A 115343-nucleotide genomic window follows, 5' to 3' on the forward strand; every position below is an offset into this window, starting at 1 on the left:
CTCCGCGAATGAGCGCAATATCTGCGGCCTCTACCGCTATATCTGTTCCTGTTCCTATCGCCATGCCGATATCCGCGGTTACAAGAGCAGGAGCATCGTTAATTCCGTCTCCGACCATCGCGACCTTTTTTGCTTGTTGCTGCAGCTTTTTCACTTCAGCTGCCTTTCCTTCCGGCAATACCTCCGCAATGACCTTGTCGATTCCAACTTCCTTGGCAATGGCATCAGCCGTCCTTTGGTTATCACCAGTGATCATGATGACATCAAGTCCTAAATCCTTCAGTTGCTGGATCGCTTCTTTTGAGGTGTCTTTGATGGTATCGGCTACTGCAATCATCCCTGCATATACCCTATCAATCGCAACAAGCATCGCTGTTTTGCCGGTCTTTTCGAATGCTGTCATTTGGTTGATTTTCCTCTGAAAATCCACATCGTTCATGTTCATTAATTTTCTTGTTCCGACCAATACTTCTTTGCCATTTACGATTGCTTTAATCCCAAATCCCGGAATCGCTTCGAAATGACTTACTTCACCAAGCTCGATTCCTTTTTCTTTTATCGCACGAACAATCGCCTCCGCTAAAGGGTGTTCCGATTGAAATTCTGCAGAACCTGCCAGAAAAAGAAATTCCGCTTCGTTTATGCCTGGTTCAACATGGATGTCTGTTACCTCAGGTTCACCTTTCGTAACCGTTCCGGTCTTATCCAGCAATACCGTGTTGATTTTTTGCGTGATTTCTAAATGTTCTCCGCCTTTAAAAAGAATCCCAAATTCAGCGGCACGACCAGTACCTGCCATAATCGAGGTAGGGGTGGCTAAACCAAGACCACAAGGGCACGCAATCACCAGGACAGCAATCATTTTTTCAAGGGAATCCGCTAGCTGCCCTGGACTAATCCAGAAATACCAAATGGCAAAAGTGAGAAAAGCAATCGCAACAACTATAGGTACAAAGATCGCTGATATTTTATCGGCATGACGTTGGATGGGTGCTTTCGAACCCTGTGCATCCTTTACGATTTTGATAATTTGAGCAAGAGCTGTTTCACTTCCCACCTTCAATGCGCGAATTTTTAAAAAGCCATTCTTGTTAATGGTTGCACCAATGACATGATCCCCGACCGTTTTATCAACTGGAATACTTTCTCCCGTCAGCATCGATTCATCTAATGCTGATCGCCCTTCAACTATGACACCGTCTACGGGCACTTTTTCACCTGGCCGGACCAAGACAATATCACCAATCATTACCTCTTCCAAGGCGATTTCCTGTTCAATCCCATTACGGATAATTTTTGCCGTTTTTGCTTGTAATCCCATTAGTTTCTTTATCGCCTCAGAAGATTTTCCCTTTGCTTTTATTTCAAAAAGCTTTCCTAGCACTATAAATGCGATCAAGATGGCACTCGTTTCAAAGTACCGGTCAAACATATTTGGTTCCGGTCCAATTGACTGAATGGAAAGATACAGACTGTAAAAATAAGCGGTGGATGTGCCTAGTGCCACTAATACATCCATGTTGGCACTACGATTGCGCAGGGCTTTAAAAGCGCCTTGGTAAAATTGCCAGCCGATGATAAACTGTACCGGTGTGGCAATTGCCAATTGGACCCAGGTATTCATTAGAAAATCTGGAAGGTTGATAAAATAGGTAAACTCAAAATCAGAAGCCATCGCCCATAACAGCGGGGTCGCGAGGATGATTGAAAAAATCACCTGTCCCTTCATTTTTTCCAAATCTTTTTCGCGTAGTTCCGCTATTTCGTCATCCTGTTTTAGAATGGCTTGATATCCGATGCTCTCAACCTTTTTTTCGATATCCTCTATGGTAGTCTGAGAAGAGCTATATTCGATGACAGCTGTTTCCAGCGCTAAATTAACATGTACTGTTTTGACACCATCCAATTTTTCCAGCCCTCGCTCGATCCTTGCTGCACAGGCAGCACAAGTCATTCCGACCAAATCGAATTCGACCTTTTCGTTATAATCCATTAACAATCACTCCTTTCTATCGTCAAGTACAATACCCCTGTACTGTATTTAAATACTAAAAGATTTTTTTCTCTATATCTACATTTTACTTTTTTTCATCATTTTTAAACCGCAAGATGTTTTCGTGTTTCCGCAATTATTTTGCAAGGTGATGAAAAAAACGTACCAATATCATGGCACGTTTTTGCACGTTTATGCAAGATCATATCCCTGTTCATCGATTGTTTCCTTAATTTGCTCCATGGTCACCAGATTAGACTGAAATTCAATTGCTACATTCCCATTTTTCAAATCGACTATCACTTTTTCCACACCAGCTAGACTTCCGACACTGCCTTCTATAACCTTTGCGCAATGCCCGCATGACATCCCAATCACATTTAATTCTACCTTTTTCATAATTCATTACCTCTCTTATATAAATTTTTCTGACAAGCTGCTTTATTAAACACTCCTCAATGCATCAATCGGATTCAGTCTTGATGCTTTCCTTGCAGGAGCAAGACCAAATATTATCCCGATCGCCGCCGAGAATCCCAGAGCCAAGATGACGGTTGAGGCTGACAAGGCGAAACTTGCTCCAATAATCAGGCAAACGACGAACGCGATGAACACACCAAGCAGGAATCCAATCGTGCCCCCAAAAAGTGACATAAAGACCGCTTCTAGTAAAAACTGCTGCTGGATTTGTTTCGGTTCGGCTCCGAGTGCCTTTCTTAGTCCAATTTCCGTTGTCCGTTCCGTAACAGAAACTAACATCATGTTCATAATCCCGATGCCCCCAACAACAAGTGAAATCGATGCAATCCCACCGAGCATCAGAGATAACATTGTTGTTACTTGTTTAATCGAAGAAATCATATCCTCCATATTCATCACGGTAAAACTGTCAGCCTTGTAGTTAAATGCTTGATTTAATACGGATTCAATATCAGTGGTTATTTTTTCAGAGTCATTAGAATCCTTCATATACACATCAACACTTGTAATGTAGCCTGTTCCAAGCAGGCTCATGGAGGTGGTATAAGGGATAATAACTGCATCGTTAGTTGACGCTTCTGAGAAGCTGCTAGATTTCTGTAAAGTTCCGACAACCGTATAAGTAACCCCGGCAATCATCAGCTTTTTCCCGATTGGATCCTCTCCCCAATACAAATCGTTAGCAATATCGGAACCTATCAAGCACACTTTGTTTTCACTATTGATATCTAATATATTTAATCCTCTGCCGGTATCCACCAGGTCTTTTGTCTTGGAAAAATACACATCATTTTTTCCTTGAACCATAACATCCTTTTTTTCACTGCCGTTATAGACCACATTTGTCGTTCCTGTAAGAGTTGGGGAAACACCGGCAACATCTTCAATGTCTGCCAGTTTTTGAATATCCGTATCTAGTAAACCTTTTTTGAGCGGTGTCCCGATGGCCTGAACTGAGATTTTATCTGCACCAAAGGATGAAAACTCACTGGTCATCCCATTCATAGCGCCTTTTACGATGGTAATTAGCGCAATGATTGAGGCCACACCAATCACAATTCCTAGCATCGTAAGGAAGGATCGCATTTTGTTATGAATAAGATTCATCCAAGACATCTTAAGATTTTCCTTAAACATGAACATGCTCCTCCTTCAGATTTCCGTCTAATATGTGTACAATCCTGCTTGCATTTTTCGCAATTTCTATATCATGTGTAATCATAATAATGGTTTTTCCTTCTTCGTGTAGTTCATGAAAAAGCTCCATAATTTGCTGACCGGTTTTTTGATCGAGCGCTCCAGTTGGTTCGTCAGCGAGTAAAATAGTCGGTTCGGTCACCATTGCTCTCGCGATGGCTACGCGCTGCTGCTGTCCTCCTGAAAGCTGATTGGGGCGATGATGCAGTTTATCACCCAGCCCAACCCTTACCAGCATGTCGCGGGCTCTTTGTTTGCGGACTTTTTCAGATACCCTCGCATAGATCAGAGGAAGCTCAACATTTTGGATTGCACTAAGTCTCGGAAGGAGTTGGAACTGCTGAAACACAAATCCAACCTCCTGATTACGAATTACGGCCAGTTGTGACTCATTAAGTTCATCCACTTTTTGATTCGATAATGTATAGTCACCGCTGGTGGGTGAATCGAGACAGCCAATCATGTTCATCAGAGTCGATTTCCCTGAACCTGAGGGCCCTAAAATGGCAACGAAATCACCTCTATGAACTGTGAGATTGATGTTATTTAAGACCACTTGATCTTCATCGCCCATAAAGTAGGTTTTGGTTATATGCTCCATTTTGAGGATTTGCTCATTCATTATTCATTACCTCCATGCATCATGGCTGCATCGGAATTGTTTTTCTCTTGATTCGGAATGAGGACAACCTCGCCAGCGTCCACTCCGCCCTTAATTTCCACCGTCGTACCATCATTAATGCCGGTTTGGATAAATTGCTTTTTTGCCATCCCTTTTTCGGTTGGGATTAATACATAAGGTTTATTTTTACTATCAAATTGAATGGCCTTCATGGAAAGGGTAATGACTCCCTTAGCAGATTCCTTCAAAATTTTAGCTTCGGTACTCATACCCACTTTAATCATTTTGTCTTTAGGTAGATCAATCGTTGCGGTGAAGTATGAAACCCCATTCTCATGAATGGCTTCTTTGGAAATGGCAGAAACGGTACCCTTTATTTCTTTTTCAAGCGCATTAATGGCAACATTGACTTTTTGCTCCACTTTTAGGTATTTCAAGTCATATTCATCGACCTTTACATTTGTTTGTAATGTGGAGTAGTCGACAATATCGATAAGCTGTGCTCCTGACATGACTTCTGCGTTTTTCTCGACATGAATTTTGGAAATCTCCCCGTCAAGGGCTGCTTTAATTTTGTCTCCTTGTTTTGTGGTCAATAAGACATCGCCTTTTTCTACTTGCTCCCCGACTTTAACTTCAATTTCTTTAATCTGCATGGCAGTATCACTCATCATTGTCTTCCTGTTTTTTGCTTCGACGGTGCCTGAAAAGGTGTAATAAGTGGTAATATCACCTGTTATTGCTTTTTCTTCTTCAAGGTCCCCCGACCCCTTTGGCATAAATAAAAAGCCAGTTAGGAGAACCGCTGCGATCAGCCCAACCACCGTCCATATGACAAACTTCTTTTTACTCTTCTTTTTCATTTTCTTTCCTCCCGAATGTTTTTTTGTTTGGTTCCTATTTCGTATGGGGTTTTTCTTTTGTTTTGGATGATTTCATTGTACGGTGTTTCTATTCCATCAAAACCGCAGACTTTGAGAGAAGCACCGCAAAACTTTTGGGGTAGGCCCGCATGTGGCTTGCAGTTTTGTTTGGAAAAAGGGGTTACTCTCGGATCATTTGAATTTACTCTTGGATAAGGGGCAAATACTCTCGATAACAGTTTTACTGGCGGATGACGCGAGTTTACTGGCGGATAAACCATGTTTACTGGCGACATTCAATTTTACTGGCGGATGGTTACTCGTTACTGGCGGATGACATAGAGTTAATGGCGCATAACCCGAGTTTACTGGCGATAACCAATCTCCAAGTAAGCAAAAAAAAGCCTTAACTCTATATGTTAAGGTTTTTACTACTCTTAGTTAGATAGATTAATATTACAAGCCCACCAGCTGCGACCACGAACAATAGTAATATATCTAAATATAATGGCAAGAACCAAATAGCAATGGCAATCCAAGCAAACAGAAGGGCTAACGGGCTCGTGGCTCTAAGGAAGAGATGAGCAAATCGGTAACTTGAACGGATAAAAGGTGTAGCTTCTAACAACAAAATCGTAGGGTTCAAAATCGAACCATAAATCAATGGGATGACAATGTACAAGGAAAACTCTGTCTTCAACGACATTTCCAATAGAAAAGCTAATCCCAATGCGAAGCCTTGCATAAAAAAATCTATATGGGCTGATTTTAGTTTTCTAGAATTCGTAAAAACCTTATTCATTGGTGAACTTTTTTGATAAAATACGGCTGCAAGCGGCAGCGATAATACCATTCCAATCATAAACGAGAACAATCCCCACTGTAATAGTTGAACATTCATTTTCTATTACCTCCTTTTAATAAAACCTCAATATAAATACAGCTACAATAAAATCAAATATGGCGCATAGGAGTGGATGAAAACATCATATTTCAACAGACGACAATGCCAACCGCAAACCTATATGGACTTAACGCAAAAAATTGCGGGTTTACCGAAAATCACAAGAAAAGGACCGGTATACGCCGGTCCCATCCTCTCTAATATAAATCTTCTGTTGGCAGAATCCCCAGTCCTTTAGCTTTTTTAATAGCTTCCACCCGTGAGTTGACATTTAATTTTTGAAAAAGTTCGGTCAGACTGTACTCCAATGAGCGCTGACTGATTAGCAAGGTCTTGGAAATTTCCTTATTACTATGTCCCTTGGCTAACTCGCGCAGAAGTGTTTCTTCCTTTTTTCCAATCGTTGTTTTTTCATTGGCGCTCTCCCCTTGCACAATGATCTCCTGACGTCTAAGCTGCTTAAGAAGTTGCATCGGAATAATCGCCTCTTTCCTCGCGGCGCTGCGGATTGCCTGAACTAGCTGTTCTCTGGTCGATGTTTTCGAAATAAAGCCAGACACGCCTGAATCCATCAGCAAATTAAAATGTGGTGCAATATCAAATCCCGAATATATGAGAATTATGGCGTCAGGAACATCTTCGAGCACTTTTCGTGCTAAATCAGCCCCATTGATATTAGGCATATATAAATCAAACAAGATGACGTCAAAACTTTTTAGACGGACCAAATCCGGGACAAGATAAACGTCCGTTTCAATCGTAACATTCATATCTGGTTCTGACTCAATGAGCATCTTTGATCCTTCGACGACGGATCTATGATCGTCCACCAATAATATTTCCATAGTGATCACCTTTTTGCGTTGTTATAGTTGGAATGGTAATATCCATATGAAAGCCCTCTTGAGGAGCAGAATGAAACTCCACTTTCCCCTCTAAACTAAGGACACGATTCTCAATCCCAGCTAAACCCATATGTTTAAACGAGCCGCCAAAGGAGGTTAAATCGATCCCGACCCCGTTATCACCATAAGAAAAATGAATATAATCCTGTTTGCTGATCAAATTCATTGTTACTTTCGATGCTTTCGAATGTTTGGTGGCATTATTTAATAGCTCCTGAACTATACGATACAAGCCGAGGATTTGATCCTCATTTAATGAATGGATTAAATCCATGGCAGTGAAGTCAATCTCATAATTAGAAAACATGCGGGCATACGAAAACAGACTCTTTAAAGATTCCACCAGCCCCATTTTTATGAGAAACGGCGGGCGAAGTTCATTACAGGTAATGCGAATTTGATGAATGGCGTCAAGCAGTCCTTCTTCAATTTGCATTAGCTCTTCCTGAATCTCATCGTTAAACTTTGATGTGGAGCGTAATGATTCCAGTTTACGGTACCAAATAATAAGGTCCTGCAATACAGAATCATGCAAATCGCTGGAAAGAGAAGCCCGTTCCTTTTCCGAAAGTCTAAACAAGAGCCGGAGCATCCATTTAGGGGTCTCATTGATACTTACCATGTCCTCAATGCGTTTCATCAAATCTTCAATAAATCCAAGATTATCATATAAAATCGTGACATAATGAACGGCCGTTTCAAGCCACTCTTCCTCTATTTTTTTCAAAGCTTGATCAGTGCTAATCCTTAAATAGATAAGCTGATCCTTTTCGGCAATTTTTACCCATTTTTCCTTTTGGTTACCTAGAGATGCTTCCTTATTTCTTGGAACTTTTTCAATGGATGCACTTGTAACTGCCAATACTTTCTTAACCTCATCAATTAAACGATTTTCTAATTCAGAAACTTTCATAACGTTCGCAAGATCATGGGAGAAACGATTAATACTTTGCTGAAGTGTCTTATACCTTTCTTCACTTTGGATTAGCTCTAATTCCTCTTTTTTGCGCTCAGTTATATCTTTAACCATCCCATGTACACCCATTAATTCACCATAAAGGAAGATTGGAACAAAGGAAATATTAACAACGCGAGGCTCCCTCTGTCTATAACGTACAATCCTGCATTCAATGTCTCTCGATTCATGGGTTTGAATGACTTCCGAGAGAACTTGATAGATAGCCAAGTGATCTTCATCATAAATCAACCCTATTAAACAACGATCTGGCAATTCGTCTATTTTGATACTTGTAATTTTTTCAAACGATCGATTAGCATTGACAAAATTAGCCTTTAAATCAATGGAAAAAACTCCATCCAAATTGTTCTCAAATAACGACTTATACCTTTGCTCACTTTCTTCTAATGCTAACTCCGACCGTTTTTTCTCCGTAATATCCAACATCAACCCATCAAGACGTTCGACTGCGCCTGTATTGTCCAAAAACGGGTGGACGATCAGCCTTCCCCATCTAGTTTCATTTTCAATATGGGTATAACGAATGACTTTGTTTACAGGTAGACCCCTATCCAAGTTCTTCTTTACTTCCCCCATTAGCATCAAATTATCCTCTGGGTGGATGTGGTCATGTAGGCGAATCGGGTTATGCATAATTTCATGTCTAGGAATTCCCGATATTTTTTCAATGCTCTCTGAACAAAAGGTATAATAGCTAAAATCCTTATCCGTTGACCATACTGCTGCATTAACACTTTCTAAAATATTTTCTAATAATTGTTCAGCCTTTTTTCGTTCAGTTATATCACGTATCACCGCAACTACATATTTTACATTTCCGAAACTATCGAACACAGGTTTCACCTTGGTCTCAACATGGAGCAGTGATCCTTGGGCGTGAATGGCACGATATTCCATTTTAATTTCTGTTTTGGTTTGGACTGCTTGAAAATGCAAGTCACGAATTCGCTGCCTGTCATCAGGGTGAATTAAGTCAAAGGCGTCCATTCCTTCGTATTGTTCCGCTGTGTAACCAATCATCGAATAAATGGATGGTGATACATAACGAACAATCGTCCGTTGATCCACGAGTACGATTACATCAGATGTGTTATCTGCGACAATTTTATACCTTATATCTTCGTCTAGGAGGTGTTCCATGGTGGATTTTTGTATAATGCCAGTATAAGCAATTGGAGTTGATTCGTTTTCATTAATAGGGATTAATTGCAGTCTTACAGAGATGACGGAACCATCATGACAATAAACAACAAAGGGTTCATGCTCTTTCTTTTCTATAAAGATTAAGTTGGTTAAACCATCATCCCATTGTTTTTGGTCCGAACCAAAGAATTTTTGAAAAGCTTCGTTTACCCATAAAACTTTATTATCAAGTCCAATGATATACATCGCATCTGGCATTTTCTGCAGTAATTGTTGCGCGCTTCGAATAAATTTTAAGTCCGTGCTCATTGCCTACTCCTTTCAATAAGAAAGAATTTCCAGATAAATTCTATATGTTCATTATAATGTAGGTAATGCGGTGAAAACACGCAAAAAATAGGGGGAGGTCCGCAAAAAAGAAAAAGCCTCCAAATGCTGGGGCTGAAAAAGCTATCTGTAAATTTCCATATGAGGTTTTTCTTGTTTATAATAATCCAAGCGATCCTGTAAAGTACCTGTGTGAAACTCAAACTTATGCCCATCCAGGTCCGTAAAGTAAATGGACTTCTTGTCTTTTTCATCCCTTGGACGACCTGGTAAGATAGTAACATTCAAATCTATTAGTTTTTGAACCATACGATCAAACTCTGCTTCCTCAATAGAAAAGGCTATATGTGTGTAGGATTGGTGAATTTCATTTCGGGGGATATCTTTCTCCACATTGAGAGCCAACCACATCCCATTTAGATCAAAATAGGCGGTGCTTCTTCCTTTGACCAACAGCTTAGCATCAAAGACATTCTTGTAAAACTCAATAGATTTCTCCAGATCCGAAACGGAAAATAAGAAATGATTGAGACCTTTTATGGACACAAATAATCACCTCATATTATCAGACTTCAATTTTGGTTTGATAAATATTTGGTCAATGATTGCCAATACAACGATTATAGCTATCCCAACGATTATATTTAACCATTGGATTGCCATTAATATACCAAGTGTAATTGACCCATACAAACGTATTGATTCTATTAACTTTCTATGCTTTTCCATGCGTTCATCCTCCTTATCTAAACACTTCTTCAATAACAGATTCCCCCTCGGTATGCTCACCGTCTGTCCATTTCCACTTTTCATGTAATCTAATTCTTCCATCGGGAAGAGTTTCTGGAATCGAGCAGCACTTCCCGCCTCTAATTTCGTTTTTTGTGTTCACATGGTTATATCTAAATTGTAAATGGCCATTTTCCTGAACTATTCCAATCAGCGTCCCCTTTACGATCTCTCCGCCGCCATATGTAGCTGAAAGTATATTTCCTTCTTGTTTGTATTCAAATGAGGTACTTGAAGAAACCTCTCCGTTTGCTGTATTTTCAACAGATACAAATATCCGACCATTGTAATTGATCACCATTACCTTTTAACCTCCTTAATCGTTATAATATTCACATATTTTACCATATATTTTACATTTTCAAGTAGCTATAAATATAGAAACCTATTAATTTTTTTAAAATGGTTCACGTTAGAATAATCGCTCTGTTCAAAGAACATACTATCAAATGAGAATTGTTGGATTATATTGGGAGAAAAATTGATGTCAGAAACTGTTGAGATTATCATTCGAACGTTTACTTCATTTATATTATTATGGGTATTTGTCCTGGTACTCGGTAAACAAACGATTGCCCATAAGACGTATCACCTTTATATAGCTTCCATTACGATGGGAACAATAGCAGGAAATCTAGCCTTTAATATTAAAATTAGATTTCTTTATTTTATTATAGCGATGATCCTACTGGGTACGGTTGTTTTTATTCTAAATCAAGTGGCCTTACGAAATCCACGCTTAAGGAAATGGATCGCTGGTGAGCCTGCAATCTTAGTTCAAAATGGAGAAATTCTTGGAGAATCAATGGAACGAATGCATTATTCGCTAGATTCTCTGCAACAAGCATTACGCGGCAAGGATATTTTCAACATTGAAGAAGTAGAATGTGCGATTTTAGAAATAAATGGCTCACTGTCTGTCTTAAAAAAAAGCCAATACCTATCCACCACTAAAGAAGATTTAAAGCAATTATCCTCCTCTGAGACGGTACCGGTCGAGTTGATTTATAATGGGAAAATATTAATTGAGAACTTAACCAAATCCAATTACGATGAAAAATGGTTAATGGGAGAACTAAAAAAGAGAAACCTTGAAGTTAATGATATTTCGTATGCTGTGATAGGGACCAAAGGAAATTTGTCCATTGATTTAAATGACAACATAAATAACTGATCATAAAAAGACATCCCACCAATGGATGTCTTTTCGGTAAAAATGAAAGGTTATTTAAGATTTGCCAACTTATTTAGATCATCACGGTGTCCAATGACTACTGCCTTATCCCCATTTTGAATAAGATGTTCCGGAAAGGGTGAAATGATTAAATTTTCACTACTTAGAATGGCAATGACATTCACATTATATTTCGCACGTAAATCCAGTTCACGTAAAGTTTTTCTAGCCATACACGGTGGCAGCATGATTTCTTCAATATTGTAATCCTTTGAAAGTTCTATATAGTTCAGGACATTGGGTGAGAGAAGTTGATGGGCTACACGTTCTCCCATATCTCTTTCAGGATGTACAACCCAATCTGCACCTACTTTTGTTAAAACTTGTCCATGGCGTTTATTCAGAGCTTTTGCAATCACCTGTTTCACGCCCATTTCTTTTAAAATTAATACTGTTAAAATACTTGCCTGCATATCATTGCCGATGGCAACAATAACATAATCAAAATTACGAATTCCAACCGCCTTCAGTGATTCTTCTTCCGTAGAATCAAGGACAACAGCATGGGTAACTAATAATTTACCTTCTTCGACTCTTTCTTCATTTATATCAATTCCCATTACTTCCTGATCTGCTTCAATTAGCTTGGATGCGATACTCGTACCAAATCTCCCTAACCCAATTACAGCAAAACTTTGCTTTACCATAAGTACTAAACACCCCCTAATTAAAAAATGAAACTCTAGCCGATTAAGATCTTTTCTTCTGCATATCTAACTTTTGCATCTTTACGAGTATTTAAAAGTGCAAAAGCCATCGTTAAAGGTCCAAGCCTTCCAATAAACATCATGATGGAAATCAAGACTCTACCGAAGGGCGACAGGTCGGGTGTAAAATTAGCGGACAAACCTACTGTTCCAAAGGCAGAAATGGTTTCAAACAGTAGTTTGCTCATATCAGCTTTTTCGGTAAAGGTTAATAAGAAGAAAATGAGGAAGATAAAAAACATTCCCGCCACAACAATCGATAATGATTTATTGACAAGCTCCCACGGAAGCCTTCGTTTAAAAATGTTCACTTCATCCCGATTGGTAACCACCGCCCAAAAAGCTAAAATAATAATAGCAAAGGTTGTTACTTTGATACCTCCACCAGTAGACCCGGGGGACGCACCAATAAACATTAAGCCCATCATGAAAACGAGCGAAGAAAGATTCATGGCTCCTATATCAATCGTATTAAAACCGGCAGTCCGTGTTACAACGCCTTGAAAGTAAGATGCCCAAAGCTTATCATCAAATGACAGCTTCCCAATAGTTCCAGAATTATTATATTCTGATAATAAAATGATTAATGTCCCAACGATGTTCAGTAATAGTGTCATAAAGAGGGCGACTTTCGAATGAAGGGATAATTTGCGAAAGGATCTTTTATGAAAGAGATCGAGAATAACGGTAAAACCAATTCCACCCGTTATGAAAAGAAGGGTTATCATGATATTAACCGTCGGATCACTCACCCATTTACTTAAGTTGTCTGGTTCAAGACCAAACCCAGCATTATTAAAAGCTGAAATAGAATGGAAAATACCATAGTAAATGGCTTTCCGGAGAGGCATGTCAAAGGACCAGCGAATGGCTAACGTGATAGCACCAATTAGTTCGACAATAAAGGTAATGATGATGATCCGTTTTACTAAGTTGACTACCCCCGAAAGAGAAAACACATTTAATGAATCCTGAAGTAATAAGCGCTCTTTTAATCCAATTTTTTTCCCTAAGATAATAAACAATAAGATACCCGTAGTCATAAATCCCCAACCGCCTATTTGGACTAAACAAAGAAGAACGATTTCTCCAAATAAAGTAAAGGTTGTTCCTGTATCGACCACAGCCAGCCCTGTCACACAAACAGCTGAAGTAGCCTCAAATAAAGCATCAATGAAACTAAGTCCCCGTCCCTCTTCATAGGTTGCAATCGGTAACATAAACAGTAAAGTCCCCAATAGAATTAAACATCCGAAACCGATCACAAGGATTTGGGCAGGATGCAAACGAACTAAATTCCCTTTTCTTTTTATTAATTTCACAATATTGACTCTCCCTCTATACCAATACATTGGAGTACTATTTTTATGTTTTACCCTAATGTCTATGTTTATGATTCCATATATTAATTAATGTAAATCCTCTAATTCCACGATCTTGTCAGTAATAAGGTTATGTTCAAGCTCTGCCACTTCATTTGAGATAATATCTTCCATGACCAATTTCTCAATTGCTTCGTGCTGTGCATATAAGGCATGTTTTTGTAGAATCGATTGTTGTTTTTCTTTCAGACTAGGATACATTTTAAAAAGTTGCTCCATTTTGCTCTGTAATACAGAAAGTTCCTGTTCATATTCTGTAATCACCTCTTTAGCTGCTGTTTCGGTGATGAACAAATTTTTTTTAACGGTGTGTATTTCATTTATGGCTGTTTCAAATCTATGTCCCCTTGCAATCAGTTCTTCATATTCTTTATCCCCTTCTCCTTTTTTATTAAGCCCTAAGACGGATAATAGCGGTCTAATAGATATTCCTTGAAATATTAAAGAAAACAATACCACACTAAACGCGACAATTAATATATCTTCCCTACCGGTAAATTCATGAGAAAGACTTAAAACAAGTGCTATGGATAAAGAGCCTTTTAACCCCCCCCAGTTGATCACGTGTTTCCAGGGAGTTGGAAAATTACTGGTGAATAATAGACTTAGATAAACTGCAATACTTCTGGCAATGAGCACAATCAAAATGGCAAGAAAAACTAAACCCCATTTGTCCGCTAAGTTAATTTTAGTTATTTCCAATCCAACCATTAGGAAGACGACTGAATTGGCTAAGAGCGCTGCAACCTCCCAAAAATTATTAATATTTAGCTTCGTCGTCGGGCTCATTCCAATACTTGCTCCATAATTTCCAAAAATCAGTGCAGCGACAACAACCGCAATGACTCCTGAGGCATGGACGGCCTCAGCTAGTAAGAATGAACCGTAAAAAAGGAGCACACTAAAGATAATTTCTAATGGATAATCGTCAAAATAACTAGTTAGTTTAGAAAAACCATATCCAAGTGCACCGCCAATGATGAGTCCAAGGGAAATCACTTTAATAAATTCCCATAATCCATATCCAATCCCGACTGCCCCAAGATCCATATATGTAAGTAAATAGAAAGCAGAAATTTTAAATAGGACGACCGCCAGTCCATCATTAAATAAACTTTCTCCCTCAATGACAGTTGCGAGCCTTTTATTTACGCCAACGCTTTTAAAAATGGAGATCACACTGACAGGGTCAGTGGCACTCATTAGAGCAGCAAACACAAATGCGGTAGGAATCGAAAAATCTAAAAGCCATATCGTAGAAAAACCGACAATAAGAAAGGATAACAGAGTAGCTCCAAAAGCTAAAGCAAGAATAGGACCTTTATTCTCTTTTAAATGGGAAAAAGGAAGCTTTAAAGCCGCTTCGCCTAATAAAGCGGGCAAGAAGAGTGTAATGATAACAAAGTTAAAAACTTCACCTTCTGTAATAAAATCCTTTAAAGGAGATAATGCTGGAATGTTTACCAGGCCAATAATAGTCCCAACTATAACTAAGGCAATTGGATAAGGCTGCTTTAATTTTTTAGAGATGGCTGTGATACCAGCTGCGATCATGATTAATGTAAGTCCAAGTTCGAAAATATGATGCATATCTATTTCCTCCACCTGATTCCCCCCTTATAAATTAATAATGTCCATTATTTGTACAACCTATCATTTAATTTTCCTCTAAAACTCAATGGTGCCATTTCTCTACGTGTCAATTTCTATAGGTATATTTAAAATCTTATTTTTTACGTAAAAAAATAGATATTAATATTAAGAAAAGGGAACGCGTTAGCGCTCCCATCTTTTTTACATTATTGTATAGACAACAAAGGTTTGAGTTTATCATATTGAATCTCTTTTATACCCTTATTTATTCTTCATCGCTAATTCCGTTCTATTTTCGGCTAAAGGAGGTTGTTCCAGCCAACCGATATCAATCATCATGTCGAGCCAATCGTTTCCTATTTTTACGTCACCAGAAATTGCCATCATATAATGCGGGGTTAAATCCCTTCTGGGAGACGATGCCCATCCCGTTCCGTAATACACCATCGCAGTTGTAAATAAAAATCCGACTTGATACATCATTAGCTTTTCAGAAAACGGAGAAGTGGTGGAATTCGTCACTTCCGCTTCTAATATGGGTGGTGCAGGCAGATTTTCCTTATTTAAAAGGTCATTGAACATTTGGATGTGGCTGTCTTTTGTTTTCAATGCTTTTAATAGAAAGTCTCGAACGTTCTTAGACTGAGCGACTTGCCAAAAGGCCACTGTGACGGCTTTAGCCATTATGCTCTTCTTCAAATTAAAATAAATATCGGTAATTTCAATACAACTTAATGGTCGTTTTTCACCAAACCATCCCGCTAAAAAGTTTTCGTCTTTGACATAATCTGGCTTTTCAGGTGGTAAAACCACAGGGGGACGATAGTATAAGCCTTTTTCTAACAAAACATTCTTGGTCCGATTACACAATTCAACGGCAGATGCATTACAACGCGTGAAATATTCACGAACGTCCTGTCGAGCACTTGTGGTGATCGCGCCGCTGTACCCATGACAGCCATGGATGGTCATAATATTTAAATAATGCAAACACAAAACATCAGAAAAAAGACGTGGAGTGTTTGGTATCAGATCATGATTCGTAAATCCGATTGGAACTGGAAAACCTTCTTGGATTAAGAACTCTTTTATTTTCTCTAAATGTTGGGTACCAAGAGACATTGCATATTCAAAAACATCTCTGATTTCCTTGTCTTCCAGGTGTTCCATCATATGTTGGTGAAAGCAAATCCCTGCTGTTTCGTTTAAATATTGTGTCCAGAGGGCAGCAATCTCGGCGGAAGTCAATTTGGTTTTATGAATGGAAGACACACAAGACACCTCATTGTTTTTTTCATAGATTGTCTTACATTTCATTGAAATATACTTGTCTTTATTATATAAAACTTCGCGATTTGATTGGAATCACTTCTGGTTTCTTGACCATTCCATCACTTTTTTACTTTTATTTTCTCGGATATGGTCGTCCAGTACATCGGGTCTTCTAAGCCAAGTCTCCAAATCCCTATTCCCCGTAAGTCATATTTCTCTACAAGATTTAGCTTAAACCGCAGACTGTGGCTATTCTCAAACCAAACCTGGTGGCTATGATTTTTATCATCTACGTAACTGAAATGAGGTGTTTTCGTACGAGATTCCCATTTAACTTTCGCTTTATATTTTGTTTTCTGACTCATTAACATTGCATAGGAGCTATACAAGGCTTTGTTTGCTGTTGTATCCCAGTCCCATCCATAAGTAGCGATACCGAGTAAAATTTTGGAAGGTGGTACTTTATGTTTCAAAGCATAATCAATCGCTGCTTCTATCCAATTGACTGATGCTGTTGATCCGGGTGTTGTTCTTGGGTTGTGTTCATCGTATGTCATAATCATTAATCTATCTGAATATTGACCAAGCTTTTCGTAATCAAACCACGCTGACCAGGGATTAGCACGGGAATCACCTGTGTTTGCCGGAACTGAAACGGTTACTAACTTTCCGTCACGATGTAGTGATTCAGACAAATTCTTTATCAGTAAACTAAAGGAATCTCGATCAGTCAAATACAAATTTTCCATGTCAATATTAATCCCGTCATAGTTAAAATGATGCATTTCATTGCGTAAGTTTTGAATGAAAACATTGCGGTTTTTATCGCTTTTAAGGATATTTCCTGCTACACGCTTTCCCTTCTCCTCCGTTTCATAAAAAAGATTATGTACAACCATATATACCTTCAGGTGTTTTTCATGTGCACTTTGAATAACCGTTCTTTTATGATCTTCGGTAACCGAATCCATAAGTTTGCCTGGTCGTTTATCATCAAGCTTATACCAAAAGGGTGCAATGATACTTAAATGATTGAAATGTGAATTAACGGTAGGTTGAGACCCTGGTAACGTGCCTTCCTGTTCTGTATAGAAACCTAATACCTCGCGAGGAGTTTTATTCGTACTGTATTCTGCCTCTTTTCTTTGTGCCGGACTACAAGAAGACAAAAGTAAAAAGAGCAAACTTAAAGAAAGGATCGTGAATGACCGATAACAATATTTTCCCATCATGCACCTTCTTCTAATTCGTAGTTTTGGATAGAAATTGTTTTGTCAAAAAATTTAGCCCACTAACGAATGATACAGTAACTTGCCTCCCTATATTAGGTATAATGTTTCACAATTATGTAAGGTAGAAAAATAAATTTTGCTTGTTGATGTTTTCCTAACTCAACTTTAAGAAAAGAATAAATGAAGTGACAAATTGATAGGCTAAAACTGATCTGATCACCATAATAAAATCTTTGACCTCTATGCTAGAATAGCGGGATGTTCTCAAAATGTTCCACAGTTGGATAAGGATCATAGAAATGATGTAATAAGTTTTTCCAATCTTGATACTCATTGGATTGTCTAAATCCAACGGTATGATCTTCTAGAGTTTCCCACTTAATCAATAATAAATATTTCCCCTTCACTTCAAGACAACGCTGTAATTCGTGAGATATGTACCCTTTCATGGATGCGATGATTTCTGAGGCCTGACGAAATGCCTCCTCATACTCCTCTTCCATCCCTGGCCTAACCGTAAGCATAACCGCTTCCAATATCATGTAAGTCCCACCTTTCTTAATTGTAAAAATTAAATTAATTCTATCATATAATTCTAAGGTTAATTGGACCTAAAAATATCTCACACCGCGAATCCCTCCTAAAATTATCCTTTTTTCAGGAGAAAATTCATGAATATTTCATTTTTTATATGCGCTTCATGTATTTTTCGTCACACCTTTTATTCTTTGGCGGAGATACAATCAATCTGAAGCTATCCCATTAAAGGAGTTGAGAGATCTCAAGAGTTAAATAGATTAGTAGTGCAGTAATCATACATATGATTCTTTAAAAAACTTAAGGAGGGCAATCTATTGTTCAATTTATTGATTTTCGGGTTAATTGCTATTACCCTGGTGTTGCTAAGTATCTTTATGGATGGGCTGATGAGGTTATATAAGGAGGAGAAGGAAGCGGAAAAAAATAGGGTTCGCGATGGAATGGAAGGATATTTACATGGTATTGGTCCTGTAAAAATCTTTAAAACAATTCATGATGCCGATGGCAATATAAGATATTTGGTATATTTGCCGCAATATGAGTGGTTCAAAACACCAACCTACAAATGGTATGAAGTCTATGCCACACATAACGGCTTCCAGCACATCGAAGTAGAAAGATAATCTGCACATAGTAAAATGGCTTGGAGTAATCTCCAAGCCATTTTTGTGAAAATCTATTCTTTATTACTTAATATTTTCGATGATGGTTGCTACGCCTTGTCCACCGCCAACACATAATGTAGCTAAACCATATTGGTTTTCTCTTTTCTTCATTTCATGAATTAAAGTTACCAAAATTCTTGCTCCACTTGCACCGATTGGGTGGCCAAGTGCAATCGCACCGCCGTTAACATTTAGTTTTTCTTTACTAAAATGAAGTTCGCGATCAACTGCAATTGATTGAGCAGCAAATGCCTCATTTGCTTCAATTAAGTCAATGTCTTCTAATGATAAAGACGCTGAATTAAGAGCTTTTTTCACAGCTGGGACAGGTCCGATTCCCATAATACTCGGATCTACACCTGCAGAAGCATTCGCTTTGATTGTTACTAGAGGAGTAACTCCTAATTCCTCTGCCTTTTTACGGCTCATCACAACAAATGCAGCCGCACCGTCGTTAATGCCTGATGCATTAGCAGCAGTAACAGATCCATCCTTTTTAAATGCAGGACGAAGTTTACCTAAACCTTCTGCAGTTGCTCCAAAACGAGGGAACTCATCTTGGCTGAATAATGTTACTTGTCCTTTTCTTCCAGGTACCTCAACAGGAACGATTTCATCTGCAAAGCGATTCGATTCAATCGCTGCTTGAGCCTTTTGCTGACTCCATGCAGCAAATTCATCCTGTTCTGCACGTGAGATTTCATACTTTTCAGCAAGATTTTCAGCTGTGATTCCCATATGATAGTTATTTTCCGCACACCATAAACCGTCTTGAATCATGCTGTCTAACATTTTCTGATCGCCCATTTTGAAACCGTTGCGTCCGCCTTTTAACAGGTATGGAGCTTGACTCATACTTTCCATTCCACCTGCAACAACGATTTCAGACTCCCCAGCAAGAATGGCTTGTGTTGCTAAGTGAACAGCCTTTAAGCCTGATCCACAAACCTTATTAATTGTAAAAGCTGGTGACTCTTGAGGAATACCCGCTGCAAGAGAAGCTTGTCTTGCCGGATTTTGTCCTAATCCTGCTTGTAATACGTTCCCCATAATAACTTCATCCACATCATTTGGATTAATTCCAGCTTTTTCAATAGCTGCTTTAATGACAGTTGTACCTAACTGAGTGGCTGATACATTTTCTAAACTCCCTAAGAAACTACCAATAGCTGTTCTTACGGCACTTACAATGACAACTTCATTTACTGACATTCTGATCTCCTCCAAAGCTGATTTATGTATTTGAATAATTCCTCACAAATTTTACTACATTTAGCCCTACTTTTTGCGACAAACTATTCGACAAATTCAGAGTTATGTATTTATTACTTTCACTCTTTATTAATCAAAAATCTATTAAACTTTTTTAAAAATTAGGGATTAAACCAATGAATGGCAACGGAAAATGTCACATTCAAAAAAAACAATAGTGTAAGGGCATTTATGTTGAAATACATTAAAAAATGACGAATTTTGTAGAAAAATATTTATTTGAATTATTTTTCAATATTATTTATTTAAAATATTAACAACAAAAAAGAGAGAGAAAACCAAATTCCCCCTCTTAGCTTTGGCTATGCAATTTAAATTACTAATCCCCCATCCACACTTAAGATCGTCCCGTTTATATAATTGGCTTTATCTGAAGCCAAAAATAAGTACGCTGCGGCAATGTCTTCTGGTTTTCCAAGTTTCTTGAGCGGTGTCTTTTCCTTCATAAACTCAAGGACTTTATCTGGCACGGCAGCCGTCATGCCGGTTTCAATGAAGCCTGGAGCGACTGCATTGACCCTAATCCCTTTTGGACCAAATTCTTTTGCCCAGCTCTTGGTCAACCCGATTACACCAGCTTTGGTTGCCGCATAATTTGTTTGACCAATATTCCCATATAAACCGACCACTGAAGATGCGTTGAGAATAACCCCTACCCCCTGCTTTAACATATAAGGAGCAACCGCTTTCGTACATTTAAAAACCCCGGAGAGGTTTACAGAAATTACTTTTTCCCAAGCGGATTCATCCATTTTTGTAAGAAAGCCGTCTAGTGTAATTCCAGCATTATTGATGAGAATGTCGATTCGGTCTTGCTTTTCTACTGTGGCACTGACCATCTTTTCAATCTGTGCACTATCTGTTACATCCACTTTAAAAAACGCTAACTTTTCACTATTTAATTCCTCTAATGCATTTTTCCCAGCTGACTCATCATAATCACAAATTACAACACTTGCTCCCTCTTGAAGAAATTGTTTTGCCGTTTCTTTGCCGATTCCTTGTGCACCACCAGTAATTAACACGACCTTTTCATTAAATTCCAATACTATCACCTCATTTTTACTATTCTCAAAAGAACAACTACACTCATCATCATCCCAAGGCACATTGATAAAGAAAACAACAAAACAATTATAATAAGGGGGACGAAGCCCATTATTACCATTTTTAACCATAGTATGCTGAATTCTTTCTACTTATAACTTCTGTTAAATTCCTAGGTCATTTCGCGAAAAAGTGAGAATTTTGTCAAAAAATGAAGAAATGTATTTTGTGAATTTTTAAACTTTCACTTTTAATATTCCAAACAAGTTAGTATGATGGATACGTCAACAAAAAAGTAATCAAGGAGGTAGAAAGAATGAACCAAGATTTTAATTTTTATGATATGTGGAAAGATTTTTATTCCCAATCTAGTAAATTATTTGATGGAAAATTGGGTACGGAAGACTTTAATGTTTATGATATGTGGAAAGATATTTATTCCCAATCCAGCAAATTATTTGATGAAAAATTCGGCAATGATTACCCTTCACAAGGGATGGGACAGTTGTTGGAGATGAATCTTCAATTTAAAAAAATGATCGATGAATCTACATTAAAATATTTAGAGTTTATGAATGTCCCATCTCGAAATGACATCGCTAACATTTCATCGTTAATTGTTAATGTGGATGCAAAAGTTGACGACCTTGAAGAAAAACTGGAAGAAAAATTAGAAAATAATGAAGGTCAGTTGTCATTTAAATCAGAATTGTCAAATGTTAAAAAAGATGTGAAGAATTTGGATAATAAATTGAATCAAATTCTTACTCTGTTAAATACACAAAAAGAAAAGAAATAAAAACGGATTACATATTAGCATGTAATACAAAATAATGGATTAAATCAGCAGGATTATTTAAACAACTACTATAGATGAGGTGCAGAAAAATGACAGAATTAAAAGGCAAAGTAGCGATTGTAACAGGCGGCAGCAGAGGTATCGGTGCATCGATTGCATTAGAACTAGCTAAGAATGGCGCGAAAGTTGTTATTAACTATAATATCCGCAGAGAATTAGCAGATAAAGTAGTCGCAGAAATTAATGAGTTTGGTGGAGAGGCATACGCTGTTCAAGCAGATGTTTCAGAAAGTAATGAAGCAGCATACCTTGTACAAGAAACAATCAATCATTACGGCAAATTAGATATCCTTGTAAATAATGCAGGAATTACAAGAGACAGCACGTTCAAAAAATTGAGCGAAGAAGATTGGAGAAAAGTAATCGATGTAAATTTAAATAGTGTTTACAACAATACTTCTGCTGCTCTACCTTACCTTCTTGAATCAGATGCTGGCCGCATTATCAACATTTCATCCATTATTGGCCAAGCAGGCGGATTTGGACAAACCAACTATGCAGCAGCAAAAGCAGGACTTATTGGATATACTAAATCCCTTGCTCTTGAGCTAGCTAAAAGCAATGTAACTGTTAATGCGATTTGCCCTGGATTTATTGGTACTGAGATGGTTCAAGCCATTCCTGAAAAAGTTCTTGCAGGAATCGTTGAAAAAGTTCCACAAAAACGTTTAGGTAAACCAGAAGAAATTGCTCGTGGTGTTGTTTTCTTATGTAAAGATGGTGACTATATCACTGGTCAACAATTAAATATTAACGGTGGACTTTACATGTAATTGTCATGAAGGTACAACTTTCTTTATATATTAAGAGAGTAAATAAATTTTGTAAGGAGTGAACAGTCATTAACGTTTTGATGCCAAAAGAATGGAATGGTGTACTCGAATTTGCGCCTGAAAAGTATCAAGAGATGTATCAACGTGTCTACAGGGCAACTCAAGTGTTAACGACCGAGCCTGAACCGGAAGTAGCACCTACACCGAAAGAAGTTGTTTGGACTAGAAATAAAACGAAGCTTTACCGGTATATTTCTGACCAACCAAAAAAATATAAAACTCCCCTTCTTTTAGTTTATGCTCTAATCAATAAACCATATATCTTGGATTTAACTAAAGGTGGCAGTTTAATAGAATATCTAGTTGAGCGTGGGTTTGATGTTTATCTCCTTGACTGGGGTACACCAGGTTACGAAGATAGAAATATGAAACTAGATGATTACATTATGGACTATATCCCTCGTGCAGTTCGTAAGGTATTGAGAAAATCTAAAGCTGAGGAAGTATCGATTCTTGGTTATTGCATGGGTGGAACGATTACGTCTGCATTTGCGGCACTACACCCTGAATTACCAATTCGCAACCTTATCTTTATGACTAGTCCGTTTAATTTTGAAAATAGCGGTTCATATGGTCCGATGCTGGATGAGCGCTATTTTGATATTAATAAAGTCGTAGAAACCCTTGGTGTGATTCCACCAGAAATGATTGACTTTGGAAATAAAATGATCAATCCAATGGGAACCAACTTTGGACCATTAATTAGTCTCGTAGAGCGTGCTGATAATGAGAAATTTATTAAAAGCTTTAAACTTCTACGAAAATGGTTAAATGACGGGATTCTTTTCCCTGGTGAAGCCTACCGTCAGTGGATTAGAGACTTCTACCAAAATAATAAACTGATCAAAGGCGAAATGGTTATTCGAGGTAAAAAGGTTAAACTTGAAAATATCAAGGCTAATGTGCTCAATTTAGCTGGGGTAAACGACCTAATTGCCCCGCCACATCAAGTTGAGGCATTGATGAATGTGATTTCAAGTAAGGATAAAGAATTTAAAGTGTTACCTGTTGGACATACTTCGATTACTTTTGGCAGTCAAGCCACAAAAATAACGTATCCAACGATAGCGGATTGGTTAGAAGAAAGATCCAACTAAACCAATTTTAAATGAGTGTCCCTATAGGGGCACTTCTTTTATTTTATCTAGTGAAAAAGTAATGGCAGGTAAACAATTGGGCAATAGTGGTAAAATTAATTATAGGTAATTTTTAGGAAAAAAACAAGTATAATAGACAGAATTTATATTTAATTTAATTAATTCAAATAATTTAAAAATAATAAACCGAAAAAAAACACCACAGTATCAAATACTGTGGTAGAAAGAATGACTAACAACAATATCCAAAAGGATGCAAAGGAGGATTAGGCGGGAATGACCATTTTGGCTGCAACGATGGATCCCTCCAATGCCATGCTCCTAATGCAGCAGCACAGGCATCAATCAAATGGCTTTCCTCATCAATAAAAACAGGAAGCTTGGTTAATTTTTGCTCCGCAAACCAGTCTCGAATCCAGGTTCTTGCTGTGAGAATTTGTTTATAGCTCAAGACATATTCCAGATCCCTTTCAAGAAGTCTTGATCCAATCACTGCACCAGGATGCACCTCCACAATCGAAATCGGATATCTTGCAGCTAGATTCCCTATTTCTCTACTAAGCTTAATTCCTCTAAGAGTAAGATATACCATTCGATTTAAGGTTGGCGGCATGATGGATCCAGGTTTCATCCCAATTGAGACAATATACTGACGAAGCAGTTTATCCCCTAGCCGATCCCCTCCCCCATCTTCATACGATAAAGGGGCATCGATCCCGATAACGACTTCATCTAATTGACTTTGAGCCTCTATTTCTTTTAAAATATCCAAATCCCCTATATTCCTAATTAAATTCAAGAAATTTAATTGACCACTTTGTTGGTCAAATATAGTCAATACAGTATCTTTGTGATTACTTGGACCCGCTAAATCAATACCAATCACTCTCATAAGCAAACCACTTTATAAAAATTAATACTCATCACTAAACCCTGAAAATCCAATCGAGGCAGAAGAAAGATCTTGATCCCATTCTTGTTTTTGTTGTTTTTGCTGCAGCGATTTTAAGTCTGCACAAAGACGTTTCACATCCACTTTTTGTTCATAATGCCATTCAAGGGCAATCGATGTATATAATTCATTGAGCTGCGCATAGGAGAAATCCTTAGTCGAATCAATGACCTGTTGAATCTCGTCCTCTAAAAGAATTCGAGCAATATTCTTATTTAATAAATACTGATAACGGAGCTCCTTCGTCGGCACATGAATCTCATACGCACGGTCAAACCGGCCAGAGCGATTCATAAGTGCAGGGTCAATTTTTTCAGGATAATTTGTCGTCCCAATGATGAAAATACCTTCCTTCGAAGTAGCACCGTCTAAGATGTTCAAGAAGACAGAACGGACACTCGCTGGCATGGAATCAATATCCTCAATAACTAATACCAATGGTGTTAACTTCAATACCGATGTAAAGACCTCTTTTATGGTATAACTCGATGTAAATTCTGTGATCTGCCAATAAGCAACTGGAGCGTTAATGCTGCTGGCGATCGATTTCACGAGGGTGGTCTTACCATTACCAGGCTTCCCGTAGAGCAGAATTCCGCGCTTATAAGGAATGTCATAGGTTTTGAAAAACTGACCGCTTTCCGAGAAGAATTCGTCAATCGAACGGTAAATTTCACGCTTTAATGAATCCTCTAAAAAAACATCTTCTCTTCTAACCAATGTAGTAATACTATCAATCTCTGTTTCCACACCATCTTCCGTATCCGTAAAAACAGTGACATAGTTCTTAATATATTCTCTTTTTCTTTTAAGGACATACTTCAAAAAGGCTACTAAGCACGCATCATTTTTGGCAAAAATAAAATCACGAGTCATTTCCCCATCACTTTGATAAATGACTAATCTTGCTAGCGCCACCTGATAGTTTGGATAGTAAAAGAGACCGTTGATAATCCGTGGTTTAATAATCAGCTCCATCACCTTATCGGTATGGTTAGATGAGATGGTCTTGGTCTCCCCTTCTTTATAAATATGACAAATCAATTGTACTTCCGGAGATTCCTCTTTCAAGTCTTCCTCAAGAATGTCCCAAATTTCATTGGAGGTATCTTCATCAGAATACATTTGAAAGTCGATTCCCACTTCATTAACGAGTTTTTCTTGAATGGTAGAAACGATTTTGCCGTAGTCGTAATAATAAGGGAATGCTTCCCGGTCGATTTTATTAGTGTCAAACAAAACATTATTTTTCATCTAATTCTCCTTATTCTTATAAGTCATGAAACCTTCCCATCAATATCGTATGATAGTAATTTCCATCAGATAGGATCTTGTCCTTTTTTAAAATACCTTCCACTTCAAAACCAAATTTTTCATAGAGTTTAATGGCTTTATCATTGGTTTCGAGAACAGCCAACGATATTTTCTTAACTCCGTTTGAGTCCGCCCATTGGACAGATTCTTTTAATAAGTTTTTCCCGATTGCATATCCCCAGAATTCTCTTAAAACACAGACGCCAAATTCCACTTTATGTGCAAATCTTTTCAATTTGCTTCCTTCGCATCTGGAAAAACCTACAATTCTCTCATTGACCTCAACAACTAAAAATATATTACTCTTACTTTCTGTATCTTCTTTAATTATCTGTTTGAAACCTGATTCATCAATAAACGCTTCGCCTTTTTCTCTATCCAAATTCTCTGTTTCCCCATCGATCTGCAATCTAACTTCTGACAAGCTCATTGCATCCGTCTCATTTGCAGACCTAATGATATAGCGTAAATTATTCAAAAAATATTCCGTCGGTTCTACTCTCATAACGATCCCCTCCTTTTAATAGGACCATATTCTCATAATTGGAGGGTCCTTCTCTCCTATGTTATAGCACATACGTTTAGTAAAAGAAATGGTTGATTTTCTTTATCCGTAAAGACAAGACTTGAGAGTCATAAATTGCACATATGCAGCCTTTTCCCTGTATATAATGCAATAAGGCAATTATTGGGAAACGCAAAGGAGGTTGCCCCAATAGATGAATTCCCCATTAACGGAGCAGCAAATGCTGACCATCATTAAAAAAGGTCTGAAGAAATCTCAAAATCCTAAACAGATTATGATTATTGGTGCAGGGATGGCTGGACTCGTCGCGGCCTCTTTATTAAAGGAAGCTGATCATAGTGTCACCATTTTGGAAGCAAATGATAGAGTGGGCGGACGTGTTTATACAATAAGAACGCCTTTTAGCGAGAACTTATATTTTAATGCCGGACCGATGCGAATTCCCGAAAAACATCAATTAACCATTGAATATATTAAAAAATTTAAGTTGCCTACCAATCTATTTATAAACCGAACTCCAAATGACATCCTCTACGCCAATGGCATTAAAACAAGGCTTCAATTGTATGAGAAGGATCCCAGCATTTTAAAATACCCCGTTACTCCAAATGAAAAAGGAAAATCAGCGGAAGAACTTTTGTTATCTGTCGTCCAACCGATCATCGATTTTATAAACAAAGATCCAAAAAAGAATTGGCCTCTTATAGAAAAACAATATAGAAATCTATCGTTAGGCTCTTTCTTAGACTACTATTTTTCTGTCGGTGCAAATGATATGATTGGTGTGCTTATTGACTTGGAAGCGTATATGGGGATGACCTTTGTAGAGATATTACGAGAACTCATCATCTTAAGCGGAACGAAGAATTTTTATGAAATAACGGGTGGAATGGATCTATTGCCTAAAGCCTTTCAACCACAATTATACGAAAATATTTTGTTTAACCAAAAATTAATGAAAATATCTCAACATCAAAACAATGTAACCATTCATTGTAAGCACCAGAAGACCGATCAGAGCTTAAGCATGACTGGTGACCTTGCCATCGTGACTATTCCATTTTCAACGCTCCGGTTTGTGCAAGTCGAGCCCTATGAATCCTTCTCCTATTTTAAAAGGACAGCGATTCGTGAACTCAATTATATGGCCTCCTCTAAGATTGCCATCGAGTTTAAAAGTAGATTTTGGGAGAAAGCAGGGCAATTAGGTGGTAAATCAATCACCGATCTGCCCATTCGATTTTCCTATTATCCAAGCTATGGTATTGGTTCAAAAGGACCTGCGGTTGTTATTGCGAGTTATACTTGGGCAGATGAGGCTTTAACCTTGGAGAGTCTATCTGAAAGAGAGATGATCCAAATTGCACTAAAGAACTTGGCTGAAATATTTGGGAATCAGGTTTATTCAGAATTCGTTACAGGTGCAGCTTTTAGCTGGAGTAAAAACCCATATTCTTGCGGAGGTTTTACCTCTTTTGAACCGGGTCAGGACGTTGAGCTATATCCGTATATTTCTACACCCGAGGGAAGAGTACACTTTGCTGGTGAACATACCGGCCTTACCCACGGCTGGATTCAAGGGGCAATTGAATCCGGGATCCGTGTGGCAAATGAAGTGAATGACATACCTAAGTAATTTAATATAAAAGGCTGCGAGGCAGCCTCTTCTTTTCCTATAAATGATAAGTTTTATTTTAGCGTTTTTGTCATAATAAAATCTATTTGTTCCTCATCACCCATATAAAAAGAGTGTGCGCCAGTTTGAACAAACCCCATTTTCTTATAAAAAGCAATAGCATTTTCATTTTTTTCCCATACGCCCAGCCAGATTTTCTTTTTATTACGTTCGATTGCTATTTCCATAGCTTTATTTATCAAATATTTTCCAAGCCCGTGTTTTTGAAATTTGATCCCTATATAAATCCTCTCGATTTCAAGTGATTCATCCCCCATTTCCTCAGACTGAGCCTCTTTGGTATTGATTTTTAAATATCCAGCGACCTCTTTATTAAAATATACAAAAAAGAATTCAGAAGAAATATTGGATAATTCTTTTTCTATTTGATTTAAGTTGAATGCCCTTTCTAAATAGGCTTTCATATTTTCGGGTGAGTTCTGGTCTTTAAATGTTTCATTAAATGTTTCGTAACTAATTTCTTGTAGTGTATGTAAATCTTCAAGGGTACACTTCTTTATGATTATAGTCATTTTAATTTTGTCACTCCTTTATTAACTAATAATTTCTCTTGTTCCCCTTTTTTACAAATTCCCAGTCTACTTCAATATTTTTTCGAACTCTTTGAAGAAGAGTAAACATGGTTTCTACTTCCCTTTCGGAAAAGCCCTCTAATGCTACCATGTTGGAATAATCATTTTCTCTTCTTATGAAAGGATAAACATAATTCCCTTTTTCCGTTGGAAAGAGTTTTTTTATTTTCTTGTTTTGTTGGTCCTCTTGTTTTTCTATAAAACCACTCATTTCAAGTTTTTTTATCGCACGAGCTGCAGTTGTTCTGTCTACCTTTATCATTTCAGCTAACTTCTCTTGAATGATTCCTGGATATTCACATATTCGAACAAGGTACAAATACTGCCCTTTTGTCAGGTCATATTCTTTAAATTCTATATTACTTATCGAATCCAAGGCCCTTGCGATCATTCCAATTTCGCGTAGAATTTCTTTCATGATTTTTCTCCTTTCTTCGTTTTTTGTTGCATTTACTATAAAAAGTAATATGAATAAAATGTAACCTAATTTTATTGCATTTACAACAATTAAATAAATTTAATCAAATACAAAATCTGACAATGTTCGACGGTTACATTTGTTAGAATAGTTGTATAAATGTAATCAAACTGTAATCTATGACATAAATACATAGTTTAAGAGAATGAAATATTTAAAGCTTGGATATCATCAGATGTAGGAGGGAACTTTATGGAAAGCACAGCAGTAACTAAAGAAATGGACTTAAAACGCGAAAATTCAGTAAAGTGGTTCGCAAACTGGAGGTTTATTACCGGAAGTCTTCTCTTCATGATCATACTCTTGATTGCAGCAATCTGGTACTATCAAGCAAACCATTTTAATTCAAATATCAAGATTAATGGGATAAACGTGGGTGGAATGACCGCTGATCAGGCATTAAAGAAATTAAAAACTACTATATTGAAAAATACCGTCTATGTCGGTGATAAACAAGTTTTCGATGGAAAAGATACAAAAATGAGATTTATGAAAAGTGACCTGCCCCAAGTCAAAAAAATACTAAAGGGCCAGTGGACGTTTTTTCCTTCATCAAAAGCGAATAATTATTCCTTATGGCCTAGTAAACAAGATCAATATCGAAACGAAACGTTGAAAAAGCAAGTGGAAGAAAAGCTGTTAGCCATGAATCAAACGTTAAAAAAGCCAAAAGATGCGGAGGTTCGTTTAGTAAAAGGTCAAATTGTTGTCACTAACAGTGTTAGCGGAGATCAGTATGATGTCCCTAGTCTTTTGAAGGACTTTGAAAAACACAATTATGTTAGTGAAATCTATCTCAATCCAGTCTACATACAGCCCATTAAAGAATACAGCGAGTTTATAAAAAATCAACAGAAAATGCTAGAAGAATTCCTTGTGCAGACCGTTGATTATAAAGTACAGAACAAAGTTTTTAAGTTATCCGCAAAAGAATTAATTAAAAATGCATCTATTACAAAAGATTTGCAGATTAAGATTAATGATGAGGGTGAGGTTAAGAAAAAGATTGCTGAAATTAACCATTCTCAGTCCACACTAAACAAGGATTTCACATTCAATACCCATTCAGGTTCGGTCATATCGGTTAAAGGGAAAGGCTATGGATGGGCCATAAATGTTGATAAAGAAATCCCCCGTATTGTGAAAGCTTTTGAAAGTGGGAAGAAATCAGTTTCCGCCTCGAATATTTACGGAAATGGATGGAAAGGTGAAGGCTACGGATATGACACTGTCAAGAACAATGGGATTGGCAATACGTATGCTGAGGTCTCCATAGCAGCGCAGCGAATTTGGATTTACAAAAATGGGAAGTTAGTCGTCACAACGAATGTGGTTACAGGCAATCATAGTACCCAACATGATACATCACCAGGAGTGTGGTATATCCTTTATAAGCAAACACCTGCTGTCCTAACGGGCAGAGAAAACGGAAAAATTACCTATCAGACACCGGTTCAATATTGGGTCCCTTTTACGAATGACGGGCAGGGATTCCACGATGCCAACTGGAGGTCAAACTTTGGTGGCAATATCTATAAAAGCAATGGATCCCATGGCTGTGTCAACACCCCGCCTAGCGTTATGAAAACGGTGTATGACAATCTCAGCACTTATGATCCAGTTGTCGTTTATTGAGGCATTGGTAAAGACTGAAGAAGCAGCCCTAGAATGATGTATGGCTCTTTTACGACTTTGCTTAAAATCCTATATAAAAAGGAGAAACATCATGTTTCTCCTTTTTTAACGTATTATTTTAAGGGGTTTCATCGCTTTTGTACTCTAAAATATCTCCAGGTTGACAATCCAAAGCTTTACATATTGCTTCTAGCGTGGAAAAACGAACTGCTTTTGCTTTCCCGTTTTTTAGAATGGAAAGGTTCGCCATTGTAATCCCAACCCTTTCCGAAAGTTCAGTTACGCTCATTTTCCTTTTCGCCAGCATCACATCAATATTGATTATTATCGCCATTGTTCTCACCTCAGACCGTTAAATCATTTTCTGATTTTATATCAATCGCTTCTTTCAAAAGCTTCTGGAGAACAGCTGCAAAAACTGCAATCACGAGTGAAGCAAACGGAACAATCAATCCGACAAAGATGACACCTGGGGCGTCGTCTTTATCCGCAAAGAGATAGAATAGCGGTAAGACGAGTACATGCAAGATACTGATTGTGATGGCACATTGTTTGATTTTCTTTAATGCATTTACAGACAATTCGGAGAAAGCTTCATTTTTGTCAATATGGCGTAACAGTTTGAATGCTTGGTACAAAGCAAAGTAAAAAGGAATCGCTGATGCATAAAAAATAATGGAAACGAAATATTTTATAGAAGAAAAATCAGGTAGCAATTTTGCTGCAAGATTTCCAAGTTCAGGTACCAAAAAGATGCACAATGCAAGAACTGGGATTCCTATAAAAATAACAGCTACTTTTAAAAAGAGTGTCGTAACTTGTTTCATAAAAGCACCTCACATAATTAATTATAATCTGATTTTATATCATTATTTATCGTTTATCAATAAAAACTTATTGGTTTTAATTATATACTTGTTGTTATAAGTATATTCTTTTATTTTTACATAATAGGCTGTGTTAAACTTGTCTGTTGATTTCCGTTCCAGGCACAAGCGGTTCGCGGGCGTGCCGGGGAGCCTCCTCGTCGCTTTGCTCCTGCGGGGTCTCCCCTGCCCCGTACTCCCGCAGGAGTCTTCGTGCCTTCCACTCCAATCAACAGAGTGGAAAATCAACATTAATCTTTAACACAGCCAAATAGTAAAAAGCATTCCTTTTTTGCAAAGAAATGCTTTTTACTTGTATCGAGTTAATTTTATTATTTAATGTTTTGTAGTTGTTTTGCGATTACGGCCCTTTGTCTTAGGCTTTATAAGTTTGACTCACTTCAACTTTTACATTTTGTTTTTTTATTACAATCACAAATAGGCTGGCTAACAAGCAAAACATTCCTGCTAGAACAAAGGCCCATGTATAGGATGTGAAGATATTATAGATAATCCCTGCTCCACCGGCTGCCACAGCAGAACCTAATTGGTGGGCAGCAAAGATCCAGCCATAAACCACGACACTTTTTTCAATCCCAAAAATTTGCCGTGAAATGTTAATCGTTGGTGGTACAGTTGCGATCCAATCTAATCCATAAAAAACGGAAAAAATAATAAGTAGCGTAATTGAACCTTTGGCTAGTGCTAAGGGAAGTAAGACGAGTGAAGCCCCTCTTAAACCGTAATACCAAAACAGCAGCCACCGGTTATCAAACCGATCCGAAAGCCACCCAGAAAGAGTGGTTCCAATTAAATCAAAAATCCCCATAAACGAAAGCATCGAAGCTGCTGTAACTGCCGTAAATCCAAAGCCAATACAATAAGAAATAAAATGAGTACCAATTAATCCACTTGTTGAAAGCCCGCAAATAAAGAAACTGCCTGCAAGTAACCAAAATTCCTTCACTTTTACTGCTTCAAACAATGTACGAAAGGCGATAATGATTGGATTATTCTTTACAACGACTTGCTGTCCAGGCGGTTCTTTTTCTAATCCATAACGAAGCAGCCCTATTTCTTTTGGTGAATTCTTCATAAAGAGTAGGATGATAATCAACATAATGAAGCTCAGGATAAGAATAAAACCAATTGCCCATTTCCAGGAAGATTCTTCGATAATAATCGCTAACAGCGGTAGAAGGATTAGTTGTCCTGTCGCTGTACTCGCAGTCAAAATGCCAACTGCAAGTCCCCTTCTTTTTTCAAACCAATGATTGGCAACATAAGGGCTTAATATCGTTAAGAACAGCCCCGACCCTAGGCCAATGATTACTCCCCAAATGATCATTAATTGCCAAGGTTCCGTCATAAAAAGAGTAAGCAAAACTCCAACCATTAGTGTAGACATCGCCAAAACCATCATTTTCTTTAAACCAATTTCCTCTAACAGCGCCGCCATAAAAGGGCCAGAAAACCCGTATAGCAGTAGGTTAAGGGCAAACGCCATCGAGATTAGTGAACGATCCCATCCGAAGGCATTTTCCAAAGGGACAATCAAGACCCCTGAGGAGGATCGAACAATTCCTGCTACGATAATAGAAAAAAATGTGATCAATAAAATAAACCAACTATAATGTATCCGTTTCAAGTCTTTTTATCCTCCGGTTGTTGGGAATTTTCAGAATAAGTTTATAATAACATACCTGTCAACAGTAATAGTTCATCCATAAATCCCTCCAAGAGTCCATGACAGTGCACCTTTTTTTTAGAAGAAAGCTTTTGAAATGAAAAGCCCGATTTCCGCTTCAATCACGAAGCAAAATCGGGCTTGTTTTTTGTTGTGGGAATCAATTTTTACTTCTTAGAATCTCATTCACGGTGGTTCTCATGGAATAAATAACGGTTTTCTTGTAATGCGCAGCAATAAAAAGAACTCGGATTTGTTCGGACCGCGATAGTTGTTTAAAACGAGGTTCTTGCTTTAAAAATGAGCGGACGATTGACCAGCTGGCCGGCATTAAAGGAAAGTCATCCAGGGGTTGTTTGTTACGGAATCGATGAAACCACGAGAACATTCCAGTGGAACTACTGCTTTTATCGACTATACAGGGAGCGTAAATATTTTTCGTATGTTTCTTAAGGGATTCGAATCGATCTTGCCCGCTAACAATAATATAATTGCCATCTTTGCGATTTTTTTTGACAACCAAAACAAACATGCAATCCCACATGACTCTCTGCAGTCTCTTAAGATGCTCTGTAATTTTCATCGATAAATCTGGCTTGATCTTGGTTAGAGGAATATACTGGATCGTGAATTTCATACTCAGCCCCTCCTATGTTTTCATTTTCCTTCCCTCAGTTTCTTATAGCAGGTGCGTTATACTAGTGAAATCCGTTTTTAAGATCCCTATTTAAAAATGTATGATGAAGGGCGCATGTCACATACGAAGTAAGTAAAAAACAATTCAAGAGGTTCTTTGTGGGTGCTCTCTTATTAAAAGACATGTGAGGCCCCGATCTGATAAATAGACGGAAAAATTCCGCTTAATTCGTAATTATCATTAAAAAGGGCATAAATAGGCGGAGAGATTCCGCCTATTTACTCAAAAAATTTGAAAAAGTGAGATTTTTCTTTGCATAACAGGAAAAACTCCGCTTATTTACCCCGAAACGAGCTCCATTCCCCATTTAACCGGAAATTCTCCGCTTATTTCTTTTGCTGGTTAACTATTAAAGAATCAAGGGATTCTTTTCTCTACAACTCTTCTCCCCGAGTTTCAATAATATGCTTATACCAATGGAATGAAAGCTTTTTCTTTCGGTTTAAGTGATCCTTATGATCCACGTAAATAAATCCGTATTGTTTTTTATACCCATTTAACCAGCTCAAAAGATCAATCACAGACCAGGCATAATACCCTTTAAGATGGATGCCTTCTTTCATCGCACGCTTAACCACTTTTAAATGTTCCTCAATATATTTTATCCGTGGCACATCAACAATTTCACCCTCGATGATCGGATCTTCATCACCCAGGCCATTTTCAGTGACATACATTTTAATATCACCATAACGGTCTTTTAGCATATGCAGGCCGTCTAAGAATCCTTCCGGCGAGATTTCCCAGCCCCATTTTGTATAGGTTTTATCCTCCATTTTCACAGTTCGATAAAAATAATCAAAAGACGGGTTTCCTGGTGCTAAAGTAGAGGATTCTCGTGAGTGTTCCAACGATGATGGAGTTTCATGATTTTTTTCCACTCGGATTGGCTGATAGTAATTAAGTCCAATAAAATCATTTTTACTTGCATTTCGTTTTAACGCATTTAGCTCTTCTTCTGTCCAGATTGGTGTCCAGCCCTTCTTCTCTAACTGCTCAACCACATAGGACGGATATTCTCCTTTTAAAATAGGGTCATAGAACCAAAAAGTTTCATATTCATTGGCATGTCTTGCTGCCAATACATTCTCAGATTGATTATCGACACTGAAGGCAGGTAAGAACACATGGGTAATCCCGATCTCTCCGTACTGATTCAGTTCCTTATAAACTTCAACCGCTTTCGCATGGGCATAAAACACATAATGCGTTGCTTGGAAGTATTTTTTCTCATCATTTTGAATTCCAGGTGGATGTGCTCCTTTTAAATAGCCTAATCCTGTAAACATCACTGTTTCATTAAAGGTAATCCAATGTTTGACACGATCCCCGAATGCCTGATAACACACTTCTGCATACTTCACAAAAGCTTCTGCTGTTCGTTTATTCGTCCATCCTCCATCTTCTTCGAGCGTCAATGGCAAATCCCAATGATACAGGGTAACAAAAGGAACGATTCCATACTTTAAACATTCATTAATGATATTATTATAAAATTCCAAGCCCTTTTCATTAACGTCGCCGTCCCCTGTTGGTAATATCCTCGCCCAAGAAATCGAAAACCGGTACGATTCAAGCCCCATCTCTGCCATTAATTTAATATCTTCTTTGTAACGATGATAATGATCAATCGCTACATCTCCGTTCGTCCCCTCATAAGTTTTCCCTGGAATCTTCGAAAAGACATCCCAATTGGTAACACCTTTCCCATCTTCATTCCATGCACCTTCTATTTGATACGAAGCAGAGGCAGCTCCGAATAAAAAATCATGTGGAAACTTCATTTTATACCCTCCTTTCCTCAAAAATATGACTACAGAAATCTGATAAAACCCAAAGATAGTATCTACTGTAATGGAATACTTTAATGCAATTTCATTCTAATTAATTGCTGATTAAGCTATTGTAATTTACTTTGAATGGTAGAGCTCAATTAGGAAATATTATATTTGTATAATTAACAGAAAAGTGGAGGTCATAGTATGGCAAGAAAAAAAGACAAGTTTGCCGTATATTTGGGAAATATTGCGACGAATTTAAAAGAAAGTGCAAACTATTTCGCTGATTATAAACTGAAAAATGTGAGTGACCTGAAGATTTTTTCCGAAAAAATGAAGGATTATGAAAACAACGGGGATTCTTTAGTCCATGAGGTGATCAAAGATTTACATAATGCTTTTATCACCGTTATCGAACGTGAGGATATTTTAACACTGACAATGAGCATGGATGATGTTTTAGATGGCTTAGAACATACTGCTGCCTTGTTTGAAATGTATTCAATTATTAATGCTGATGATTATATGCTTCGGTTTGTTGAAGCCATCCAAAGCTGTACGGTTGAAATTGAAACAGCTGTTGAAATGTTGGCATCAAAGAAATTACAAAACATGAGGGAGCATGCCATTACCATAAAAGATTTGGAATCGAAATGCGATGCTATATTACGAGAATCCATTACACATTTGTTTGCAAATGAAAAAGATCCGATTCGTATTATTCAATATAAAGAAATCTATGAAGAACTTGAAAACATTGCAGACTTCTGTCAAGTCGTCGCCAATACATTGGAAAGTATTATCATGAAAAATGCATAATCACCTTCCTGATAAAACTTAGTAAATTCAAGTCAGTCCATTTTGGAGGAATAAATGACGATTATCGTTATCATCCTTATACTTGCGTTAATCTTCGAATTCATTAATGGTTTCCATGATACCGCTAACGCAATTGCGATGTCAGTTTCTACAAAGGCCCTATCACCAAGATTTGCTGTTTTTTATGCAGGCGCCTTAAACTTTGTCGGTGCTTTAACTTCACAAGCGGTTGCGAAATCAATAGGCGGAAAGATTGCCGATCCTTTTCAAATTGATAATGGATTGTTAATCGTCATTGCTGCACTGATTGCCGCGATTTTTTGGAACCTTTTAACCTGGTACTATGGGATTCCTTCTTCATCTTCCCATACGTTAATCGGTTCAGTGGCAGGAGCAGTTATATTTGGATCCGGTTTTGATGCAATAAACTGGGAAGGATTCACCGATATTATTAAAGCCCTAATCATTTCGCCCTTTTTAGCATTTGGTGTTGGATTTATCATCATGAAAATATTAGCGATTATCTTTAAGAATGCCAATCCATATCGGGCAACGAGAGGTTTTCGGGGATTCCAAATCATCGCCTCTGGGCTAGCGGCATTTTCTCACGGAGGAAACGATGGCCAAAAAACGATGGGGATCATTGTCTTCGCTTTGGTGGCAGGCGGATTCCAATCGACATTGGATGTCCCGTTTTGGGTACAAGTCCTCTGTGCTGGTACTATCGGTCTTGGTACCATGATTGGTGGAATGCGGATTATTAAAACCGTTGCTAAAAAAATCTTCAAAGTAAAACCAATCAATGGATTTGCCGCAGATTTAACCTCATTTGCCGTTTTACAAGGGGCAACCATGTTTGGACTCCCCGTATCAACGACACATGTGTCTTCATCTGCGATATTAGGCGTGGGATCGTCCAAGCGGTTTAAGGGTGTGAACTGGGGAGTCGCGATACGAATTGTTACAACGTGGGTGATTACATTGCCTATATCAGCATTGATAGCCGGGTTGGTAATGATGGTATTAAAACTTTTCATATAAGAATATATCAATTATTGTAAACATAAAAAGAGAGGCCAAAAACAATTGAAAATCAGTTGTTTTTGACTCTCTTTTTTAAAGTTTAAGGAGCCTGTCCCTATAAAGCTACAATGTTTCTGTTTCTAGTCGAAATCCTTCCACGATGACATCTTCATCGATTTCCAACAATAAGCATCGTTTTCCTTGATACATAATATATTTTATGTTTTTAAGGTCTTTTGGGTCGATAGATAAATTTGCCACATTTGTATCGATCTTTATCTTTTTAGGAATTAAATTGCTCGCTTTGAACTCATGGGTTTCGTCTGCCAGCACATCTTTAAAGGCATGTTCCACTTGGGCAGTATCTACGTTTTCGACCCCGCTTACTTCTAAGATGCGTCCAATGTCTTTATAATCCAACATAGGGGCTGCACTTTCTTCGTTTTCTTCATTCTCTTGGATCACTTTATCAATTTCCTCATAAACATTGGAAATGACTTTGGAATCCACTTGATCCCCAATTACTTTTTTTAAAATTAGTTCAAAACCATCTTTATCTTCGTCTGCCGTGATGATTTCCTCACAATTAAGGACCTGTTCAATAAACGTAAAATCCGGTTCATTGGCTTTCCCCGCACAATAAAGAATATGGTTTACGTCTGAAGAATTGTCATTAAATGCAGGGAAAAGAAAGCCAGACATTGGAGATTGCAAATTAATGATTGGATCAAAGACCGTATTCGATTTAAATTCTTTCTCGACATAATCAAATAGCAAGGCCTTTTTCGGCTGATCCGTTCTATTAAGACTGCAAAGAATAAAATGGTTGGAATAGACTTCGTCATCCCCGCCTTCTTCTGATTCTGAATCCCGCTTCCTCGTCGGTTTACGATATTCTCCGCGGATAAACGTCACGACCGTATCAAATTCATACACCGTATGAGCAAACATTTTTCCAACCATAGCGAACATGTATTCCAGCCAATCTTCGGTTGTGTCAGCCTGTAACCCATCATAGAGAATCGACTGAGTGCTGTCTTCAGCATCACGCTGGAATTTTAGCTCGAACAGTTTGGAATCAAGTTGACCGGTCAAAACCTTTTTAAAATTTCCTAAAAACAATTCTTGTGTTTCCAGTTCTAACATTTGAAACGGTTGACAAACGTGATGATAAATCTCACCTGATTCTTTCTGAACATAGACATTGTAGATTTCATGAATGGCCAAGAGATCATTATTTAATTTAAATTGCTTGCGAATAGCAGCGACGTCGTTTTTATTCATCTATCTCAACTCCCATCCCTGATTATACTGTGCAGACACAAAAATAGAAATACATACAACTTCATGGGTTAACGATTTTGGAAAATTAATGAATGAAATCACCAATAGACTTGAATATCTTTAATTTAAGAAACATTAGCGTTTAAAAATCAAGAAAAGAAAACGCACATTTTGGACCAGCCAAATGTGCGTTCTTAATTTAAAACCGTATTATTTTTTTTGCACTGTTGCAATATACTTTTTAACCACTTCGTAAACATAGTCTTGATTAGCCTCAGCTGTATTGGGGTTGTATGCTCCGCCATTTGTTTTATTATTAGAAAGAATGCGAATACCCAAGAATGCGACATCATACGCATCAGCAATTTGTGCTGCAGCCGCACCCTCCATTTCCTCTACAGATGTACCATAATTTGTATGGAACCATTTAATCCGATCGACTTCATTGTTCCAGACATCTGCTGAACCGATGGTCCCTTCAACCACTTTACCTTTGGTGTATTTATCTTTTACGGCATTTGCTGCTGCAAGAAGCTTCTCGTCGCCATAGTAGTAACGAACTTTTTCTGCATTCGGATCTGACCCGCTTCCTTCAGAAGCCATCAAGTCCATAGGCTTCCAAATCGATGGATCCATACCTTCATTTTCTGCCATATTTCCTGTTTTTAACGAACCAATATTTGTTGTTCTCTTTCCTAAAACGATATCAAATACGTTCAAACTTGGGTCATGCCCACCTGAAGTCCCTTGATTAATAATCGCGATCGGATTGTATTTTTCAATGGCTAATGCTGTTGCAGCCGCTGTATTTTCCATTCCTTTACCTGTTTTAGCAACGATGACTGGATAATTGTTCACCTTTCCTTTGTAAAAGACAAACGTTCCTGACTTTTCCACTTTCACTTTTTCTAATTTTTGTGCAAACTTTTCGGCTTCAATAGGCATCGGGCCTTGAATGAGGATTGGTCTTGCTGCCCCTTCTACTTTTTCTTCTACTAGTAAAGTAGAATTACGGAATGCAAAGAGCGATAAGAATAGTACAGCAATAACAGCTAATGGAACGAACTTCTTTAAGCTTTTGTTTTTCATAAAAACCTCTCCCATTTCTTTTGATGTTTGATCTACTCGGGTAGCCTTGTCCAAAGAAAAAGGTCTAGAAATGTAGATTGATATCTACCTTCTAGACCTACGAAAGTCAAAGTATTGATAATCTAGCAACAAAAATAAATCTTTGCTAAATTAATAAATGGCCAAGGCACAAAAAACGTCTAATCGAAGCCGAATACTTTAACTCGTAGTCTAGTTCTTTCATTGGGAACCAGGTAGAGACACTCAGACCATATTTCCGAGTCTATACGAGTAAGGATATGTCAGTTATTACTTTTTTAATATAACAAACTTATTATGGATCGACAACAAAAAGGTGAATATTTTCAACAAAAAATATGTTAATGTTCGTGTTTTCTGGATTATTAACAAAAAAAAGAGGCTAATCATATAAATGATCAGCGAAAAATCACAAGTCGTGTTCACGAAGACAAAATCCTATATACCAATTTTGCCCTCATGAATACTCTCTCTAATGAATTGAGGCTAATATTTCTTGCATCTTCCGTGAAACGAGCGGATAAAAGTTATGAATAGCACTGGCAGTGGAATTCCCGCCGAAAAATCCAGTTCCCGGGCACGTTTTTACATTATAATTTGGACCCCTGTCCAGCACTCGTTCCTTCGTTCGTAGATCCCACCAATGATGATAAGTAATACTGTCAATGGACGGCGTCAGACCGAATTTAATCGACAGGGCCGCTGAAATATACACAATCGTTTCCTTCTGTGCCTCTGTCATTACATCATGACCTTTATCGAAGTTGCCAACATTTTCAATTGCGATTCCTATGGCATTCGCCCTTGGCCCTATGGTACCTTCGGGGGCTATATTAAAGGGTCTAGAAACGGCTATTTTTCCATCCGGAAAGGTGGTAATATTTTGAGCAATATTACTCCAGCCCATTTTTCGCTTGTGGAAATTTTCCATTCCCATCAACATCTGAAAATGATTGGACCCATTAAATTGCTTGTAAGACGGCTGCCAGGTGTGATGCTGTTGGATGAGCGTCACTTTCCTCTTAATCTGTGCATGAAATAACCAATCCCTAAATTCCTCCCGTGTCATCAAAATATGCTGCCCTTGCATCGTCATTTTTTTAGGAGGGATCTTTAATATTTGCCCAATAAACAGTCGTTCAGTAGAAAGTCGATTTTTGGCTTTAATAAGATGGACAGAAGAATGGAATGCCGACGCTATTCCTCTCAGTGTATCCCCAGCCACCACTTCATACGTGATTGGAACCCACAATTTTTGGCCAACCAATACTGAATTCGACTGCAATCCATTGGCCCCTTTTAGGTCATTGACGGAGGTTCCAAATTGAACAGCGATTCGCGGCAACGAATCGCCTTGCTTTACAACATATATATTTCTTGGCTTATACTCAGTGGCATGGGCAGGAATACTAGTAAATCGGATGATAAACAACAAACTGCATACAATCACCAAATGTTTTCTCATGTTTGATATCCCTTCACTCTATTTCTGCATTCATAGTTTGCAGAATAGCGTGGAGATTATTCTTCGCTGATTGGAAAGTAGTTCTTTTTACTTCGGATTCACTTCTTTACCAGTCTTAATATCTAATACTTTTGTAGGATCTTGTGGGGATGGAATGACTTTACTTTTAGGTGCCTTTTTATGATGTTCCACCCAGTCCACGAGTAAGTCAAAAGCTTGGTGGGCATACGGAAGCAATGGCTGGAGCTCTTTATTCGGATCCGTTGGATTGTTCCAGACCAAGCTGTCGACATGGTTTCCTTTTTCAACGGTATAGAGTCTGTGTAATTTGCCCTTTCCGACTTTGTTTACTAGCTTGTCGTAAGCATCCGCATGGATGGACGGAAAAATTAATGAGTCCCATGAACCAGTTATACTAATCAACGGCACATCAATATCGCCCGTATTTTCAATTGCTTTTACATTTTGTTTGACTGCGCTTGGGCGTAACATATAATTGTAATCTTTAAAAATGTTATCGTAAGTTCGATCACGAGTACCATCCAGCTTATAATTCAAATAGTTTCTCCAGTCAATTTGGTTAGGTGCGGTTGGGTCAAGTTCATCCCGATAAATATTTAAGGTGAGGAACCAGTAGACTTGATCATGATAACTCCACAGTTTTTCAGAGCCTCTAGGTAAACCAGCTTTATACATTTCTTTCATTGCCGTTTGCTTTTCTTTACCCGTACCGTAAAGGGCTTTCTCCGCATGATTAACGACTGGGGTTAACGAACTAATTAAATTCGGATCCTTCGCACGCCATAACACGCCTTCCCAATCCACTCCGCCATCATATAGTGCAGGTTCCCCGGTCTTATCTGGACCGTCGTGTTCCAATGCATAACGGACGACATAACCGCCATTTGAAATTCCCATCGCATAGGTAGGCACTTTGTGTTTTTTTGTTATCAATTTGCTGGCTGGATTTTTCCGATCTTTCTCTTTAATCAGTTGATCCCGATAATTTTCAATTAAGTATTTTTGCGCTGCAATGGTCAATTGGCGAAAGCGCTGATTCCATTCCAAGATGCTGTCATCCTCTGCAGCTAAGGCGTTCTTGGCTTTGGCGAATGGATCGTTAGTGTCCATTTCCCCTTGTGTCCCTTTATCTGTTGCCGCAAACGCATAACCTTTTGCTAAAACATAATCACTAAACAGTAAATCAGTCGCCGTTTCATTTCGAGTTGCAGGGATTCCCCCTACAACTAATTTCCCATTCCAGTTGTCTGGTACACGAATGACAAATTTGGCATCGTCAAACATACCGTTGACTTGAACGCCGCTTACTGACGCAGGGTTGTACATGCGATGCCAACCTGTTCCCTCTTCCTTATTCCCCCAATTATAAGGAGCGAGCCCTATATTCCCAAAGACAGTGGCAGCAGCATATTGAGACGGATTTCTTGTTGTTAACCAGTTTCCGTTTGTCCCATCATATTTGCTCACCGTAACTTCTTGTGCCCCCGGTACCACAGGAGAATTCGATGCGGAAACATTTTTTTGCAAATATGTTTGAGGAACAAGCGGAAACATTAAAGCAGAGGCAGCAGCTATCGCTAAGAGTTTACGTTTCACCAAAAAATCCCCTCCGATTCTTAATTCTGATTTTTGATTTACACAGATACAGAGTTAACGAGCAATTCCGGACAAATTGTAAATGAAGCTTCTGTTTTTCCCTTAACTTCCTCAAGGCTAACTCCTTCTTGAGTTTCCACTAAGACCATTCCTTCAGGCGTAAAATCAAAGACAGCTAACTCAGTGATTAAGCGATGGACAACCCCTTTCCCTGTTAAAGGCAGGGTGCATTCTTCCTTAATTTTAGACTCGCCATATTTATTGACATGTTCCATAATCACAACAATGCGCTTTGCCCCATTGACAAGGTCCATCGCTCCGCCCATACCCTTTACCATTTTCCCTGGAATCATCCAGTTGGCAAGATCACCGTTTTCTGAAACCTCCATACCGCCAAGAATGGCTAAATCAATATGGCCGCCGCGGATCATAGCAAAGGACTCGGCACTATCAAAATAAGAGGCGCCATTCACTGCTGTCACTGTTTCTTTCCCAGCGTTGATTAAATCAGGATCCACTTGTTCCTCATCCGGATAGGGCCCGATCCCCAAAAGACCATTTTCCGATTGAAGCAAAACGCTGTATTCAGCAGGTATTTCATTTGCTAAAAGCGTCGGTATTCCAATACCCAAATTGACATTCATCCCATCTTTTATTTCCTGCACTGCCCGCTTGATAATCCTTTGACGTACATCCATTGAAAATTCTCCTCCTTATGCTTGAATAACCGTCCGTCTCTCAATTCTCTTTTCATAACCTTCCCCTGCTAAAAGTCGCTGAACATACACGCTTGGTGTATGAATGTGGTCGGGATTTAACTCACCTGCACCGACAATTTCTTCTACTTCTGCAATCGTGATTTTTCCAGCCATTGCTGCCAACGGATTAAAATTTCTAGCTGTTTTGTGGTAAACTAAATTCCCTAGCGAATCCGCTCTCCACGCCTTTACTAAGGAAAAGTCGCCAACAATTGCTTTTTCAAGGATATAGGTTTTTCCGTCAAAATTTTTGTGTTCCTTTCCTTCGGCGATCGGAGTTCCAACCCCTGTCGCAGTATAAAATCCAGGAATACCAGCTCCTCCTGCACGGATTCGTTCTGCCAGGGTACCTTGTGGCACGAGTTCCACTTCTAATTCGCCGCTTAAAAATTGGCGTTCAAAAATCTTGTTCTCACCCACGTAGGAAGAAATCATTTTTTTAATTTGTTTATTCGCAAGCAAAAGTCCGAGTCCCCAATCGTCGACACCACAATTATTACTGACAATCGTTAAGTCTTTAACTCCTTTATCTCTTAAAGCCAGAATCGCCTTTTCAGGGATCCCGCATAGACCGAATCCTCCGACAATAATCGTGGCTCCGTCATGGATATCCTCGATGGCTTGATCAAACGAATCCATTATTTTCCCATTCTTCATGCTCGTTTCTCCTTTTTTATAGAATCATGCCTGCTGAACATTCCAATAAGGCATTCCTTTATCGACATATATGATTGGAACAACCAATTCACAGAAAACGTTTACAATTTTCTAACCTCCTATTCTATAAAATCGATGATACTCATTTAAGAAGCAAGTTTTATGCCAAATCTATTTTATTATTCAGAATGAAGGAATAAGGGAAGAAGTCCTTAAGTACTTTCACATTCTTGGTTAAATAAAATAAATATTTTCCGCTTTTTCGGAATTATATCTATGTCCCTTTTCCGAGAAACAGGAATTTTCCGTTCTTCCGGAAAAGAGTACCACTAAACCATTTTCGAAGATACCAAAAAAGGGTTAGTCCCTCAAAGGAATGAGAGACTAACCCTTTTTTAGCGTAATTGTGATATCCTTACATGAAAAAACCTCCTCAAACGAGAAGGTCTTACTCTTTCTCCCTAATAAACCAACCCTCAGGTTTTTTTTCTATCGTAAACAGATCTTCATCGAATTTTTTGCGAAGTGCTTTATACTCCTCATTTTCAAATTTAATCTCTGAAACTCTGATTTGTTTGAGTGTAATTTCGGGCTTTTTAACTTCAAATATTAAATCTTTAAAAATAAAAAAGGTTTTTTGTCGTTTCATTCTCTCCAATTCCTCCCTTTATTATTTCTTACGTATAGAATTAGGCAAAAATGAATGAAACCCTTTAAAAATTCTATGTAAATTTATTGTTAAATAATCATCATTGTTGAGCTTTTGAGCCAATTTCGGACTTCAATGAGCGAATTTGAAAATCAACAATCTAATAAGTTCCATAAAAAAAGATGCAATACAGAGCATCTTTCTTTAAAATTCCACTATGTTTTACTTGAAATTACTTTTCATATAAATAGTAATCTTGAGAATGGTAGCTTCTAAATCCACATGATTCATAGAGCCTAAGCGCATTGGCATTTTTAGCCTCTACCTCGAGAAAAATAGGTAATCCTTTTTGATGCTCCCTAATAACTACATTCGATAAGGCTTTTCTTCCAATCCCCTTTCCCTGGAGTTCAGGAAAAATGGCAAAACCATAGATCCAAGCTTCACCATTCGATTCGGAAACGCGTATTTTTCCGGCAGTTTTTCCTTCCGCTTCAATTATGAAACGTTCGTCACCGCTGGTTTCCCTAATCGTTTGGTTAAACGCTCGTGCCGCCTCTTCGTTGATTCCGAACCCTAAAAAATCAAGTTGGATTTCGGCTTCCCAATCCTCTGGAGAAATTGACGGACGCAATGTAACAGTCGGGTCCTCAGACAATTGCGTTTCCTGCCATTTCATTTGATACTCAGCAATCGAAAAAGCACATGGAACGCTTTTCAAAAACTGCTTGGCTGATTGAGATTTTGTTGGAGCATTTAACAAAATCGTAGGATATCGTTTTTCGGACTCTAGCAGGCCCCTTTCCATCAACTCAGAAAAAATTCCTCTTCTTCGGTAATCGGGGTGCACCATTCCACATATTTCTACTTTATCTCCAAAACCATAGATGCCAAGAAAGCCGACAAGCTTCCCGTCTTCATAATGAAATAAGTCTTTTTTTTGTTTTCCAATCCGATTTTCAAGCATATCAAAATTTAGCTTCAGGTTGAATCCACCCTCTTCTTCACAACCCCCCTGAAGCTCTTTAATTTCCAATAGATCTTCACGTGTAAGCATTCATTTCACCCCTGTTCATCTTCACCTATTTCTATTCTTGATTGTGGGTTGTCATTCCTTCTTTTAATATATTCTTATATAAAAAAAGCCACCGAGATGGCAGCTTAATTCTTATGAATGGCTCTCATTTATTAAACTCTTTTTTTCATTGCTACAATCCAAAAATACAAGTATATTCAACCTAAAAGGTATGAGAAGAAAAGAGTGATTCGTATGACTAGTGACCACCATCAAAAATCTAATAAATCATCTTACATGAGGTTGGGTTATGTGTTCGCTGTTATTCTCACCATCATACTTGGCCTGGCCTCAAGAAAATTCTCTCAACTGCTTCCGATCCTTGTTGCGGAGAATGCCGGGGATGCACTGTGGGCGATGATGGTTTATTTCGGATTTCGTTTCTTGCTGGTGCGAAAGAGCCTCCTAACAGCCATCATCCTTAGTTTATTATTCAGTTATGGCATCGAATTCAGTCAACTCTATCAAGCAGAATGGATTAATCATCTGCGCGGTACATTGATTGGAGCGTTAATACTTGGTCAAGGTTTTCTTACAGTGGATTTGATTCGGTATGCAATTGGGATTATGGTGGCTGCTGTAATAGATAAAATGACCCTTAGTGCAAAAAAACGTTAATCTTAGAAATCCCATAGCCTTAGTTACCTAATGCTATGGGAATTTCTAACGTATTTATTTTTGAACCATCTTTTGCGGAATATACAAATAATTCTAATTTACCTGTAGTTGTAGATACTAACTCCTTGGCAAATGTGATTTCAAATTCACCCCAAGCTGGCGCGCCCTCTGTTTGGTAGTTTCCTTCTTTAACGACTTTTTCTCCATCATATAGAGCATATTGAAAGACCCCTTCAAAGACTTGGGCTTTCCCTGTTACAAGGATTGTATCAGCCTTTTCTGTAACGACGACATCTTTAAAGACTTCATTGTGATATACTTCTTCCTCCGGTTCCTCTGAAACAGGTCCATTGGGATTTGACGGATTTTCTCCATCTGGTACTGTTACGGGTGGTTTTTCACTTTCCACATCCTGTTGTGAAGTACAAGCAGCTAATCCCATTGAAACCAACAATACAGCGATCAAATAAGCCATCATTTTCATCATGTTATCCCGCCTATTTTTTCTTTTCATTTATTATATTTTATTATTTTTTGAATAATCCTGTGTGCTGGAAAAATAATTATAAATAAACAAACCAATAAAAAATAGACGGAGCTGGTTCTTCCTTTTGGGAAGCCCAAGTCCGTCTTTTTTACAACAGAAGAAGTTAACTATTTTTGCTTTTTGGTTTGAAGGTTTTACAACAGGTTTCGGCTGAGGTACCTGCCGTATCCACATGATTCTTTTCACCTAATTCGGAAGAAAACTCTGTATCATAGCGGGCATGGTTATCAATTTCAACCATAATTTTATCCGCTGTACATACATTACCTTCACCATAAAACGAACAGTTGGCTATTGAACAAGATACTTCAACTTTAGGCATTGTCGAACCTCCTAGTTAATGAACTGTTGCTTTTTTATATTTTGTAAAAACAATTTTTTCATTCACTGGATTATTTTTTACTCTAATGAAATGGAGACATTTTTCCAAGATAACAAGAAAGGCAACGACCCCTTTGGGTTCGCTGCCTCCTTTTAATAACGTTCACTATTAACTTGCTCGTGTCTCTGGTGAAAGATTGTGAACTTTCCCATGATTGGTTTTTTCCTTCGTTTTTGGATTTCCAACATTTGGTGCCTTAATGGTCATGGCGATGAGTAAGGATACAACGCTCAGTACCGCTATAAGCTTAAATGTAGGAATAAAACCACCTAAGGCAGAAGCAATAAATGATCCAGAAATGGCTCCAATTCCGAAACCTTGATAAATGATGCCGTAATTTTTGCTTTGATTTTTCAAGCCAAAGAAATCAGCGACAATAGCCGGGAAGATCGTAATATTCCCGCCAAAACAGAAGGCAATCCCAGCAACACAGGCAAAGAACAAGGCATAATTAAGTTGGACAAAGCTTAATACGGTCACAGCTGCTGCAGTTACAAGAAGGGCAAATGAGACCACTCTTAAACGACCGACTTTATCCGATAAGGCCCCGAGAATGATACGACCGCTTGTATTAAAGATAGCAACTAATGCCACAGCATTACTAGCCGCTTCCACATCAAGTCCAGCCATTCTCACTCCAATATCCTTCACGATTCCAATTAAGAATAATCCACTCATACACGCAGTGAAGAAAATGACAAATAATAGATAAGCTTGCTTGGTTTTAAGCATTTCTTTCACAGTGAAATCTTTTTGAACGCTGTCACTAAGGGTTTGCACTGCTTGACCCATTTTTGCTTCTCGTACTAGGAATGAACCACCCACAACTAATATCATGACGATTAATCCCCAGTAAAAAAAGGCTTGAGACACACCAACGGATTGAATCAGTGAACCGTTTATAAATTTGAATAACAAACTTCCCGTACCGTACGCACCAACAGAAATTCCTGAAATAAGTCCTTTTCTCTCTGGAAACCACTTAATTAAATTTGATAATGACGTAATATAAGCTGTACCGTCTGCTGCCCCAACGACAACACCAACTAAAATATAAAGCATCCATAAAGATGATACTTGGGAACTAAGAATTAATCCTGCTCCTAGTACAAAGCCTGCAACACCAATTAAACGGCGAAGCCCCCATTTATCCTGCAGCTTTCCAGCAAACAACGTAGAGAATGCCAAGGCGAAGCTGGTAATAGAAAACGTAATAGCAACTGAATTTAACTTCCAATGAAAGAGTTCTACTAACGGCTGGTTAAAAAGACTCCACGTATAAATGGTACCTAAACCCATCTGTACAATAATCGTTCCTAACACGATCAGCCATCGACGATCTGTTCTTGATTTCATTGCGATCTCCTCTTTTCTTCCATGTAAAAATGATAATGTTACATTTAATAATCTTTAATTGATTTTGTTTACATCATCATCATAGCATCGAAAAAGAGAAAGAAATCGGTTTCAGAATGAGATGCCTATTATTCGGAATGAATGGCGGTTATAGATGCATAATTTGTCGAAACGCTTTCACCTTACTTCTACTGACCGGAATTTCCTCAGAAAGACCTTTTAAACGAAGCATATAGGTTTGATTAAACCATGGAACGATTTCGCGGATTTTGGTCAAGTTAATCGTATAAGAACGATGACATCGAAAGAATAGGTTCTCTGGTAAAAGTGCGTCAAATTCCGAGATGCTCATCGGCATGATGTACTCCTCCTCTTTCGTATACACCAATGTCACTTTTTCACTAGCAATCGCGTAATAGATATCATTGGCGTCTGTTACGATAATTTTATCGTTCTTTTTCAAATTGATTCGATTAGACGCCTGTGAGGGGTTTTCCCTTTGCTTTCCCAGCGGATACGGATGAGACACGAGTGTTCCCTCCGGGAGCAATGTTTCAGCGTGATCTCGTTTAAAAGCAGATTCCAATCTGCTTAACATCGCGGCAATCCGCTTCTCATCATAGGGCTTTAAAATATAGTCAAAAGCTTCAAGTTCAAAAGCTTGGGCAGCATGCTCTTTATAAGCTGTAGTAAAGACAATATATGGCCTTTTTGAAAATTTACTGATAGTACTCGCTAACAACATCCCATTAAGGGAAGGAATATTAATATCTAGAAAAATGACATCTGTTTCATTCTCCTGCAAAAATTTTAATACATCTAAGCCATCATCAAAAGTATGGGTCACTTCAATTTTACTATAGGCTTCAACTAAATACTCCAGTTCTTCACGTGCAGGGATTTCATCCTCGACAATAATTGCTCTCATAGGTTCTCCTTTACTATATCAAAAAAGACTTCTGTTCCAGGTGACAGTCGGTGAATGACCAGTCCATGTCCATAAATGAGTTTCACTCGCTGGTGAACATTATACAAGCCAATTTTGTTGGCCGGTACATTATCATGGAGCAAATGATGAATGGCATCCTCGCTAATTCCGGCCCCGGTATCTTTCACACTAATTCTTACTTTGTTTTCCAAATTCTTGACCGAAATAGTTACCTTTCCGGGTCCTTTTATCTTTAAGACTCCATGGATAATGGCATTTTCGACTAGAGGCTGAATAAGAAGACTTGGTATGTACACATTTACATCATCTACCTCATATTCCACTGTTAATCGGCTCCCAAAACGCGCCTTTTCTATTTCCACGTAATCTCGGACTTGTGCTAATTCTTTATGGATATCAATCAATTCATCACTAACTTCTAAATTGTAACGCATATAGCCAGAAAGATTAATAATTAGCTCACGCGCCTTGTCCGGATTTTTGCGTGTGGTGGAGGCAATGGCATTGAGGGCATTAAACAAAAAATGCGGATTAATTTTTGTTTGCAATGCCTTTAATTCAGCCTTGTTCGCAGCTTCCCTAATTTGTTCAATCCGGGAAACCTCCATTAGTGTGGAGATGATTTGCGATAATCCGATCGCCATTGTCTGCAGTGAATAGGTCATTTTATAAGCTTTCCGGTAATAGATTTTAAGGGTGCCTGTCACCTCACCATGCTCCTCAAAAGGAACAATGAGCAGCGAGTGAATTTGCGGTGTATGGTGATCCTGAACTTGATTCCGAATGATAAATTTCCCACTGTGAATGGCCTCTTTGGTCAAATCACTAATGATTTCCTGCCCAATGACATATCGTTCTTCTCCAAAGCCCACATAGGTGAGCACGTTATGGGTATCGGTTATCGCTACCGCGTCGGCCTTGATATCATCTTTAATAATACGACAAATTTCTGTCAAGGAATCCGAATTAATCGACCGAAAGTAGGGAAGTGTCTTGTTCGCGATATCCAATGCTAACTTCGCCTGTCTCGCCGCAATCATTTCCTTTTCACCTTCAACGCTCATCACAAGCAAAACAATTAAACCAATGTTGACCTCTCCAATAATCATCGGGAAGGCGATTTTTGAAACAATGTCCAAACCTAGTTCGTACGGATTTGCCATCACTAGGATTAACACCATGGTCAAAATTTCCGACAACATTCCGGCTGCTATTCCATAAATCCAGCGCAAAGACCGTTTCACGCTTCGATTAATATACCCCGAAACAATCCCTGCAAAAATGCTCGTAATTAGGCACGGGATGGAAGTGATCCCACCAATATCAATGACATATCGATGGACTCCTGACACAATACCGGTAATAATTCCTACCCATGGTCCAAATAAAATTCCACCCGAAACCACCGCAATAATCCTGACATTCACCAGTGAACCTTCCACATTGATCCCGGAATACGTACCAAATATGGCAAATAAGCAAAACACAAGTGTAATGACAAAACGCTCTGTGGCAGAATGCTGGTCTTTTTGAAGCGATTCCTTAAATCGTGGGATTCGTATCATAAAGAATAGGCAAATCAAGAGTAAAGCCGCCCGTTCAAATAAATCAATAAGCATTTCTAATGATGTGTTCATTTAACGTTCCCTTCTTCTGTATGTTTTCTAAAAACCTCATCCATAACTTCAATATTATACTACTAGCTGGTTTCGAAAAGGAAAAAATGGAATGTAATGAAATCACCCAGTTCTATCCATTCTTAACAGCTTGCCTATTTTTCTCTTGAGAAATATAAACAGGCTTTTTTATTAGGACAACGTCTTCCCGTGATACATATACATGCAGTATAAATTTAATTGTGGAATGTAAGGGGAGAATTTTTATGGATAGAGACATCATGAAAAAGTTCATTGGCAAAGTAATCAAGATTGGTAGAGGAGGACCTGAATCCAAAATTGGGATGTTAATGGATACCGGCGACGATCATATCACCATTCTCACCGAAGATGATGGAATTGTTTACTACAATACGAATCATATTAAAAGTTTTACAGATAACATAAAAGAGAGTATGTCTTTCGACATAGACCTACCTGAAAATTTAACATTTATAAAAGGGGCTAATCTCCAAGAACTGCTTGGCTCAATGAAATACAAATGGATTAAAATTAATCGTGGCGGCCCTGAGACCATAGAGGGAGTACTCGCAAATGCAGATAATGATTCTATTTTTTTAATCAATGGTCAGGAACTCGTTCGTCTTTCCATGTACCATATTAAAAGTATTAGCTATGGTTTAAAAATTCAAAAGACCAATAGTGAAAACACTTATACACAACAATCACAACAAAGAGAAGGAAAATCAAGTAATAGCAGTCAAAATAAAAAAAATAACAGTCAAAAAAACAAAAATAAAAATAAAAATAAGAAAAACCGCAATAAGAGATCTTCGCAAAAAACAACGGATAATGATGCGGAAACGAATATAGCAAATCCATTATCCATAACGGGAATTTCGTTTGAAATAGATATTGAAGAGGCTGAAATGAATCAATCATTGCCTAAATTCACAACTGAAACTTCGCAAGGAACGCCTGTTGGAGAGGATGACGGTAGTCTTTCCATTCCATTGGCCACAATGGAAACATCAGAAGGAGAACCTATTGATGAGGATGACGATAGTCTTTCCATTCCATTATCCACAATGGAAACTCCGCAAGGAGAACGTATTGATGAGGATGACGATAGTCTTTCCATTCCATTATCCACAATGGAAACTTCGCAAGGAGCACCTATTGATGAGGATAACGGTAGTCTTTCCATTCCATTGGCCACAATAGAAACTTCTAAAGTAATGCCTATTGTAGAGGATGAAAGTAATCTAGCCATTCCACTCTCGGCACTGGAAGCTTCGCAAGTAATACCTGTATTTGAGGATGAAAGTGATTTATCCATTCCACTATCCACATGGGAAACTTCGCAAGAAACACCTGTTGGAGAGGATGAAAGTGATCTAGAAACTCCTCTATACACAATGGAAACTACAAAAGTAACAACTGGTGAAGACATGCTAATTGATCTAGCAGTTCTAATTACTCTAATGAAAAAGTTTATAAGAAAATATTCAAACAATACCCAAAATTAAACCTTTATTCCTTTTGTTTTGAAATATTTGGAATTAATCACTCTCACACATTACAAAAAAGAAAGACCATCATTTGGTCTTTCTTCTTCTATGTTACTATCCATCGATTTTCAATCAAATGAACCCATTGTTTGGAATAATTCTTCATTTGATTTTGGAGTTACATAAATGGTTCGACTTGGAAACGCTATGTCTACTCCCTCTTCCTCTAATATCGCCATAATGGCTAAATTGATTTCATGTTTAATTTTAACGTGCTCTGCCCAGACAGTAGAATTCGTAAAGAAGTAGATAAGAATATCGAGACTACTCTCATTATAATGATCAAATGCAACCATAATCGTATCAGGATGGATTTCTTCATGTGTGGTTAATAAATGTTCAATCCGTTTAACCACTCGTTGAATTTGTTCTTTCGTCGTTTGATAGTTAAGTCCTAAGTGAAAAGAAATTTTTCTCTTCCCCATTCGACTCCAGTTGGTAATGGCTTCATTGGCAAGTGTTGCATTGGGAACGGTAACTAGCGCCTGACTAAACGTACGAATTTTCGTGCTTCTGAAATTAATATCTTCGACAATCCCTTCGACACTAGGTGTTAAGATCCAATCTCCAATCGAAAAAGGTTTTTCAGTGACAATGACGATTCCGCCTATTAGATTTCCTACCGCTTCTTTTGCAGCTAAAGCAAAGGCTAGACCCCCTAGCCCTAGACCAGCCACCAATCCGTTGACGTCATAATCAAACTCTTGGCCAATAATACTAATGCTGATGGCAATGATGATGACGCGGATCGTCCTTGAAATGAACGGTAATAGAATTAAATCAATCTTATTGTTGATCTTTTGATTAACACTTATTAAAATACCCTCAGTTGGAGATGACAAGTTAAACAAGCCCCAAGTAATTAATACGATAACCATAGAACGGAGGAATTTTAAAAATAACGTATTATGCTGTTCGATAAACGGGAAATAATCCATGGCTAAATACAAACCTATAATGATAAAGAACCATCCCAAAGGACGTTCAAATCCTAAACAAATTTTAGTAAAAACATCAGTTGGTGTTTTCCGAGATAATTTTACAATCAACTGAAATACATACTTTGTAAATATGTTTCTAAAAAGGATAAATAATACCAAAATACCAATAGAAATTCCTAAATTTTTTAACATGTCATAGTCTAATCCCGCCATTGAAAAAGCCATGACAAATGAACCAAAAGACATTCTAAAATACCTTCTCTCTTTTTACGATATATTTTTTGCAGAATTACATTTTCATATAATAACTGCTTCCACAAAATTTTTAAATACAACTATAGTCTTAGATTGGAAGAAAATAAAAAAGATGAAGAACGGTGCCTCCATCTTTATCGCCTTTTGATTAATTTTGTTTTACCGAAACGCTTTTTTTATTTTCAATCCGTTGTAAAATACCTATTGGAAGATACGTAATGAAAAAGACAATCAGGGCGGCAATCTCGAGATTTATATAATACATAATTCCATTGCCGAAAAAAGTGAGGATCGTTTTGGCTTCTGTTGGACTCGCTAAGTAGAAAAAGTTGGTGCCAAGCAGCAGATTTAAGAAAAAGATGGGGACAGCGATCAGGTTCACGGTTAAGAAACTAGAAATCATTGCTTTCATCGGTACCCTATAATCTTCAAAAAGAATAAAGTAAAAGGCGGCTAACGGAATAACGGAATGATGAAGGAAGTATTCAATATAGCGAAAATGTGGGAAATTGTAGGTCATTTCAGGTGTAACCATTGCTAAAATGGGGGTTAATGTACCAAAAAAATACAACAAATAAAACACTTTTTTGTTCCTTTTCAAGAATAAAAACATCGCCAAAAATGAACTAATAGAACACAGTTGTAATGGAAGATTACTCACAGCCCATTGTTGGGTAAGTATTAACCATAATTGCAAAGAAATCTCACAGGTTGGCAAAAGTATAAACAAGGACCATTTGATGACCAGTTGGTATCGCTTCTGTTGATTTCTGAAATACACCAATGCACCACATGCAGCGAAGAATAATACTAACGTAACAATGTGGACTGTTGAAAACATCTTGAATCCCTGCATTCCTGTAGCAGAAAACATGATGCCATCACACCTCTCCCTGTACATTGAAATGCTGCTATTCTAAATAGTATTCATTTACCGAAAAATCTGACACGATTTTCTTTAGTTCGAACCGATTAGATCAAGTGACTCGATACACAAAAAAGTTGGTACCTTTAGAACCAGGCACCAACCCTTTTTCTCTTATTTTTTCTTACACTTTCTGTAGTAGTGATCCTTCCTCATATCTTTTCGCAAGCTCCTAATAAGTTCTCAGTCTGTTCAAGTACTAAGAACAGCTCATCCCAAGAATTTTGTGTCGTCAAGTTCTGGGCATGTGCTAAGTTGTTTCGTAAACCCTCTAATTGTTTAAAGTATGTTTTCCCTTTGCTCTTTGATTTAATCCCTAAAAGTTCCCGTAACGGATTCTCATTCAGGACGATGTCTCGTTTATCACAAATTTGTAGGCAATCACATAATTGAATGGCTTCGTTCCGTGACTTTCTAAGTGAAAATAATTCTTCAGCTAATTGAATTCGATGGCCACTTAAATGTTTTTTCCAGGTATTATCAGGGAAAAAATCATTAATAATTCGATATAAGTGCATCTCTAACAAGGTAATCAGCCCAAATAATAACATTCGAATCGGTGGTTTTTGGAGATCTGCCAGCGTTACTACTTTTGTTACCCTATTCCCTTCCAGGATAAATACTCGCTCTTTCTCTTTTAAAAAAAATAAAGTATCAATTAATGGTGTGGATTCCGAGACAAGCTCGGTCGGACTAAAACTCCGGTAATACTCTTCACAGATTCCTACCGTTAATTCATTTCTAATAACATAACCGATAACCACTCCACGATCTTCCACACCCATCACATCATAGTCTTTCATATCCATCATGTTTTTTATCATTTGAGCATCATCCGTAAGATGACACGTATCCATGGTTTCAGAAATACTGTTCACTGTTATGTTTTGCTCATACAACGACCGAAGATTTTTATAAGAACTTACTTTATCACGTTGCTTTGTTGGCATAAATGTCAAATAAATCTCCTCCCATAAGTTCTTCTTGATGACCTTTCACTGTGGATTGAAGAAAAAATACACCATTGTTGGTGTATTTTCCATTTAATTTAATCCATATTCTTTTATTTTGTTATACAATGTCCCTCGTGAAATACCTAAAAGGTTAGCCGCCGCGCTTTTATTTCCATAGGTTTTTCTTAATGCTTCCTCAATCTCAATCACTTCAGGATTTATTCGAACATCTTCCAGATGAACAATTTCTTCTTTTGGACTGGTAGTTTGTTTCACGGTTAACTTACTTTTCATATTATCAGGCAAATGTTCATCGGTAATGACAGATTTGTCAGTAAGGAGAACCAAACGTTCGATTGTGTTCCTAAGTTCACGGATATTACCTGGCCAGTCATAGTTCACCAACAGGTTCATGGTTTCAGAAGAGATTTCCTGCACTGGCTTTTTATACTTAGAGCTGAATTCCAGAATATAGTTCTGGATATGGGCAACGATATCCTTTTTTCTAGTTCTTAAGGGCGGGATATCAATGGTAATAACGGATAAATGAAAATAAAGCTGCTCGTTGAAATGTCCTTCTTTCACGAGTATTTCAATCGATTCTGACGTGGATGTGATTATTCGGGTTGGTGAGGTAATTTTCTCTACTCCTCCGACCCGGTAAAAACAGTGATCGACCATATAATTTAGTAGTTTTCCTTGAATCTGAAGCGGCATCTTGTCAATATTTTCTATAAATAATGTACCGCCTAGAGCTTGCTCGATCCGACCGATTTGTAAGGTTTGCTGTTCCGCTGTAAAGGTTTCCTTTTGAAAACCGAAAAGTTCCATTTCCAACAAAGCAGGAGGAATGACAGAACAGTTTAGGGTAATAAATGGCCCTTCGGCCTTTGTGCCTCCATAATGAATCGCTTGTGCTAACATTTCCTTTCCAGATCCAGGTTCCCCTGTTAAGTGAATCGGAATATCCGCATGGGCAACCTTTTGCGCAATCTTCAACGCTTCCTGAAATTTAGGACTCTCACTTACCATGGTTGAAAAGGGACTGTTTTTTTGAACAAGCACGGAAGAATTGGAATCCAATTCTTCGTTTAGTCGGATAATATTCGTGATATTCTGTTCGGTCGCGACTCCGCCAATAATCTTATTTTCGATGATGATGGGTGAAGCGTTAATGAGAACATGTGTATCCTTATCAGGTCGATGATATTGCCCTCTTACCGGCCGTCCCTCATTTAAAATTCGGTGCAGGACAATCGATTCATCACGAAAGTGCTCCCCTATTTTTTTTCCAAGGATGTACTCTTTTTTAATCTTATAGGTTTCCTCCGCTGTTGTATTCCAATAGACCACGCGTCCCACCTGATCGACCGCTGTGACTGATTCATTAATCGTTTCTGCTAAGGTCTGAAAATAAGCAGAAATCTGGCGGTTTTCTTCTTCTAGCATTTCCATCCGCTTTTCAGCTGAAAGAACCCCAACAATCCCCTTTTCATCTTTTACAAGAACCGGCCTCCGCCAATCAACCGGCCCATCGACTCCATTGACATCCGAAATGACAGATGATGGCAGCCAGTGAAGCTGTTCTAGCCAATTATTAATGGGTATCGAGTCGTCACCTAAATCCATCAGGCTTTTTTCATAATTAGCAATGATCAAGTATGTTCCACCTGACACAATAACAAAATGGTACTCGTTCAGTTTCTCTTTAATATCTAGTAATGGTATATGTTGATTAACAATTGTAAAGGAATCATCCAGTATCAATTGAACACTTTTGAACATACTAAAATCCTTTCATGCTTTATTATCACATTAACATTATCATAAATTGAACGCCTATTCTAGCAAACCAGACCTTTTAAGTGCCATAGATTAGGACTCTCCAGATAGGAATGAACATGAATGAAAAAAGCTGAACCCGAAACTGAATTCGGGTATCAGCTTTTTTTCACCAACATGCACTTTAACCCTATGATCAAATTTTGGCTTTTTGGTCAACGTGTTAAAAGGTTATGCTGAGTGTTTATATTGATCAAATTCTCTTTGTAATTGCTCACTTGGTTCGGGAGTCATTAAGCTGACGATCCAGATGGCTGCCAAACCGACAATAAATCCTGGGATAATTTCGTATAAATTGTTTTTTAATACGGGTACACTGGCCCATATGATGACCGTTACGGCACCGCCAACCATTCCGGCAAGAGCACCCCATCTGTTCATCCGTTTCCAGTATAGGCTCATCAGAATAACTGGACCAAACGAAGCTCCAAAGCCAGCCCAAGCGTATCCGACCAGCGATAAAATGGTTCCATATTTATCAAAGGCTATGACTACAGCAATGATCGAAACAACTAGCACAGAGAGTCTGCTGATCATCATGAGTTCTTTATCTGTTGCTGAGCGGCGGAAGAACGTCTTATACACATCCTCGGTCAGCGAACTTGCGGTCACAAGAAGCTGGGATGAGATCGTACTCATAACCGCAGCTAATAATGCAGCCAGTAAAAACCCAGTAATTAATGGATGAAATAAAATGCGGCTTAGTTCAATAAAGACGGTCTCAGGATCTGCTAGTGTGAGTCCCTGTTTAGAATAAAAGGCCAAACCGATGAAACCGGTAAACATCGCACCACCAACCGAAAAAATCATCCAGCCCATACCAATTTGTCTTGCTTTTTTAATTTCTTTCACGGACGAAATCGCCATAAAGCGGACAATGATATGAGGCTGGCCAAAGTAACCCAACCCCCACGCCATCAAGGAAACAATGCCTAACACGGTAGTCCCTTTAAAAATATCAAATAACTTCGGATCGATTCCCTTTATTTCCTGAAATGCGGGACCAATGCCGCCGACTTCCATAATAGTTACAATTGGGACCAAAATAAGTGCAGTAACCATAATTAAACCTTGTACAAAATCGGTCCAGCTTACAGCCAAAAAGCCGCCAAATAAAGTATATGCAATTACGACAGCAGCGATAATCCATAGCCCTGCTTGGTAATGCAGATTAAAGGTTGATTCAAACAGAACCCCGCCTGAAACCATTCCCGATGATACATAGAAAGTAAAAAAGACAATAATGATGAGTCCAGAGGTCAAACGAAGCAGATTTGAACCATCTGCAAAACGATTCTCCAGGAACGCAGGAATGGTCATCGAATTGTTGGCGTTCTCTGTATAGGTTCTTAACTGCGGTGCTACATAAAGCCAGTTTATATAGGCCCCTATGGTTAAACCAATGGCGATCCATGAGGCACTCAACCCTTGAGAAAACATGGCCCCAGGAAGACCCATTAGGAGCCAGCCGCTCATATCAGACGCCCCTGCACTTAGTGCAGTAACAGCAGGCCCCAGACCTCTTCCGCCTAACATATAATCTTCAAGATTAGACGTACGTTTGTATGCAAAATAACCAATGATCAGCATACCTGCCATATAAATACCGATAGAAATTAGAATCTGTATATTCAAAGCCCATCCCCCATTCTGTTTTTGAATCCTATGAAGCGCTTACAATAAAATTTTAAACACGATTGGTTTTGGAAGAGTTCCCCCCTCTTGATGAGGAGGGTTCCCCGTTTCTACAATTATTAAAGTTTTCTAGATTTTAGTTTAGCTTGAGTAAATAATAACAGGTAATCGAATCCACCAGCTTTTGAATCAGTCCCTGACATGTTGAATCCGCCAAATGGATGGGCACCAACTAATGCACCCGTACACTTTTTATTAATGTAAAGATTTCCACAATGCATGTTTTCAAGGGCATACTGAATTCGTCCCTCATTTTGCGAGTGATAAGCACCTGTTAATCCATAATCGGTATCATTATAGATCTCAATCGCTTCCTGCCAGTCGGCTGCTTTCGTAAGGGCAAGGACAGGACCAAAGATTTCCTCCTGCATGATCCGGGCTTTTGGCTGAACATCCGCAATAACGGTTGGTTCAATGTAGAAGCCGTTCCCCTCTGCTCTAGAGCCGCCTGTAAGCAATCGGCCTTCTGTTTTACCAATTTCGATATAGCTCATAATTTTATCTACTGATTTTTGGTCGATTACTGGTCCAACTGCAAAGTTCTCTTCAGGAAGGCCCACCGTTAGATTCTTCGTTAACTCTGTTACTTTCTCAACCACTTCCTCATAAACGGATTCGACAATAATCGCTCGAGAACCAGCGGAACATTTTTGTCCTTGGAAGCCAAAAGCGGAAGCGACAATCGCCGCTGCTGCTGCATCTAAGTCGGCTGTTTCATCAACAACAACTCCATCTTTGCCGCCCATCTCAGCAATGACACGCTTTAACCACAATTGCCCTGGCTGAACCTTAGACGCCCTTTCATAAATTCGGCAGCCTACCGCCCGTGAACCTGTAAAGGAGATAAATCGAGTGCTTGGATGCTCAACCAAATACTCACCTACATCAATTCCATCACCTGGCAAATAGTTGAGCACGCCTGAAGGAAGACCAACCTCTTCCATTAATTCCACAAATTTGGCTGCAACCACAGGAGTAGCATCCGCTGGTTTCAAAATCACCGTATTTCCTGAGACAATGGCTGCGACAGTGGTTCCTGCCATAATCGCCAATGGGAAGTTAAACGGAGAAATAACAATCCCAACACCGAGTGGAATATACGAAATTTGATTGTCTTCTCCTTCGATGTTCACAAGCGGTTGATGAATGCTTGTCTCACTTAGGCGAAGCATTTCTCTTGCATAGAATTCCATAAAATCGATGGCTTCGGCTGTATCAGCGTCTGCTTCAGCCCAGTTCTTCCCTGATTCAAGGACAAGGTACGAAGAAAACTCATGCTTGCGCTGTCTCATTAAAGCTGCGGCTTTGAATAGATATTCCGCACGATCTGCGGGAGCTACCTTTTTCCAAGTTTCAAAGGTTTTCAACGCTTCCTGCATCGCTTTTTCAGCTAATTCTTTATTCCCTTTGCTTACCGACCCGATGACTTCATCCACATTTCCTGGATTAGTAGAAATGGTTTGTTCCTCAGTAACTAGCTTTTCATTGCCGATTACCAGCGGGTATTTCCTGCCTAGTTCTGTTTTCACTTTCGCAAGGGCTGCATACATTAATTGCTTATTTTCCTCGAGAGAAAAATTCGTAAAAGGCTCATTTTTAAATGGTGCATGTTTTGTTACAGTTGTCATAATTTTTCGACTCCTTTTTATGTAAAATTGTTATTTTAATAGATTTTTGAGAACAAACCATACATTGGCGGGTCTTTCTGCCAACCTTCTCATAAAATAACCAAACCAGTCTACTCCGTAAGGGACATAAACTCGGACATTAAACCCTTCTTTTACAAGCTTAGCTTGAATATCCTCGCAAATTCCATAAAGCATTTGGAACTCGAATTGGTCTTTAGCTATTCGGTATTCACTGACTAACGTTTTTGTATATTCAATCATTGCTTCATCATGTGTTGCTACCGCTGTATAGTTGCCATTTAATAGATGTTGCTTAATAATCTTTTTAAAATTCTCATCGACATCTTTCTTCTCTGGAAAAGCAACCGTTGGAGACTCTTTATATGCCCCTTTTACGAGACGCAAGTTTGCGTTCAGTTGATTTAAGTCGGCAATATCCTGTTCTGTTCTAAAAAGGTAGGCTTGAATAACAAGTCCGACATTGTCATATTCCTTCCGAAGCTCTTTATAAATATCCAAGGAAATTTGACAATGATCAAAATCTTCCATATCGATTCTGACAAAATTTTGATGTAGCTTTGCCCTATTAAGAATTTTACGCATATTCTTCATACATAACTCTCTGCTAATATCAAGGCCAAGCGATGTCATTTTAAGTGAAAGATTGGACTTGACCCCTGCTTCTGCAATCGCATCGAGGGTTTGAATGCACATGGCCGTTGATTCCTGCGCCTCTTCTTCTGTATAAACAAATTCCCCAAGATGGTCTAAAGTAACCATTTCCCCATCACGATTTAACCTTTTCACGGAATCGATGGCAGTTTGGATCGTTTCCCCCGCTACAAATCGCCCTGCTCCAAAGCGCAAACCGTATTTTTTTGCTAGTTTGTTAGCTGATGTATTCTTCCCAAGTGATTGAAACATATTTCTCATTAATAATTCCATTGCTTCAAACCTCCTTCACAGAATGAACAAAAATGTTTATCATGAAATTCCTTAACACAATCTTATAACACTTTGTACAAAAGTGTCTATATTTTTTTACAATTTAAACAAAGTTGTTAACTTATTAATCCGAATATACGCGTTGTTTAACATTTTTTGAACAACATTGTAAGAAAATCAGACATAGTTTTTCTCTATTAATAACAATCTATAAAACTTACTACTAATTTACTGGAGGTTTTCTTTGAAAAATGCGATAGGAAAAAAGTCTAAAGGAAAATTGATGGATTTACTTTCCACTTGCATTTCTTAAAAATAAAAAGTAAAGAGTTGGAAAGGACGTGTTCAGATACGATGCTTTATATACGAGATATTGAGAAAATCATTGAACATACATTGCTAGTGCATAAATTAACGATTGAGTATGAAATTAGCAATACCCTGCCCGCCCCGATGAGTTTTAACGTTTCTACTAATATGATTAAATTTAACTATTTAAAAATTAATGGATATATAGCAAATATTAACTTTAAAATTAAAGAAACAGACGAAGATTGTGTTAAAATTATCCTATATCATCAGCTCGGTTATTATTTGGATTTTAAGAAAAACAAACATGATTTAAGGATCATTAAATATGGCGAGGATGATGAAAAAGCACAGCTTCTAACATTAATAGAAACGAATGCTTGGGAATATGGCAGGACTTTGGTTCCTGATAGACTATTAAATTCCTATGATAAAGTCCGTCAATTAGACAAAATGCTGATAAAAAGCTACTAATAAAATATATGATCTGATAAATAAGGAGAAAATCAATGATTTGGTTAATTATTTCCACGTTACTAGCTGCCTCTGTCGCATGGTTAACTTATATCGTAAAAAAGGAAAAGGCTAAACAAAAAGAAATGAGAAACGACCATTTCCAAGAGCTAGAGGCTCTCAAAGAAATTCAAAGAGCCTCGATGGAAACGGCAGCAACGAAGTACGATGAGAAGATTATGAGTATGAGCGAAGCTTACCAACGTGAAATTGAGAAACTTGTGATCGAAAATGAAGAAATACGGAAAAATTATAATAACCAAGGAGAAATCGTCACCCATCAGATACTAGAAAATTTCAAATCCGATTTAATTCGAAAAAAAATCCTTCCACCAGATGAAATGATTATCATGCCGAACATTTATATACCCGATGGAAACGGTAATACTAGGCAGATTGATCACCTTGTCTTATTATCAACTGGTATCTATGTTATAGAAACCAAATACTGGAAAGGTCACATTGTTCTGGGATTAACAAGAAATAACAGCCAGAGATTTTCTTTTTTATCAGATATAATAGATAGTGAGAAAGAGGAAACACTGATTTTCGGAAAATCGGTGTCAGGAGAATTAACGGTAAAAACGTGTGAAAATCCAATCAGCCAGGTTCAACAGACGGCCTTCATCTTATCCAATTATTTGGAAAGTCAAGATATAACCTCATGGATTAACACCCTTGTATTCTTTAATTACGATGTAAAAGAGCTTCACGATTGGTCGGATAACAGCATAGTACATCGGGTGGCCAACAAAGAGCAGTTACATCAGTTTTTTATCAATGAGCTTACGTCCAAAAATAGAATTTATGGTGCTTTTCAGCTTAATACGATCAAGCATCTGATCGAAAACGCGAATTACCATTGAGATGCCCGTAAAAAAGGAGAACACCTTCGCTTCTAAACGAAAAGTGTTCTCCTTTACAATCAAATATCGATGAAATAGCGTTTTAATATTTTCAGGCTTCCTGTTCATGATCAATGTATTTCATTCCTCCAAAGCCCGTTCAAATGCTTTCGGGGGTGATTCCAACCACTCTTTTTGAATCAAGATATTCATACCATCATCAACAAATGCCCCAATGTTGATAAGAGTCCTAATATACAACATATCGATATCTCTTCTTGCAGTTACAGCCAATGAGTTTCCAAATGACCTTACCTTCATAGCGAACATATCCACTTTATGAAACAACATGATTTTATCTGAAAAAGGTGGATAGGTAGATGTTGTAACTAAATGGAGTAGGTAGTCAGGTGAATGGATACTTTCAACGTGAAGTTTTTCCTTATACTGTTTTACAGCTTTATCCGTCATTTCTAGACCTCTTTTAAACAATGCCCTTATCTTGTCATCTTGAACGGTTTGATGAAAGCCCAATAATAAGGCCATACTTGTAGCATTATTCTCGATATTATCCCAAAGATGAATGATTTCTAATGCATGTAATGGCCGGACATCTCCAAAAAAACCATTTAAGAAACTTTGTTTATCAATTTTTTCAATTCCATCTGGTGTCGGGATGGTGGGAGGTTTGGCAATAAATTTATTTTCCATTAAAACATTATTAATTTGCCCTAATAGGACAGTCGTGCATTGATTACAATAAATAAAGAACTCTCGTACGTCCTCCCTCAAAATCAATGGAACTGCTACGGCGTAAAGGCTCATGCCTGCCTTTGCAGCATATTTTAAATAGTGAACATAAAATTCATCCTTGTATAAACGAGGGGCTCCAAGATTGACATCATCTTTTGTAAATCCAATTGGGATAGGAAAATTCTCCTTTTTAAAAAACTCTTCGGTCCTCTGAATGAAATCCTTGGATAAAGCTAAGCCATTTTCTAAAAGCATCCTAATATCTTCTTCCTCACAATGTTGAAGAAAATAACTTAAAATTTGAATGGACATGCTGTTTCCCATATAGGTGGCCCAGAGTTTACCTATTTCAAATGACGTAAAAGGCTGGGTCTCATTTCCTGTTTTTGGATTTCTATTCAATGGTTTCATCACATTCATGGGATTTAAGTGTTTATCCGTGGTCATAACTAATCTCCTTTTCCCGCATTTTGCTTATCTTTTCCATTGAAATAGAATTTAATTCCAACAAACATCCCCCTCAAATCAAACATTTTCTGAGAATCATTGCCGTATTGCAAAAAAAGCCAGGGTTAAAAATATAAATAAAAGGCAGCTCTACTTTAGATAGAGCTACCTGAAAAAACGGTATATATTCTTATTTCTTTAAATGGTAAGGGACCGTCATGATAATCACGTTTTTCTGAAACAGCAAGTGAGCACCAATCAGTAAACTCGATTGATTATGAAGAATATTGTGCCAACCTTTCTTAGGGATAAATTATTGAACAAAATTATTTATCATGTTCATAATGAAAGCATCTCTGAAATTTGTCTGATATGTTTTTTTCATATATTCAAAAGAATGAAGTTACCGTAAAGTCCTTATATTTATTCCTATCTAGGAATTCAAAAAAACAATCACCTGAGATATTTTATAGACATAAAGTATCTATAAATCCGCAGAAAGTAGTGATTGAATGCCTGTTGTTATAACCGGAATGGATAGTCCCATCTATCAAGGCTTTCCTCCTCCCCTTTTTGGGGAATGGGGTCTGCCTATTATGGGGAGCCCTCCTCATAATTACTATCTAATTGGACATACCAAATATTATATAAGCCCCGGAGCTGTACCTGTTTTTCCCTATTGGGCTCCGTTTCGCTATTACACCGTGTAACAGCGAAATGGCAAGCCTTTTTAAGAGCCCTGAAAAAACGATGTATATTCTTATTTTTTTAAATGGTAAGGAACGGTCGTGATAATCACGTTTTTCCGAAACAGTAAATAGGCACGAATCAGTAAACTCGATTGATTATGAAGAATGTTGTGCCATCCCTTCTTTGGGATAAATTGCGGAATGATGACGGTGACTCGATAGTTCGCTTCACTCGCTTTATGTTCAATCGTATCAACAAATTTGGTAAGCGGATTAATGATACTTCTATAATGTGAGTGGAGCGTCACCAGTCTTACATCCGGCTGCCACTTCTTCCACTTTTCTTCAAAGTTTTTTTCGTCGTCTCTTTCAAAGGAAACATATACGGCAATAATTTGATCTTGAGAAAGAGATTTAGCATAGTTTATCGAATTTGCTACTACATTGGTCATGCCGGCAACAGGAACGATTAGTACATTTCCTTCAATAGGCATCAGAGGTTCACAAGTAGTGAGCCTAAGTTGGTCACCAACGGCATCATAATGCTTTCTTATTCGATGAAAGAGGTAGACAATAATCGGTAGAAAAATTAAAATTGACCAAACCTGTGAGAATTTTGTGATCAAGAACATTAATGTGACGACAAGACTAATGAGGGCACCTGTTGTATTGATAATGAATTTTGGAACCCATCCTTGTGGCTTTTCTCTCAGCCATTTAACCATCATGCCTGACTGAGACAAAGTAAATGGAAGAAACACCCCAATTGCATAAAGCGGGATAAGTGACTCTGTTTCAGCTTGAAAAGCAAGGATGAGAATAATAGAAGCAACTCCAAGTATGATGATCCCATTTGAATATCCTAATCTGTCCCCTCTAATAAGAAACATTCTTGGAATAAACTTATCCTTAGCCAGATTAACTGCCAACAACGGGAAAGCTGAATATCCAGTGTTCGCAGCGAGGATTAAGATCAATGCTGTAGTTCCTTGAATAAAGAAATAAATAAAATTCCTCCCGAAAGTTTCTTCAGCAATTTGAGAAACAACGGTTACTTCTGCTTTTGGAGAAATCCCATAATAATAAGCTAAAAATACAATTCCTGAAAATAATACGGCAAGCAAGGCTCCCATTGCCATTAATGTTTTAGCAGCATTTTTTGGTGCAGGGTCTTTAAAATTAGGGATTGCATTCGAAATGGCTTCAACCCCTGTTAGGGCGGAACTTCCTGAAGCGAACGCTCTTAAAAGTATAAATAGACTAATTCCCGCTACAGGTGTACCGATAGGTGTATGTAATTGAGGTGAAACCCCTCCAGTTACAATATGATACAAACCCACTCCAATTAATATAAACAATGCTACAACGAATAAGTAAACGGGGTAGGCTAATATTGAAGCAGACTCAGTTACTCCTCGTAAATTTAAAAGGGTTATAAAAATGACAAATACAATGGCAATTCCGACATTATATTGATGTAATGTAGGGAAGGCAGATGTTATAGCATCAGTCCCAGCAGACACACTTACAGCGACAGTTAGTATGTAGTCGACCAATAGTGAGCCGCCAGCTATCAAACCTGAATTTACACCTAGATTGCTCTTGGAAACTACATAAGCTCCACCCCCATGAGGATAAGCAAAGATGATTTGCCGATAAGACAGTATAAGGGCTGTTAAAAGAATTAATACACCAACTGCGATAGGAATGGAATACCAAAATGCAGCTGAACTCACCGTAATTAATACGATCAAAATTTGTTCTGGCCCGTATGCTACCGAAGATAGCGCATCAGACGAAAGGATTGCTAAGGCTTTGGTTTTATTAAGTTTCTGTTCTCCCAATTCATGGGATTTCAAAGGACGTCCAATTAAAAACCTTTTTAATGCTGAAAACATTAAATACTCACCACCCAATTGTGTTAATTAGTTTTATATTGCCCTAAAAAACGTAATTTCCTAAAAGCAATATTTTCAAAAATAAAAAAGTGCCTACAAGTCATAGTAAATAGACCTGTAGACACATCATTTTTCTCGTGTCACAAGCTCCACCTTCCTTCTCATATAACGCTTACGAGGTTAGCTGTCGGATTCGGACCTTTGAGTAGCCCTACCTTAAAAGGATTCACCCCGCGGGATAAGTAATGTCCCGCAAAAATGGTTCCCCCGTACCTAATGGTTTCAGCGATTTAGAAATTTGAAACTGTGTTTATATTACTCCTATGTTCAACGAATGTAAAAGAATTTTTTTCCAATAGATTAAATTCCATAAAAATGGAAATGTTAATAAAGTAAATATGCTATAGAAATATATAGTTTAGCTTATCGCATAGGAGGAATTACATGTATAAAGATAAGAATCCCTTTTTTTCTGATGAATATTTAGAGGAGTTAGCGAAAGAAATCAATCTCCAATATGGGGAGCCTATAAAAGAAAAACTGACGGATCCTATAGAAAATGATTTTGAGTAACACCACTTAAGACCGCATTTTGTGCGGTTATTAATTTCTTAATCAATCAAAATTCTCGGTACCCCAGTATGCCCTGTTCATTTACAAATTCCCCATTTAATATCCCCATTTCGCGTATATGTGCGCGAGTATCTTCATCACCCAAATAATGTAGTAAGGTATAGATTAGCAGAATACGTAGATCATAGTCTTTATTTTGGGGCTGATGATGATATTCAAGATAAGGAATGTGGGCTCGGAAATAACTTTCCCAATCTGTTTCCTCGGTTTTATCAAACAGCCGTTCTAGAACAGCAACTTCTTTATCCGTTGCTTCAATCCTAAAATCCCATTCCGATCCATCCGGTTCACTAAAAATCTCGTGAGATTGTATGTTAATATAATAGCTGTGTTTTAGTTCATTCATAAGACCATCTCCTATCCCTTTTTTTATGTATACCACAACTTTGAAATTCCAAAACGTTTAAGAGTACCGATTCCTCTTAATAATAGGAATATATTTTTCTACATTTCCAGCCTATTTTACTTGTAATCAGCACTTGTCCCATTCAGTCTTTTTCTGAGTACATATATTATTATTACCAAACATAAAGAAGTACCTCCTACAGCGTTTGCAAATTTGCAGACGCTTTTTTATTTTTAGAAGTTGAATAAGTAGAAAATAACAACCGTTTAGTATGAAGAAAATTTACCCATTCCTCCCTTTAAGCAAACCTAAAAAACCTTTAAAAAATTAAGTGAAAACGTTCACAAATAATTGTGGTAATCGCTTACAAAATAATATATAATTATATTAAAATTACAACTAGTGAGGTGAAACCGCATGAAAGAATATATTTTTCTTCTTGAAGAACCTGTTGGTACGAGAGAAATTAAAATTTTAGCATCAGGAATGATGGATGCCTTCAAAAAGGCAAAAGAATTTCGAAAAAATATTGTCCAAGATACTAAATCAAAGGTCAATATGATGCTAAAAGGTGTTAGATATACGGATTAACCTTATAAAAATATATTGAAAGGAAAAATCCTAAACTATATGTTCTTATTAAGATTAATAGTAGACAAATAAAGGAGAACACATTCGCTCATTAACGAAATGTGTTCTCCTTTTTATTTATACCTTCCTAAACATCCTCTAATCATTTATTTATCCTTCACACGAAGAAGTCTCAAGCTGTTTAACGTCACGATTAGAGTTGCTCCCATGTCTGCAAAAATGGCAATCCAAAGAGTCAACCACCCAGGAATAACTAATAACAATGCAATAAGTTTAATCCCTACAGAAAAAGTAATATTTTGTTTAATAATAAATAAGGCTTTTCTACTTAGTTTAACCGTAAATGGGAGTTTACCTAAATCATCCGCCATTAAAGCAATATCAGCTGTCTCAAGTGCGGTATCCGTTCCAGCACCACCCATAGCAATTCCGACAGTCGAAGCAGCTAATGCTGGTGCATCGTTTACACCGTCTCCAACCATAGCCACACGGTCGTATTTATTTCTTAATTCTTTAATGAAGGTAAGTTTATCTTGAGGTAATAGGTCAGCCTGAATATCAGAAACTCCTACCTGCTGGCCAATTGCATTTGCTGTCCCCTTATTATCACCCGTTAACATGATTGTTTTTTGAATACCTAATGAGTGAAGTTTCCGGATAACTGATCTGCTGTTCCCTCTCACTTCGTCCGCCACAGCGAGCAGGGCTAATATGTCTGAATCAGTCCCAACCACCATCACAGTTTTTCCTTTATTTTGGAGATCAGTTATAGTCACCCTAAGATTCGCCGGTATTCCATTTGTTAAGAGTTCATCATACAAATTAGGACTTCCTACATAATACATTTGTTTGTTGACTCTGCCTTGGATTCCTTTTCCTGTAATAGAAGAGAAATCTTCAATAGCAAGTTCATGAAATAGTAAGTTTTCCTGCTCCGCTTTTTTCATGATTGCTGAAGCCAATGGATGTTGGGAACCATTTTCTAATGCACCAATAATGGTAAGTAGTTCATTTGAGTCGATATTTGTCTGAGGAAGGTAATCCGTTACAACTGGAATTCCTTCCGTTAAAGTTCCAGTTTTATCAAAAGCAATTGCTTTAATTGCTCCCATTTCCTCTAAATGAATCCCACCTTTGATAAGAACTCCATTTCGTGCCGCATTACCAATTGCAGTAACAATGGATACAGGTGTAGAAATAACAAGTGCACAAGGACACCCAACCACTAATACAGCCAGACCCTGATAAATCCATTTACTCCAATCTGGATCAAATAATAGTGGTGGGAGTACAGCCACTAATAGCGAAATGAACATGATAACAGGTGTATAATACTTGGCAAACCGATCCACAAAAGCTTGAGATGGAGCTCTTTCAGCTTGAGCTTCCTCGACTAAATGAATAATCTTAGCGATCGTTGTATCGTCCACATGTTTGGTAACTTTAACTTCTAGAAGTCCCTCTTCGTTAAGAGTTCCAGCGAATACTTCATCATCAATTGTTTTGGAAACTGGAACAGATTCCCCAGTAATAGCGGCTTGATTAACAGACGATAGTCCCTTTACCACCGTTCCATCCATGGCGATTTTTTGACCTGGCTTTACAATCAAAATATCTCCAATTCGAATATCGTCCACTTCTACAGTGAACTCTTTATTTGCCCTACGAAGCAAGGCTTCTTTTGGAGCAATATCCATTAAGGATCGAATGGATTGTCTCGCCTTATCCATCGAATAAGACTCTAGAACCTCACTGATAGCAAACAGAATAACAACTGTCGCCCCTTCTCCCCACTCTCCGATTATCGCTGCCCCGATAACGGCTATCGTCATCAAGGTTCTCATATCAAATTCTAGGCGAAATAAATTTTTTAATCCCGTCGTGAAAAGGCGATAACCACCTATTAGGATGGAAGCTCCATAGGCTAGGATCGAAGAAATACTTTCCTCACTATTCATTTCTGCTGAAATCCATCCAATGAGCAAGAAAACAAATGAGGCGATTACTATTGAATGTTTTTGTAGGAAAGGCTCTTTCTTTTCTTCAAATCTTTGCTTTTCAGGAATCACTTTTATATTTTCAAAAGCTCCTGCTTTTTCTAGCTCTTCAATTGTTGTTTCTCCATAAACCGTTAATTTTGAGGCACCGAAATTTACATTTGCATTAACAACACCATCCAGGTGTTGCACGTTCTTTTCGAACTTTGTGGCACAGCCTGCTCAGGAGAATCCCTGCACTCGGTAAACGGTCTTTTCACTTGATTGTTCCAAAGCTTCACTCATGGTTTTCCACCTCCTTTTGATGTTCAAAGGCAATTTGGATCAACTGTCTTACATGGTCATCATCTAAGGAATAGAAGACTAATTTCCCTTCTTTGCGATATTTCGCTAAACCTAAATTACGAAGAAGTCGTAAATGATGGGAAGCAGTTGCGGTTGTACTACCCACAATATTGGCTACATCACAAACGCACAACTCATTTTCCTCACTTAAGGCATATGCAATCTTAATTCTAGTGTCATCGGATAATGCTTTAAATATTTGGGAAACTGCCATTGTATTTTGTTGGGAAATCGATTCTTTTACCCGTTTTACTTTTTCTCCATCCACGCAGGTTACTTCACATATATCATCGTGCTTCAAAAGTTCCATGCCTCCTTATTCAAACGCCTATTTGATTATCAGTATATGTAATTAGGTTTAAATGGTCAAATAATTATTTGAATGTTTTCAAATTCTGTATTGACAAGATGAATGTCCGTAACCAAGAGCATTGACAAGGACAATAAAGTTGCTTTAAGGAAACTTTTTAGGAGGGGGGGTAAAAACATGTCGAAAAATAATATTTCTCGAAGAGATTTTGGCCCCAAAAAACTGCCAGAGCTAGGTCGTCCTTTGGGTTCTACTCTTAAAGAATTTAAACAATCAACAAAAGGGATAATGGATGATGAGCACGATAAAGAAAAATAAAAATAAAGGAGAACACATTCGCAGGTTTACGAAATGTTCTCCTTTATTTTTAAATCTTCGTATACATCCAGTCTCTATTTTAGCACTTATCTTTTTCACCTATTAAGAGTGGAGCTTTTGTAATCGGCACCGTGCAAGACCTGTGCTATTTACCAGCCAAACTCCTGCAAGTACCAAAAAGATTCCTATTAACGTAATAGTAGTCAAATCTTTTTTTAAAAATAGGAAACCTGAAGGTACCAACTACTGGTACAATGAACAAAGATATGGATGCTTTACTGGCTTCCATTTTAGAAAGAATATTAGACCAGATAACAAAAGCTAATGCAGAGGCTAAAATTCAGAAATATAGAAGATAGACTAAAGCCATAAGACTCCAATGTGACTCTCCATGTTCAAAACTAAAAGAATACAAAAACAACCCAATTGCTACTGCAGCCATTTGCCATGTAGTAAATTGAATAGAATCATAGTCTTGCAACTTTTTTTGAAAATTAAACTAGATAGAGCCCATGTTACTGCAGAGCTTAAAGCAAGAAATCCATAAAAACTTTGCACACTCAAACTCAATTTGTGTATAGTATGTTCTGTTCGAATCTTTTTTTACCGATTACCAACAAGATTATCAAATTACCAATTATTTTATTTTTTGATATCCGATTTTATGCTTGTTTTAAATTAAATGCTTTCTATCATTCGATACCCAACACCCATTTCAGTTAGAATGTATTTTGGCTCAGCAGGATTTGATTCTAATTTTCTGCGGATATTTGCCATATTGACTCGTAATGCTTGTGTTTCATTGGTGTATGGTCCCCAAATTTTTTTAATGATAAAGTCATGTGTTAACACTTTGCCAGCATGCTTAGAAAGCAAAGTAATGATTTTGTATTCAATTGGAGTAAAATGAACTTCCTTCCCTTTGATAAGAACTTTTCGTTTCTCAAAATCGATTTCAAATTCTCCAACGTTAAACTTTTTGAGACTTTGATCCTCACTTTCTATAGCTTTCTTATATCGCCTTATAGCAGTTCGAATTCGAGCAAGCAACTCTGAAGTGCCAAATGGTTTTGTAATATAATCATCCGCACCTAGGTCAAGTGCTTCAACTTTTTCCCGTTCATGCCCACGAGCTGATACAACAATAATAGGCACCTCGCTCCATTGTCTAATAGCTTTTAAAACCTCGATTCCATCAATATCTGGCAATCCTAAATCCAACAAAATTAAATCAGGCGAATGAGAAGCCATCATTGAAATGGCTTCATTTCCCTTTTTAGTTTTTATGATTTGATAATGATTTGAAGTTAATATAGCAGAAATAAAATTGCTTATACCTGTTTCATCTTCAACGATTAAAATCAAAGTTTTATACACCATTTTACACAGCCCTTCTTTAGCTTCCCTGTTAATTCTGAACCTGGTTTACTTATTATGATAGTGGTAAAGAGAATCGGAATACTGCGCCACCTGACTTTCGATTTTCTGCACTCATTTTACCATGATGTGCCTTAATAATTGACATACAGATGGAAAGACCTATTCCCATCCCTCTTGATGAATCAGCACTTTTCTTTCCATTTGGTACAAAACTTGTAAATAAATATGGTAAATCTTCAGCAGCAATTCCTTCTCCGTTATCAATTACCTCAATTACTGCATAATTCTTATTCTTTTTCACAATTACATCAATTGCTCCATTGTTTTGTGAATGTTTGACCGCATTTTCAAGAAGATTAATCAGGACCTGTGCAATTAATGTGCCATCCATGGGAACAATTAAAAGTTCGTTAGGTACCTTTACAGAAATATTGCTCTCTGGAAATCTCTTTCTAATTCGACTTACTGCTTCTGCAACAATTTCCTCAACAGCCTCCGGTGATTTGGAAACATTCATTGTTCCTTCATGGATTCGAGTTACAGACAACAAGTTTTCTACCATTCGAATTAACCATTGGGAATCTTCAATTATGTTCGCAATCAAATTGTTTTTGGTAGACTCATCAAAAGATGCTTGATTTTCGAGAATTGCAGAACTCGCACCTAGAATGGCTGTTAGGGGTGTTCTTAAATCATGTGAGATTGCACGCAATAAATTACTTCTCATTTTCTCTTTTTCAGATTCTACCAGAATTATGTGCTGTTCATCTGATAAATACTGGCGTTCTAAGGCCATTGCTACTTGTGCAGTAATCATTTGTAAGAAAAGACGATCATCATGATCGAGAAGTATTTTTTCACAGGATATTCCCATTACACCAAGTATCTTTTTTTGTGATACTACAGGAAAATAATAAGCTTTTGCTCCCATTAGTGTGTCAGTTCCAGCTCCAGCCGGTTTGTGGTTGACAAATACCCAATGTGCGACTGCTTTTTCACTCTCAGATTGTAAAATATCGTCCTTTATCTCTTCTGAAAATTGCTTCAAGTAACCTATTGTCCCGTTTTCGGGATCTTCTGTGTAAAAAATTACTGTTCGATTGAACAGTTTAACTACATATTCATTTGTCAGATTCACGATTCTATCAAGCCCTCTGGCAGCTAACAACTTTTTGTTTATTTCATAAAGAACCTCTGTCCGACGCTCTCTTTCTACCGCAAGTCTTGCTTGTGTTTTAATACGAACCGTCAAAGCACTTGCAAACAATGCGACTAACAACATAATGAAAAAGGTAACTGGATATCCTGCTTGAATAGCATTAAATGTGTAATAGGGTACAGTAAAAAAGAAATTAAATGCTAGAACACTTAAAAATGAAGAAACTATACCATAGAGATACCCTATTGTAATTCTTGAGATAACGAGTACCGACAAAATATAAACCATTATCACATTTTGTTCGCCGATTCCAAGCGCACGAAGTTCAATTGAAACAATAGTTGCTAACATTAATAATGCAATAGACTTAAGAGCATCTCTCCAAAAAAATTGTACTTGACTACGGAAATGAAATCTTCTCGTTTTTCTATAAGGTCGGAGTATGTTATCAGGAATGATATGTATCTCCAAACTTGGTAAAAGCGATATAAGCTGGTCTTCAAAATCCATTTCAAAGATGTTCTTAAATGATTTCTTATTTCGACTCTTACCAATCACAATATTCGTGATACCTGATAGCTTTGCATATTCTGCAACAGCTGTTGCAATATTGTCTCCATTAATTGTTACAATTTCAGCACCTAATTTCTCTGCTAAATCCATATTCATCCTAAGCGTTTTTTGTTGCTGTTCAGTAAATCTACCACTATCCATATTTTCTACATAAACAGCTACCCAAGGTGCATGAAATGCTTCTGCCGTCCTCGCAGTCCATCTAATGCATTTCGCTGACGAAGGAGAGGGACCAATACAAACTAGAAGTTTTGTATTGGCCATTTTAGCGAAACTACGTCGTGTATTCAGGTTCTCATGGCTGATTCTATCAGCCACTTTCCGCATGGCTATCTCACGTAAAAGTCGAAGATTTTCCACTGTAAAAAAGTTATTAATAGCTGTTGCAACTCTGTCAGGACTATATATTTTTCCTTCTTCAAATCGTTTTAATAATTCTACAGGATCAATATCAATTAGTTTTACGGAATCTGCACGATCAAAAAAGGTATCTGGTACAGTTTCTCTTACAGTAATCTTTGTTATATCTTGAACAATATCGTTCAAGCTTTCTATATGTTGGACATTTAGGGTTGTATATACATTTATTCCAGCATTTAAAAGTTCCTCAATGTCCTGATATCGTTTCTTGTTACGAAGACCACGAGCATTAGTATGAGCAAGCTCATCCACTAAAATGAGTTCAGGCTTCCTGATTAAAGCTGCATCTAAATCAAATTCCTTTAGCTCTATGTTTCTATAAGAAATCTTTTTCGAAGGTAACATTGGCAAACCTTCAAGAAGTTGCGTAGTCTCTGGTCTCGTATGCGGTTCAACATATCCTACTATGACATCAACACCATTTCCAAAATGTTCTCTTGCCTCGTCTAACATCGAATAGGTTTTTCCTACACCTGCCGCATAGCCAAAGAAGATTTTTAGTTTACCAACTTTCTTTTGTTGTTCAAGTATGTCTTCTAAAAGCTTATCTGGATTTGGACGTTTATCTTCTTGTATCATACGAAATCACTTTCCTTTATAGTAGACCATCAAGCGCTAAATTTACCTTTAAAACATTTACTCCAGGTTCTCCAATAAATGCGAGAAATCTGTCTGTAGTATATTGATTGATGATTTTTCTAACTTTATCTTCACTTATTCCTCGTGTTTTTGCAATTCTTGACACCTGATATTCAGCTGCTTCAGGTGAAATATATGGATCGACTCCACTACCTGAAGCTGTAACTAAATCCATCGGGATATCAGATTTGTTGTTTGGATCAAATTTATGCCACCAATCAATTCGCTCCTGGACAAGTTTTTCTTGTTCAGCGCTAACAGGAGAAAGATTTGTTGTACCCATTGATCTCCCAATTAAATATTTTGGTTCAGTAAATTTTTGTGCAATTAATTCGGAACCTACGTCTTTCTTTGTTCCATCTTTTCCTGTAACCATGACAATGCTTCCATTTGATTGGTTTGGAAATATTAGTTGAGCAATTCCAGTTACTACACTCGTATACACAACCCCACAAAGAATTGTCAATGCCATAAAAATAAACAAAGCTGGTCTAAATATTTTTGATATGTTTGTCATCAGTACCACCTCACACAAGACCGCTAATGGTCAGAATCATATCTATCAGTTTGATTGCCAAGAAAGGCGCAATTACCCCACCCAGACCATAAATCAAAATATTTCTTTTAAGTAGCTTTCCAGCTGGCAATTCACGATATTTAACACCTTTTAATGATAATGGGATTAAAAAGACAATGATTAACGCATTGTAAATGATCGCTGACAATATCGCGCTTGTTGTACTTGTAAATCCTAAAACATTTAGAGTGGTTAACTGTGGAAATATCCCTAAAAATAGAACTGGGATAATAGCAAAGTATTTTGCCACATCATTTGCCACACTAAATGTGGTCAAAGAGCCCCTTGTCATTAGAAGCTGTTTTCCGATTCTTACTATGTCGATCAACTTCGTAGGACTTGAATCTAAGTCAACCATATTTCCTGCTTCTTTCGCTGCTTGTGTACCAGTATTCATTGCTACTGCAACGTCTGCTTGCGCCAATGCAGGTGCATCATTAGTTCCATCACCCGTCATTGCTACTAAATGTCCCTTTGCTTGGTAATCTCTAATCAGTGCTAATTTAGCTTCTGGTGTAGCTTCTGCCAAGAAATCGTCTACACCAGCTTCTGCAGCAATAGCTGCAGCTGTCATCGGGTTATCACCTGTGATCATGATGGTTTTGATACCCATTTTACGTAAGTCACCAAAACGTTCCTTTACACCGTTTTTAACAATGTCTTTTAGGTAAATAACACCTAACACTTTTGCGTTTTGAGCAACAACCAACGGTGTACCTCCAGCTCCTGCAACTTGTTTGACAATTTGATCACATTCAGATGGGTATTCCCCACCCTTTTGTAGAACATAGTTTTTAATTGCATCCACAGCCCCTTTTCGGATTTCATTGCCAACAAAATCAACACCACTCATTCTTGTTTTTGCTGAGAATTCAATGAAGTTTGCATTTAATCGACTAAGATCTCGACCACGAATATCAAACTTTTCTTTTGCGAGAATAACGATACTTCTGCCTTCAGCTGTCTCATCTGCTAAGGAAGAGAGTTGAGCCGCATCAGCCAATTCTCTTTCTTCAACATTGCCCACTGGAATAAACTCGCTTGCTTGACGATTTCCTAGTGTAATTGTTCCTGTTTTATCTAATAAAAGAATATCCACATCACCAGCAGCTTCAATCGCACGCCCACTCATTGCTAAAACATTCGCTTGATTGAGTCGGCTCATCCCTGCGATACCTATTGATGAAAGTAAGGCGCCGATTGTTGTAGGTGCAAGACAGACTAACAGAGCAATAACATTTGTGATTGAAATTGCAGTGCCTGAACCTGCTAAATTACTTACAAAGTTCGAAAATGGGAGCAGTGTAGCTGTTACAACAAGAAAAATAATCGTCAATGTAACCAAAAGAATTTGGAGTGCAATTTCATTTGGCGTTTTCTTTCTAGATGCACCTTCCACCATAGCTATCATTTTATCAAGAAAGCTTTCACCAGCTTCCGCTGTCACTAGAATGATCAACCAATCTGAAACAACTGTTGTACCTCCTGTAACAGCACTTCTGTCTCCACCAGATTCACGAATGACAGGTGCAGACTCTCCAGTGATTGCACTCTCATCAACGGAAGCTGCTCCTTCAATTACCTCACCATCCATTGGAATCTGATTACCAGCACTGACAAATACAAGATCACCTTTTTTCAATGTGTTGGATAATACTTCAGTGTACTCATCGATATTAGTAGCTGATTTTAACTTCTTTGCTTTTACTTCCTTTTTCGCACTGCGTAGACTATCCGCTTGCGCACGGCCACGGCCTTCTGCAATTGACTCTGCAAAATTTGCAAATAAAACTGTAAACCATAAAATAAGCGCAATATCTAAGGTGTACCATGAATTCTCATCTTTGATCCCCATGAAAGAGAGAATGTATAGAAATGTTGTAAAGATTGCTCCAATATATACCACCAACATGACAGGGTTTTTTAACTGTAGACGAGGTGATAGTTTTACGAAAGACTGACGCAATGCGTCATTAAAAATATTCTTGTCAATATGCTTTCCATTCATCGTTTTCACCTCAATTAATGTGTAAAATAATCTGCAATCGGGCCTAAGGCTAAAGCAGGTAAGAAACTGAGTGCTCCAATTAAAAGAATGACTGAGACTAATAATCCAACAAACATCGTATTACCAGTTGATAAAGTTCCTTCACTTGCAGCAGTTGTTTTCTTACGAGCAAGGTTTTCTGCCAGATAAAGAATAGCTCCAATTGGAATAAAGCGAACCAATAACATCACAATTCCACCAATAACGTTTGTGAAAATTGTATTGGCAGTGAACCCACCAAATGCGCTTCCATTGTTATTTGCCATCGAAGAAAAATTATAAAGGATTTCTGAAAATCCGTGTGCTCCAGAATTGTTAAGCCATGACGAAGCAGCAGGCATTGAAACTGCAAGTGCTGTACTTAATAGTGTTAATAGTGGTGGTGTAAGAACTATTAGACAAACCATCTTCATATCAAACGGTTCAATTTTCTTTCCTAAATATTCAGGGGTTCGCCCAACCATCAATCCTGCGATGAAGACAGTCAACATGACGAACGCCAACATACCGTAAAGCCCGCTTCCTACACCACCAAAGATTATTTCCCCTAATTGCATAAGGAACATAAGAACCATGCCAGCAAGTGGGGTAAAACTGTCATGCATGGCATTCACAGATCCATTTGAAGCAGCAGTTGTTGCTGTACCCCATAAGGCTGAAGCACCTACACCATGAATGACTTCTTTTCCTTCTATACTTCCTGAAGTTGCTACTCCAGGAAAAGCTGGTGCAGCAAATTGCTCACTCATGGTTACTGCTACGATTGATACCACAAATAGAATCAGCATGGTGATGTATAGTGATCTACCTTGTTTGCTATCATTTACTGCTTTCCCAAATGAAACACAAAGTGCAGCTGGGATAATTAAAATAGAAAGCACTTGAATAAAGTCGGAGAACGATGTTGGATTTTCTAATGGAAAAGCTGAGTTCATTCCAAAAAATCCACCACCGTTTGTACCTAGTTGTTTTATTGCAATCTGACTTGCAGCAGGTCCTAATGGAATAATTTGATTTACACCATTCTCCACCATCGAAACAACTTTATAATGGTCAAACGTTTGCACCACACCTTGTGAAGCAATAAGTAGTGCCACAACTAGCGATAAAGGAATCAAAACATATAGTGTTATTCTCGTGATATCTACCCAGTAGTTACCGATCTTTTGTTCTTTTTTTAGAATAAAACCTCGTATCAGTGCGAATAAAACAGCGATACCTGTTGCCGCTGAAACAAAATTTTGAACTGTTAGTCCAATAGACTGGGTCAAATAAGATAGAGTGCTCTCGCCAGAGTAGGCTTGCCAATTCGTGTTAGAAACAAAACTTGCTGCTGTATTCCACGCTAGATGCCAACTTGTTCCCTTCATCCCTTCAGGATTTAAAGGAAGGAAACCTTGAATCATTTGTAATCCCCAAAGAAAGATCAGCCCTATTGTGCTAAAGGTCATAACAGCAACTATATATTGTTTTGCTCCCATGCCTTCTACATTACAACTACCGATGATTTTATAAACACATTTCTCTACTGGCGATATAATTTTGGTTAAAAATACTTTTTGACCAGTCATTACCTTATAAATATAAACACCTATTGGAATCGATAATCCGACTAAAACAACAATGAAAAAAGCATCTTGTAAAATAATATTGTTCATAAATTTTCACCCTTAAATAAGACGTACAACAAGTAAACAAATAACGACAGACCTACTATTCCAGCGAAAAGTAAAACGGCATTCACCTTTACAACTCTCCTTTCCAATTTTTTTCAACGTCACTAAATCGTCAGAAAATGAATCAATTTTCCTTCTTGAAATGATTTTATTAAATTTGGAATAAAGATAGTGTTCAAATACTGGAGGATGGTGTAAAGATTCTGTTAAGACTTGATAATAAAATTAATAAGTTCACACAATTTTTTATTCAAGCAACCTATTATGAATGAAAAAAAACCAGTAGGGTATTCTCTACTGGGTTAACGACTATCTAGCCACCACAAAAGCGGTTTTGTTCAGTTTATGAAATTGGAATTGCAACTGCTTTAATGAAAGAATTAATCGCTATTCCAAGGAAAGAGAGTATATGACTTTAATTGCTGGAATTGATGCAGCTAATGAAAAAAGTATTGCTATGCATAAAAACTTTGGCTTTGTTTCTTCAGGTACAATAAAAAAGGCGGGTTTTAAATTACTTAAAAAAATGCATATACACGAAAATTGTGGTCCCTTCATTTTAATAAAAAAACTTTATAATAAAAAGTAAAAACGTTTACAAATAATTGTGGTAATCGCTTACAAAATTATATATAATTATATTAAAATTACAACTTGTGAGGTGAAATACATGAAAGAATATATTTTTCTTCTGGAAGAACCTGTTGGTACAAGAGAAATTAAGATTTTAGCATCAGGTATGATGGATGCCTTCAAAAAGGCAAAGGAATTTCGAAAAAATATTGTCCAAGATACGAAATCAAAGGTCAATATGATGCTAAAAGGTGTTAGATATACGGATTAACCTTAAAATAAAAATATATTGAAAGGAACAATCCTAAACTATATGTTCTTATTAAGATTAATAGTAGACAAATAAAGGAGAACACATTCGCAGATTAACGAATTGTGTTCTCCTTTTAATTTATATTTAGATACTTGGTTTCTTTACTGAGCACTGGTCACCCGATAGTCGGATCCCTAGCGAAGCTTTTCGTACCAACACAAAGTAGGAAAGGAAAGCCAGAATACTTGAGCCCAAGATGATGACACCCATAGGAACACCTGTATACGCCCCTGCTATTCCCACTAGTGGAGCACTTAACGAGCCAAGTACAAATGGCAATACACCTAATAAGGCAGAGGCACTTCCCGCGATATGACCTTGCGTTTCAATCGCTAAAGTAAATGACGTGGTGCCAATCATACTGATGGAAGATATAAAAAAGAAAATCGGAATGACAACGGCGAAAAGTGGTGCATTTAATAGTAAAGCGATGAGTAAAACGGCACCTGCTATATTAGCGATGACTAACCCTATTTTTAAGAAGGTCCGCTCCGGAATGATGTCTGCAAAGCGGCCAACCAGCTGACTTCCAATAATTAACGCTATTCCATTGGTCCCAAATAATAAACTAAATTGCTGCGGTGTGACTTGATAAATATTCTGATAAACAAACGGAATGCCAGATACATAGGCAAAGATACCTGCCGTAGTAAAAGCTTGAGTGAGTGCGTATCCCATAAATGTTCGATCTCTGAATAATGAACTGAAGTTGCTCATGATTTGTGGCAAATTGCTTGGAACACGGTTTTCATCTGGCAAAGTTTCTTCTAATTTGAGTGTAACCGTGAAAAGCAGCACTGCACCAATACAGGCCAAAGCAACAAAAACCCCATGCCAATTGGTAAACGTGAGAATTCCGCCTCCAACAATCGGGGCTACGATTGGCCCGAGGTTCCCCACTAACACCATCAGCGTAAAGAACTTGGTCAGTTCCTTTCCACTAAAAAGATCTCTGACAATCGCTTTTGAAATCACAAGTCCTCCAGCAGCAGCAAAGCCCTGGACTAGACGGGCAATGATAAGGAAATAGATATTAGGCGCAAACGCACATGTGATAGAAGCCAGTAAGTACAAGGTGATAAAGATGAGCAAGGGTTGCCTGCGGCCTTTCACATCACTCATTGGACCAATAACTAATTGCCCTAGTCCGAGGCCTAATAAACAGGAGGTTAAACTAATTTGTACAAGTGAAGCCGTCGTATCAAAATCTTTTACAATCGTTGGAAAAGACGGTAAATACGTATCAATTGTAAAAGGCCCTAACAGTCCAAGTGATCCTAAGAGGATGGCAAGCTGTATTCGTTTCTTTCCAGTAAGTTTATTCAATTTCCATCGCCTTTCTATATAAATCGTATTGTTTACATTTATTTCGATATCCTAAATTAATAAATTTTATTATAACCTGAACCTTGCTCAAGCGTAAACAAATATAATTAGGGGAAGCGGTTCCATTTTTTCGGGACTTGGGTGAACGTGGGTTCTCTTCAGTTTTTGAGATATTTTAAGATGTTTTGTCCTTAATCGAGTAACTAGCAAAAGTAAATTAAGCGGAGATTTTCCGGTTAAATGCAGATTGGAGCTCGTTTCGGGGAAAATAAGGGGAGGATTTCCGCTTATGCAAAGCAAAATCCTCCATTTTTGAATTTTTCGAGAAAATAGGCGGAATTTCTCCTTCTATTTTCGTCTTTTTTATTAATAATTACGAATTAGGCGGAATTTCTCCGTCTATCTATCAGCTCGGCTGCTTCACCTGATCCCACAACCGATATGTGCAACCCCTTAAATATAAAGGAAGTTTTTTCCTTACAGGACAGTTTTTTCTCCCAACGATTCTTTCAAGAAAGTGGTTAAATAATCGACATTGGTTATTTTCTTGTTACATTCTGAGCTTTCAAAGCAGATATAATTTCCGATCGCTTTATAGTAATCAGGGTTTTTTGCCTTTTTCGCTTTGGTAACGGTGGAGATAAAGGCAACCTGACCAAATCGATTACAGAAGGAACAGATATTATCCTTAGGAACCAAGCTATATTTGCATTCTATTCCAACCAGCTTCTCCTCTACCTCAAACACAATAAACTTCTTATTTGTGCTGATATCTACCCAACTTAAATAAGACAGCTGATCTAGATTCATTTTGTCTAGGTCAGGAAGCCTTAATTTTTTATTTTTGGGAAACATTTTTTTCAATTGTGCCTCAGAAATCTTTGGAAATGGTAACAGATAGTCCTGAAGCTTCTTCATGTATTTGTCATATTCCTGGTCGGTTTTAAGCGCAGATAGATCTAACATCACCTTTTGCTCGTTCGATGCATTTGGAAATAGTTCGATGATTTTCATGTTTGCTAAATCCTTTACAGCCTGGATTACATTTGGGGCCGCATTCTTTTTGTAGCTATCTTTAATCAGGGCTACCTGATTTTGAATAAAATTAAATTCCGCATTTTTAATATACTTTTCGGTCATATGTTTCCCCTCCTTCCATTTATTTTAAAGAATAACGCTGAATGGGAAAATGTAAAATTCAACTTAGAAATATTCTTTACATAAAAAAGCACGGACAAAATCACCCGTGCTTTGTGTAGACTATTTTTTTGATGGTTTCAATTGAAAGGAAATATTCATCTGCTAAATCCTGTATACTTGTTCCGCTCATAAAGGCGCTTTTTATATTAGAATTGCGCTGATCAAGGATCTTTCGACCACCGCTAAGGGTACCCCATTTACGAAAAGTCGTTTCAGGTTTCGGGATATAAATCGTTTCCCCTTGTACATATTTTTGAATTTCTTTAATAAGATTATCTGGTAAAATGTTGCTTGCATTTACATATTTCAAGACTCCCAGCTCCTTATTTATGAATCGATTAAATAAGGTGCAAAGCCAGGTGATGAAATAGGCGATATGATATTAATTTAGTTATGCCCCACGCAAAGTATCGCCGTTTCCATAGTAGGCTTTGCATGAGTGGCAGAAGTACCAGACAATCTCGAAGGATTCTCCAACGTGTAGCACCCCCTTCTTGAAACCATTATAACAATACCATTGGGGTGATGGGGATTAATTTTGTTAAAAGTTTTGCAAAAACTATTGTGCCTTATTGTAAACAATTGAAAATCTCTTTTCACCCAGCCACTTTTCTCCTTTGTAGTCCATTGTAATGGCAGCCGTATAGTCCCCTTCCATTTCAAATTTAGCTTGTCCAACATACACACCATTCCCTGTTTCCTGCATGTTCATAGAAATATCTCCATGACTCATCCCCTGCATATCCAAATCTACGCTTACCTTTGCGCCTTCCACTGGGTTACCTTCCCGATCTAAAATCTTCATTTGAATGGGAGTAGCTTGATCGGGTGTAAATGATTTGGGAGTAGATAGCTTGATTTCAAAATTATTTGCACTGCAGCCTGTAATTAGAATTAATATGAAACTAATAAGTAAACTCGTAAACTTGTTCAAAACGCTCTATCCTTTCTATATTTCATCTTATTGAGACATACATACAATCTATACGACAAAAACATACCATTATTTAACTCAAAAGTTTACTATTTTTTTTTAATTTTTACCTCTATTACTTCTTCAAGTGGGTATGACTACAACCTGAAATAAAAAAATGATTGCAGCATGCAGATACATTGGCGGCTGCGATCCCCTTTTCTTAAACAATCTAGGTCATACACCCAACCCAAGTTTTGACATTGAGCATAATCTGGTTATACGTCTAGATCACTATCGAATATATATTCCATTTTCCGTAGAAAAACCAGCAGCCATTAACTCTTGATTCCCGACAATCGTTAAGAAAAACAAAACTATGAGGAGAGAAAATTGTGAATCCATATAATATTGAACATTATATTGCTTATCCAACAGATGAAAGGATTTATCCAGGCTATGGACTGGGTGGACCAGGCTCAGGTTATGGTTTTTATCCTGGTTTGGGATTTGGTGAACCTGGACTAGGTTTATGGTTCTATCCAGGCTATGGGTTAGGTGGACCAGGTTCAGGATTTGGTTATTTTTCTGGTCTCGGTTTTGGAGCACCTGGCATTCCACATCCATACCCACCATACCCAGTACATCTTCCTGCTTATCCGCACCCACCACAAGGAGTGCAACTTCCTGCTTATCCGCACCCACCACAAGGAGTGCAACTTCCTGCTCAGCCGCACCCACCACAAGGAGTGCAGCTTCCTGCTCAGCCGCATCCACCTCAGGGAGTGCAGCTTCCTGCTCAGCCACACCCACCTCAGGGAGTGCAGCTTCCTGCTTAGCCACACCCACCTCAGGGAGTGCAGCTTCCTGCTCAGCCACACCCTCCTCAGGCAACACTGTATTAACCCCCTTAATACTAGAAGACGAATTCCAACTATTTATAGGATTCGCCTTCTTTTTTATTGTCTAGATCTTGTTTTTTTGTTTGTCAACAGCCCCTTAAGTGAATCTCCCTAGTGTGTTATGGACAAAAGTAAGCGAACACACAAATTAAAACAAGGCTTTTCCCATTGGAACAAGGATCCCAGTTATCCAATAAAATGATACTAGCTTGCAGTTCGTTTTTTGTGGATCGTCTCAAAAAAGGGAGCGGATAAAAAATGGGAACTATTAGTGGAAAAGATTTTATTGATCGATTAAACAAGTTAGAAAATGAAATTTGGTTTGATGGTGAAAGAATTAAGGGGAAAATTTCTGAGCATCTTGCTTTTAAAGGAATTCTTAAAGCAAAAGCCTCCCTTTATGATTTACAGAATGACCCCGTTCTAAAAGAGGAGATGACTTTCTGTTTACCTGGTAAAGAAGAGCCTATTGGGCTTTCCTATCTGCAGCCAAAAACAAAAGAAGATTTAAAGAGAAGAAGAAAGATGATGGAATACTGGGCAAGAAACACACATGGAATGATGGGAAGAAGTCCTGATTATATGAATACGGTGCTGATGAGCTTTGCCTCCTCAGCAGTCCTTTTAAGAGGTAAAGAAAATTGTTATCCTGAAAATATTCAATGCCTTTATGAACGAGCAATGGAACACGACCTTTCGTTTACCCATACCTTTATCACGCCACAGGTTAATCGATCTCAAGTCTATTTGGGATTCACCGATGAGCCCATTTCTGCGAAGGTAATCGATCGAACGGAAAAAGGACTGGTGATCAAAGGTGCCCGTTTGCTTGCCACTCAAGGTGGTTTGACAGATGAAGTGTTAGTTTTTACTGCCCCAAGAGTGTTTTTTGATCCTAGCGAAGCATTCGCTTTTTCCATTCCATCTAATACAGAAGGATTAAAATTTTTCTGCAGGGAATCTTTTGTCGGGGGAGAATCTTCCTTTAATTATCCCTTAAGTTCAAGATATGAGGAAATGGATTCTATTGTTGTTTTTGACAATGTATTAGTTCCATGGAATCGGGTATTTTATTACGACAACGTAGAGGCAGCAACCGATTTTTTGGCAGACAGCTCATTTTACCAATTCGCCTATCATCAAGTGGTAACCAGACAAATTGTAAAAACGGAATTTATTCTTGGCGTGGCTAAACTACTTGTCGACACAATTAATGTTGGGGAATATCAACATATTCATGAAAAACTGTCCGAAATCATCATTGGTCTTGAAACCATGAAAGCACTCTTAGAAAAGGCAGAAAATGATGCCGAAGTAGATCAATGGGGAACTATGGCTCCAAGTTTGATACCACTTCAAGTCGCCAGTAACATTTTCCCTAAGATTTATCCCCGTTTTAGCGAAATGATTCAAATCATTGGTGCAAGCGGAATGATTTTATTGCCAACAGAAAAGGCCTTTGATTCTGAAATTAGAACAGAGCTCGACCAATATCTTCAAGCAGATGGTATGAATGCTTTGGACCGTGTGAAACTATTTCGTTTGGCATGGGATCTTACAATGAGTTCCTTCGGTACAAGGCAAACTCAGTATGAAAGATACTTTTTTGGTGATCCTGTTCGATTATCCAGTAACCTATACAGAAACTATCTAAAGGAACAACATGTTGAAGATATTATCAAATTTTTAAATCAAAAAAATTAAGGGATGCCAGTATCCTATTTTTATTTCAATAAAGTGGCGTAAGTATAAAAAGCTGCCATTATGACAGCTTGATCTGCAAATCTGTTGTTCTTGTAGTGCATCAGTTTGTTAAACAAAAATCTTCTTACCGCTCTAAAGACAACTAGAACGGTGCAAACATTAATAGTTGGATGTTATCAGTAATTACAATATTTCGATATACCCCTCTGTCCCATTCACGCGAATTCGTTGCCCGTCTTGTATCAGTTTGGTAGCATGTTCAACCCCGACAACGGCTGGTAATCCATATTCACGTGCGATCACGGCTCCATGGGTCATTAGTCCACCAACTTCGGTGACTAGACCTTTTATGGATACAAACAATGGAGTCCAGCTAGGGTCCGTAAAGGAAGTGACCAATATATCTCCCTCTTCTAGATCCGCATCTTCCATATTTAAGAGGACACGCGCCCGTCCCTCGATCACGCCCGCAGAAACAGGCAGACCCGCAATCGCTCCGGCTGGGAGATTTTCTCGTTTGTACGCACCTGATAGTGTTTCACCATCCGATGTGATTACACGCGGGGTAGTCAGTTTTTCATATAATTTGTACTCGTCTTTCTGTTTGTTAATCAACTGGTAATCCAGTTTATTAGTGCGGACGGTCTCGCGGAATTCTTCAAATGTGAGATAGTAGATATCTTCTTTTTCATGAATCAAGCCCGCTTTCACGAGTTGTTCGGCTTCCTTCAGTAATGCCTGCTTATACACGAAGTAGCGATTAATCATGCCGTATTTTGGATATTCCCGATACCCGATGAAATTCCGGATTAGATCAATCTTTTGTTTTGTTTCTTTGGCTTTTTGTTCACCATCCGGTAATTGTTTCAATCGGTCTAGTAACTCTTTTTCCTTTTCCAAAGCAACACGCAGCCCTTGTTCGAATTTCCGCTTGCCAGCATGGGGCTCAAAGTTTTTGATGTTCCCAAGTATCAAAGGGACAAGAATCATTGGATTTTCGCTCCAACGTGTTCTCGTTATATCAATTTCACCGGCACATCGCATTCCATATTTGGTGAGAAAAGCATGGAATGCGTCTCGGGTTTCCCTTCCTCCATCAAACTGATCCAATTCATCCAAAAAGTTGTCATCTTTTACATTCTGTAAAAAATGAATTACCTCTGGATATGGTCGGATCACATCGGCAACATCCAATAGCGCCAGACCCATTTCCGAAGTAATATTATTTGGCACCGATTGAGAAAGTGTGTCTGCTACGTTTTTTTCATCTAACCATTCGTTCATTTTTTCATTCATCCATGTGGATGCGTTCATCGCGGCCATAAATGTCGCTGTACTTTGTGGGTCAAATAAAATCCTCTTTAATTCCTGTATATCTTCTAGAATAAAATCAAATAAATCTGATCCAGATTTCGTTTGGATGTTTTGTTTTAACTCTTCTATCGATGTTTGATTTTTCTTAATCAATTCGGAAACGATGGAGGGATTGTTTTCGAATTGTTCCGGCATAGCCGTATTGCCTCTGACGGGCCTCGGTGCTTCCTTTTCATTTGGTAATAATTTTATAAAATCTCCACGCTCAATAATGTTCATAATGGCGTCTTTCATGAGTGGATCGTGTTGTCCCATCATATTTAATAACATGTTTCTACTAGATGGTGAAGCCAATTGTTGTGCGATATCAACAAACAACCTTCCACCAGCCTTACGCATCGGTGCATTCGTTGTTAATAGGAAAAAAGACAATCCCAATGGTCTAATGGGGTCGGTCATCATTTGTTGGTGGCCGACAGAGATATAGACATGATTTTCCTGATCATTCGCTTTAGGGATCGGGAAAAGCGTGGTGATTGGACGGCTCTGGACGATATAAAATATATCATCTGCCAAACACCATTCGATATCTTGTGGCTTGCCAAAATGTGTTTCAATCTCTCTTCCAATCCGTGCTAATTGTAAAATTTGTTGGTCAGTCAGTGTTTGCGTCTTTTGCTGATCAGCATCGATTGGCACAGTCTCTGTTCCGCCTTCTTCTCGTGCATAGATAGCCAATTTTTTGGCTGCGATCATCCTATCTGTGATTTGATCATCCTGTACTTTGTAACAATCGGCAGAGACCAAACCAGAGACCAGTGCTTCTCCAAGCCCAAAACTGGCATCGATGGATAGCAGCTTGCGGTTTCCAGTAATCGGATCAGCGGTAAATAGAATCCCTGAAGCCTGTGGGAAAACCATCTTTTGAACGATCACGGATAAATAAACTTGTCTGTGATCAAATCCATTTTGAATTCGGTAAATTACCGCTCGATCGGTAAATAGTGAAGCCCAACATTTTCTGATATGTTCCAAGATGGCTTCTTTTCCGATGATATTTAAATAGGTGTCTTGTTGCCCTGCAAAAGAAGCATGCGGTAAATCTTCCGCAGTCGCACTCGAACGCACTGCATACGCATGTTCTTCCCCAAACCGAGAGAGATAGTCAGCAACTGCGGACACAACATCGGAAGGAATTTCTACTTCCATAATGATCTGACGAATCTTCTGACTGATTTCACCAATTTGTTCCCGATCCCCCGTTTTTAGCATGGTTAGTTGATCCAACAATCCTTGAAATGAATCATTATCTTCGATGGCTTTTTGATAACCCACGGTGGTAACGCAAAATCCTTCCGGCACTTGTATTCCTTGAATTTTGGATAATTCCCCTAAATTCAACCCTTTTCCACCAACAAGCATTAATTGCGTTTTTTCCATTTCCTGAAAACCGAGAACCAATGAACTCATTCAATCCCTCCAACAAATGTCATTTAAAGTTTCTATTGCATTTTAGCAGTTGTAAATGGGAATAAACAGTCTATATTGACCTTTTTTAATATGGTATAATTAATGTAGGAGGAGTATAAAAAAATTAAAAGACCTTACCAATCAATTATCATCTAATACTAAAATACTTGAAAGTGTTTTTGAATAATAATAAAAATGCACTACCTCAATCTAGAAGTAATGCACATGAACCTATTGTTACTTACAGTTATTGATATTGCTTCTTAATACAGGTGATCCCAATTACTGCATGGGAAAGTTGCTGCCATTGATTGTAAAGGATAAACAGAAAAAGTGAAGATGATAAATATGCCTAAAATAAATCGTTTCATATTGCACCTCATACATTTATTTTGGTTAATTTACCCTCATTATGTTCTAAATATAGATAATCCTTCTTAAAGTAACCAGCCTGTTTCCTTAAAAAAAAGCGACCGTATGGCATCTAGAAACTACAACTCTTGCAACTTTAAATAAAATAAGAGTTTGCTTGTAACTTATTTTATCATTCAGAATAAGTGTTGTTGAAAAAATCTTCGATCTACATATTTTCCCTATTATAAAAAAGGATTTAGATGATAGCCCATCTCAACCATCCTGTTTCATTAGCTCCACAAGCAAAAAGATCGTCGCATAACCCCATTTATTCACCTACTAAGCCATCACCATCTCGATCATCCATATATGGATATAACCAGTGATCATTCGTTATTGGCATACTATAACCTGCTGCTTTTGCTTCTTTAATCGTTACCTGTCCATTACCGTTCGTATCAACACTAGAAATATCTTCAGTGCCATTCGACTTATTAGAACTAGTTGACTTATTTGAGTTAGTTGATTTACTTTCAGTTAAGCCAAGAGATTTATTTATCTCATCAGGGTTGGCGTTATCAAACTCATCTACAATCTTATTCCCTTTTAAAGTGTAAGTGTACTTATAATGAGAAGGAATCTGCGTTTCTGTATTAGGATAGGTGATAATTGCTTCAAAATTAATAGCCCCATCAGCTTTACGAATGGCATCTTCCATATATGCTTGATTACCATGTCGGTTAAGCGTACTTTCTTGTGGAGTAATATTATAAGCATTGGAAACCCCTCCGAGAGAATCTGCAATGATATGTCCTTCATCTAAATCTGCTTTTTCTACACCAGGAACTTTTGCTTCATCCTCGTAGTATCTGCCAGACGATGTTACAGGTTCGGTACGATCATCTTGTAGAACGATTTCGTCAGCAATGACACGGACTAATTGCCCGTGTTCATTCGTAAAGGACCAATACTCTCGGCCCCCAAAACCAATGTCTACGACGACGTTAGGTTCGCGAAGTCCAGATAAATCACCACCATCAATTTCAATTAGTGTATAACCTTTAAACAGTTGATCTTTTGATTCAGTTGATGTTTCCTCTACTACTTGTTTTTCAGTCGTAGTTTTTTCTTTTTCACTTTTATTTGTAGTTACTTCGTGTGAATCAGCCTTCCCATCAGTATTCGATACATCTTCTACGTTAGTACAACCAACAATTAAGATGGCAGTTAAAAGTAAGATTAAATAGTTTATTTTCTTTTTCATTTTAGGACTCCTTATAGTATTTTTTACAGAGATTTTGAATAAAACATAAATTAACATTATAAAGCTATTTATAATAGTATATAACAATATTAATTTTATAACAGTAGATACCTAGTTCAGTGTATGTAGTGTTAATTTCCCATAAAGATTAGAAAAGTCCATTGAAAAACAAAATGGACTTTCCCGTTATACCGGAAAAGCCCATTTATACAAAAACACCTAGAAATTGTCATCTTATTCCTTCTTTTTACCTTTAGGAGGAATATCTTCATACATTTAACAAAAGATTCCTTCTACAAAATAAATTAGAAAGCCCAATTACCTTTACGGAAGATTGGCTCACGTGTACCATCAGGTAATTCCCCATCAATATCCATATCCGCACAACCAATCATGAAATCAACATGAGTTATACTCGAATTAAGTTCTACTTCCTCACGTTGCTCCTTCGTCATTTTCTCTCCAGCTTCGATACAGGTAGGGAAACCGAATCCTATTGCTAAATGGTTTGCAGCATTTTCATCAAACAATGTATTTAGGAAAAGTATGTTTGTGTTAGAAATAGGTGAGTCATGTGGAACCAGGGCTATTTCACCAAGATAATGGGAGCCTTCATCTGTTTCTACCAGATTCTTTAATACTTCTTCTCCCTTGTTAGCTGTAATTTCAACAATTCTACCATTCTCAAAAGTTAATTTGAACTCATCAATTAAATTACCTGCATAGCTAAGTGGTTTTTTACTAGAAACGAAACCATTAACACCTGATCGTAATGGCGAAGTGAAGACTTCCTCGGTTGGCATATTCGCAACAAATGGAACACCATGCCGATTTTTGGTTCCACCACTTCTCCATATATGTAGGGGATGAAGCTCAATCGTTATATCTGTGCCTTCAGCTTTATAATGTAACTTCTTATATTTCTTTTCATTCAAATAAGTTGCCTTTTGGAGCAGGTTTCCAATATGATCTTTCCATGCCTTTACAGGTTCAACTTCCCCTATACGTACTGAACTGAAGATGGCATCCCAAAGTTTGTCCAGGCTATTCGTTTCGCCTGTAAAAACCTTATCTGCCCAGGCTTGACTTGGAGCAGCGCAGATGACCCAACTTACATCATCTTGCTGCTCTCGCCATTTTATCATGGCTTTTCCACTTACTTTTTGGTAATTCGCAATACGATTTGGATCAACTTTGGACAATAAATCCGGATCGTCGGAAACGATAAATAAAAATGCCGCATCCTTATCAATCAACACTTCTCGTTGAGTTCGCTCCCATTCAGGAAACTCTGTGAACACATCATCTGATGCTCTCATATAGCGTGAGAGAGTAATTTCAGGATCAATATAATCCACATACACATTTTTTGCGCCTGCATTGTAAGCTTCGTGAGCAACAGCTCTAGCAAATGGAATGGTATCCACACTAGCTCTTACATAAAGGATTTGGTTCGGTTGAATGTTTAATCCCACCCTTACAACCAATTCTGCATAGCTTTTTAATTTTTCGGCAAACGTTTTCAAAAAAATCCCTCCATTTTTTCTATTTTATCATGAGTTCTTTGGAAAATTGTTTTTACAATCTTTAAATTAATATGCTTCGTTAGCTCAATAAAAAAAAGCGGTGCCAGGCAACGCCTTGTTATAGGGCCCTGTGAATTAACTGGTCCTTCTCTGTCCAGCAATAAAAGTACCAACCAAACCTCCAACTAATATAGGAAATATATTATCCCACTCAAAATTCCCTTTAAAAAAACCAATAATAATAAAAGTACCTATCGCACCTATACAAAACTTAATAAAAAATTTAATATTCATAAAGTATCACCTAGTGAGGAATATTTACGATTATACTAATTCCACATTTTTGGCTTAATTTCCTTCTTTAACTTTTCTTATTCAAGACAAAACGGTCATTCTAATAGAATGACGTCTTTTATGTGACGAGTTACAAATATCGTCGGGCTTCCTATTATACTAGAAACGATCAAGAGAAACTGCCGATAATGATCCCTGCAATGACCATACTGATAACATGAAAACCAAACTTTCTCAACCAAAAAGGCAATGTCCAATAAACATTGCCAAAATACTTCTAGAATATATTAATCTTCTGTTCCTAATACATCTGTATTTGGGGGTTCATAACCCATCTGACGGAGCATGGCTACTATTTGTCCCTTGTGATGAAACTCGTGAGTGATGGTGTGCGTTAGCAATTTACAAGGAGTAATAGATAGTCGTTCAGATGCTTCTCTCCAAGGGATTTCTCTCTCGATTAGTACATTTAAATTTTGTCCATGTATCGAAGGATTCTCCAACGTTAAGCCCCCCCTTCTTCACCCTATTAAAACAAATGCCCTCAAAATGATGGCGATAACTTTTGTTCATTTATTTTAGAACCTACCCTATTTGTTGATACCACTGTTTTATTTTTCCCAATGGCTGTGTTATAATTGAATGTTGATTTCACTGTGTTTGGAAAATAAACGGAAAATTTCCGTCTAAACTGAAAAATACCCATTTTTTCTTAAAAATAAAGGAAGTTTTTCCGGTTATATGATCCAAATCTTTGGATTTTGTCTTATTTAGAGCAATTAAGCGGAATATCTCCGGTTATATCTGCCTTTTTAGAGTCCACCATAAACATTAGCCGGAAATTCTCCGCCTATGAATCCTCATACCTAAACGAAAATCAACAATGATTAATAACAGAGCCTTTCCGATAAAAAATCCCGGTTCAATACCGGGATCCTAAAATGAAATAGCCATATTCCAAGTGTATTTTATGAGTAATCTTTCCCCTTATCCCTGAGCAGCCAGGATATAGTCTTCCAGTTGCTTGGGCTGGCCTGTTTCCGCTGAATGGTTAGCCGCCAATGTGACAGCTAATGTTTTCACTGCATCGGAGTAGGTAGATAGGATTCGTTCCTTATTATTGGATCGGATTGCTTCAATAAATGCCTTGTCATGTTCCTCGTAGAAATCAATTTCACTTTCGAACGTGACTTTATGATCTTTCTCAATAATCTGCAGTGATGTCCCATCAATAATTACTCTGAAATCACGGCCCATGAATTCAATTCCCGTTTGATGGTCTGGTTGGATAAAGGTGCTTGATAGATTGCCAACAGCCCCAGACTCCATTGTAAAGTTAACAGACGTCACATCCGGTATATCGATATCAGGGATGTCAGTCATGACATTTAATGCCGAATTGGTATACACGGATCGGAAATCCCCCGCCAAATAGCGAATTAAGTCAACGGTATGGGTGGATTGTTCAACCAATTGACCACCAGACAAAGCCATTTTCCTGTACCATGGTGTCGGGACAAACTTCGTTACATAATGGGCACGTATCATGGCAATTTGTTTTCCTGCCAGGTATTCTTTGGCTTTGGCTACCGTATCCAGGTACCGTAAGCAATATCCCGTTGCACATATAATGCCTGAGTCGGCAATCACTTTTTCCTTTACCTTAACATTCAGCAGATTGAGTCCCACTGGTTTTTCAACCATGAGGTGGATGCCGCGGCTGGCCGCTTTTTCCTCGATCACACCGTGGGCAAATGGAGGAACACAAACGAACAATGCGTGCAGTGACTCATTTTGCAGCATATCATCAACATTGACATAGGTATTTACCCCGTATTGTTCCCCTGCCTGACGGACCCTGTCAGGATCGATATCACATACAGCAACAATCGAGGCATGTACATTATTATGGATGTTCTCCAGATGCTTGGCGGCAATACCTCCCACTCCAATGAAACCAACATTTATTTTTTCCATCAATACGTTCAAGCCCTTTCTGTTGTTATAAGGGAGTTAAAGATCACATCCAGATGACGTGAAGTATCATGTGCTAAATGATAAGGAGAAATTGAATAAGCCGGGATTTCAGCGGTGACGGTATCATGATATCCAATCTCATGAAGAGCGGTTAGGACCGCTTTCCAATTCACGTCCCCAGCCAGCAATGGAACAAAACCTGTGATGTTTCCAACACTTCGTTTAAAATCTTTCACATGAACTTTCCTGATTTGCTTCCCTAAAATCCGGATCCATTGCTCAGGATAGCCAAACTGAAGCACATTTCCTGCATCGAAATAGACCCCGGCATACTCAGAATGGAGCTCTTCAATATAGCGCTTCATTTCTAGTGGTGATAACAAAAATTTGTTCCAGACGTTTTCCACTCCGATATGGACGTCTAGCTGTTCGGCAACTTCCAAGAGCAGCCTAAGCTCAGACTGGCTATTTTGATAGCAATCCAGGTAGGAAGTCTTCTCATCCACGATTCCCGGAACAACCAAGACAGTATCCATTCCCATTATATTTGCTAATTCCAGCTGCTTTTTGACAATCGCTCTTCCCCGCTCCCTGGTGCTTTCATCATTCGAAGAAAGGGGGGCTTCCCACAAAAGTCCGGTTGACAGGCTTCGCAACTGGATGCCATAACGGTCGGCTAACTTTCCAATCGTTTCTGCCTCCTTGGCGGAGGTATCTAATGTTAGCCCAATTCCACCCGACTTATATAAATTTAATTCAACGGCATCAAACCCAGCTTCCTTACTATATCTAAAAACGTCCTCCAGAGATGTATCCTCTGGATAACACCATTGGTTGATTCCTTTTAACATGTGGTCCCCACCTTTTTTAGATTTCCCACGATCATTACTTCAGTTTGACAGGCTGCCTTTTCTCGGCAGATTCATAGGCCGCTAAGGCAACCTCAAGTGCCCTTAAACCATCTGTCCCTGTAATGGATGGTTCTTTCCCAGTTGCCGCACTATTCAAGAAGTCACTTACCAATCCAAAATCCATGTTGTCTCCCCAATAATTCCAATTCGCACCACTCTTGTCATAGACATCTAACTTTTGGGCGAACGCATCAACCTTAAGGGTTCCTTCGCTGCCGATAATTTCTAACGTCACATCCCCCCAGGTTGGATAGGTTTCGTTCCGTGACCAGCTGCAATCCAGAGTTGAAAATACATCATTGTCGAACTCAATGGTGAGGATCCCACAATCGTCGATTTCATAAGGTGAGATGGAATGGTCAATTTCTGCATATACTTCCCTTGGCTCAGAACCCATAAACCATCTCATGATGTCGACAACATGGACGGTATGGTCAATGACCGCTCCTCCCCCTGAAAGGTTTGGATCGACAAACCATCCGCCTGGATTAGTGCCGCGGTTGGTTCCTTTAATGGCGAGGATTTGCCCAAGATCCCCATTTTCGATCATCTTTTTGGCGCGAAGAATGGCTGAGTTAAAGCGGACCGGGAAGGCCGTTTGCAAAATGACTTGATTTTCCTTACAAACTTCGATCATCTCTTGTGCATCTTCCACCTTAGAAGCAATGGGTTTCTCACACAAAATATGTTTACCAGCCTTTGCTGCAGCCACCACATGTTCGCGGTGTTTGCTATTCTCAGATGTAATGATCACCGCATCGATATCCTGCTCTAGTAACTCTTGATAACGGCTAAAATATTGAGTATGATAGGTTTCAGCTGCTTTTGTCCCACGATAGACATCGTCATCAGTGATTCCTACCAATTGAACTCCATCGATCTTGGTTAATGCATCAGCGTAACTATTGGCATGACCATGAGCAAAACTGATAATCCCTACTTTCATCGGATTTGTGCCTCCTCTTTTTGGTTTTCATTAATGACTACCTCTCTGCCGGTTTCAATGGATTGAAGGGCAGAAAGGGCAATTTCCATGGCTTTATAGGCATCTTCTGCCGTGACAACCGGTTCGTTGCCAGTTTCAATACAGTGAATAAAATGGTCCAATTCTACGAAATAAGGATTGTGCTTTAACGGACTTTCCGGAACGGCTACGCCGCCGCCAGATGCACTTTTCTTTCTGCCTTCAAATACAACGGGAACAGACTTAGAGCTGTCATGTTCAATAATTCCGCTTTGACCCGCAAATTCAAATCGAGTCGTGAATGTTTGATGGGCCCAGGATCCTTCGACATGGGCGATCACACCGTTTTGAAAGCGAAGCGTCACCAACGAATAATCAATCCGCTTCAGATCCCCATCCTTGATGCTTTTTGCATAAACCCGTTCCACTTCCCCAAAACACCATCTTAGGAAGTCAAAGTCGTGGATAATCATATCTAACACCAATCCACCGCTCTTTTCATAGTCCGCATACCAGTCATCTGAACCGAACGGGAAGCCTCCCCCTCTAAACGTACGGACAACAGCTGTATTACCGATTGTCCCTTCTTCGATAATTTTTTTGGCACGGACATACTCAGGAAAGAAGCGCACGACATGACCAACAAATAGCTTGACGTCTTTTTTCTTGCAATACTCAATCATTTCTCTGGCATCATCCAGGTTCCTGGCGAGCGGCTTTTCACAAATGACATCCAGCCCTTGATCGGCAGCCTTCTTCAAAAATGGTTTATGGAATGGAGTCGGTAAACAAATCGAAACGACATCGACTTTATTCAAAGTTTCGATGGCTTCTTCAAATGTTTGGAACGCCTTTGTTTGTAATTTGCCGGCCAGATTCTTGGCCTTATCCAAATTTTTATCGACGATTCCCGCAAGTACGGCATTTTCCATCGTTGCGAAGGCCTCACCATGCACATTTCCCATCGTGCCAGCCCCAATTAATAGAACATGTAACACTGTCATCTCTCCCTTTGTTTTATAAAATGGAAACATCCCCAAATCTAATGAGGCAGGGCCGCTAGTTCATCGGCCTTGCAAAAGAACAAGCCGGTTGCCCCCACGACACATGCGTAGCTGCCAAGGGTTGATTTCTCGATTTTCACACGTTCCACCATACTTTGAATGCCATGCTTTTGAACCGTGCTTCGAATCGATGGAAGAATCAATTCTGATTCGCTCATCACACCACCGCCCAAAATCACCGCTTCTGTATTAAAGAGATGGATTAGATTAATTATTCCAAGCCCAAGGGATTCTCCAACTTCCTCAAGCAATCCGATTGAAAAAGAATCGCCCATTTTGGCTGCCGTACAAATATCAACGGCGGTTAGCTGATCCAATTCATCGGAAAAGTAAAGACTAACTTCTCCATTGGCAAGCCGTTGCCGGGCGATTTCGGCAATCGCAGTTCCTGAAGCGTAGTTCTCTAAACAACCTTTATTTCCACAAGGACATACAGGACCATGAAGATTAATCGAGATGTGCCCAAATTCTCCGGCGCTATCATGACTTCCTGTTAACAGGCTGTCATTACTGATGATTCCTGCCCCAATCCCAGTACTAACCGTTATGTAGATGAGATTGTGTTTTCCTTTTCCACTGCCCCACAGCCATTCACCTACGGCGGCAGCATTGGCATCGTTATAAAGCTGAACAGGAATACCAAACCTCCGTTCTAGAACGTTGCCGATTTGAAAATTTTCCAATCCTAAATTGCTTGCATAAAGAATTTCCTTCTTTTTTGAATCGATCACCCCAGCTGTAGCGATACCAATGCCTTTAATCCGATTCATCTCGATGGCATCTTTTTCTAGGAGGGATTCAATCGCAAAAATGATTTGTTGACTGAAATGTTCCGCTCCCCCCTTTGTGTCACACTGGATTTTCGATACAACTTCTCCGTTCTCTGAAACGAGTGCGGAAAGGATCTTCGTCCCCCCAATATCTAAACCGATGGCAAATTCTTCTGTTGCTTTCACTTATGTCCCCCCTTGCTTTTTTGAACAATCATCTACTTACGGACACCGCTTAACGAAATACCGGCAATCAGATGTTTCTGTAAAAAGATAAACATAACAATCATCGGAATCGTGGATAACAGGGCGCCTGCCATGAGCAATGGATAATTTGTCGAATACTGGCCTTGGAATGAAGCGATCCCAATCGACAGTACTCTTACACTTTCAGAGTTTGTCATAATTAACGGCCACAGGAAATCATTCCATGATGCAAGAGCCGTGAAAATACCGAGAGCAATGAGGGCAGGTGTGGCATTCGGCAGCAGCACCCTCCAATAAATCCCCCACCAGGAACATCCATCGATAATAGCTGCCTCATCCAATTCTTTGGGGATCCCCATAAAGAACTGCCGAAGCAAGAAGACTCCAAATGCACTGAAGATGCCCGGAATAATTAAGGCATAAAAGGTATCAATCCACCCCAAATTTGTCATAATCGCGTAGTTCGGAATTAAAATGACTTGTGGAGGAACCATCAAAACAGACAGAATCACAATGAAAATGACATTTTTAAACGGAAATTTCATCCGTGCAAAGGCGAATGCCGCCATGGAACAAAGAAATAATTGGGCAAGAGTCCGGCCAACGGTGACGATAATGGTGTTAATATAGTAGTTTAGGAAATCAACTTCTTCGAAAACTTTTACGAAATTATCAAAATGCCATTCCTTCGGGATCATCGATGGCGGTACCTGCATGGACTCACCGTAGGATTTCAAGGATGTCGAAATCATCCACAAAAATGGCATGATCATAATCGCAGCACCAATGATGAGTAAAATATGACTAAAAATCTTCTTTTCTTTCAATTCCTTGCACCCCCTCACTAGGAATCATAATGTACCCATTTCTTTTGGTAGATGAATTGGACGATCGTAATCGCTAATATGGCTAAGAATAATAGAAAGGCCTGAGCTGAGGCAATTCCCATTTGTGAGTATTTGAATCCAGATTCATAGACTCCAAATACAATGGTCCGGAGTGGATCCAATAACGCATTGTTGTCTCCAATCATCACAAAGATCAAATCAAACATCTGCAGGGAACTAATCATAGAAGTGATAAATACAAAAAACAGAGTAGGTGTAATCAAAGGCAAGGTAATGTTTAGGAATTGCCTGAACTTCGAAGCCCCATCAATCTGGGCTGCTTCATAATAACTGTTGGAAACTCCCTGAAGTCCTGCCAGCAAGAGAATGACATTATTACCAATCGTCATCCATACATAGACAAGGATAACTGAAAATAAGGCAATATTTGGGTCGAATAGCCATGAGGGCTGAGGAAGATGGAATATGCCTAAAAGATAATTAATTAAACCGTAATCCGTGTTATAGAGCCATTTCCACACCATCCCCACTGCGACTGGCATGGTAACAACCGGTAAGAAGTACAAGGTCCTGTAAATAACCATACCCTTGATTTTTTGGTTCAACATCAAGGATACAAGGGTGGCGATCACGACAGATAATGGGACCGACACAACGGTAAAGACGATGGTATTGATGATGGACCGCTGAAAGGTTGGGTCGACAAATAATGTCCGAATATTTTCAAGTCCAACAAATACCGGTGCTGTCATGCCATCCCAGCTTGCAAAGGATAAGCCAAAGGATGCAACGGCTGGGAGCATATAGAAAATTAGAAGTCCTAAAAAAGTAGGCGCTATGAACAACAGTGCGTAAATAGCTTCCTTATTCAACCGTTTCTTTTTCTGTATAACAGCAACCATTTGGGTTTTGTTCTTTTCAATAATTGAAGAAAAGTTGGTCACTATCATCTCTCCTTTCAATAGTCAAACAAACTGTTAGACAGTCTGTTTGACTACCAATTTGCAAATCTAGTTTACTTTGAATTTTCTTTCGCAAGAATGTCATTCATCTTTTTCGCAATCGTATCCAAAGCTTCATCAATCGGCTTCTGTCCTAAAAAGGCGCCTTGAATTTCTTTCATCTCTACATCCTGCCACTCCGCCGTACTTTTGGAGATTGGATAGGCAACTCCGTATTCCTGCGCGTCAAGGAATACCTGTAGATTTAATGAAGGAATGGACTTTAGCCAAAGATCACTAATGCTTTTATCAGCAGGAATTGAGAATCCTGATTCAGCAATCACTTTTTCCCCTTCTTTACCAGATAAGGCCTTGATTAAATCCCAAGCCGCTTCATCATTTTGAGTTTTGGCATTCATTGCCCAGCCAATTCCATGAACAATGGAAGCTTTTTGTTTGCCTTGTGGAAGTGGAGCAATTCCTAATTGATCCCCGAGTACTCCTTTGAATTCGCCTGCACTAACGGAAATCGCAGGAATCATGGCGACTTTTCCGGATAGGAACAACTGCTTTCCTTCTGTCTCCATAACCGTTTTCGCTGAAGGCGATATTCCCTTGTCAATTAACTTCTCGATAAAATGAAAAGCTTCTTTTGATTGTGGAGAATCAAATCCAGACTTCTTTTTATCCTCGCTGATCACGTATCCACCTGCTTGGTGCATAAGATCGTAATAAACGGATTGGCTTGTCTTGATGTCTGCAGAATACCCATAAATACCCTTTTCTTTATTCGATAGCTTCGCGCCAACCTTTTCAATATCATCCCACGTCCAGTTTTCATCTGGGTACGGAACCCCTGCGTCATCGAAAATCTTTTTATTGTAATACAGTCCGACCGAGTCGATGAAATAAGGAGCAGCAAAAAGTTTTCCTTCATACGTATATAAATCTACAACGGCAGGGAAATAATTTTCCTTTTTATACTCACTATCTTTTTTAATAAAAGGTTCTAGATCTTTGATAAATCCTGAGGAAGTATATTGATAGAAGTTCGGTCCATTCATCCAGAAAACATCCGGACCTTTTCCGCCTCCGATACTAGTTTTCAGCTTGGTCCAATAATCCTCCCAAGGTGTGTAGGTAACATTGACCTTCATATCTGGATGCTGCTTCTTAAATGCTTCGATTGATTTATCTACCGCAGGACTGACATTTTTATCCCATAAAGCTACTTCAAGCGTCTTCTTTTCTTTCCCGCTGCTCTGTGTGTTTGAGCAGGCAGACAAAGCAACAATGGCAATGATTAACAATAGGTGAACTAGAAACCTCAACTTTTTCATTTTTTATCCCCCTCGCATCATTTGGTCCTTATGAAACTATTAAAGATGATAAAACCAGAAGTTTATCACAATTATCAGCGGTTTCATGTTGTCGTTTAGCGACTACATATCACAGATGTAGAAAGTTTTTTACTTTTCTCCATCACCCCCTAAAATGCGCCTCTATCCGCGTCTAAATGGTAAATTGATATTTTTCTTGTAAGATGATCGCTGCGGCCCCGAGCATTTCGAACTCGGCTCCAAGGGAGGTTGGCTGAATATTGACCTCTTCTTTCAGAATCGGGATCACCTTCTTACTTACACAGCTTTTGAGCAAGTCTACAAATAAATCACTTTCCTGTACGATTTCACCGCTAAGAATGATGACTTCTGGGTTGAGGAGATGAATGGTATTAATAATACCTGAGGCAAGATGTGACACGATTTCGTCCAAAATTTGCAGACATAAAGGATCTCCCTCTTTTAATGCTTGTACAAATACTGCTGGCGTAATCCGATTCAGATCCTCTCCTACCAGATCCTTGATAATGGTTTCCTTCCCTCGGCTCATCAGGGCTGTCACAATTTTGGAGTAAATGGCAGGCCAATTCACATAATTCTCTAAGCAGCCTTCATTGCCGCATTCACATTTTTGGCCACCCTTCACAATGCTGGTATGACCAAGCTCACCTGAACTGCCTTTATATCCTCTGATAATTTTTCCATTCAGCATGATTCCTGATCCTACGCCATCACCAATTGTGATATAAACTAAATCTTTATACTGACCGAAGGAACCGAAGTAATTTTCTGCCAATACAAAGGCATTGGTATCATTGTCTAAATAAGTCGGCAGACCAAATCGTTTTTCCGCCATTTCCTTTAAAGGAATATCATAGAGTTTTAGTTTGGTATTGTAGGAAATAATTCCCCTTCTTGCATCCACAATCCCAGGTGTGATAATAGAGATCCCCTCACAATCCTCGAGATTTTCCATTGAGTGGAGAAACTGTTGGATAATTGTTAAGGTCAGGTTAATGATTTCTTCCCCTTGTTGATAATTGGTCGAATGGATTTCCTTGCGTAAAATGTTCCCTTCCAAATTCATCTCTGAAATTTTAATAAACGAATTTGAAATCGACACGCCAATGATGTACTTTGTATTGGGATCGAACCGAAGCAATACTGGCTTTCTTCCTCCATTGGAAGTACCAATCCCATCTTCCCGCACAACCCCTTCATTTATAAGTTCGTTTACTGCGGAAGTGACTGTGGTTGGACTTATGTTAATTAATTTGGCAATGTCACTTCTCGAAATCGGTCCATGTTTTCGGATCGTGTCCAAAATGATTGACCTATTCAATTCTTGCATTAGTTTTAAATCGCCTGTTCTCCGCATTCCCTACACCTCTGACTCTCTGACTTTCTTTTTCCAGTGTCTTTATAAAGTTTGTAAAAATTTTTGCAGAAATCACACTGATAATTGGTAAATTTATAGAAAATATGGTGAAGATACTTTTTCCAGTGTCTTTATTAAGTATATTAAAGGCTGCCTCTCCAAATGTAAACACTTACATTTCTGAAAATATAAAATATTAAAAAATAGGAAAAAGTTCCTAATCAACTATTTCCTATATTTAGCTACTTAATGACCATTAAAAGCAAATAAGGAAAATTTTTTCCTTACTACCCACCCTTTCTATAATGTTATTTTGTTAAAATAAAAGTAGTCACCTTCCATTTAAAATTATCATCATGGATCCCCATTTTTAAATCGTTTGGAAGGACTATATTATAGCGAAGACTAATTTTAATTTTTTCGTACTCAGCTCAAATGCACTAGGATTAAAGTCCAAAGGAAAAAAGAAGGATTTACTTTCCACCTTCATTTCATAAAAATAAAATATAGAAGATTTTGAAAGGTCGTGTCGATAAGATGCTTTATATAAGGGATATTGAGAAAATAATTGAGGATACATTACAAGAGCACAACATAACAATTGATTATGAATTTAACAATACCCTGCCCGCACCAATGAGTTTTAATATATCTACGAATATGCTTAAATTTAACTACTTAAAAATTAATGGATACATAGCGAATATTAACTTCAAAATTAAGGAGACCGATGAAGACTGTGTTAAACTGATTCTCTATCGTCAGCTTGGTTATCATTTAGCACTTAAGAACAACAAACATGATTTACGGGTGTTAAAGTATTTTAAGGATGATGAAAAAGCAGAATTTCTTGCGAAAATCGAAAACAATGCCTGGGATTTTGGAAGAACGCTGGTACCAGAAAAATTGGTACCTTCCTATGATAAAGTTCGTGAATTAGATAAAGAGCTATTAAAAAGTTATTAAACAAATGTAAAACATGAAAAAAGTAATGGGGGTCAGAGCTCCATTACTTTTTTTTATTCATACTCTCTTTGCAAAAATAGCTTCCACCCTTCATAAAGCGAAGGAGTTTGCAATCTTTCATGATGGAGATTTATAAAATCAGAAAAACAGTTCCTATTGTAATGATAATTCCACCTATTATTGTATTCTTTGTTGCTTTTTCTTTTAATATAACAAAACCCAAGATCATGGTTATTACGACACTAAACTTATCAATTGGAGCAACCACAGACGCTTTACCAATGGATAGAGCAGCGAAATAACATAACCAGGATAATCCTGTCGCTATACCTGATAATATTAAAAAGAGATAACTTTTCTTTGAAATTTGTTTCATGTCCTTATGTTTTCCTTGAAAAAACACGATCGCCCAAGCAAATATGAAAATAACGATTGTTCTCAAAAAGGTAGCAACATTAGAATCGACATCTTCTATCCCTATTTTCGCTAAAATGGTTGTTAATGCTGCAAATATTGCACCGAAAATAGCATGGATTATGTAAGTATGTGAACCAGTAAATCGTTTCTTCTCTTCATTTTTTCCAATTAAAGCAAAAGTACCAATAGCAATAAGGGCTCCCCCTGCAATAATATTGGGGACAGCTTCCTCACCTAAGACTAAAATAGATAATAGGATGGTTAATACCACACTTGATTTATCGATAGGAACAACCTTGGAAACGTCCCCTAATGCAAGTGCTTTAAAGAAAAACAACCATGATAAACCAGTCGAAACTCCTGATAGTAAAATAAATGTAAGTGCTTTATTAGAAATCTGCGAGAGTGCATGAAGCTGCCCTGTAATTAAAACGACGATATAAGCCATTATTAATACAATGACAGTTCTTATCGCTGTGGCTAAGTTGGAATTTACATTTCCCATTCCCATTTTAGCTAAAATGCTAGTTAAGGAAGCAAATAAAGCTGCTAACAGTGCTAGAATTACACTCATTTTTTCACCTTCTTTTCCGCTCGGTTTTATTTAAGATTTTTTAAGTAGGCTGTGTTAAACTTGTCNNCTAAAATCAACATTAACCTTAACACAGCCATTAAGCAAAAGCTGTATTATAAGGTTGATCATAGCAGATATAATATTCTGTTCAAATTGTTTAGAAACAAATGAGAAAAAGGATACCATTATGATTATTGGTAACCCCTTTTCTTATTTATTTTGTTCTATTACTTTACACGGCCAATTAAGATCTTGCTGTTCATCAATGGAGATCAAACCTCTTTCCGCGATATAGAGATACAAAGCAATTGATATATCGATTATTTTTTCGATATATATTATTATAATTAAAATAAATCTAACATATAGGCAATAACCAATAGTGACTGAACCGTTGTTCTTATCAATCAGATGTATTCAGAGTTTAATTAAACAATAAAGAGCTACCGATATAGATAGCTCCTTTCGTTATTATAGAATTGTGTCTTTCATAATGGTGTACATCCCTTTTACTGTCTCATCAATGTCATCTCGGGACATCCTCATCGCTTTTTCTGAACGGGCGTAACCAATTTCTGATTTTCCTGCTTCGAGGCCTTTAAATATCGCATCGGCAAATTCATCGACAGGGGTGCCAAAGGTATGCAGGCCAACCCCGCCTAAATCGGTATTCACTGCCGGCGGCGCAACTTCGACCACCTCAATGGCCGTATCTTCAAGCTGATGCCGTAAACTCATTGTAAATGAATGTACCGAGGCTTTCGTAGCTGAATAAATCGGGGCGATCGCCATTGGAGTAAAGGCTAAACCAGATGATACATTGAGGATAGCTCCATAGTCTTTTTTAGCGAAATAGGGGACAAATAGCAGGCAAAAATGAAATGGCGCCTCGATGTTGGAGGCTATTTCTTGACTGTAATAGCTCCAATCTTCTATTACGTTCGTTTTAAGAACATGGTAACGCTGCTGAATGCCCGCATTGTTAACAAGCACGTTCACATCGGGGTGCTCGCTCGTTACCCAGTTGAACAAAGCAATCCGATCAGATTCTTTGGTGACATCACAAACTTGTGTGATCAGTTCAGGATATTTATCCTTTACTTCCTGGAGCTTTGTTTCACGTCTGCCGCAAACAATGACCTTATTGCCTGCTTTTATGAATCTCTCTGCAAAAGCCAACCCTATTCCTGCTGCCCCGCCAGTAATCAGTACTGTATTTCCCAAAAGTTTCATCCTATCCCTCTTTCGTTGAACATTTTGCAATTCCTCATCAGTTTTTAACTTTATTCAAACTGTCTCTCAAAATTATGTTTTTTCAACAAACGCTTTTTCACTACTGCTACATTACTTTCCACTTATGCATGTGATAAATATATTTTGTCCTAAACAAACCTAAGCATGTCTCTTATTTGAGGGATACGCTTTGCACATAGAGGTTTTGAATTCCTTTATATTTTGCATTAAACCCTAATAAATTTTTCAGAGGAACTAATTATTATGTCGTTTGTTAACTTCAATTGTAATGAACTCCGGCAGATAGTTAGGAGTACATCCCTTTGATACTTTTTCATCTTTGTAAAGACCCGTTTTTTCACCAAGTTTAATACAACGTGCACGATTCTTTTCATCATAAACGCCTATCCAGCCTGTGGTGAAATTCATAGCCCATTGAACTTCTGGTTCTTCCTGCGTGATATTAGCTTCTATTGCAGATAGCAAGTATGCGGTGTTATCAGGCGGTGTTTGTCCAGTCCATCTCAATCGCCCTTGATAATACCAGAAAGCTCGCCTTTGAAGTGCAGATGGACTATTTTGCCATGATTCCATCAATGCAATTTTCTTCTTGTCTTTGGTGAGCTGATTAGCCATTAACCAATCCATTAAGTTATTTCGCTCATCAAAAGTGTGAGTCTGCATATCCTTATCAAGCTTATTTAGCACATCTTGTGAAAGAATTTTTTTGTCCATAATTAAGATGGCTAATAGTCTGGGCAAAAACTCTTCGGTTGACCAAAGTTCCATAGCTAGTTCGTGATCTTTTTTTATGTCCTTCGCGATTTTTCGTAAGTCGCCAAGCTTAGTTTTACTATGGATCTGAGATAGAATGTTTTCTGCTTTTGAAGAGCGTTTTATTTCTGTACCATTATTTTCATTCATTTTATACAACTCCTTTATTAAAGCTTTCTACACCTATAATAGAAGAGCAGTCATCTCTAATACAATAATACCATTTACTTCCTTTTAATTGGATACGAAAAGAGCATTCCTTTTTAAAGATTATATTCTAAAAACCAAAAAATACTGTTGCAGCGATAGTGTAAGTAGTGAGTAGTGGTTTCACAACTTTTTATAACAAATTGTTAAAAAAAACGCTAAACCCCATATTAAAATGGAATTTAGCGTTTTGAGCTTTTTAGGTCTATGTAATAGCCCACACAATTTCACTAGTTATGGCTGCTGCGTTCCCGCCCTGACCAGTTTCCTAGTGTCTTTGTTGGACTAAACCCCGCAGGTAGGACTCGAACCTACTACCGATCGGTAAATTGCCGAAAGGTCTGCCACTTACCTACTGCGGTAAAAAAGATTGTTTTTTAGTGGAAATGACGGGAGTTGAACCCGTGTGCAAAGATCTTGGCACTTATACTTCTACGAGTGTAGTCAGTAGAATTGATTTCACTTACTTCGTTAGCCTACTGACAGGCATGGAAGCAGCTAGTCTGGTTCGTCTCTTCCTTCATCCTCAGACGGTGGAATCCGGCGTAGTCCACTTAGAATGAGTCCCTTACCCTACCACATGGACGATGGAGGGAGGAACCGCGATCGACTGTTATTAGGCAGCGAAAGCGAAGTTGTTGTTTTGTTTGCCAGTTATAGGCTTTATCGTTTTTACGAGGCCGAATCCCTCGACTCGCCATATAAGCTCAAACAATCCCTGTCGATACCAAGACATCCCCATAATATAATGGCAGAGAAGAAGGGATTTGAACCCTCGCGCCGGTTACCCGACCTACACCCTTAGCAGGGGCGCCTCTTCAGCCGCTTGAGTACTTCTCTGTAATAAAAGTTTTGCGTCAGTTCCGTTAAGAACTTACAAGACAAATATATCATCGATTCCATTTGGAAGATAGCTGTAAATTTTGGTAGTTCAAAAGACCTAATTTTATCGATTACCGAAATCCATTCAACATATCCCGGTAGGTAACAGCTGCTGGCGGGACAGGTGGTGGAGGAATAAATGGTACTACTATGGGTTGATACCACGGATGGTAGTGATGCAAAATAATGTAGTACATTAATATCCTCCTTTCACTTATAGTCAAAGTAGTCTATGAACGTTCACCTAAATAAGATTGGATGGAAGCCTAACTTTATCATTTAATACTTTAGCAACCAATAGGCAATCCCCTTTCGACTGTTATATAAACTTCATTTTATATTCAGCCAGGAATGTTTCTCCTGCTTCAAGCTTATTCACACCCATCTTTTCCTTCATATTCCCAGATGTATGATACGTGTCAGCAATTCCGTACCATGGCTCTATGCAAACAAACGGTGCGATCGTACCAGTAGTATCCATATATTTCGACCAAATTCCAACAAACGGGAATTTTTCGAACCATACTTCGATTCCATGACCTGATTTTTTAGACTCCAATGTAATTTGATCAATATTGCTGTAGACGAGAGCATCATGGGCAAATAAGGAGGGCGTGAGCTGCATCGTTGAAATATCACTTGCATTTCCTCTTTCGTGGATCAGAGAATCCTTTAGCTCGAATTCCATAACATTGTTATTTGCTGCAGGTGTAAAATGTAAACGGTAATCCTCAATGATTTCATTTTCTACAAGCGGAATCTTAAATGCAGGATGAGCACCAATGGAAAAATATATTTCTTCCTTGTTTTCATTCACGATTTCCCACTGAACTATTAAGGAGTCTTCTTTGAGTACATAACGAATGATTGCTTTGAATTCGTAAGGATAAACTTGTTTGAAGCGTCCAGCAGACACAAACACAAATGAGACAGTTGTATCTGTCTGCTCTTCTACATCAAATTCAACGTCACGCAAAAAGCCATGTTGTGACATCTCGTAGGTATAATCATTCAGTTGATACCGATCCCCTTTTAACCGTCCTACAATCGGAAATAGGACCGGAGAGACTCGACCCCAGTAGGCGTTATCCCCTGTCCACATATAGTCTAGCCCGTTTTTCTTATGCTTCACTTCTCGTACTTCTGCACCGTTTCTTACTATACTTACCTTTAACCAATCATTTTCAATTACAAGCATTATATTTCCCTCAATTCTCATCCTTAAGATGTATCTTGTTGTAAAGTTACTCTTCTTAATACGTTGGACAATGCTCAAATAATGGCCTAATCCAATTTTATAAAATAATATAACGATTTTTGTTTATGTAGCAAGTATGGAATGAAATTTATAATTCCCTTTTCATCTGTTGGAAAATCCTATTAAAAACCTACTTACGCAGATTGTAAGTAGGTTTTATTTTTCATTCACTGTTTTGTGTGGTATTAAAGAAATCATCAGCCTGATCTTTTTGGTTACCTTTTACCTTATTATTGTTTTTACCCATTTTTCCATCGGACTCATAACTTAATTTCTCCGATACCTTTTTTTTCTTTTCCATAACTTCACCCTTTCAAATCTAGTTTGTCCCACTCTGGTTTAACCAACCTATTCTTTTTCAAAAGAATAGGTCAGTCGAATTTTTTAATCATTTTATATCCGAAATAAAGAATCGTAAACCATATAGGAGCTACAACTAAAGCAATTCGCATTTCCTCAATAAAAGCCATTAAGATAATGACAAGTGCTAAAAACGTCAGTGCTAAATAGGATGAAATGGGATATAAGGGAAGTTTAAATGCTAATTTTTCAATTTCTTTTTTTGTTTTGGATTGCCTAAACTTCAATTGTGCAATAAGGATAACCGCCCAGCTGGTAATAACCGCTACTGTGGCAACGGAAGAAATGTACATAAACACTTTTTCGGGAACAATGTAGTTCAGTAGTACGGCCAATAATAACAGCGATGACGTGAACAGTATGCCACGGACCGGGCTGCCATTCTTCGTAAGTTTCCCAAAATATTTCGGACCGTTATTTTGCAGGGATAAATTGTGCAGCATTCTTCCGGAACTGAATAACCCACTATTAAAAGCAGATAATGCGGCTGTTAGGACCACAAAGTTAATGATATGGGCGGCACCAGGAATTCCAACTTTATCAAAAATTAATACAAATGGGCTGCCCTTCGTGCCTACTTCATTCCAAGGATAGAGAGTCATCATAATTCCCAATGCACCCACATAAAAAATTAATATCCGCCAGACAACACTGTTAATGGCGGACGGGATTGATTTTTGAGGATTTTTTGCCTCTCCTGCCGTAATTCCAACCAATTCCACTCCACCAAATGAAAACGTCACAAAAACCAAGGACATTAATATTCCTTTAACTCCATTTGGCATGAATCCACCATGAGTCCAAAGATGGGCCAAACCAACGGGCTGACCTCCGTTGCCAATTCCAAAAAAGATGATTCCTACTCCAACGAGAATCATTCCGATAATGGCTACAACTTTAATCAGTGCAAACCAGAATTCAAACTCACCAAATGCCTTTACATTCGCAAGGTTTACCATGGTAATCACGACAAGCACAGCGAGTGCTGTAAGCCATTGTGGAATATCTGGAAACCAGTAATTCACATAAACACCAACTACGGTTATTTCCGCCATTCCAGCGACAAGCCACATAAACCAATACGTCCAGCCGCTAAGGTAACCTGCAAACGGCCCTATATATCGATTGGCGTAGGAACTAAAAGAACCCGAAACTGGTAGATCAACTGCCATTTCACCTAGAGCTCTCATAATGATAAAAATAACCAAGCCTCCTATTAAATAGGAGACCATGATGGCAGGTCCAGCCATTTGAATGGCTGCACTTGAGCCATAGAACAGCCCGACTCCAATGGCACCTCCAAGTGCAATTAACTGGATATGCCTATTATCTAAACCCCGTTGCAATTTCTCACTTTGATGATTATTACCCAACCTAAATTCCTCCAATGAAAACTATTTGTTCGTATAAAAGATAAGAAAAAGTACATTTATAAAATGTACATTAAAAACGAAGATAATGCTAGAAAAATTCTGAAAAGATGAATAAATTATCTACTAACACCGTCATTTCATTTAAATTAAAAGAGAGAAGATTTTGAAAGATCGTGCCAATAAGATGCTTTATATAAGGGATAGGTACCTTATTAAATATGCTACACACTTACCTATTATTTATGGTAAAATAATGTTCCTTGGCAGGGGCAATTTAAAAAAGCGTGTTGGGATTTTATAACCAACTCGCTTTTATCTTTCCTATTAAAGGATCATAATAATTCTATTTAACTTAGATACCTTATTTAATCTCCACTAAATCGCTTTTCCTCTGGTTTCTCTCTTGCAAAATCCGATCCAGATAGTGTGTAAATTCGGATTCACCCGAATACGACAAGCAAAGATATTGCTTCGCCCTTGTCATTCCAATATAGAATAAAGAAACCTCTCGTTCTTTATCCTCTTCTAGAGGAAATGGCATGGAATCCACATTGACAATAAACACAGCTTGGAAGTCAAGTCCCTTACTGCTATCAATGGTACTAATTTTGACTTTGCCATCTTCTTTTTGAAACGATCGTTTTGTCACATCATTCTCGGTAATCCAGTAGTTAGGGAGTTCTAATTCACCTAGTGAACGCTTAATGAGATCAACAATTGGATATTTATGTGTCCGCTTCACTCGATACAGGATTAACATTTCATCGAGCGGTATTTTCCTATCTTCATGCAGTCTTTTGATTTGTCTTGCAACCATTCGCATTTCATCAAAGAAATTGGCTGCGCGAATAATCCCAGGCTCTGGTCCTTTCCGTTTCGTACTTTGCGGCGCAATGATTTCACCCTCCAAACTACGATTAACGACTTTATTTTTAAACATCGAATGCTCGCGATAAAAATCCCATGCAAACTTAACAATTTGAGAGGTATTTCGGTAGTTAATCGACAACACCTTTGACCGGCCTTGAAAGGATAAACCGGTATCCTGCAAGTATGAACGTTTTCGCCGATAAATCGTCTGAGCACGATCTTCTACCAATAAGAGTGACTGGGTATCCGTATTGATTAGCAAGCTGACTAAACGGAGCCAATCCGCGTCAAAATCCTGTCCTTCATCAATCAGGATCGCATCATAGGAAGGAAGGATGGTTTCTTTTTTCTCGATTTTATCGATGATTACTGAGAGATTTTGCTCTCTTATCTTTAGATCATTCTTAAGCCAAGCATGAAAGTTCCGTACGATTATGTTTTGATTTTGTACAGCCTTCATATTTGGGTCAAAATCAAATAGATCCTCAGGTTCATTGAGCATATGATTAATCATTTGCTGGATCGCATTGGAAAGTGAGATATTATAACAGAGGATGAGAATCTTCCAATCGGGATTTTGTTTTGACAACATTTTTGCTCGACTGGCCAAGATTATCGTTTTCCCACTTCCTGCCACGCCACGAATTAAGCGATTTTTATCACCAATCTGCTTCGCTAAGTTCTCTTGATGAAGATCCATGGTCTTAATATCATGAAGTGACAGTAATAGCTGATCTTGATATGGAACAGGCGCTTTAAATTCTGCACTAATCCGCACCTCTGGAAATAAATGATAGCGAATGGCATTAATGTCTCCAATGGACAGTGGTTCTTTTAAACGATATGGAATCACAAACATATTCATAATTTTCTCCATCAAGATTTCTTCCGAAAACCCCTCTTTTTCAGGATCGATTTCATCTCTTGTTAGGGAAAGGTTTGGTTCAATAACCGTGTAAAGTCCATCATTAATAAAGTCCTTCGTATATAATCTTGTGAATACGACACCGTAGCCGTAAGGAAATTTCAATTTTAATTTATGTTTTCCATCTGTTTCTATTAGATTTTTATCCCTTTTTAGAACATCAGCAATCTTAAACATGTAGTCTCTTGCTTGATTCATGGGGTTTGGAATAATAGTTTGATCACCATTGGCTGCCACGATATGCCATTCATCATGGTTAATTTGCAAGAGAGTATTTCTGGTATAATCCTTCACTTCCAAAACAACCATTCCAAGGTCCGGGCCGATAATCACAAAATCCGGTTTCCTCCCTTGAATTTCCGGTTCAAAATAAACAATATAATCATCAGGAAGATAGTTTTTTAAAGTTCGGAATAATAACCGCTCACCTGCTGTAGCAGTAGACCTAATGGTTTCAGGAATCGTAATCGCCATAATAACCGCTCCAAAATTTGCATTTTTCTCCATTATACTACAATTAGGAATATTATCCTAAACAATTACAAGATTTCCCCTATTATTACGACAACTATCCACAAAAACTAGCAACAAAATACTCCAAAAGTATTGTTTTTTCTATTATTTACTTTAATAATAGACTTGAAGGAATAATTTACCTACAAATAAATTATGG

The 115343-nt window shown here is 38.1% G+C and carries 105 protein-coding genes, 2 tRNA genes, 2 other RNA genes, 3 pseudogenes and 2 riboswitches (1 of these 114 only partly in view); of the genes and pseudogenes, 21 read left to right on the forward strand and 91 right to left on the reverse strand.

What is annotated here, in order from left to right; translation table 11 throughout:
- The 5 genes and pseudogenes from COJ96_RS15145 to COJ96_RS15165 form a co-directional block, all read right to left on the reverse strand.
- Window positions 1-1984 (reverse strand): annotated as a pseudogene (locus COJ96_RS15145) (heavy metal translocating P-type ATPase) (its annotated part extends 209 nt beyond the left edge of the window); the annotation flags it as partial.
- Between the two features lie 201 nt (window positions 1985-2185).
- Entirely contained in the window at window positions 2186-2392 is a 207-nt protein-coding gene (gene copZ / locus COJ96_RS15150) for a copper chaperone CopZ (protein ID WP_098574650.1), read from the reverse strand.
- A gap of 45 nt (window positions 2393-2437) precedes the next feature.
- The gene (locus COJ96_RS15155) at window positions 2438-3610 is read right to left on the reverse strand and encodes an ABC transporter permease (RefSeq protein WP_098574651.1); all 1173 of its coding nucleotides are present in this window, start codon (window positions 3608-3610) and stop codon (window positions 2438-2440) included.
- Window positions 3603-4292 (reverse strand): ABC transporter ATP-binding protein, encoded by a 690-nt coding sequence (locus COJ96_RS15160; protein ID WP_098574652.1) that lies wholly within the window; start codon window positions 4290-4292, stop codon window positions 3603-3605. Before COJ96_RS15160 ends, COJ96_RS15155 begins: the two co-directional genes overlap by 8 nt.
- Window positions 4292-5155, reverse strand: a complete 864-nt coding sequence (locus COJ96_RS15165) for an efflux RND transporter periplasmic adaptor subunit (protein WP_098574653.1) — start codon at window positions 5153-5155, stop codon at window positions 4292-4294. Before COJ96_RS15165 ends, COJ96_RS15160 begins: the two co-directional genes overlap by 1 nt.
- Window positions 5156-5306: 151 nt before the next feature.
- Between COJ96_RS15165 and COJ96_RS15170 the strand changes: the two genes are divergently transcribed.
- Window positions 5307-5492, forward strand: a complete 186-nt coding sequence (locus tag COJ96_RS15170; RefSeq protein WP_098574654.1) for a hypothetical protein — start codon at window positions 5307-5309, stop codon at window positions 5490-5492.
- A gap of 75 nt (window positions 5493-5567) precedes the next feature.
- On the opposite strand, the gene COJ96_RS15175 is transcribed toward COJ96_RS15170, so the two are convergent.
- The 6 genes from COJ96_RS15175 to COJ96_RS15200 all read right to left on the reverse strand — a co-directional run bounded on the left by COJ96_RS15175 (window position 5568) and on the right by COJ96_RS15200 (window position 10500).
- Window positions 5568-6056 (reverse strand): hypothetical protein, encoded by a 489-nt coding sequence (locus tag COJ96_RS15175; RefSeq protein ID WP_098574655.1) that lies wholly within the window; start codon window positions 6054-6056, stop codon window positions 5568-5570.
- Between the two features lie 200 nt (window positions 6057-6256).
- Window positions 6257-6904: a response regulator transcription factor gene (locus tag COJ96_RS15180; RefSeq protein ID WP_098574656.1), complete on the reverse strand. Its 648-nt coding sequence runs from the start codon at window positions 6902-6904 to the stop codon at window positions 6257-6259.
- On the reverse strand, window positions 6876-9395 hold the full coding sequence (locus COJ96_RS15185; RefSeq protein ID WP_098574657.1) for a PAS domain-containing sensor histidine kinase: 2520 nt from the start codon (window positions 9393-9395) through the stop codon (window positions 6876-6878). The genes COJ96_RS15180 and COJ96_RS15185 overlap by 29 nt, the downstream gene beginning before the upstream one ends.
- A gap of 141 nt (window positions 9396-9536) precedes the next feature.
- The gene (gene fosM, locus COJ96_RS15190; RefSeq protein WP_098574658.1) at window positions 9537-9959 is read right to left on the reverse strand and encodes a FosM family fosfomycin resistance protein; all 423 of its coding nucleotides are present in this window, start codon (window positions 9957-9959) and stop codon (window positions 9537-9539) included.
- Between the two features lie 6 nt (window positions 9960-9965).
- Entirely contained in the window at window positions 9966-10142 is a 177-nt protein-coding gene (locus COJ96_RS28680; protein ID WP_180230129.1) for a hypothetical protein, read from the reverse strand.
- A 13-nt stretch (window positions 10143-10155) separates the two neighbouring features.
- Complete coding sequence (locus COJ96_RS15200) at window positions 10156-10500, reverse strand: avidin-fold protein (protein WP_180230142.1); 345 nt, start codon at window positions 10498-10500, stop codon at window positions 10156-10158.
- A 186-nt stretch (window positions 10501-10686) separates the two neighbouring features.
- On the opposite strand from COJ96_RS15200, the gene COJ96_RS15205 reads away from it, so the two are divergent.
- Window positions 10687-11376 (forward strand): YetF domain-containing protein, encoded by a 690-nt coding sequence (locus tag COJ96_RS15205; RefSeq protein WP_098574660.1) that lies wholly within the window; start codon window positions 10687-10689, stop codon window positions 11374-11376.
- Window positions 11377-11426: 50 nt separating this feature from the next.
- Here COJ96_RS15205 and COJ96_RS15210 read toward each other — a convergent pair whose 3' ends face one another.
- From COJ96_RS15210 to COJ96_RS15235, 6 genes are all read right to left on the reverse strand, one after another.
- The gene (locus COJ96_RS15210) at window positions 11427-12083 is read right to left on the reverse strand and encodes a potassium channel family protein (RefSeq protein ID WP_098574661.1); all 657 of its coding nucleotides are present in this window, start codon (window positions 12081-12083) and stop codon (window positions 11427-11429) included.
- A 35-nt stretch (window positions 12084-12118) separates the two neighbouring features.
- Window positions 12119-13495, reverse strand: coding sequence for a TrkH family potassium uptake protein (locus COJ96_RS15215; RefSeq protein ID WP_098574662.1), 1377 nt, complete (start codon window positions 13493-13495; stop codon window positions 12119-12121).
- Between the two features lie 57 nt (window positions 13496-13552).
- The gene (locus tag COJ96_RS15220; RefSeq protein WP_098574663.1) at window positions 13553-15130 is read right to left on the reverse strand and encodes a cation:proton antiporter; all 1578 of its coding nucleotides are present in this window, start codon (window positions 15128-15130) and stop codon (window positions 13553-13555) included.
- A 249-nt stretch (window positions 15131-15379) separates the two neighbouring features.
- Window positions 15380-16390 (reverse strand): DUF3231 family protein, encoded by a 1011-nt coding sequence (locus COJ96_RS15225; protein WP_180230130.1) that lies wholly within the window; start codon window positions 16388-16390, stop codon window positions 15380-15382.
- Between the two features lie 119 nt (window positions 16391-16509).
- Window positions 16510-17622, reverse strand: coding sequence for a glycosyl hydrolase family 18 protein (locus COJ96_RS15230; protein ID WP_257148529.1), 1113 nt, complete (start codon window positions 17620-17622; stop codon window positions 16510-16512).
- Between the two features lie 245 nt (window positions 17623-17867).
- Entirely contained in the window at window positions 17868-18164 is a 297-nt protein-coding gene (locus COJ96_RS15235) for an antibiotic biosynthesis monooxygenase family protein (protein WP_098574666.1), read from the reverse strand.
- A gap of 312 nt (window positions 18165-18476) precedes the next feature.
- Between COJ96_RS15235 and COJ96_RS15240 the strand changes: the two genes are divergently transcribed.
- Window positions 18477-18785: a hypothetical protein gene (locus COJ96_RS15240; RefSeq protein WP_098574667.1), complete on the forward strand. Its 309-nt coding sequence runs from the start codon at window positions 18477-18479 to the stop codon at window positions 18783-18785.
- Window positions 18786-18848: 63 nt separating this feature from the next.
- On the opposite strand, the gene COJ96_RS15245 is transcribed toward COJ96_RS15240, so the two are convergent.
- Together COJ96_RS15245 and fabG are read right to left on the reverse strand one after the other, a co-directional pair.
- A complete protein-coding gene (locus COJ96_RS15245; protein WP_098574668.1) occupies window positions 18849-20039 on the reverse strand; it encodes an acetyl-CoA C-acetyltransferase in 1191 nt (396 codons plus the stop codon).
- A 371-nt stretch (window positions 20040-20410) separates the two neighbouring features.
- Complete coding sequence (gene fabG, locus COJ96_RS15250) at window positions 20411-21145, reverse strand: 3-oxoacyl-[acyl-carrier-protein] reductase (RefSeq protein WP_098574669.1); 735 nt, start codon at window positions 21143-21145, stop codon at window positions 20411-20413.
- A gap of 317 nt (window positions 21146-21462) precedes the next feature.
- On the opposite strand from fabG, the gene COJ96_RS15255 reads away from it, so the two are divergent.
- The 3 genes from COJ96_RS15255 to phaC all read left to right on the forward strand — a co-directional run bounded on the left by COJ96_RS15255 (window position 21463) and on the right by phaC (window position 23935).
- Window positions 21463-21945, forward strand: a complete 483-nt coding sequence (locus COJ96_RS15255; RefSeq protein WP_098574670.1) for a polyhydroxyalkanoic acid synthase subunit PhaR — start codon at window positions 21463-21465, stop codon at window positions 21943-21945.
- A gap of 89 nt (window positions 21946-22034) precedes the next feature.
- Window positions 22035-22778, forward strand: coding sequence for a 3-oxoacyl-ACP reductase (locus COJ96_RS15260; protein ID WP_098574671.1), 744 nt, complete (start codon window positions 22035-22037; stop codon window positions 22776-22778).
- A gap of 80 nt (window positions 22779-22858) precedes the next feature.
- Window positions 22859-23935: a class III poly(R)-hydroxyalkanoic acid synthase subunit PhaC gene (gene phaC, locus COJ96_RS15265; RefSeq protein ID WP_098574672.1), complete on the forward strand. Its 1077-nt coding sequence runs from the start codon at window positions 22859-22861 to the stop codon at window positions 23933-23935.
- A gap of 232 nt (window positions 23936-24167) precedes the next feature.
- On the opposite strand, the gene COJ96_RS15270 is transcribed toward phaC, so the two are convergent.
- The 3 genes from COJ96_RS15270 to COJ96_RS15280 are packed head-to-tail and all read right to left on the reverse strand — an operon-like array spanning window position 24168 to window position 26706.
- Window positions 24168-24827 carry a DUF429 domain-containing protein gene (locus COJ96_RS15270; RefSeq protein ID WP_098574673.1) on the reverse strand — a complete coding sequence of 220 codons (660 nt, stop codon included), beginning with the start codon at window positions 24825-24827 and terminating at the stop codon, window positions 24168-24170.
- A 21-nt stretch (window positions 24828-24848) separates the two neighbouring features.
- Entirely contained in the window at window positions 24849-26141 is a 1293-nt protein-coding gene (locus tag COJ96_RS15275; RefSeq protein WP_098574674.1) for an AAA family ATPase, read from the reverse strand.
- A 16-nt stretch (window positions 26142-26157) separates the two neighbouring features.
- A complete protein-coding gene (locus COJ96_RS15280; protein ID WP_098574675.1) occupies window positions 26158-26706 on the reverse strand; it encodes a GNAT family N-acetyltransferase in 549 nt (182 codons plus the stop codon).
- A 214-nt stretch (window positions 26707-26920) separates the two neighbouring features.
- On the opposite strand from COJ96_RS15280, the gene COJ96_RS15285 reads away from it, so the two are divergent.
- Window positions 26921-28363: a flavin monoamine oxidase family protein gene (locus COJ96_RS15285; protein WP_098574676.1), complete on the forward strand. Its 1443-nt coding sequence runs from the start codon at window positions 26921-26923 to the stop codon at window positions 28361-28363.
- A gap of 53 nt (window positions 28364-28416) precedes the next feature.
- Here the strand turns inward: COJ96_RS15285 and paiA are convergent, their stop codons facing one another.
- Both paiA and COJ96_RS15295 read right to left on the reverse strand, forming a co-directional pair.
- On the reverse strand, window positions 28417-28935 hold the full coding sequence (gene paiA / locus COJ96_RS15290; protein WP_098574677.1) for a spermidine/spermine N(1)-acetyltransferase: 519 nt from the start codon (window positions 28933-28935) through the stop codon (window positions 28417-28419).
- Between the two features lie 25 nt (window positions 28936-28960).
- Window positions 28961-29413, reverse strand: coding sequence for a MarR family winged helix-turn-helix transcriptional regulator (locus COJ96_RS15295; RefSeq protein WP_098574678.1), 453 nt, complete (start codon window positions 29411-29413; stop codon window positions 28961-28963).
- Window positions 29414-29665: 252 nt separating this feature from the next.
- Here COJ96_RS15295 and COJ96_RS15300 point away from each other — a divergent pair, with 252 nt between their 5' ends.
- A complete protein-coding gene (locus COJ96_RS15300; RefSeq protein ID WP_098574679.1) occupies window positions 29666-31108 on the forward strand; it encodes a L,D-transpeptidase family protein in 1443 nt (480 codons plus the stop codon).
- 118 nt (window positions 31109-31226) lie between these two features.
- Here the strand turns inward: COJ96_RS15300 and COJ96_RS15305 are convergent, their stop codons facing one another.
- From COJ96_RS15305 to COJ96_RS15325, 5 genes are all read right to left on the reverse strand, one after another.
- Window positions 31227-31442, reverse strand: a complete 216-nt coding sequence (locus COJ96_RS15305) for a helix-turn-helix domain-containing protein (RefSeq protein WP_098574680.1) — start codon at window positions 31440-31442, stop codon at window positions 31227-31229.
- 10 nt (window positions 31443-31452) lie between these two features.
- Entirely contained in the window at window positions 31453-31935 is a 483-nt protein-coding gene (locus COJ96_RS15310; RefSeq protein ID WP_098574681.1) for a DUF2975 domain-containing protein, read from the reverse strand.
- 415 nt (window positions 31936-32350) lie between these two features.
- Entirely contained in the window at window positions 32351-33622 is a 1272-nt protein-coding gene (locus tag COJ96_RS15315; RefSeq protein WP_098574682.1) for an MFS transporter, read from the reverse strand.
- Between the two features lie 199 nt (window positions 33623-33821).
- Complete coding sequence (locus COJ96_RS15320; RefSeq protein WP_098574683.1) at window positions 33822-34298, reverse strand: hypothetical protein; 477 nt, start codon at window positions 34296-34298, stop codon at window positions 33822-33824.
- Between the two features lie 434 nt (window positions 34299-34732).
- Window positions 34733-36142, reverse strand: coding sequence for a GH1 family beta-glucosidase (locus tag COJ96_RS15325; protein WP_098574684.1), 1410 nt, complete (start codon window positions 36140-36142; stop codon window positions 34733-34735).
- 198 nt (window positions 36143-36340) lie between these two features.
- On the opposite strand from COJ96_RS15325, the gene COJ96_RS15330 reads away from it, so the two are divergent.
- The gene (locus tag COJ96_RS15330; protein ID WP_098574685.1) at window positions 36341-36955 is read left to right on the forward strand and encodes a DUF47 domain-containing protein; all 615 of its coding nucleotides are present in this window, start codon (window positions 36341-36343) and stop codon (window positions 36953-36955) included.
- Window positions 36956-37009: 54 nt separating this feature from the next.
- Window positions 37010-37996, forward strand: a complete 987-nt coding sequence (locus COJ96_RS15335) for an inorganic phosphate transporter (RefSeq protein ID WP_098574686.1) — start codon at window positions 37010-37012, stop codon at window positions 37994-37996.
- Between the two features lie 105 nt (window positions 37997-38101).
- On the opposite strand, the gene COJ96_RS15340 is transcribed toward COJ96_RS15335, so the two are convergent.
- The 8 genes from COJ96_RS15340 to COJ96_RS15375 form a co-directional block, all read right to left on the reverse strand.
- The gene (locus COJ96_RS15340) at window positions 38102-39262 is read right to left on the reverse strand and encodes a DUF4317 domain-containing protein (RefSeq protein ID WP_098574687.1); all 1161 of its coding nucleotides are present in this window, start codon (window positions 39260-39262) and stop codon (window positions 38102-38104) included.
- Between the two features lie 210 nt (window positions 39263-39472).
- Window positions 39473-40351 carry a 5'-methylthioadenosine/S-adenosylhomocysteine nucleosidase gene (locus COJ96_RS15345; protein ID WP_098574688.1) on the reverse strand — a complete coding sequence of 293 codons (879 nt, stop codon included), beginning with the start codon at window positions 40349-40351 and terminating at the stop codon, window positions 39473-39475.
- Window positions 40352-40537: 186 nt separating this feature from the next.
- A riboswitch (purine riboswitch) is annotated at window positions 40538-40641 on the reverse strand.
- A 200-nt stretch (window positions 40642-40841) separates the two neighbouring features.
- The gene (locus COJ96_RS15350) at window positions 40842-41834 is read right to left on the reverse strand and encodes a LysM peptidoglycan-binding domain-containing protein (protein ID WP_098574689.1); all 993 of its coding nucleotides are present in this window, start codon (window positions 41832-41834) and stop codon (window positions 40842-40844) included.
- 87 nt (window positions 41835-41921) lie between these two features.
- A complete protein-coding gene (locus tag COJ96_RS15355) occupies window positions 41922-43451 on the reverse strand; it encodes a tannase/feruloyl esterase family alpha/beta hydrolase (protein WP_098574758.1) in 1530 nt (509 codons plus the stop codon).
- Between the two features lie 38 nt (window positions 43452-43489).
- A complete protein-coding gene (locus COJ96_RS15360) occupies window positions 43490-44149 on the reverse strand; it encodes a 3-oxoacid CoA-transferase subunit B (RefSeq protein WP_098574690.1) in 660 nt (219 codons plus the stop codon).
- A gap of 15 nt (window positions 44150-44164) precedes the next feature.
- A complete protein-coding gene (locus COJ96_RS15365) occupies window positions 44165-44848 on the reverse strand; it encodes a CoA transferase subunit A (protein ID WP_373561705.1) in 684 nt (227 codons plus the stop codon).
- A gap of 466 nt (window positions 44849-45314) precedes the next feature.
- Entirely contained in the window at window positions 45315-45515 is a 201-nt protein-coding gene (locus COJ96_RS15370; protein WP_098574692.1) for a hypothetical protein, read from the reverse strand.
- 232 nt (window positions 45516-45747) lie between these two features.
- Window positions 45748-46572: a GNAT family N-acetyltransferase gene (locus COJ96_RS15375; RefSeq protein WP_098574693.1), complete on the reverse strand. Its 825-nt coding sequence runs from the start codon at window positions 46570-46572 to the stop codon at window positions 45748-45750.
- Window positions 46573-46785: 213 nt separating this feature from the next.
- Here COJ96_RS15375 and COJ96_RS15380 point away from each other — a divergent pair, with 213 nt between their 5' ends.
- Window positions 46786-47208 (forward strand): ribosomal maturation YjgA family protein, encoded by a 423-nt coding sequence (locus COJ96_RS15380; protein WP_257148530.1) that lies wholly within the window; start codon window positions 46786-46788, stop codon window positions 47206-47208.
- Between the two features lie 19 nt (window positions 47209-47227).
- Here COJ96_RS15380 and COJ96_RS15385 read toward each other — a convergent pair whose 3' ends face one another.
- From COJ96_RS15385 to COJ96_RS15405, 5 genes are all read right to left on the reverse strand, one after another.
- Entirely contained in the window at window positions 47228-47695 is a 468-nt protein-coding gene (locus COJ96_RS15385; RefSeq protein WP_180230131.1) for a Gmad2 immunoglobulin-like domain-containing protein, read from the reverse strand.
- Window positions 47696-47858: 163 nt separating this feature from the next.
- A complete protein-coding gene (locus COJ96_RS15390; protein WP_098574695.1) occupies window positions 47859-48077 on the reverse strand; it encodes a DUF1540 domain-containing protein in 219 nt (72 codons plus the stop codon).
- A gap of 168 nt (window positions 48078-48245) precedes the next feature.
- Window positions 48246-49493, reverse strand: coding sequence for an L-lactate MFS transporter (locus tag COJ96_RS15395; RefSeq protein ID WP_098574696.1), 1248 nt, complete (start codon window positions 49491-49493; stop codon window positions 48246-48248).
- A 148-nt stretch (window positions 49494-49641) separates the two neighbouring features.
- Window positions 49642-50421 carry a LytR/AlgR family response regulator transcription factor gene (locus tag COJ96_RS15400; protein WP_098574697.1) on the reverse strand — a complete coding sequence of 260 codons (780 nt, stop codon included), beginning with the start codon at window positions 50419-50421 and terminating at the stop codon, window positions 49642-49644.
- Complete coding sequence (locus COJ96_RS15405; protein ID WP_098574698.1) at window positions 50418-52079, reverse strand: sensor histidine kinase; 1662 nt, start codon at window positions 52077-52079, stop codon at window positions 50418-50420. Before COJ96_RS15405 ends, COJ96_RS15400 begins: the two co-directional genes overlap by 4 nt.
- A 260-nt stretch (window positions 52080-52339) precedes the next feature.
- Between COJ96_RS15405 and COJ96_RS15410 the strand changes: the two genes are divergently transcribed.
- Entirely contained in the window at window positions 52340-53587 is a 1248-nt protein-coding gene (locus tag COJ96_RS15410) for a hypothetical protein (RefSeq protein ID WP_142333010.1), read from the forward strand.
- 110 nt (window positions 53588-53697) lie between these two features.
- Here COJ96_RS15410 and COJ96_RS15415 read toward each other — a convergent pair whose 3' ends face one another.
- From COJ96_RS15415 to COJ96_RS15445, 7 genes are all read right to left on the reverse strand, one after another.
- A complete protein-coding gene (locus COJ96_RS15415) occupies window positions 53698-54816 on the reverse strand; it encodes a mechanosensitive ion channel family protein (RefSeq protein WP_257148531.1) in 1119 nt (372 codons plus the stop codon).
- Window positions 54817-54973: 157 nt separating this feature from the next.
- Complete coding sequence (locus COJ96_RS15420) at window positions 54974-55699, reverse strand: YwaF family protein (RefSeq protein ID WP_098574700.1); 726 nt, start codon at window positions 55697-55699, stop codon at window positions 54974-54976.
- Window positions 55700-55902: 203 nt separating this feature from the next.
- Window positions 55903-56709 carry a hypothetical protein gene (locus COJ96_RS15425; protein WP_098574701.1) on the reverse strand — a complete coding sequence of 269 codons (807 nt, stop codon included), beginning with the start codon at window positions 56707-56709 and terminating at the stop codon, window positions 55903-55905.
- A gap of 84 nt (window positions 56710-56793) precedes the next feature.
- Entirely contained in the window at window positions 56794-58488 is a 1695-nt protein-coding gene (locus COJ96_RS15430) for a sigma-54 interaction domain-containing protein (protein ID WP_098574702.1), read from the reverse strand.
- Window positions 58489-58716: 228 nt separating this feature from the next.
- On the reverse strand, window positions 58717-60180 hold the full coding sequence (putP, locus tag COJ96_RS15435) for a sodium/proline symporter PutP (protein WP_098574703.1): 1464 nt from the start codon (window positions 60178-60180) through the stop codon (window positions 58717-58719).
- Window positions 60181-60299: 119 nt separating this feature from the next.
- On the reverse strand, window positions 60300-61868 hold the full coding sequence (pruA, locus tag COJ96_RS15440) for an L-glutamate gamma-semialdehyde dehydrogenase (protein WP_098574704.1): 1569 nt from the start codon (window positions 61866-61868) through the stop codon (window positions 60300-60302).
- 30 nt (window positions 61869-61898) lie between these two features.
- Window positions 61899-62813: a proline dehydrogenase family protein gene (locus COJ96_RS15445; protein ID WP_098574705.1), complete on the reverse strand. Its 915-nt coding sequence runs from the start codon at window positions 62811-62813 to the stop codon at window positions 61899-61901.
- A 354-nt stretch (window positions 62814-63167) separates the two neighbouring features.
- Here COJ96_RS15445 and COJ96_RS15450 point away from each other — a divergent pair, with 354 nt between their 5' ends.
- Both COJ96_RS15450 and COJ96_RS15455 read left to right on the forward strand, forming a co-directional pair.
- The gene (locus tag COJ96_RS15450; RefSeq protein WP_098574706.1) at window positions 63168-63596 is read left to right on the forward strand and encodes a hypothetical protein; all 429 of its coding nucleotides are present in this window, start codon (window positions 63168-63170) and stop codon (window positions 63594-63596) included.
- Window positions 63597-63631: 35 nt separating this feature from the next.
- Entirely contained in the window at window positions 63632-64501 is an 870-nt protein-coding gene (locus COJ96_RS15455) for a nuclease-related domain-containing protein (RefSeq protein WP_098574707.1), read from the forward strand.
- A gap of 120 nt (window positions 64502-64621) precedes the next feature.
- Here the strand turns inward: COJ96_RS15455 and COJ96_RS15460 are convergent, their stop codons facing one another.
- Window positions 64622-65680 carry a DUF3231 family protein gene (locus COJ96_RS15460; protein WP_180230132.1) on the reverse strand — a complete coding sequence of 353 codons (1059 nt, stop codon included), beginning with the start codon at window positions 65678-65680 and terminating at the stop codon, window positions 64622-64624.
- A 760-nt stretch (window positions 65681-66440) separates the two neighbouring features.
- Window positions 66441-68267 carry an APC family permease gene (locus COJ96_RS15465; protein ID WP_098574708.1) on the reverse strand — a complete coding sequence of 609 codons (1827 nt, stop codon included), beginning with the start codon at window positions 68265-68267 and terminating at the stop codon, window positions 66441-66443.
- A 153-nt stretch (window positions 68268-68420) separates the two neighbouring features.
- A riboswitch (cyclic di-AMP (ydaO/yuaA leader) is annotated at window positions 68421-68565 on the reverse strand.
- A 146-nt stretch (window positions 68566-68711) separates the two neighbouring features.
- On the opposite strand from COJ96_RS15465, the gene COJ96_RS15470 reads away from it, so the two are divergent.
- Window positions 68712-68840: a hypothetical protein gene (locus COJ96_RS15470; RefSeq protein WP_098574709.1), complete on the forward strand. Its 129-nt coding sequence runs from the start codon at window positions 68712-68714 to the stop codon at window positions 68838-68840.
- Between the two features lie 46 nt (window positions 68841-68886).
- On the opposite strand, the gene COJ96_RS15475 is transcribed toward COJ96_RS15470, so the two are convergent.
- Window positions 68887-69246, reverse strand: a complete 360-nt coding sequence (locus COJ96_RS15475; RefSeq protein WP_098574710.1) for a hydrolase — start codon at window positions 69244-69246, stop codon at window positions 68887-68889.
- A gap of 417 nt (window positions 69247-69663) precedes the next feature.
- Here COJ96_RS15475 and COJ96_RS28685 point away from each other — a divergent pair, with 417 nt between their 5' ends.
- Window positions 69664-69837: a hypothetical protein gene (locus tag COJ96_RS28685; protein WP_155928807.1), complete on the forward strand. Its 174-nt coding sequence runs from the start codon at window positions 69664-69666 to the stop codon at window positions 69835-69837.
- Between the two features lie 146 nt (window positions 69838-69983).
- Here COJ96_RS28685 and COJ96_RS15480 read toward each other — a convergent pair whose 3' ends face one another.
- Both COJ96_RS15480 and COJ96_RS15485 read right to left on the reverse strand, forming a co-directional pair.
- Window positions 69984-72119: a heavy metal translocating P-type ATPase gene (locus COJ96_RS15480; RefSeq protein ID WP_098574711.1), complete on the reverse strand. Its 2136-nt coding sequence runs from the start codon at window positions 72117-72119 to the stop codon at window positions 69984-69986.
- Entirely contained in the window at window positions 72112-72480 is a 369-nt protein-coding gene (locus COJ96_RS15485) for an ArsR/SmtB family transcription factor (protein WP_098574762.1), read from the reverse strand. The genes COJ96_RS15480 and COJ96_RS15485 overlap by 8 nt, the downstream gene beginning before the upstream one ends.
- Before the next feature lie 186 nt (window positions 72481-72666).
- Between COJ96_RS15485 and COJ96_RS15490 the strand changes: the two genes are divergently transcribed.
- Complete coding sequence (locus COJ96_RS15490) at window positions 72667-72807, forward strand: twin-arginine translocase TatA/TatE family subunit (protein WP_098574712.1); 141 nt, start codon at window positions 72667-72669, stop codon at window positions 72805-72807.
- Between the two features lie 678 nt (window positions 72808-73485).
- Here COJ96_RS15490 and COJ96_RS15495 read toward each other — a convergent pair.
- Genes COJ96_RS15495 through COJ96_RS29610 form a run of 6 tightly spaced genes read right to left on the reverse strand, consistent with a single transcriptional unit; the run spans window position 73486 to window position 81346 of the window.
- Window positions 73486-74187 carry a response regulator gene (locus tag COJ96_RS15495; RefSeq protein WP_098574713.1) on the reverse strand — a complete coding sequence of 234 codons (702 nt, stop codon included), beginning with the start codon at window positions 74185-74187 and terminating at the stop codon, window positions 73486-73488.
- Between the two features lie 52 nt (window positions 74188-74239).
- Window positions 74240-76918, reverse strand: coding sequence for a sensor histidine kinase (locus tag COJ96_RS15500; RefSeq protein WP_098574714.1), 2679 nt, complete (start codon window positions 76916-76918; stop codon window positions 74240-74242).
- A 16-nt stretch (window positions 76919-76934) separates the two neighbouring features.
- A complete protein-coding gene (gene kdpC / locus COJ96_RS15505; RefSeq protein WP_098574715.1) occupies window positions 76935-77495 on the reverse strand; it encodes a K(+)-transporting ATPase subunit C in 561 nt (186 codons plus the stop codon).
- A gap of 10 nt (window positions 77496-77505) precedes the next feature.
- Window positions 77506-79563: a potassium-transporting ATPase subunit KdpB gene (kdpB, locus tag COJ96_RS15510; RefSeq protein WP_098574716.1), complete on the reverse strand. Its 2058-nt coding sequence runs from the start codon at window positions 79561-79563 to the stop codon at window positions 77506-77508.
- Window positions 79564-79577: 14 nt separating this feature from the next.
- Entirely contained in the window at window positions 79578-81260 is a 1683-nt protein-coding gene (kdpA, locus tag COJ96_RS15515; protein ID WP_098574717.1) for a potassium-transporting ATPase subunit KdpA, read from the reverse strand.
- Window positions 81257-81346 (reverse strand): potassium-transporting ATPase subunit F, encoded by a 90-nt coding sequence (locus COJ96_RS29610; protein WP_142333011.1) that lies wholly within the window; start codon window positions 81344-81346, stop codon window positions 81257-81259. The genes kdpA and COJ96_RS29610 overlap by 4 nt, the downstream gene beginning before the upstream one ends.
- Window positions 81347-81631: 285 nt before the next feature.
- Here COJ96_RS29610 and COJ96_RS15520 point away from each other — a divergent pair.
- Window positions 81632-81867, forward strand: a pseudogene (locus COJ96_RS15520) (N-acetyltransferase family protein); the annotation flags it as partial.
- 81 nt (window positions 81868-81948) lie between these two features.
- Entirely contained in the window at window positions 81949-82122 is a 174-nt protein-coding gene (locus COJ96_RS28690; RefSeq protein WP_155928807.1) for a hypothetical protein, read from the forward strand.
- 126 nt (window positions 82123-82248) lie between these two features.
- Here the strand turns inward: COJ96_RS28690 and COJ96_RS15525 are convergent, their stop codons facing one another.
- The 5 genes from COJ96_RS15525 to COJ96_RS28695 all read right to left on the reverse strand — a co-directional run bounded on the left by COJ96_RS15525 (window position 82249) and on the right by COJ96_RS28695 (window position 86500).
- Window positions 82249-83490 (reverse strand): Bcr/CflA family multidrug efflux MFS transporter, encoded by a 1242-nt coding sequence (locus COJ96_RS15525; protein WP_098574718.1) that lies wholly within the window; start codon window positions 83488-83490, stop codon window positions 82249-82251.
- A gap of 477 nt (window positions 83491-83967) precedes the next feature.
- Window positions 83968-84630, reverse strand: coding sequence for a FusB/FusC family EF-G-binding protein (locus tag COJ96_RS15530; protein ID WP_098574719.1), 663 nt, complete (start codon window positions 84628-84630; stop codon window positions 83968-83970).
- 100 nt (window positions 84631-84730) lie between these two features.
- A complete protein-coding gene (locus COJ96_RS15535) occupies window positions 84731-85000 on the reverse strand; it encodes a CD3324 family protein (protein WP_098574720.1) in 270 nt (89 codons plus the stop codon).
- A gap of 249 nt (window positions 85001-85249) precedes the next feature.
- Entirely contained in the window at window positions 85250-85624 is a 375-nt protein-coding gene (locus tag COJ96_RS15540; RefSeq protein WP_098574721.1) for a FixH family protein, read from the reverse strand.
- Between the two features lie 273 nt (window positions 85625-85897).
- Window positions 85898-86500, reverse strand: a complete 603-nt coding sequence (locus COJ96_RS28695) for a hypothetical protein (RefSeq protein ID WP_180230134.1) — start codon at window positions 86498-86500, stop codon at window positions 85898-85900.
- Between the two features lie 263 nt (window positions 86501-86763).
- Here COJ96_RS28695 and hpaB point away from each other — a divergent pair, with 263 nt between their 5' ends.
- Complete coding sequence (gene hpaB / locus COJ96_RS15550) at window positions 86764-88209, forward strand: 4-hydroxyphenylacetate 3-monooxygenase, oxygenase component (protein WP_098574722.1); 1446 nt, start codon at window positions 86764-86766, stop codon at window positions 88207-88209.
- A 183-nt stretch (window positions 88210-88392) separates the two neighbouring features.
- On the opposite strand, the gene ppsA is transcribed toward hpaB, so the two are convergent.
- From ppsA to COJ96_RS15615, 14 genes and pseudogenes are all read right to left on the reverse strand, one after another.
- The gene (ppsA, locus tag COJ96_RS15555; protein WP_098574723.1) at window positions 88393-90993 is read right to left on the reverse strand and encodes a phosphoenolpyruvate synthase; all 2601 of its coding nucleotides are present in this window, start codon (window positions 90991-90993) and stop codon (window positions 88393-88395) included.
- Window positions 90994-91675: 682 nt separating this feature from the next.
- Window positions 91676-92611, reverse strand: a complete 936-nt coding sequence (locus COJ96_RS15560; protein WP_098574724.1) for a DNA/RNA non-specific endonuclease — start codon at window positions 92609-92611, stop codon at window positions 91676-91678.
- Between the two features lie 305 nt (window positions 92612-92916).
- The gene (locus COJ96_RS15565) at window positions 92917-94137 is read right to left on the reverse strand and encodes an aminopeptidase (RefSeq protein WP_180230135.1); all 1221 of its coding nucleotides are present in this window, start codon (window positions 94135-94137) and stop codon (window positions 92917-92919) included.
- 135 nt (window positions 94138-94272) lie between these two features.
- Window positions 94273-94431 carry a hypothetical protein gene (locus COJ96_RS28700; protein WP_180230136.1) on the reverse strand — a complete coding sequence of 53 codons (159 nt, stop codon included), beginning with the start codon at window positions 94429-94431 and terminating at the stop codon, window positions 94273-94275.
- A 287-nt stretch (window positions 94432-94718) separates the two neighbouring features.
- Window positions 94719-94892, reverse strand: a pseudogene (locus COJ96_RS15570) (DinB family protein); the annotation flags it as partial.
- Window positions 94893-95418: 526 nt separating this feature from the next.
- Window positions 95419-96408, reverse strand: coding sequence for a Gfo/Idh/MocA family protein (locus tag COJ96_RS15575; protein WP_098574763.1), 990 nt, complete (start codon window positions 96406-96408; stop codon window positions 95419-95421).
- A gap of 8 nt (window positions 96409-96416) precedes the next feature.
- The gene (locus COJ96_RS15580; protein ID WP_098574727.1) at window positions 96417-97259 is read right to left on the reverse strand and encodes a sugar phosphate isomerase/epimerase family protein; all 843 of its coding nucleotides are present in this window, start codon (window positions 97257-97259) and stop codon (window positions 96417-96419) included.
- Window positions 97260-97293: 34 nt separating this feature from the next.
- Complete coding sequence (locus COJ96_RS15585; protein WP_098574728.1) at window positions 97294-98265, reverse strand: Gfo/Idh/MocA family protein; 972 nt, start codon at window positions 98263-98265, stop codon at window positions 97294-97296.
- Window positions 98262-99281 (reverse strand): Gfo/Idh/MocA family protein, encoded by a 1020-nt coding sequence (locus COJ96_RS15590; protein ID WP_098574729.1) that lies wholly within the window; start codon window positions 99279-99281, stop codon window positions 98262-98264. Before COJ96_RS15590 ends, COJ96_RS15585 begins: the two co-directional genes overlap by 4 nt.
- 44 nt (window positions 99282-99325) lie before the next feature.
- Window positions 99326-100303 (reverse strand): ROK family protein, encoded by a 978-nt coding sequence (locus tag COJ96_RS15595; protein WP_098574730.1) that lies wholly within the window; start codon window positions 100301-100303, stop codon window positions 99326-99328.
- A 32-nt stretch (window positions 100304-100335) separates the two neighbouring features.
- Window positions 100336-101097: a carbohydrate ABC transporter permease gene (locus tag COJ96_RS15600; protein WP_098574764.1), complete on the reverse strand. Its 762-nt coding sequence runs from the start codon at window positions 101095-101097 to the stop codon at window positions 100336-100338.
- A gap of 71 nt (window positions 101098-101168) precedes the next feature.
- Window positions 101169-102116 (reverse strand): carbohydrate ABC transporter permease, encoded by a 948-nt coding sequence (locus tag COJ96_RS15605; RefSeq protein WP_257148532.1) that lies wholly within the window; start codon window positions 102114-102116, stop codon window positions 101169-101171.
- A gap of 71 nt (window positions 102117-102187) precedes the next feature.
- Window positions 102188-103453 carry an ABC transporter substrate-binding protein gene (locus tag COJ96_RS15610; protein WP_098574731.1) on the reverse strand — a complete coding sequence of 422 codons (1266 nt, stop codon included), beginning with the start codon at window positions 103451-103453 and terminating at the stop codon, window positions 102188-102190.
- Between the two features lie 172 nt (window positions 103454-103625).
- Complete coding sequence (locus COJ96_RS15615; protein WP_098574732.1) at window positions 103626-104831, reverse strand: ROK family transcriptional regulator; 1206 nt, start codon at window positions 104829-104831, stop codon at window positions 103626-103628.
- A gap of 537 nt (window positions 104832-105368) precedes the next feature.
- Here COJ96_RS15615 and COJ96_RS15620 point away from each other — a divergent pair.
- Window positions 105369-105797: a hypothetical protein gene (locus tag COJ96_RS15620; RefSeq protein WP_098574733.1), complete on the forward strand. Its 429-nt coding sequence runs from the start codon at window positions 105369-105371 to the stop codon at window positions 105795-105797.
- A 130-nt stretch (window positions 105798-105927) separates the two neighbouring features.
- Here the strand turns inward: COJ96_RS15620 and COJ96_RS15625 are convergent, their stop codons facing one another.
- The 12 genes from COJ96_RS15625 to COJ96_RS15670 form a co-directional block, all read right to left on the reverse strand.
- Window positions 105928-106788: an EamA family transporter gene (locus tag COJ96_RS15625; RefSeq protein WP_098574734.1), complete on the reverse strand. Its 861-nt coding sequence runs from the start codon at window positions 106786-106788 to the stop codon at window positions 105928-105930.
- Window positions 106789-107259: 471 nt separating this feature from the next.
- Complete coding sequence (locus COJ96_RS15630; protein ID WP_098574735.1) at window positions 107260-108021, reverse strand: SDR family oxidoreductase; 762 nt, start codon at window positions 108019-108021, stop codon at window positions 107260-107262.
- Between the two features lie 255 nt (window positions 108022-108276).
- On the reverse strand, window positions 108277-108945 hold the full coding sequence (locus tag COJ96_RS15635; RefSeq protein WP_098574736.1) for a DNA alkylation repair protein: 669 nt from the start codon (window positions 108943-108945) through the stop codon (window positions 108277-108279).
- A 264-nt stretch (window positions 108946-109209) separates the two neighbouring features.
- Window positions 109210-109293: signal recognition particle sRNA small type (gene ffs, locus COJ96_RS15640), an RNA gene on the reverse strand.
- Window positions 109293-109364, reverse strand: a tRNA-Asn gene (locus COJ96_RS15645). The genes ffs and COJ96_RS15645 overlap by 1 nt, the downstream gene beginning before the upstream one ends.
- Before the next feature lie 16 nt (window positions 109365-109380).
- Window positions 109381-109742: a transfer-messenger RNA gene (gene ssrA, locus COJ96_RS15650) on the reverse strand.
- Between the two features lie 9 nt (window positions 109743-109751).
- Window positions 109752-109842 (reverse strand) — tRNA-Ser (locus tag COJ96_RS15655).
- A gap of 113 nt (window positions 109843-109955) precedes the next feature.
- Window positions 109956-110081: a hypothetical protein gene (locus tag COJ96_RS29255; protein ID WP_257148533.1), complete on the reverse strand. Its 126-nt coding sequence runs from the start codon at window positions 110079-110081 to the stop codon at window positions 109956-109958.
- A gap of 122 nt (window positions 110082-110203) precedes the next feature.
- The gene (locus COJ96_RS15660; RefSeq protein WP_098574737.1) at window positions 110204-111082 is read right to left on the reverse strand and encodes an aldose 1-epimerase family protein; all 879 of its coding nucleotides are present in this window, start codon (window positions 111080-111082) and stop codon (window positions 110204-110206) included.
- Between the two features lie 223 nt (window positions 111083-111305).
- Entirely contained in the window at window positions 111306-111443 is a 138-nt protein-coding gene (locus tag COJ96_RS28705; RefSeq protein ID WP_180230138.1) for a hypothetical protein, read from the reverse strand.
- A gap of 70 nt (window positions 111444-111513) precedes the next feature.
- Complete coding sequence (locus COJ96_RS15665) at window positions 111514-112875, reverse strand: amino acid permease (protein ID WP_098574738.1); 1362 nt, start codon at window positions 112873-112875, stop codon at window positions 111514-111516.
- A gap of 361 nt (window positions 112876-113236) precedes the next feature.
- Complete coding sequence (locus tag COJ96_RS15670) at window positions 113237-115144, reverse strand: DEAD/DEAH box helicase (protein ID WP_098574739.1); 1908 nt, start codon at window positions 115142-115144, stop codon at window positions 113237-113239.
- Between the last annotated feature and the right edge of the window lie 199 nt (window positions 115145-115343).

The sequence above is a fragment of the Bacillus sp. AFS073361 genome, assembly GCF_002567005.1.
In the GTDB taxonomy this organism is placed as follows: Bacteria; Bacillota; Bacilli; order Bacillales; family Cytobacillaceae; genus Neobacillus.

Excerpts from the sequence above, each read along its gene's own strand:
- copZ (WP_098574650.1), bottom strand. The coding sequence starts at position 2,392 with ATGAAAAAGGTAGAATTAAATGTGATTGGGATGTCATGCGGGCATTGC.
- COJ96_RS15155 (WP_098574651.1), bottom strand. The coding sequence starts at position 3,610 with ATGTTTAAGGAAAATCTTAAGATGTCTTGGATGAATCTTATTCATAAC.
- COJ96_RS15160 (WP_098574652.1), bottom strand. The coding sequence starts at position 4,292 with ATGAATGAGCAAATCCTCAAAATGGAGCATATAACCAAAACCTACTTT.
- COJ96_RS15165 (WP_098574653.1), bottom strand. The coding sequence starts at position 5,155 with ATGAAAAAGAAGAGTAAAAAGAAGTTTGTCATATGGACGGTGGTTGGG.
- COJ96_RS15175 (WP_098574655.1), bottom strand. The coding sequence starts at position 6,056 with ATGAATGTTCAACTATTACAGTGGGGATTGTTCTCGTTTATGATTGGA.
- COJ96_RS15180 (WP_098574656.1), bottom strand. The coding sequence starts at position 6,904 with ATGGAAATATTATTGGTGGACGATCATAGATCCGTCGTCGAAGGATCA.
- COJ96_RS15185 (WP_098574657.1), bottom strand. The coding sequence starts at position 9,395 with ATGAGCACGGACTTAAAATTTATTCGAAGCGCGCAACAATTACTGCAG.
- COJ96_RS28680 (WP_180230129.1), bottom strand. The coding sequence starts at position 10,142 with ATGGAAAAGCATAGAAAGTTAATAGAATCAATACGTTTGTATGGGTCA.
- COJ96_RS15205 (WP_098574660.1), top strand. The coding sequence starts at position 10,687 with ATGTCAGAAACTGTTGAGATTATCATTCGAACGTTTACTTCATTTATA.
- COJ96_RS15210 (WP_098574661.1), bottom strand. The coding sequence starts at position 12,083 with ATGGTAAAGCAAAGTTTTGCTGTAATTGGGTTAGGGAGATTTGGTACG.
- COJ96_RS15215 (WP_098574662.1), bottom strand. The coding sequence starts at position 13,495 with ATGTATTGGTATAGAGGGAGAGTCAATATTGTGAAATTAATAAAAAGA.
- COJ96_RS15230 (WP_257148529.1), bottom strand. The coding sequence starts at position 17,622 with ATGATGGGAAAATATTGTTATCGGTCATTCACGATCCTTTCTTTAAGT.
- COJ96_RS15235 (WP_098574666.1), bottom strand. The coding sequence starts at position 18,164 with ATGATATTGGAAGCGGTTATGCTTACGGTTAGGCCAGGGATGGAAGAG.
- COJ96_RS15245 (WP_098574668.1), bottom strand. The coding sequence starts at position 20,039 with ATGTCAGTAAATGAAGTTGTCATTGTAAGTGCCGTAAGAACAGCTATT.
- COJ96_RS15255 (WP_098574670.1), top strand. The coding sequence starts at position 21,463 with ATGAACCAAGATTTTAATTTTTATGATATGTGGAAAGATTTTTATTCC.
- COJ96_RS15260 (WP_098574671.1), top strand. The coding sequence starts at position 22,035 with ATGACAGAATTAAAAGGCAAAGTAGCGATTGTAACAGGCGGCAGCAGA.
- phaC (WP_098574672.1), top strand. The coding sequence starts at position 22,859 with ATGCCAAAAGAATGGAATGGTGTACTCGAATTTGCGCCTGAAAAGTAT.
- COJ96_RS15270 (WP_098574673.1), bottom strand. The coding sequence starts at position 24,827 with ATGAGAGTGATTGGTATTGATTTAGCGGGTCCAAGTAATCACAAAGAT.
- COJ96_RS15275 (WP_098574674.1), bottom strand. The coding sequence starts at position 26,141 with ATGAAAAATAATGTTTTGTTTGACACTAATAAAATCGACCGGGAAGCA.
- COJ96_RS15280 (WP_098574675.1), bottom strand. The coding sequence starts at position 26,706 with ATGAGAGTAGAACCGACGGAATATTTTTTGAATAATTTACGCTATATC.
- COJ96_RS15285 (WP_098574676.1), top strand. The coding sequence starts at position 26,921 with ATGAATTCCCCATTAACGGAGCAGCAAATGCTGACCATCATTAAAAAA.
- paiA (WP_098574677.1), bottom strand. The coding sequence starts at position 28,935 with ATGACTATAATCATAAAGAAGTGTACCCTTGAAGATTTACATACACTA.
- COJ96_RS15295 (WP_098574678.1), bottom strand. The coding sequence starts at position 29,413 with ATGAAAGAAATTCTACGCGAAATTGGAATGATCGCAAGGGCCTTGGAT.
- COJ96_RS15300 (WP_098574679.1), top strand. The coding sequence starts at position 29,666 with ATGGAAAGCACAGCAGTAACTAAAGAAATGGACTTAAAACGCGAAAAT.
- COJ96_RS15305 (WP_098574680.1), bottom strand. The coding sequence starts at position 31,442 with ATGGCGATAATAATCAATATTGATGTGATGCTGGCGAAAAGGAAAATG.
- COJ96_RS15310 (WP_098574681.1), bottom strand. The coding sequence starts at position 31,935 with ATGAAACAAGTTACGACACTCTTTTTAAAAGTAGCTGTTATTTTTATA.
- COJ96_RS15320 (WP_098574683.1), bottom strand. The coding sequence starts at position 34,298 with ATGAAATTCACGATCCAGTATATTCCTCTAACCAAGATCAAGCCAGAT.
- COJ96_RS15325 (WP_098574684.1), bottom strand. The coding sequence starts at position 36,142 with ATGAAGTTTCCACATGATTTTTTATTCGGAGCTGCCTCTGCTTCGTAT.
- COJ96_RS15330 (WP_098574685.1), top strand. The coding sequence starts at position 36,341 with ATGGCAAGAAAAAAAGACAAGTTTGCCGTATATTTGGGAAATATTGCG.
- COJ96_RS15335 (WP_098574686.1), top strand. The coding sequence starts at position 37,010 with ATGACGATTATCGTTATCATCCTTATACTTGCGTTAATCTTCGAATTC.
- COJ96_RS15340 (WP_098574687.1), bottom strand. The coding sequence starts at position 39,262 with ATGAATAAAAACGACGTCGCTGCTATTCGCAAGCAATTTAAATTAAAT.
- COJ96_RS15345 (WP_098574688.1), bottom strand. The coding sequence starts at position 40,351 with ATGAAAAACAAAAGCTTAAAGAAGTTCGTTCCATTAGCTGTTATTGCT.
- COJ96_RS15350 (WP_098574689.1), bottom strand. The coding sequence starts at position 41,834 with ATGAGAAAACATTTGGTGATTGTATGCAGTTTGTTGTTTATCATCCGA.
- COJ96_RS15360 (WP_098574690.1), bottom strand. The coding sequence starts at position 44,149 with ATGGATGTACGTCAAAGGATTATCAAGCGGGCAGTGCAGGAAATAAAA.
- COJ96_RS15365 (WP_373561705.1), bottom strand. The coding sequence starts at position 44,848 with ATGGATTCGTTTGATCAAGCCATCGAGGATATCCATGACGGAGCCACG.
- COJ96_RS15370 (WP_098574692.1), bottom strand. The coding sequence starts at position 45,515 with ATGAAACGACAAAAAACCTTTTTTATTTTTAAAGATTTAATATTTGAA.
- COJ96_RS15375 (WP_098574693.1), bottom strand. The coding sequence starts at position 46,572 with ATGCTTACACGTGAAGATCTATTGGAAATTAAAGAGCTTCAGGGGGGT.
- COJ96_RS15380 (WP_257148530.1), top strand. The coding sequence starts at position 46,786 with ATGACTAGTGACCACCATCAAAAATCTAATAAATCATCTTACATGAGG.
- COJ96_RS15385 (WP_180230131.1), bottom strand. The coding sequence starts at position 47,695 with ATGATGAAAATGATGGCTTATTTGATCGCTGTATTGTTGGTTTCAATG.
- COJ96_RS15390 (WP_098574695.1), bottom strand. The coding sequence starts at position 48,077 with ATGCCTAAAGTTGAAGTATCTTGTTCAATAGCCAACTGTTCGTTTTAT.
- COJ96_RS15395 (WP_098574696.1), bottom strand. The coding sequence starts at position 49,493 with ATGAAATCAAGAACAGATCGTCGATGGCTGATCGTGTTAGGAACGATT.
- COJ96_RS15400 (WP_098574697.1), bottom strand. The coding sequence starts at position 50,421 with ATGAGAGCAATTATTGTCGAGGATGAAATCCCTGCACGTGAAGAACTG.
- COJ96_RS15405 (WP_098574698.1), bottom strand. The coding sequence starts at position 52,079 with ATGAACACATCATTAGAAATGCTTATTGATTTATTTGAACGGGCGGCT.
- COJ96_RS15410 (WP_142333010.1), top strand. The coding sequence starts at position 52,340 with ATGAAAAAGTTCATTGGCAAAGTAATCAAGATTGGTAGAGGAGGACCT.
- COJ96_RS15415 (WP_257148531.1), bottom strand. The coding sequence starts at position 54,816 with ATGTCTTTTGGTTCATTTGTCATGGCTTTTTCAATGGCGGGATTAGAC.
- COJ96_RS15420 (WP_098574700.1), bottom strand. The coding sequence starts at position 55,699 with ATGTTTTCTGCTACAGGAATGCAGGGATTCAAGATGTTTTCAACAGTC.
- COJ96_RS15430 (WP_098574702.1), bottom strand. The coding sequence starts at position 58,488 with ATGTTCAAAAGTGTTCAATTGATACTGGATGATTCCTTTACAATTGTT.
- pruA (WP_098574704.1), bottom strand. The coding sequence starts at position 61,868 with ATGACAACTGTAACAAAACATGCACCATTTAAAAATGAGCCTTTTACG.
- COJ96_RS15445 (WP_098574705.1), bottom strand. The coding sequence starts at position 62,813 with ATGGAATTATTAATGAGAAATATGTTTCAATCACTTGGGAAGAATACA.
- COJ96_RS15450 (WP_098574706.1), top strand. The coding sequence starts at position 63,168 with ATGCTTTATATACGAGATATTGAGAAAATCATTGAACATACATTGCTA.
- COJ96_RS15455 (WP_098574707.1), top strand. The coding sequence starts at position 63,632 with ATGATTTGGTTAATTATTTCCACGTTACTAGCTGCCTCTGTCGCATGG.
- COJ96_RS15460 (WP_180230132.1), bottom strand. The coding sequence starts at position 65,680 with ATGACCACGGATAAACACTTAAATCCCATGAATGTGATGAAACCATTG.
- COJ96_RS15465 (WP_098574708.1), bottom strand. The coding sequence starts at position 68,267 with ATGTTTTCAGCATTAAAAAGGTTTTTAATTGGACGTCCTTTGAAATCC.
- COJ96_RS15470 (WP_098574709.1), top strand. The coding sequence starts at position 68,712 with ATGTATAAAGATAAGAATCCCTTTTTTTCTGATGAATATTTAGAGGAG.
- COJ96_RS15475 (WP_098574710.1), bottom strand. The coding sequence starts at position 69,246 with ATGAATGAACTAAAACACAGCTATTATATTAACATACAATCTCACGAG.
- COJ96_RS28685 (WP_155928807.1), top strand. The coding sequence starts at position 69,664 with ATGAAAGAATATATTTTTCTTCTTGAAGAACCTGTTGGTACGAGAGAA.
- COJ96_RS15490 (WP_098574712.1), top strand. The coding sequence starts at position 72,667 with ATGTCGAAAAATAATATTTCTCGAAGAGATTTTGGCCCCAAAAAACTG.
- COJ96_RS15495 (WP_098574713.1), bottom strand. The coding sequence starts at position 74,187 with ATGGTGTATAAAACTTTGATTTTAATCGTTGAAGATGAAACAGGTATA.
- COJ96_RS15500 (WP_098574714.1), bottom strand. The coding sequence starts at position 76,918 with ATGATACAAGAAGATAAACGTCCAAATCCAGATAAGCTTTTAGAAGAC.
- kdpC (WP_098574715.1), bottom strand. The coding sequence starts at position 77,495 with ATGACAAACATATCAAAAATATTTAGACCAGCTTTGTTTATTTTTATG.
- kdpB (WP_098574716.1), bottom strand. The coding sequence starts at position 79,563 with ATGAATGGAAAGCATATTGACAAGAATATTTTTAATGACGCATTGCGT.
- kdpA (WP_098574717.1), bottom strand. The coding sequence starts at position 81,260 with ATGAACAATATTATTTTACAAGATGCTTTTTTCATTGTTGTTTTAGTC.
- COJ96_RS28690 (WP_155928807.1), top strand. The coding sequence starts at position 81,949 with ATGAAAGAATATATTTTTCTTCTGGAAGAACCTGTTGGTACAAGAGAA.
- COJ96_RS15530 (WP_098574719.1), bottom strand. The coding sequence starts at position 84,630 with ATGACCGAAAAGTATATTAAAAATGCGGAATTTAATTTTATTCAAAAT.
- hpaB (WP_098574722.1), top strand. The coding sequence starts at position 86,764 with ATGGGAACTATTAGTGGAAAAGATTTTATTGATCGATTAAACAAGTTA.
- ppsA (WP_098574723.1), bottom strand. The coding sequence starts at position 90,993 with ATGAGTTCATTGGTTCTCGGTTTTCAGGAAATGGAAAAAACGCAATTA.
- COJ96_RS15560 (WP_098574724.1), bottom strand. The coding sequence starts at position 92,611 with ATGAAAAAGAAAATAAACTATTTAATCTTACTTTTAACTGCCATCTTA.
- COJ96_RS28700 (WP_180230136.1), bottom strand. The coding sequence starts at position 94,431 with ATGAATATTAAATTTTTTATTAAGTTTTGTATAGGTGCGATAGGTACT.
- COJ96_RS15575 (WP_098574763.1), bottom strand. The coding sequence starts at position 96,408 with ATGGAAAAAATAAATGTTGGTTTCATTGGAGTGGGAGGTATTGCCGCC.
- COJ96_RS15580 (WP_098574727.1), bottom strand. The coding sequence starts at position 97,259 with ATGTTAAAAGGAATCAACCAATGGTGTTATCCAGAGGATACATCTCTG.
- COJ96_RS15585 (WP_098574728.1), bottom strand. The coding sequence starts at position 98,265 with ATGAAAGTAGGGATTATCAGTTTTGCTCATGGTCATGCCAATAGTTAC.
- COJ96_RS15600 (WP_098574764.1), bottom strand. The coding sequence starts at position 101,097 with ATGATCATGCCATTTTTGTGGATGATTTCGACATCCTTGAAATCCTAC.
- COJ96_RS15610 (WP_098574731.1), bottom strand. The coding sequence starts at position 103,453 with ATGAAAAAGTTGAGGTTTCTAGTTCACCTATTGTTAATCATTGCCATT.
- COJ96_RS15615 (WP_098574732.1), bottom strand. The coding sequence starts at position 104,831 with ATGCGGAGAACAGGCGATTTAAAACTAATGCAAGAATTGAATAGGTCA.
- COJ96_RS15620 (WP_098574733.1), top strand. The coding sequence starts at position 105,369 with ATGCTTTATATAAGGGATATTGAGAAAATAATTGAGGATACATTACAA.
- COJ96_RS15625 (WP_098574734.1), bottom strand. The coding sequence starts at position 106,788 with ATGAGTGTAATTCTAGCACTGTTAGCAGCTTTATTTGCTTCCTTAACT.
- COJ96_RS15630 (WP_098574735.1), bottom strand. The coding sequence starts at position 108,021 with ATGAAACTTTTGGGAAATACAGTACTGATTACTGGCGGGGCAGCAGGA.
- COJ96_RS15635 (WP_098574736.1), bottom strand. The coding sequence starts at position 108,945 with ATGAATGAAAATAATGGTACAGAAATAAAACGCTCTTCAAAAGCAGAA.
- COJ96_RS29255 (WP_257148533.1), bottom strand. The coding sequence starts at position 110,081 with ATGTACTACATTATTTTGCATCACTACCATCCGTGGTATCAACCCATA.
- COJ96_RS15660 (WP_098574737.1), bottom strand. The coding sequence starts at position 111,082 with ATGCTTGTAATTGAAAATGATTGGTTAAAGGTAAGTATAGTAAGAAAC.
- COJ96_RS28705 (WP_180230138.1), bottom strand. The coding sequence starts at position 111,443 with ATGGAAAAGAAAAAAAAGGTATCGGAGAAATTAAGTTATGAGTCCGAT.
- COJ96_RS15670 (WP_098574739.1), bottom strand. The coding sequence starts at position 115,144 with ATGGCGATTACGATTCCTGAAACCATTAGGTCTACTGCTACAGCAGGT.